This window comes from Allosediminivita pacifica, from assembly GCF_003054175.1.
Lineage (GTDB): Bacteria > Pseudomonadota > Alphaproteobacteria > Rhodobacterales > Rhodobacteraceae > Allosediminivita > Allosediminivita pacifica.
This window is the reverse complement of record NZ_QBKN01000001.1, coordinates 1-111,891: the sequence shown is the minus strand read 5'-3', so window position 1 is coordinate 111,891 and position 111,891 is coordinate 1. Positions and strand designations below refer to the sequence as shown.

At 67.7% G+C, this 111,891-nt stretch carries 106 protein-coding genes, 3 tRNA genes and 1 pseudogene; 59 read left to right on the top strand and 51 right to left on the bottom strand.

Going from position 1 to position 111,891, the window contains the following annotated elements; translation table 11 throughout:
- Positions 1 to 75: 75 nt before the first annotated feature.
- The 5 genes from C8N44_RS00540 to C8N44_RS00520 form a co-directional block, all read right to left on the bottom strand.
- Positions 76 to 1,269, bottom strand: a complete 1,194-nt coding sequence (locus C8N44_RS00540; protein ID WP_107974207.1) for an ABC transporter permease — start codon at positions 1,267 to 1,269, stop codon at positions 76 to 78.
- Position 1,270: 1 nt separating this feature from the next.
- Positions 1,271 to 2,968, bottom strand: a complete 1,698-nt coding sequence (locus C8N44_RS00535) for an ABC transporter permease (RefSeq protein ID WP_107974206.1) — start codon at positions 2,966 to 2,968, stop codon at positions 1,271 to 1,273.
- Positions 2,969 to 2,971: 3 nt separating this feature from the next.
- Positions 2,972 to 3,259, bottom strand: coding sequence for a DUF1330 domain-containing protein (locus C8N44_RS00530; RefSeq protein WP_107974205.1), 288 nt, complete (start codon positions 3,257 to 3,259; stop codon positions 2,972 to 2,974).
- 76 nt (positions 3,260 to 3,335) lie between these two features.
- Positions 3,336 to 4,448 carry an extracellular solute-binding protein gene (locus tag C8N44_RS00525; protein ID WP_107974204.1) on the bottom strand — a complete coding sequence of 371 codons (1,113 nt, stop codon included), beginning with the start codon at positions 4,446 to 4,448 and terminating at the stop codon, positions 3,336 to 3,338.
- A 124-nt stretch (positions 4,449 to 4,572) separates the two neighbouring features.
- Positions 4,573 to 5,679: an ABC transporter ATP-binding protein gene (locus C8N44_RS00520; protein WP_107974203.1), complete on the bottom strand. Its 1,107-nt coding sequence runs from the start codon at positions 5,677 to 5,679 to the stop codon at positions 4,573 to 4,575.
- Between the two features lie 440 nt (positions 5,680 to 6,119).
- Here C8N44_RS00520 and C8N44_RS00515 point away from each other — a divergent pair, with 440 nt between their 5' ends.
- From C8N44_RS00515 to C8N44_RS00505, 3 genes are read left to right on the top strand one after another with little or no spacing between them, the layout of a single operon-like run.
- Positions 6,120 to 7,316, top strand: coding sequence for a M24 family metallopeptidase (locus C8N44_RS00515; protein ID WP_107974202.1), 1,197 nt, complete (start codon positions 6,120 to 6,122; stop codon positions 7,314 to 7,316).
- Positions 7,313 to 8,473, top strand: a complete 1,161-nt coding sequence (gene argE / locus C8N44_RS00510; RefSeq protein ID WP_107974201.1) for an acetylornithine deacetylase — start codon at positions 7,313 to 7,315, stop codon at positions 8,471 to 8,473. Before C8N44_RS00515 ends, argE begins: the two co-directional genes overlap by 4 nt.
- Positions 8,470 to 9,156 carry a GntR family transcriptional regulator gene (locus C8N44_RS00505; RefSeq protein WP_107974200.1) on the top strand — a complete coding sequence of 229 codons (687 nt, stop codon included), beginning with the start codon at positions 8,470 to 8,472 and terminating at the stop codon, positions 9,154 to 9,156. Before argE ends, C8N44_RS00505 begins: the two co-directional genes overlap by 4 nt.
- Here the strand turns inward: C8N44_RS00505 and C8N44_RS00500 are convergent.
- Genes C8N44_RS00500 through ribA form a run of 3 tightly spaced genes read right to left on the bottom strand, consistent with a single transcriptional unit; the run spans position 9,092 to position 11,769 of the window.
- Positions 9,092 to 9,619 (bottom strand): L,D-transpeptidase family protein, encoded by a 528-nt coding sequence (locus C8N44_RS00500; protein WP_107974199.1) that lies wholly within the window; start codon positions 9,617 to 9,619, stop codon positions 9,092 to 9,094. The genes C8N44_RS00505 and C8N44_RS00500 overlap by 65 nt on opposite strands.
- Entirely contained in the window at positions 9,616 to 10,617 is a 1,002-nt protein-coding gene (locus tag C8N44_RS00495) for an LLM class flavin-dependent oxidoreductase (protein ID WP_107974198.1), read from the bottom strand. Before C8N44_RS00495 ends, C8N44_RS00500 begins: the two co-directional genes overlap by 4 nt.
- A 48-nt stretch (positions 10,618 to 10,665) precedes the next feature.
- Positions 10,666 to 11,769 (bottom strand): GTP cyclohydrolase II, encoded by a 1,104-nt coding sequence (gene ribA / locus C8N44_RS00490; protein ID WP_107974197.1) that lies wholly within the window; start codon positions 11,767 to 11,769, stop codon positions 10,666 to 10,668.
- A 155-nt stretch (positions 11,770 to 11,924) separates the two neighbouring features.
- Between ribA and C8N44_RS00485 the strand changes: the two genes are divergently transcribed.
- A complete protein-coding gene (locus C8N44_RS00485; protein ID WP_107974196.1) occupies positions 11,925 to 12,611 on the top strand; it encodes a response regulator transcription factor in 687 nt (228 codons plus the stop codon).
- Positions 12,612 to 13,368: 757 nt separating this feature from the next.
- Entirely contained in the window at positions 13,369 to 13,707 is a 339-nt protein-coding gene (locus tag C8N44_RS00480; protein WP_107974195.1) for a hypothetical protein, read from the top strand.
- Positions 13,708 to 13,765: 58 nt separating this feature from the next.
- Here C8N44_RS00480 and pnp read toward each other — a convergent pair whose 3' ends face one another.
- Together pnp and C8N44_RS00470 are read right to left on the bottom strand one after the other, a co-directional pair.
- On the bottom strand, positions 13,766 to 15,904 hold the full coding sequence (gene pnp / locus C8N44_RS00475) for a polyribonucleotide nucleotidyltransferase (protein WP_107974194.1): 2,139 nt from the start codon (positions 15,902 to 15,904) through the stop codon (positions 13,766 to 13,768).
- 376 nt (positions 15,905 to 16,280) lie between these two features.
- Positions 16,281 to 17,252: a threonine ammonia-lyase gene (locus tag C8N44_RS00470; protein WP_107974193.1), complete on the bottom strand. Its 972-nt coding sequence runs from the start codon at positions 17,250 to 17,252 to the stop codon at positions 16,281 to 16,283.
- A 93-nt stretch (positions 17,253 to 17,345) separates the two neighbouring features.
- Here C8N44_RS00470 and C8N44_RS00465 point away from each other — a divergent pair, with 93 nt between their 5' ends.
- From C8N44_RS00465 to C8N44_RS00450, 4 genes are all read left to right on the top strand, one after another.
- Positions 17,346 to 17,879, top strand: a complete 534-nt coding sequence (locus C8N44_RS00465) for a DUF1643 domain-containing protein (RefSeq protein ID WP_107974192.1) — start codon at positions 17,346 to 17,348, stop codon at positions 17,877 to 17,879.
- Positions 17,880 to 17,954: 75 nt separating this feature from the next.
- Positions 17,955 to 18,506, top strand: coding sequence for a hypothetical protein (locus C8N44_RS00460; protein WP_107974191.1), 552 nt, complete (start codon positions 17,955 to 17,957; stop codon positions 18,504 to 18,506).
- Between the two features lie 163 nt (positions 18,507 to 18,669).
- A complete protein-coding gene (gene rpsO, locus C8N44_RS00455) occupies positions 18,670 to 18,939 on the top strand; it encodes a 30S ribosomal protein S15 (protein WP_107974190.1) in 270 nt (89 codons plus the stop codon).
- 161 nt (positions 18,940 to 19,100) lie between these two features.
- Complete coding sequence (locus C8N44_RS00450; protein WP_107974189.1) at positions 19,101 to 20,063, top strand: hypothetical protein; 963 nt, start codon at positions 19,101 to 19,103, stop codon at positions 20,061 to 20,063.
- Here the strand turns inward: C8N44_RS00450 and rlmB are convergent.
- Positions 20,045 to 20,818 carry a 23S rRNA (guanosine(2251)-2'-O)-methyltransferase RlmB gene (gene rlmB / locus C8N44_RS00445; RefSeq protein ID WP_107974188.1) on the bottom strand — a complete coding sequence of 258 codons (774 nt, stop codon included), beginning with the start codon at positions 20,816 to 20,818 and terminating at the stop codon, positions 20,045 to 20,047. The genes C8N44_RS00450 and rlmB overlap by 19 nt on opposite strands.
- A gap of 129 nt (positions 20,819 to 20,947) precedes the next feature.
- Here rlmB and C8N44_RS23280 point away from each other — a divergent pair.
- Positions 20,948 to 21,031: transfer RNA gene (locus C8N44_RS23280), tRNA-Tyr, on the top strand.
- A gap of 243 nt (positions 21,032 to 21,274) precedes the next feature.
- Here the strand turns inward: C8N44_RS23280 and C8N44_RS00440 are convergent.
- The 3 genes from C8N44_RS00440 to C8N44_RS00430 form a co-directional block, all read right to left on the bottom strand.
- Complete coding sequence (locus C8N44_RS00440) at positions 21,275 to 22,813, bottom strand: tripartite tricarboxylate transporter permease (protein ID WP_107974187.1); 1,539 nt, start codon at positions 22,811 to 22,813, stop codon at positions 21,275 to 21,277.
- A gap of 10 nt (positions 22,814 to 22,823) precedes the next feature.
- The gene (locus C8N44_RS00435; protein ID WP_107974186.1) at positions 22,824 to 23,255 is read right to left on the bottom strand and encodes a tripartite tricarboxylate transporter TctB family protein; all 432 of its coding nucleotides are present in this window, start codon (positions 23,253 to 23,255) and stop codon (positions 22,824 to 22,826) included.
- 83 nt (positions 23,256 to 23,338) lie between these two features.
- Entirely contained in the window at positions 23,339 to 24,316 is a 978-nt protein-coding gene (locus C8N44_RS00430; RefSeq protein ID WP_107974185.1) for a Bug family tripartite tricarboxylate transporter substrate binding protein, read from the bottom strand.
- 170 nt (positions 24,317 to 24,486) lie between these two features.
- Here C8N44_RS00430 and C8N44_RS00425 point away from each other — a divergent pair, with 170 nt between their 5' ends.
- The 3 genes from C8N44_RS00425 to C8N44_RS00415 are packed head-to-tail and all read left to right on the top strand — an operon-like array spanning position 24,487 to position 27,579.
- Positions 24,487 to 25,158, top strand: coding sequence for a response regulator transcription factor (locus C8N44_RS00425; protein WP_107974184.1), 672 nt, complete (start codon positions 24,487 to 24,489; stop codon positions 25,156 to 25,158).
- On the top strand, positions 25,151 to 26,542 hold the full coding sequence (locus C8N44_RS00420; RefSeq protein ID WP_107974183.1) for a sensor histidine kinase: 1,392 nt from the start codon (positions 25,151 to 25,153) through the stop codon (positions 26,540 to 26,542). The genes C8N44_RS00425 and C8N44_RS00420 overlap by 8 nt, the downstream gene beginning before the upstream one ends.
- Positions 26,539 to 27,579 carry an ABC transporter substrate-binding protein gene (locus C8N44_RS00415; protein ID WP_107974182.1) on the top strand — a complete coding sequence of 347 codons (1,041 nt, stop codon included), beginning with the start codon at positions 26,539 to 26,541 and terminating at the stop codon, positions 27,577 to 27,579. The genes C8N44_RS00420 and C8N44_RS00415 overlap by 4 nt, the downstream gene beginning before the upstream one ends.
- Before the next feature lie 9 nt (positions 27,580 to 27,588).
- Here the strand turns inward: C8N44_RS00415 and C8N44_RS00410 are convergent, their stop codons facing one another.
- The 11 genes from C8N44_RS00410 to C8N44_RS00360 all read right to left on the bottom strand — a co-directional run bounded on the left by C8N44_RS00410 (position 27,589) and on the right by C8N44_RS00360 (position 34,871).
- Positions 27,589 to 28,842, bottom strand: coding sequence for an NAD(P)/FAD-dependent oxidoreductase (locus C8N44_RS00410; RefSeq protein ID WP_107974181.1), 1,254 nt, complete (start codon positions 28,840 to 28,842; stop codon positions 27,589 to 27,591).
- 253 nt (positions 28,843 to 29,095) lie between these two features.
- Positions 29,096 to 29,287 (bottom strand): DNA gyrase inhibitor YacG, encoded by a 192-nt coding sequence (locus tag C8N44_RS00405; protein WP_107974180.1) that lies wholly within the window; start codon positions 29,285 to 29,287, stop codon positions 29,096 to 29,098.
- A gap of 24 nt (positions 29,288 to 29,311) precedes the next feature.
- On the bottom strand, positions 29,312 to 30,340 hold the full coding sequence (locus tag C8N44_RS00400) for a ribonuclease E/G (RefSeq protein ID WP_107974179.1): 1,029 nt from the start codon (positions 30,338 to 30,340) through the stop codon (positions 29,312 to 29,314).
- Positions 30,337 to 30,927, bottom strand: coding sequence for a Maf family protein (locus C8N44_RS00395; RefSeq protein WP_107974178.1), 591 nt, complete (start codon positions 30,925 to 30,927; stop codon positions 30,337 to 30,339). Before C8N44_RS00395 ends, C8N44_RS00400 begins: the two co-directional genes overlap by 4 nt.
- 30 nt (positions 30,928 to 30,957) lie before the next feature.
- The gene (gene infA, locus C8N44_RS00390; protein WP_023849011.1) at positions 30,958 to 31,176 is read right to left on the bottom strand and encodes a translation initiation factor IF-1; all 219 of its coding nucleotides are present in this window, start codon (positions 31,174 to 31,176) and stop codon (positions 30,958 to 30,960) included.
- 82 nt (positions 31,177 to 31,258) lie between these two features.
- On the bottom strand, positions 31,259 to 32,143 hold the full coding sequence (locus C8N44_RS00385) for a carbon-nitrogen hydrolase family protein (protein ID WP_107974177.1): 885 nt from the start codon (positions 32,141 to 32,143) through the stop codon (positions 31,259 to 31,261).
- A gap of 43 nt (positions 32,144 to 32,186) precedes the next feature.
- Complete coding sequence (locus C8N44_RS00380) at positions 32,187 to 32,768, bottom strand: GNAT family N-acetyltransferase (protein WP_107974176.1); 582 nt, start codon at positions 32,766 to 32,768, stop codon at positions 32,187 to 32,189.
- Positions 32,768 to 33,169 (bottom strand): ketosteroid isomerase-related protein, encoded by a 402-nt coding sequence (locus C8N44_RS00375; RefSeq protein ID WP_107974175.1) that lies wholly within the window; start codon positions 33,167 to 33,169, stop codon positions 32,768 to 32,770. The genes C8N44_RS00380 and C8N44_RS00375 overlap by 1 nt, the downstream gene beginning before the upstream one ends.
- Before the next feature lie 12 nt (positions 33,170 to 33,181).
- A complete protein-coding gene (locus tag C8N44_RS00370; protein ID WP_107974174.1) occupies positions 33,182 to 33,646 on the bottom strand; it encodes an arsenate-mycothiol transferase ArsC in 465 nt (154 codons plus the stop codon).
- Between the two features lie 3 nt (positions 33,647 to 33,649).
- Positions 33,650 to 34,129 carry a UPF0262 family protein gene (locus C8N44_RS00365; RefSeq protein WP_107974173.1) on the bottom strand — a complete coding sequence of 160 codons (480 nt, stop codon included), beginning with the start codon at positions 34,127 to 34,129 and terminating at the stop codon, positions 33,650 to 33,652.
- 82 nt (positions 34,130 to 34,211) lie between these two features.
- Entirely contained in the window at positions 34,212 to 34,871 is a 660-nt protein-coding gene (locus tag C8N44_RS00360; RefSeq protein ID WP_107974172.1) for an NAD(P)-dependent oxidoreductase, read from the bottom strand.
- Positions 34,872 to 34,945: 74 nt separating this feature from the next.
- On the opposite strand from C8N44_RS00360, the gene C8N44_RS00355 reads away from it, so the two are divergent.
- Positions 34,946 to 35,524 carry a TetR/AcrR family transcriptional regulator gene (locus C8N44_RS00355; protein ID WP_107974171.1) on the top strand — a complete coding sequence of 193 codons (579 nt, stop codon included), beginning with the start codon at positions 34,946 to 34,948 and terminating at the stop codon, positions 35,522 to 35,524.
- Positions 35,525 to 35,606: 82 nt separating this feature from the next.
- Here the strand turns inward: C8N44_RS00355 and C8N44_RS00350 are convergent, their stop codons facing one another.
- From C8N44_RS00350 to C8N44_RS23525, 6 genes are all read right to left on the bottom strand, one after another.
- The gene (locus C8N44_RS00350; RefSeq protein WP_107974170.1) at positions 35,607 to 35,900 is read right to left on the bottom strand and encodes a putative quinol monooxygenase; all 294 of its coding nucleotides are present in this window, start codon (positions 35,898 to 35,900) and stop codon (positions 35,607 to 35,609) included.
- A gap of 115 nt (positions 35,901 to 36,015) precedes the next feature.
- Positions 36,016 to 37,317 carry a histidinol dehydrogenase gene (hisD, locus tag C8N44_RS00345; RefSeq protein WP_107974169.1) on the bottom strand — a complete coding sequence of 434 codons (1,302 nt, stop codon included), beginning with the start codon at positions 37,315 to 37,317 and terminating at the stop codon, positions 36,016 to 36,018.
- Positions 37,318 to 37,377: 60 nt separating this feature from the next.
- Positions 37,378 to 37,893, bottom strand: a complete 516-nt coding sequence (locus C8N44_RS00340) for a hypothetical protein (RefSeq protein ID WP_107974168.1) — start codon at positions 37,891 to 37,893, stop codon at positions 37,378 to 37,380.
- Positions 37,894 to 37,955: 62 nt separating this feature from the next.
- A complete protein-coding gene (locus tag C8N44_RS00335; protein WP_107974167.1) occupies positions 37,956 to 38,429 on the bottom strand; it encodes a DUF2948 family protein in 474 nt (157 codons plus the stop codon).
- The gene (gene murA / locus C8N44_RS00330; RefSeq protein ID WP_107974166.1) at positions 38,426 to 39,697 is read right to left on the bottom strand and encodes a UDP-N-acetylglucosamine 1-carboxyvinyltransferase; all 1,272 of its coding nucleotides are present in this window, start codon (positions 39,695 to 39,697) and stop codon (positions 38,426 to 38,428) included. Before murA ends, C8N44_RS00335 begins: the two co-directional genes overlap by 4 nt.
- Positions 39,698 to 39,702: 5 nt before the next feature.
- Positions 39,703 to 39,879: a hypothetical protein gene (locus tag C8N44_RS23525; protein ID WP_170121056.1), complete on the bottom strand. Its 177-nt coding sequence runs from the start codon at positions 39,877 to 39,879 to the stop codon at positions 39,703 to 39,705.
- Positions 39,880 to 39,972: 93 nt separating this feature from the next.
- Here C8N44_RS23525 and C8N44_RS00325 point away from each other — a divergent pair.
- The 8 genes from C8N44_RS00325 to ptsP all read left to right on the top strand — a co-directional run bounded on the left by C8N44_RS00325 (position 39,973) and on the right by ptsP (position 48,608).
- Positions 39,973 to 40,047 (top strand) — tRNA-Thr (locus tag C8N44_RS00325).
- Positions 40,048 to 40,278: 231 nt separating this feature from the next.
- Positions 40,279 to 41,514, top strand: coding sequence for a 3-deoxy-D-manno-octulosonic acid transferase (locus C8N44_RS00320; protein ID WP_107974165.1), 1,236 nt, complete (start codon positions 40,279 to 40,281; stop codon positions 41,512 to 41,514).
- Positions 41,515 to 41,564: 50 nt separating this feature from the next.
- Entirely contained in the window at positions 41,565 to 41,990 is a 426-nt protein-coding gene (locus tag C8N44_RS00315) for a DUF1178 family protein (protein WP_107974164.1), read from the top strand.
- Between the two features lie 7 nt (positions 41,991 to 41,997).
- The gene (locus C8N44_RS00310) at positions 41,998 to 42,645 is read left to right on the top strand and encodes an SDR family oxidoreductase (RefSeq protein ID WP_107974163.1); all 648 of its coding nucleotides are present in this window, start codon (positions 41,998 to 42,000) and stop codon (positions 42,643 to 42,645) included.
- Entirely contained in the window at positions 42,623 to 43,090 is a 468-nt protein-coding gene (locus tag C8N44_RS00305; RefSeq protein WP_107974162.1) for an SgcJ/EcaC family oxidoreductase, read from the top strand. The genes C8N44_RS00310 and C8N44_RS00305 overlap by 23 nt, the downstream gene beginning before the upstream one ends.
- Before the next feature lie 111 nt (positions 43,091 to 43,201).
- Entirely contained in the window at positions 43,202 to 44,440 is a 1,239-nt protein-coding gene (locus tag C8N44_RS00300; RefSeq protein ID WP_188758613.1) for an aspartate kinase, read from the top strand.
- A 208-nt stretch (positions 44,441 to 44,648) separates the two neighbouring features.
- The gene (locus C8N44_RS00295; protein WP_158273974.1) at positions 44,649 to 46,172 is read left to right on the top strand and encodes a globin-coupled sensor protein; all 1,524 of its coding nucleotides are present in this window, start codon (positions 44,649 to 44,651) and stop codon (positions 46,170 to 46,172) included.
- 195 nt (positions 46,173 to 46,367) lie between these two features.
- Positions 46,368 to 48,608 (top strand): phosphoenolpyruvate--protein phosphotransferase, encoded by a 2,241-nt coding sequence (gene ptsP, locus C8N44_RS00290; RefSeq protein WP_107974160.1) that lies wholly within the window; start codon positions 46,368 to 46,370, stop codon positions 48,606 to 48,608.
- Positions 48,609 to 48,903: 295 nt separating this feature from the next.
- Here ptsP and C8N44_RS00285 read toward each other — a convergent pair whose 3' ends face one another.
- Together C8N44_RS00285 and C8N44_RS00280 are read right to left on the bottom strand one after the other, a co-directional pair.
- The gene (locus C8N44_RS00285) at positions 48,904 to 49,662 is read right to left on the bottom strand and encodes an EcsC family protein (RefSeq protein ID WP_107974159.1); all 759 of its coding nucleotides are present in this window, start codon (positions 49,660 to 49,662) and stop codon (positions 48,904 to 48,906) included.
- Between the two features lie 53 nt (positions 49,663 to 49,715).
- Entirely contained in the window at positions 49,716 to 50,201 is a 486-nt protein-coding gene (locus C8N44_RS00280) for a GNAT family N-acetyltransferase (protein ID WP_107974158.1), read from the bottom strand.
- 90 nt (positions 50,202 to 50,291) lie between these two features.
- Here C8N44_RS00280 and C8N44_RS00275 point away from each other — a divergent pair, with 90 nt between their 5' ends.
- From C8N44_RS00275 to C8N44_RS00265, 3 genes are all read left to right on the top strand, one after another.
- A complete protein-coding gene (locus tag C8N44_RS00275; RefSeq protein ID WP_107974157.1) occupies positions 50,292 to 50,897 on the top strand; it encodes a flavin reductase family protein in 606 nt (201 codons plus the stop codon).
- A 256-nt stretch (positions 50,898 to 51,153) separates the two neighbouring features.
- Entirely contained in the window at positions 51,154 to 52,032 is an 879-nt protein-coding gene (locus C8N44_RS00270; RefSeq protein WP_107974156.1) for an S-methyl-5'-thioadenosine phosphorylase, read from the top strand.
- Between the two features lie 11 nt (positions 52,033 to 52,043).
- Entirely contained in the window at positions 52,044 to 52,574 is a 531-nt protein-coding gene (locus tag C8N44_RS00265; RefSeq protein ID WP_107974155.1) for an adenine phosphoribosyltransferase, read from the top strand.
- A 124-nt stretch (positions 52,575 to 52,698) separates the two neighbouring features.
- Here C8N44_RS00265 and phaZ read toward each other — a convergent pair whose 3' ends face one another.
- The gene (phaZ, locus tag C8N44_RS00260) at positions 52,699 to 53,961 is read right to left on the bottom strand and encodes a polyhydroxyalkanoate depolymerase (RefSeq protein ID WP_107974154.1); all 1,263 of its coding nucleotides are present in this window, start codon (positions 53,959 to 53,961) and stop codon (positions 52,699 to 52,701) included.
- A 129-nt stretch (positions 53,962 to 54,090) separates the two neighbouring features.
- Here phaZ and C8N44_RS00255 point away from each other — a divergent pair, with 129 nt between their 5' ends.
- The 3 genes from C8N44_RS00255 (at position 54,091) to C8N44_RS00245 (ending at position 58,245) form a co-directional block, all read left to right on the top strand.
- Complete coding sequence (locus tag C8N44_RS00255; protein ID WP_107974153.1) at positions 54,091 to 55,893, top strand: PHA/PHB synthase family protein; 1,803 nt, start codon at positions 54,091 to 54,093, stop codon at positions 55,891 to 55,893.
- 168 nt (positions 55,894 to 56,061) lie between these two features.
- Positions 56,062 to 56,508, top strand: coding sequence for a phasin family protein (locus C8N44_RS00250; RefSeq protein ID WP_107974152.1), 447 nt, complete (start codon positions 56,062 to 56,064; stop codon positions 56,506 to 56,508).
- Between the two features lie 228 nt (positions 56,509 to 56,736).
- Positions 56,737 to 58,245 (top strand): SLC13 family permease, encoded by a 1,509-nt coding sequence (locus C8N44_RS00245; RefSeq protein ID WP_107974151.1) that lies wholly within the window; start codon positions 56,737 to 56,739, stop codon positions 58,243 to 58,245.
- A gap of 80 nt (positions 58,246 to 58,325) precedes the next feature.
- Here the strand turns inward: C8N44_RS00245 and C8N44_RS00240 are convergent, their stop codons facing one another.
- The 6 genes from C8N44_RS00240 to tldD form a co-directional block, all read right to left on the bottom strand.
- The gene (locus C8N44_RS00240; protein WP_107974150.1) at positions 58,326 to 58,952 is read right to left on the bottom strand and encodes a 3-oxoacid CoA-transferase subunit B; all 627 of its coding nucleotides are present in this window, start codon (positions 58,950 to 58,952) and stop codon (positions 58,326 to 58,328) included.
- Positions 58,952 to 59,656 carry a CoA transferase subunit A gene (locus C8N44_RS00235; protein WP_107974149.1) on the bottom strand — a complete coding sequence of 235 codons (705 nt, stop codon included), beginning with the start codon at positions 59,654 to 59,656 and terminating at the stop codon, positions 58,952 to 58,954. The genes C8N44_RS00240 and C8N44_RS00235 overlap by 1 nt, the downstream gene beginning before the upstream one ends.
- Positions 59,657 to 59,736: 80 nt before the next feature.
- Complete coding sequence (locus C8N44_RS00230) at positions 59,737 to 60,300, bottom strand: L,D-transpeptidase (protein WP_107974148.1); 564 nt, start codon at positions 60,298 to 60,300, stop codon at positions 59,737 to 59,739.
- Between the two features lie 110 nt (positions 60,301 to 60,410).
- Positions 60,411 to 63,182 carry a type I DNA topoisomerase gene (gene topA, locus C8N44_RS00225; RefSeq protein ID WP_107974147.1) on the bottom strand — a complete coding sequence of 924 codons (2,772 nt, stop codon included), beginning with the start codon at positions 63,180 to 63,182 and terminating at the stop codon, positions 60,411 to 60,413.
- A gap of 221 nt (positions 63,183 to 63,403) precedes the next feature.
- Positions 63,404 to 64,549, bottom strand: a complete 1,146-nt coding sequence (dprA, locus tag C8N44_RS00220) for a DNA-processing protein DprA (RefSeq protein ID WP_107974146.1) — start codon at positions 64,547 to 64,549, stop codon at positions 63,404 to 63,406.
- Between the two features lie 159 nt (positions 64,550 to 64,708).
- A complete protein-coding gene (gene tldD, locus C8N44_RS00215; RefSeq protein ID WP_107974419.1) occupies positions 64,709 to 66,130 on the bottom strand; it encodes a metalloprotease TldD in 1,422 nt (473 codons plus the stop codon).
- 181 nt (positions 66,131 to 66,311) lie between these two features.
- On the opposite strand from tldD, the gene coxB reads away from it, so the two are divergent.
- The 9 genes from coxB to C8N44_RS00170 all read left to right on the top strand — a co-directional run bounded on the left by coxB (position 66,312) and on the right by C8N44_RS00170 (position 74,313).
- Positions 66,312 to 67,187, top strand: coding sequence for a cytochrome c oxidase subunit II (gene coxB, locus C8N44_RS00210; protein WP_107974145.1), 876 nt, complete (start codon positions 66,312 to 66,314; stop codon positions 67,185 to 67,187).
- Between the two features lie 103 nt (positions 67,188 to 67,290).
- Positions 67,291 to 68,232 (top strand): heme o synthase, encoded by a 942-nt coding sequence (cyoE, locus tag C8N44_RS00205; RefSeq protein ID WP_107974144.1) that lies wholly within the window; start codon positions 67,291 to 67,293, stop codon positions 68,230 to 68,232.
- A complete protein-coding gene (locus C8N44_RS00200; RefSeq protein WP_107974143.1) occupies positions 68,223 to 68,408 on the top strand; it encodes a hypothetical protein in 186 nt (61 codons plus the stop codon). The genes cyoE and C8N44_RS00200 overlap by 10 nt, the downstream gene beginning before the upstream one ends.
- A complete protein-coding gene (locus C8N44_RS00195) occupies positions 68,398 to 68,982 on the top strand; it encodes a cytochrome c oxidase assembly protein (RefSeq protein WP_107974142.1) in 585 nt (194 codons plus the stop codon). Before C8N44_RS00200 ends, C8N44_RS00195 begins: the two co-directional genes overlap by 11 nt.
- Before the next feature lie 20 nt (positions 68,983 to 69,002).
- Positions 69,003 to 69,836: a cytochrome c oxidase subunit 3 gene (locus C8N44_RS00190; RefSeq protein ID WP_107974141.1), complete on the top strand. Its 834-nt coding sequence runs from the start codon at positions 69,003 to 69,005 to the stop codon at positions 69,834 to 69,836.
- A 565-nt stretch (positions 69,837 to 70,401) separates the two neighbouring features.
- Positions 70,402 to 71,079, top strand: a complete 678-nt coding sequence (locus C8N44_RS00185) for an SURF1 family protein (protein ID WP_107974140.1) — start codon at positions 70,402 to 70,404, stop codon at positions 71,077 to 71,079.
- Complete coding sequence (gene thrC, locus C8N44_RS00180) at positions 71,079 to 72,470, top strand: threonine synthase (RefSeq protein ID WP_107974139.1); 1,392 nt, start codon at positions 71,079 to 71,081, stop codon at positions 72,468 to 72,470. The genes C8N44_RS00185 and thrC overlap by 1 nt, the downstream gene beginning before the upstream one ends.
- On the top strand, positions 72,467 to 73,729 hold the full coding sequence (locus tag C8N44_RS00175; protein ID WP_107974138.1) for a M16 family metallopeptidase: 1,263 nt from the start codon (positions 72,467 to 72,469) through the stop codon (positions 73,727 to 73,729). The genes thrC and C8N44_RS00175 overlap by 4 nt, the downstream gene beginning before the upstream one ends.
- Positions 73,729 to 74,313 (top strand): GNAT family N-acetyltransferase, encoded by a 585-nt coding sequence (locus tag C8N44_RS00170; protein ID WP_107974137.1) that lies wholly within the window; start codon positions 73,729 to 73,731, stop codon positions 74,311 to 74,313. The genes C8N44_RS00175 and C8N44_RS00170 overlap by 1 nt, the downstream gene beginning before the upstream one ends.
- Before the next feature lie 520 nt (positions 74,314 to 74,833).
- Here the strand turns inward: C8N44_RS00170 and C8N44_RS00165 are convergent.
- Positions 74,834 to 75,220, bottom strand: a complete 387-nt coding sequence (locus C8N44_RS00165; RefSeq protein WP_107974136.1) for a winged helix-turn-helix transcriptional regulator — start codon at positions 75,218 to 75,220, stop codon at positions 74,834 to 74,836.
- A gap of 99 nt (positions 75,221 to 75,319) precedes the next feature.
- On the opposite strand from C8N44_RS00165, the gene C8N44_RS00160 reads away from it, so the two are divergent.
- The 5 genes from C8N44_RS00160 (at position 75,320) to C8N44_RS00140 (ending at position 81,657) form a co-directional block, all read left to right on the top strand.
- Positions 75,320 to 76,810, top strand: a complete 1,491-nt coding sequence (locus tag C8N44_RS00160) for an amidohydrolase family protein (protein WP_107974135.1) — start codon at positions 75,320 to 75,322, stop codon at positions 76,808 to 76,810.
- Positions 76,811 to 76,938: 128 nt separating this feature from the next.
- The gene (locus C8N44_RS00155) at positions 76,939 to 77,802 is read left to right on the top strand and encodes an MBL fold metallo-hydrolase (protein ID WP_107974134.1); all 864 of its coding nucleotides are present in this window, start codon (positions 76,939 to 76,941) and stop codon (positions 77,800 to 77,802) included.
- Positions 77,803 to 78,121: 319 nt separating this feature from the next.
- A complete protein-coding gene (locus tag C8N44_RS00150) occupies positions 78,122 to 78,871 on the top strand; it encodes a prephenate dehydrogenase (protein WP_107974133.1) in 750 nt (249 codons plus the stop codon).
- Between the two features lie 327 nt (positions 78,872 to 79,198).
- Positions 79,199 to 80,080 carry a DMT family transporter gene (locus C8N44_RS00145; protein WP_107974132.1) on the top strand — a complete coding sequence of 294 codons (882 nt, stop codon included), beginning with the start codon at positions 79,199 to 79,201 and terminating at the stop codon, positions 80,078 to 80,080.
- Positions 80,081 to 80,238: 158 nt separating this feature from the next.
- Positions 80,239 to 81,657, top strand: coding sequence for an FAD-binding oxidoreductase (locus C8N44_RS00140; protein WP_107974131.1), 1,419 nt, complete (start codon positions 80,239 to 80,241; stop codon positions 81,655 to 81,657).
- 6 nt (positions 81,658 to 81,663) lie between these two features.
- On the opposite strand, the gene C8N44_RS00135 is transcribed toward C8N44_RS00140, so the two are convergent.
- A complete protein-coding gene (locus tag C8N44_RS00135) occupies positions 81,664 to 81,891 on the bottom strand; it encodes a hypothetical protein (RefSeq protein ID WP_146178785.1) in 228 nt (75 codons plus the stop codon).
- Between the two features lie 615 nt (positions 81,892 to 82,506).
- On the opposite strand from C8N44_RS00135, the gene C8N44_RS00130 reads away from it, so the two are divergent.
- Positions 82,507 to 82,689, top strand: a complete 183-nt coding sequence (locus C8N44_RS00130; protein ID WP_107974129.1) for a hypothetical protein — start codon at positions 82,507 to 82,509, stop codon at positions 82,687 to 82,689.
- Between the two features lie 45 nt (positions 82,690 to 82,734).
- The gene (locus C8N44_RS00125) at positions 82,735 to 83,160 is read left to right on the top strand and encodes a hypothetical protein (protein ID WP_107974128.1); all 426 of its coding nucleotides are present in this window, start codon (positions 82,735 to 82,737) and stop codon (positions 83,158 to 83,160) included.
- Positions 83,161 to 83,263: 103 nt separating this feature from the next.
- On the opposite strand, the gene C8N44_RS00120 is transcribed toward C8N44_RS00125, so the two are convergent.
- On the bottom strand, positions 83,264 to 84,745 hold the full coding sequence (locus C8N44_RS00120; RefSeq protein ID WP_107974127.1) for an inorganic phosphate transporter: 1,482 nt from the start codon (positions 84,743 to 84,745) through the stop codon (positions 83,264 to 83,266).
- 28 nt (positions 84,746 to 84,773) lie between these two features.
- Positions 84,774 to 85,250 (bottom strand): NUDIX hydrolase, encoded by a 477-nt coding sequence (locus C8N44_RS00115; RefSeq protein WP_245412983.1) that lies wholly within the window; start codon positions 85,248 to 85,250, stop codon positions 84,774 to 84,776.
- A 406-nt stretch (positions 85,251 to 85,656) separates the two neighbouring features.
- Between C8N44_RS00115 and C8N44_RS00110 the strand changes: the two genes are divergently transcribed.
- Positions 85,657 to 85,733: transfer RNA gene (locus tag C8N44_RS00110), tRNA-Met, on the top strand.
- A 112-nt stretch (positions 85,734 to 85,845) separates the two neighbouring features.
- Here C8N44_RS00110 and C8N44_RS00105 read toward each other — a convergent pair.
- Both C8N44_RS00105 and C8N44_RS00100 read right to left on the bottom strand, forming a co-directional pair.
- Complete coding sequence (locus tag C8N44_RS00105) at positions 85,846 to 86,703, bottom strand: M15 family metallopeptidase (protein ID WP_146178784.1); 858 nt, start codon at positions 86,701 to 86,703, stop codon at positions 85,846 to 85,848.
- A gap of 143 nt (positions 86,704 to 86,846) precedes the next feature.
- Positions 86,847 to 87,835, bottom strand: a pseudogene (locus tag C8N44_RS00100) (LysR family transcriptional regulator).
- 84 nt (positions 87,836 to 87,919) lie between these two features.
- On the opposite strand from C8N44_RS00100, the gene C8N44_RS00095 reads away from it, so the two are divergent.
- From C8N44_RS00095 to C8N44_RS00060, 8 genes are all read left to right on the top strand, one after another.
- On the top strand, positions 87,920 to 88,786 hold the full coding sequence (locus tag C8N44_RS00095) for an ABC transporter permease (protein WP_107974125.1): 867 nt from the start codon (positions 87,920 to 87,922) through the stop codon (positions 88,784 to 88,786).
- On the top strand, positions 88,786 to 89,568 hold the full coding sequence (locus tag C8N44_RS00090; protein ID WP_107974124.1) for an ABC transporter permease: 783 nt from the start codon (positions 88,786 to 88,788) through the stop codon (positions 89,566 to 89,568). Before C8N44_RS00095 ends, C8N44_RS00090 begins: the two co-directional genes overlap by 1 nt.
- A gap of 43 nt (positions 89,569 to 89,611) precedes the next feature.
- A complete protein-coding gene (locus tag C8N44_RS00085; RefSeq protein WP_107974417.1) occupies positions 89,612 to 90,748 on the top strand; it encodes an extracellular solute-binding protein in 1,137 nt (378 codons plus the stop codon).
- A 71-nt stretch (positions 90,749 to 90,819) separates the two neighbouring features.
- The gene (locus C8N44_RS00080) at positions 90,820 to 91,905 is read left to right on the top strand and encodes an ABC transporter ATP-binding protein (protein ID WP_107974123.1); all 1,086 of its coding nucleotides are present in this window, start codon (positions 90,820 to 90,822) and stop codon (positions 91,903 to 91,905) included.
- Positions 91,902 to 93,239: an aminotransferase family protein gene (locus tag C8N44_RS00075; protein WP_107974122.1), complete on the top strand. Its 1,338-nt coding sequence runs from the start codon at positions 91,902 to 91,904 to the stop codon at positions 93,237 to 93,239. The genes C8N44_RS00080 and C8N44_RS00075 overlap by 4 nt, the downstream gene beginning before the upstream one ends.
- Positions 93,240 to 94,166 carry a 3,5-dioxohexanoate:acetyl-CoA acetone transferase gene (gene kce / locus C8N44_RS00070; protein WP_107974121.1) on the top strand — a complete coding sequence of 309 codons (927 nt, stop codon included), beginning with the start codon at positions 93,240 to 93,242 and terminating at the stop codon, positions 94,164 to 94,166.
- Positions 94,163 to 94,642 carry a GNAT family N-acetyltransferase gene (locus C8N44_RS00065; protein WP_107974120.1) on the top strand — a complete coding sequence of 160 codons (480 nt, stop codon included), beginning with the start codon at positions 94,163 to 94,165 and terminating at the stop codon, positions 94,640 to 94,642. The genes kce and C8N44_RS00065 overlap by 4 nt, the downstream gene beginning before the upstream one ends.
- A complete protein-coding gene (locus C8N44_RS00060) occupies positions 94,639 to 95,661 on the top strand; it encodes a histone deacetylase family protein (protein ID WP_107974119.1) in 1,023 nt (340 codons plus the stop codon). Before C8N44_RS00065 ends, C8N44_RS00060 begins: the two co-directional genes overlap by 4 nt.
- A gap of 9 nt (positions 95,662 to 95,670) precedes the next feature.
- Here the strand turns inward: C8N44_RS00060 and C8N44_RS00055 are convergent, their stop codons facing one another.
- The 5 genes from C8N44_RS00055 to C8N44_RS00035 all read right to left on the bottom strand — a co-directional run bounded on the left by C8N44_RS00055 (position 95,671) and on the right by C8N44_RS00035 (position 102,418).
- Positions 95,671 to 96,957 carry an NAD(P)/FAD-dependent oxidoreductase gene (locus C8N44_RS00055; protein ID WP_107974118.1) on the bottom strand — a complete coding sequence of 429 codons (1,287 nt, stop codon included), beginning with the start codon at positions 96,955 to 96,957 and terminating at the stop codon, positions 95,671 to 95,673.
- A 177-nt stretch (positions 96,958 to 97,134) separates the two neighbouring features.
- Complete coding sequence (locus C8N44_RS00050; RefSeq protein ID WP_107974117.1) at positions 97,135 to 98,259, bottom strand: glycosyltransferase; 1,125 nt, start codon at positions 98,257 to 98,259, stop codon at positions 97,135 to 97,137.
- 4 nt (positions 98,260 to 98,263) lie between these two features.
- Entirely contained in the window at positions 98,264 to 99,238 is a 975-nt protein-coding gene (locus C8N44_RS00045) for a glycosyltransferase family 2 protein (protein ID WP_107974116.1), read from the bottom strand.
- Complete coding sequence (locus C8N44_RS00040) at positions 99,231 to 100,391, bottom strand: glycosyltransferase (protein ID WP_107974115.1); 1,161 nt, start codon at positions 100,389 to 100,391, stop codon at positions 99,231 to 99,233. Before C8N44_RS00040 ends, C8N44_RS00045 begins: the two co-directional genes overlap by 8 nt.
- A complete protein-coding gene (locus C8N44_RS00035) occupies positions 100,391 to 102,418 on the bottom strand; it encodes an HAD-IIB family hydrolase (protein ID WP_188758615.1) in 2,028 nt (675 codons plus the stop codon). The genes C8N44_RS00040 and C8N44_RS00035 overlap by 1 nt, the downstream gene beginning before the upstream one ends.
- 134 nt (positions 102,419 to 102,552) lie before the next feature.
- Between C8N44_RS00035 and C8N44_RS00030 the strand changes: the two genes are divergently transcribed.
- The 6 genes from C8N44_RS00030 to C8N44_RS00005 form a co-directional block, all read left to right on the top strand.
- Positions 102,553 to 103,332, top strand: coding sequence for a sulfotransferase (locus C8N44_RS00030; protein ID WP_107974114.1), 780 nt, complete (start codon positions 102,553 to 102,555; stop codon positions 103,330 to 103,332).
- 119 nt (positions 103,333 to 103,451) lie between these two features.
- Complete coding sequence (locus C8N44_RS00025; protein ID WP_107974113.1) at positions 103,452 to 105,701, top strand: acyl-CoA dehydrogenase; 2,250 nt, start codon at positions 103,452 to 103,454, stop codon at positions 105,699 to 105,701.
- Positions 105,698 to 106,984 carry an acetyl-CoA C-acetyltransferase gene (locus tag C8N44_RS00020; protein ID WP_107974112.1) on the top strand — a complete coding sequence of 429 codons (1,287 nt, stop codon included), beginning with the start codon at positions 105,698 to 105,700 and terminating at the stop codon, positions 106,982 to 106,984. Before C8N44_RS00025 ends, C8N44_RS00020 begins: the two co-directional genes overlap by 4 nt.
- On the top strand, positions 106,981 to 109,059 hold the full coding sequence (locus C8N44_RS00015; RefSeq protein WP_107974111.1) for a 3-hydroxyacyl-CoA dehydrogenase NAD-binding domain-containing protein: 2,079 nt from the start codon (positions 106,981 to 106,983) through the stop codon (positions 109,057 to 109,059). The genes C8N44_RS00020 and C8N44_RS00015 overlap by 4 nt, the downstream gene beginning before the upstream one ends.
- On the top strand, positions 109,052 to 110,899 hold the full coding sequence (locus C8N44_RS00010; protein WP_244640943.1) for an acetyl-CoA hydrolase/transferase C-terminal domain-containing protein: 1,848 nt from the start codon (positions 109,052 to 109,054) through the stop codon (positions 110,897 to 110,899). Before C8N44_RS00015 ends, C8N44_RS00010 begins: the two co-directional genes overlap by 8 nt.
- Before the next feature lie 195 nt (positions 110,900 to 111,094).
- Positions 111,095 to 111,891, top strand: a 797-nt coding sequence (locus tag C8N44_RS00005; protein WP_146178783.1) for a tyrosine-type recombinase/integrase, incomplete at its 3' end; no start/stop codon positions are given.

Below are 111,891 nucleotides of genomic sequence, written 5' to 3'. Positions count from 1 at the left end.
ACGTTTCCAAAGCGTGAAAACCGCCGCGCCTTTTGGGGCGCGGCGGTCATGTTTTGCGACAATTTTCGCGTGGGGTCAGCTCGGTGACATGCCCCGCATCTTCTCGGAGCGGCGGCGCAGGATCTCGACCGTGCTGAGCAGCGCGATGGAGATCGCCACGAGGATCGTCGCCACGGCGAGAATCGTCGGCGAGATCTGCTCGCGCAGGCCGGTGAACATCTGCCAGGGAAGCGTCTGCTGGTTGGCCGAGCCCACGAATATCACCACGACCACCTCGTCGAACGAGGTGATGAAGGCGAAGAGCCCGCCCGAGATCACGCCCGGCAGGATCAGCGGCATCTGCACCCGGAAGAAGGTGGTGATCGGGTCCGCCCCGAGGTTCGCCGCTGCGCGCGTCAGCGAGCGGTCGAAGCCCACCAGCGTCGCCGTGACGGTGATGATGACGAAGGGAATCCCCAGCGCCGCGTGCGCCAGCACGACGCCCAGGTAGGTGCCCTGCAGCCCGATGCGGCTGTAGAAGAAGTACATGCCGGCAGCCGAGATGATCAGCGGCACGATCATCGGCGAGATCAGGATTGCCATGATCGCGCGGCGGAAGGGCACGTGTTCGGAACTGAGGCCGATGGCCGCCAGCGTGCCGAAGCTGACCGCGAGCAATGTCGCCATCGGCGCGATCTTGACCGAGTTCCAGAGCGCCTGCTGCCAGTCATTGGAGGTGAAGAAGTCGCGGTAGTGCCGCAGGCTGTAGCCCTCGGGGTCGAAGGACAGCATCTCGGGCGTGAAGGTGAAGAAGTTCTCGGCGTTGAAGCTGAGCGGCATCACCACGAGGATCGGTGTGATGAGGAAGACGAAGATCGCCCCGCAGAGCACCCGGAAGCTGTAGTGCCACAGCACCTGCCCGCCGGTCAGATAGGGCGGAAGGAAAGCCCGGTAGCGCGACCGCCCGATCCAGTAGGTGAACCAGCCGATGAACCACCCGAAGAGCGCGCCCACGACCAGCCCCGGCAGGCCGCCCAGCAGGAAGCCCGCGACGGCAGCGACCGCCACGATGGCCCAGCGGAAGGTCTTTTCCTGATCGGTGCCGAAGACCTGAAGCGCGAGCCAGGCGATGGCGGCGCAGATGACCGCCCCCCCGATTATGCCCATCAGGGTCGAGCCCTGCGCCGCGCCGACGAAGATGCCGAAGAAGGCCCCCGCCGCGCCGATCACCGGAAGGGTGAAGCTGTAGGGAAGCGTCCTGGTTTCGGTGATGACCACTGCGTCCGACATCTCAGCCCCCCAGTTTCACGTTGTCGATGCCCACGATCCGGTCGTAGGCCCAGTAGAGAACCAGCACCACGACCAGCAGGATGGTGCCCAGCGCGGCCGCGAGGCCCCAGTTGAGCGAGCTGGAGATGTGGTAGGCGATCCGGTTCGAGATGAAGGTGCCGGTGGTGCCGCCGACGATCTCGGGCGTGATGTAGTAGCCGATCGACAGGATGAAGACGAGGATGCTCCCCGCGCCGATGCCCGGCACCGACTGCGGGAAGTAGACCCGCCAGAAGGCCGTCCAGTTGGTCGCCCCGAGCGAACGTGCCGCGCGGACGAAGCTGGGCGGGATCGTCGACATGACCGAATACATCGGCAGGATCATGAAGGGCAGCAGGATGTGGGTCATGGCCACGATCGTGCCGAACTGGTTGTTGATCATTACCAATCGCGAGTCGTCGGCCACCAGCCCCAGCCAGACCAGAACGTCGTTGATGACGCCCTGCTGCTGCAGCATGACCTTCCAGGCCGAAGTCCGCACCAGAAGCGAGGTCCAGAACGGCAGAAGCACGAGGATCATCAGCAGGTTGGCGCTGCGCGCGGGCAGGTTCGACAGCAGGTAGGCCACCGGATAGCCCAGCGCGATGCAGCTGAAGGTGATGACCATGGACATGAACATCGTGCGCTTGAAGAGCAGCCCGTAGATGCGTTCGTCCTCGTCCCGAAGCTGCGGGCCGTCGACGGTCTTTTCCATGTCCACGGCGTTCAGGAAGTAGCCCGTGGTATAGGGCGGGGCGTACATCTTGATGGTGTTCCAGATCTCGGGGTCGGCCCAGTCCTCGTCCACCTCCTCGAAGCCGTCGGTAAAGGAGACGGTCTCGAAATCGGGGCTGTCGACCAGCTCATCCGCCGCCTGCAGCATCTCCGCGTGCGGACCGTCGTAGCCCGACACGTCGCCCGCGGCGAGATCCTGGTAGAGCGCGGTGTGCACCATGCTCCACGGCTCTTCCTCGAGCGGGCTGTCCTCGTCCTCGACCTGCGTGAAGCGGGCGAAAATCTCGTAGAACTCGGCGGTCTTCGGCAGCACCTCGGCCACGCCCTCGCGCAGCTCGAACTCCGGCATGGCGCCGTCTTCCTCGGTCCAGCCGCGCTGCGCGTTGAGCCATTCGGGCGAGCCCATCATCTCGGCCCAGGGTTCGGCCTCGTCCCAGTTCTCGTCCAGGTCCTCGAACTGGTCCTGGTAGACCTCGCCGATGTCGTCGAGGCCGCGGCCGGAGCGGCGGAAGAGCGACGAGGCCCCGGTCTGTTCGTAGTTCAGCCGCGAGCCGAGCCGCGTGTGTTCCTTGCGCTCGGAGGCGAGGAAAATGTCGTAGTAGGCGGCCTCGTAGACCGGCTCGCCCGGGATCTCGCCCGTGCCGGCATCGAAGTCTGCCAGCGCGCGGGTGGTGCGCGGCAGCGTTTCCGAGACGATCTGGTTCTCGACCGAGCGGAACAGCATGTCGACGATCGGCGCGATGAAGGTCAGCAGCACGAAGATCAGCAGCGGCGCGATCAGCAACAGCGCCCGCAGCTTCTGGGCGCGCAGCGCCCGGTTCAGCGACTTCTTGAGCGGGGTACCGTCCGCGGCCAGCATGGGGCCATCGGCGGCGTCGGCGGCCCGGAGCGCGTTGTCGGGCGTGGGCGCCTCGATCTTGTCCGGATCAGAGGTGGCATCGGTCATGGATCAGCTGCCCTCGACGAGAATGATTGTGGATGTGGCGGTGCGCCGGCGGATGTCGGCAACGGCCTGATATTCGGGATCGTTGTAGGCGCGCCGTGCGGTCTCGTAGTCGTCGAACTCGATCACCACGTGCCGGTCACCGCTTTCGCCCTCCACCGTCTCCGAGGCGCCGCCGCGTACGATGAAGCGTCCGCCGAGACCGAGAAGGATGGGCGTGTCGCGCTCGACATAGTCGCGGTAGCCCTCGGGATCGTGCACCGAGATATGGCCGATGATGTAGCCCTTTGGCATCGCCGTCTCCGTCTGGCCTGCCGGGCGTACCCGGCAGGCCGAAGGGCCGGCCCCGAAGGCCCGGCCGGTCAGTGGCTTATTGCGCCAGCCAGGACTGGAACTTCGCGTCGATGTCGTCGCGGTAGTCCGCCCAGAACTCGTAGTTGTACACGAAGGTGTTCTGCGAGTTGTCGGGGTCGGTCGGCATGTGCGGCGCCATGTCGATGCCCAGTTCGGCGTGCTGACCCACGAGCGGGGCCGAGCTGTCGCGCGCGGGGCCGTACGAGATGTAGGCCGCCTGATCGGCCAGACGCTGGGTGTCGGTGGCGAACTTCACGAAGTCCTTCACGCGGGCCAGCTCTGCATCGCCGAGACCCTCGGGGATGATCCAGCCATCGAGATCGAAGACCTGTGCGTCCCACATCATGCCCACGGGCTGATCCTGCTCCTCGATGAGCGAGAACAGACGACCGTTGTAGGTCGAGCCCATGAAGACTTCGCCGTCAGCCAGAAGCTGCGGCGTGTCGGCGCCGGCCGACCACCAGATGACGTCGTCCTTGATCTCGTCGAGCTTGGCGAGCGCCTGGTCCTGGCCTTCCTCGGTCTCGAGTACGTCATAGACGTCTTCCTTGGCGACGCCGTCGCACAGAAGGGCCCATTCCATGTTGTTGATCGGACGCTTCTCGAGCGACCGCTTGCCCGGGTAGGTCTCAAGATCCCAGACGTCGCAGATGTCGCTCGGCGGCTCGACGCCCTCGGGCACCATGTCGGTGCGGTAGCCGAACGTCGTGGAGTAGACGATCTGCGGAATGAAGCAGTCGGAGACGATCAGGTCGCCGAAGTCGTCTTCCGCCGAGGTGCCGTCGTCGCCTTCGGCGAGAAGGTCTTCGGGATCGTATTCCATCGCCAGGCCTTCGTCGCAGAGGCGGATGGCGTCGGCGGCCACCACGTCCACGAGATCCCAGGTGATGTTGCCGGCCTCGTTCATGGCGCGCAGCTTGGCCACGGCCTCGTTCGAGCTTTCATCCCAGGTCACGGAAACCTCGGGGTGCATCTCGAGATAGGGCACCACGTAGGCCTGTTGCTGGCTGTTCTGGTAGGCACCGCCCCAGCTGACGAGCGTCATGCTGTCGGCCATTTCCTGTGCGGCGACTGCACCGGCGGACACGGTCAGCGCCGTGGTGGCCAGAAGCGTCTTGGTGAGTTTCATGTGTTGCTCCCTAAGTTGCCCGTTTGACTTGGGGTACCGGATCACGGGCGTCTTTTGTCCGGCACCGCATTGAATCGCGCGGCCCGTCCATCCCCTGGCGGGTTGCGCGACACTTCGGATCGGATCAGGACGCGTCGAGCGCGCGACAGTCCTCGGGCATCCAGCCGATTTCGATCTGGCTGCCGGGTGTGAGGCGCACCTGGTCGGGCGCGTTACGCGTCTTGATGACGAAATCGTCGTTGCCGGCCACCCGCAGGCGGGTCCGGAAAATGTCGCCCATGTAGATGAACTCGAGCACCTCGGCCTTGAGCGTCAGGGCGCCTTCCTGCATCCGGTCCTTGTTGAACTCGACACGTTCGGGGCGGATCGACACGCGGGTGCGGTCGCCGGCCTTCTCGACGTTCACGGGCTTGGCCTCGATCTTCTGGCCATCGTCCAGCTGGACGACGCAGCGATCGCTGCCGGTCATCTCGAGCACCTTGCCCTCGAGCGTGTTGTTCTCGCCGATGAACTGGGCGACGAAGCTGTTCTGCGGCTCCTCGTAAAGCCGGTCCGGCGCGTCGAGCTGCTGGATGCGGCCATCGTCAAAGACGGCGACGCGGTCCGACATGGTCAGCGCCTCGGTCTGATCGTGGGTCACGTAGACCGTGGTGATGCCAAGCTGGTGCGCCAGGTTGGTGATCTCGAACTGCATGTGCTCGCGCAGCTGCTTGTCGAGCGCGCCCAGCGGTTCGTCCATGAGAACCAGTTCCGGTTCGAACACCAGCGCGCGGGCCAGCGCGATCCGCTGCTGCTGGCCGCCCGAAAGCTGCGCCGGGCGGCGGCCGCCGAAGGCGCCCATCTGGACCATGTCGAGCGCGCGCTTGACCTTCTGTTCGCGGTCGGACTTGCCGATCTTGCGCACCTCGAGCGGGAACGACAGGTTCTCGGCCACGGTCATGTGCGGGAAGAGCGCGTAGTTCTGGAACACCATCCCGATGCCGCGCTTGTGTGGCGAGATGTTGTTGATGGGCTGGCCGTCGAGCTTGATCTCGCCGTGGGTGGCGGTCTCGAACCCGGCGAGCATCATGAGGCAGGTTGTCTTGCCGGAGCCGGAGGGCCCGAGCATCGTGAGAAACTCGCCCTTGGGCATCGAGAGGTTGAGGTCCTTCACGACCAGCGTTTCGCCATCGTAGCTTTTCTGCACGCGTTCAAACGCGACGAAAGCGTCGTCAGTGCCCTGATCCAGCAAGAGCAACTCCCTGTTTTGTTGGCTGCGGATTTTTGCTCCGCTTTGTTGATCCGACTAAAGCGCGCATCCTCCGGCGTTGCAACTGCATCGACGGAAATCCCTTGTCGCAAAGGCGATTTACGGGAGTGTGCGCAGTTTTCATGCACCGCACTCCACCGTCTGCAGAGGCCGTTGGCGGGCGTGCCATGTCGGGGCCTTGCCTGAATGGAAGCAGCTTCTGGCAAACCGCGCAAGGCTCAATGACGACCAGTCCCGCTAGGTAAGCGACCTTAGGAGCGCGAAATGTACCGTTTCTATTGTGCACAACAACACGGCACAATCAGGCGTGGTCGCGCCGGATTTGCGGTTTACGTCCATTTTCAGCGTGCGGGTGTCGTTTTCCGGCATCCCCTGTTGTACACAAGTGCCTAGCTGGCCCCGCAGCCCCAAAGGAGAAGCCCATGCGTCAGCACCGTTTCCAGAAGGATCTTCCCTTCTCCGAGGCCGAGTACCAACGCCGCTTGCGACAAACCCGTGCGGCGATGGACCGACGGGGGATCGAGGTCCTGCTGGTCACCGATCCGTCCAACATGGCTTGGCTGACGGGCTATGACGGCTGGTCCTTCTACGTGCATCAGGGCGTGCTGGTCTTCCACGACCGCGACCCGGTCTGGTGGGGCCGCAACCAGGACACGAACGGCGCCGTCCGCACCGTCTGGATGAGCGACGATGACGTCTTCGGTTACGCCGACCCCTACGTGCAGAACACCGAGTTGCACCCGATGGAGGACCTGGCCTACCGTCTGACCGTCATGGGTTACGAGGCACCGCGCCTGGGGGTCGAGCTCGAGAACTACTACTTTTCGGCCAAGGCCTATCTCGCGCTGCTCGAGAACATGCCCAAGGCCACGATCGTCGACGCCACGGCGCTGGTGAACTGGGAACGTGGCGTGAAGTCGCGCGAGGAGATCGACTTCATGCGCAAGGCGGCGCGGATCTCGGAAAAGATCGTCGATGGCCTGCTGGAACGCGTCGAGCCCGGCGTGCCCAAGAACGAGGTGGTGGCCGAGATCCAGCGCGACGCGCTGATCGGCACGGAAGAAGGCTGGGGCGACTACGCGGCCATCGTGCCGCTCTTGCCCTCGGGCTCGGACGCCGCCGCGCCGCACCTGACATGGGATGGCGAGCCCTTCCGCAAGGGCGAGGCGACCTTCTTCGAGATCTCGGGCTGCTTCCGTCGCTACCACGCCCCCTTCTGCCGGACGATCTTCCTTGGCGATCCGCCGGACATCTTCCGCTCGGCCGAGGCGGCGCTGGTCGAGGGGCTGGAGGCCGGCCTCGACGCCGCCCGCGCCGGCAACCGCGCCTGCGACATCGCCCAGGCGCTGGCTGCCCCGCTGGAACGCGCGGGCATCGAACGCGGTGCGCGCTGCGGCTATCCCATCGGTATCTCCTACCCGCCCGACTGGGGCGAGCGGACCATCTCGCTCCGGGCCGAGGACGAGACCGTGCTGAAACCCGGCATGACCTTCCACTTCATGCCGGGCCTGTGGATGTCCGACTGGGGTCTGGAAATCACCGAAAGCATCCTGATCAAGGACAGCGGCCCGGCGGAATGCTTCTGCAACCGCCCCCGCCAGATGTACGTGAAGCAATGACCCTGCAGGAGCGGACAGAGGCCATCCTGGCCGAGCTGATCGCCTTTCCGACCATCTCGGCCGACAGCAACCTCGACATGATGGCTTACATGCGCGGCTGGCTGGAACGCCACGGCGCGCGGGTGGAGCTGTTCCAGAACGAGGACGGCTCCAAGGCCAACCTCTTTGCCACCATCGGTCCCGACATCGAGGGCGGCGTGGTGCTGTCGGGCCATTCCGACGTGGTGCCCGTGGCCGACCAGGACTGGACCACCGATCCCTTCGCCGTGCGCGAAGAGGGCGGGCTGCTCTACGGGCGCGGGTCCTGCGACATGAAGGGCTTCATCGCCTGCGCGCTCGCCATGGCCGAGCCGCTGTCGAAGATGGATCTGAAGCGCCCGGTGCACTTCTGCTTCACCCACGACGAAGAGGTCGGCTGTCTTGGCGCGCAGGCGCTGGTGCCGGAGCTGCAAAAGCGCGGCTACCGCCCCGCCACCGCCATCGTGGGCGAACCGACGATGATGCGCATCATCGAGGGCCACAAGGGCTGCTGCGAATACACCGCGCGCTTCACCGGCCTCGAAGGCCACGGATCGGCCCCCGACCGCGGCGTGAACGCGGTCTCCTACGCCGTGCGCTACGTGACCCGCCTGCTCGAACTGGCCGAAGAGCTCAAGACCCGCGCCCCCGCCTCCTCGCGCTTCGATCCGCCGTGGACCACGCTCAACATCGGGCGGCTGTCGGGCGGCGTGGCGCACAACGTCATCCCCGGCCGCGCCGAGGTCGAATGGGAAATGCGCCCCATGCAGGCGGGCGACGCCGAGTTCGTGAAGGACGCCATCGGCGCCTACGTCGAGGGCACGCTCCTGCCTGCCATGCGCGCCGTGCACCCCAAGGCCGACATCGCGACCGAGGTCATCGGCGAGGTCACCTCGCTCGAACCCATGGAAGAGAACGCCGCCCGCGATCTCGTCGCTCGCCTGACCGGCCAGAACACCTGCGAGCTTGTCCCCTTCAACACCGAGGCGGGGCTCTTCCAGGGCATGGGGATGAGCGTCGTGGTCTGCGGCCCGGGCAGCATCGAGCAGGCCCACAAGCCCGACGAGTTCATCGCGCGGGACCAGCTGTCGCAATGCCTCGACATGCTTCAGGGGTTGGCAGCATCGCTCGAGGCATGACCGGCGCGGCGGATCGGCACCTGAGGCTCTATACCGAGCTTCGGGCCCGGATCTGCCTGCTCGACTACCCGCCCGGCACGCGGCTTTCCGAGGAACAGCTGGCCGCCGAGTTCGGCATTTCCCGCACGCCGCTGCGCCGGGTGCTGGCCAGGCTCGAGGACGAGGGGCTGGTGCAGTCGCGCCACGGCGTCGGCACGCTGGTGACCGAGATCGACCTGCGCGAGATGGCACAGGTCTACGATCTACGGATGGAACTGGCGCAGCTTGCCGGCACGCTTTCGCCCGCGCCGATGACCGCCGAACGGCTGGCCCGCATGACCGAATTCGTGGCCCGGGGTGAAGCGCTCGCCGAGGCCCCCCACGCGCGGGCCTTCGCCGCGCTCAACATCGACCACCACGCCTTCACGCTGACGCTGATCGACAACCCCGCCCTGCGCGAGGTCACCGACCGGCTGTTCTACCAGACCGCGCGGATCTGGCTCCAGTCGATCCCGGGCATGGACCTCGCCCACGAATGCGCGATCTTCGCGGACGAGCTGCGCCAGCTTCAGGGCGCGCTCGAGGCGGGCGACATGCGGGCGGCGGCGCTGCTGCGCCGCGCCCATATCTCCATGAGCTTCAGGCGCCTCTCGGCAGCCGCCCCGCAAGACTCTCGGGAACGATCAGCCGCGTCTCCGGCGTGATCCGCGCCGCGATCTCGCGCAGGTCCACCGGATCGAGGGCCACGCAGCCCGCCGTCGGGTAGCCAGGCCTGCGCCAGCGATGCAGGAAGATCGCCGACCCGGCCCCGGGCTGCGCGTCGGGCCAGTTCCAGTCGGTCACGATCACCAAGTCGTAAAGCGGATCGGCCCGCCGCAGCGCCTCGTGGCTGGCGTGGTAGGGCGCGCGCACCATGAGGTTGTAATCCTCGTGCTCGGGATCGTCGGACCACAGGTCCCCGGGCCGGATCGGCACCGCCCAACCGGCGGGCTTGGCGATCCGGTCGGGCCGGTAGAGCATGCCGACGATGTCATGCGCGCCCACCGGCGTGGCGCCGTCGCCCTCGCGCTTGTCGGCGGTCACGCCCCCGCGCCCCACCGTGCAGGGCCAGAGCCGCCCGTCGAACCGGACGCCCTGCCCCGTCAGGACAAGATCCCGCGCGTTCATGCCGCCTCGGCCACGCCGACGTCGCGCATGACCTCGGCGGCCAGCTCGAAGGACCGCAACCGTTGCTCGTGGTGGAAGATCTGGCCGGTCAGGATCACCTCGTCCGGCTGGTAGCGCTCCACGATGGCGCGCATCTGGTCGGCCACCTGCTCGCGCGTGCCCGTGGCGTTGACCTGCAGCGCGGCGTCGATCTGGCGCTGCGCGCCCGCCGGGATCACGGTCGAGATGTCGTCCACCGGCGCGGGCATCTTGCCCGGCTGGCCCGTGCGCAGCCGGTAGAAGCTCTGCTGCATCGTCGTGCGCATCTTCACCGCCTCGGCCTCGGTCTCCGCGGCAAATACGTTCACGGCGATCATCGCGTGGGGCTTCTCCAGCGTCTCCGACGGCTTGAAGTAGCGGCGATAGACCTCGAGCGCCTGCTCCATCGCGGCGGGCGCAAAGTGCGAGGCGAAGGCATAGGGCAGGCCCAGCATCGCGGCCACCTGCGCCCCGTGCAGCGAGCTGCCGAGGATCCACAGCGGCACATGCGTGCCCTCGCCCGGCAGCGCGCGGACCTGCCGGCCCGGCTGTTCGTCGCCCAGCAGCGCCCGCAGTTCGGCAACTTCCTCGTGGAAACGCTCGGCGCGCGCGTGATTGACGCCAAGCGCCTGCATCACCGCGGCGTCGCCGCCCGGCGCGCGGCCAAGGCCGAGGTCGATGCGATCGGGATAGAGCGTCGCCAGCGTGCCAAATGCCTCGGCCACGGCGAGCGGAGCGTGGTTGGGCAGCATGATGCCCCCTGCCCCCACACGCATGGCGCGGGTGTGGGCCGCGACCTGCCCCACCAGAACGGCGGTGGCGGCGCTGGCGATGCCGGGCATGTTGTGATGCTCGGCCAGCCAGTAGCGGTGATAGCCCCAGGCCTCGGCATGGCGGGCGAGGTCCACGGTGTTGCGCAGCGACTCTGCCGGGGTCGAGCCCTCGGGCACAGGGGAAAGATCGAGAAGGGAATAACGCATGAGAGCTCCTTTCGTCCGATACCTATGCGCGCGGCGCCGCGGCGCAAGTCACAGCAGGTGCCCGGATTTCGCTGCCTTGACGGCAAGGTAGCGGGCGTTGTGGTGGGTGTGGCCCACCTTCAGCGGCACGCGCTCGGGCACGCGGATGCCGCAGCGCTCCATCATCTCGATCTTGGCGGGGTTGTTGGTCAGCAGCCGCACGGCGGAAAAGCCCATGCGCGTCAGGATCTCGGCACCCAGCCGGAAATCCCGCTCGTCGTCCTCGAACCCCAGCCGGTGGTTGGCCTCGACCGTGTCGAAGCCCTGGTCCTGCAGCGCGTAGGCCCGCATCTTGTTGGCAAGCCCGATGCCGCGTCCCTCCTGGTTGAGGTAGAGCAGCACGCCCGCCCCCTCCTGCCCCATCTGGTTCAGCGCGGCGTTGAGCTGCGGGCCGCAGTCGCACTTGAGCGACCCCAGCAGGTCCCCGGTAAAGCAGGCCGAATGCAGGCGGCTCAGCACCGGCTGGTCCCGGTCGGGGCGCCCGATCTCGATGGCGTAATGCTCCTCCGACCCGTCACCGGGGCGGAAGATGTGCAACCGGGCGTTCTCGGCCGCGCGCAACGGCACGCGCGCCGACACCACATGCGCCAGCGTCGGCAGCGCCTCGAGGTAGGGCGCGACCTCTCCCGCGTGCAGAAGCGTCAGCCCGTGGGTCGCGGCCCAGTGCGCCGCGTCCTCGACCGGGACGACAAGCGCCGCGGGCAGCAGCCGCGCGGACTTCACCAGTTCCGACGCCAGCCGGTGCAGGCTCGCGTCGCCGCCCCGCCGGGTCGACAGCGGCCCCTTCATCGGGTTGGCCAGATCGCCCGATGGATCGGCCAGCGCCTGCACCCAGGCCATGTCGGCATCCTCGGGCAGCGCCACGCGCGCCACGTCGCCGTCGTAGGGCCGCGCCTTCAGCGTCGCCGCGCGCCGCCCGGTCAGCACCACGTCCACCGGCCCCGCCGCCCGCAGCGCGTCGAGCCGCCCCGCCACGCCGGTCTCGGCCGCCATGATGAGCGCCCCGCCGCCATGCGCCGCCAGGACCACCGGCACCCCCATGCGCAGGTCCGCGCGCCCGCGCGCCAGCGTCTCGGTCAGGTCAGGCGAAAGGGGGGCGGGGCCGTCGGTCATGGGGGCTGTCCTTGGTACTCGAAGCCGGCAACATAGGCCGGATACTGTAACATTCCCATGCCCCGTACACGACGGCGTGACCGAAGTGCAGCAAAACTTGCCGAGCCCCGCCCCGCCGGCCACATCCCCCCTAACGTCAAGGAGATACGAGCAACATGGCCCAGCTAAAGAACATCCTTCTGGTGGACGATGACGACGACCTGCGCGAGGCGCTGGCAGAACAGCTCGTGATGACCGAGGACTTCGAGGTCTTCGAGGCCGAGAACGGCTCGAGCGCGATGGCGCGCACCAAGGAGCAGTCCTACGATCTCGTCATCCTCGATGTCGGCCTGCCCGACACCGACGGTCGCGAGCTTTGCCGCCTGATGCGCAAGCAGGGCGTCAAGGCACCGATCCTCATGCTCACCGGGCATGACACCGACGCGGACACGATCCTCGGCCTAGACGCCGGGGCGAACGACTACATCACCAAGCCCTTCAAGTTCCCTGTGCTGCTGGCCCGCATCCGCGCCCAGCTGCGCCAGCACGAGCAGTCCGAGGACGCGGTCTTCACCGTGGGGCCCTACAGCTTCAAGCCGGCGATGAAGATGCTTGTCACCGACGACGACAAGAAGATCCGCCTGACGGAGAAGGAAACCAACATCCTCAAGTTCCTTTACCGGGCGACAGAGGGCGTCGTGCCGCGCGAAACGCTCCTGCACGAGGTCTGGGGCTACAACGCCGGGGCGACCACGCACACGCTCGAAACCCACATCTATCGCCTGCGCCAGAAGATCGAACCCGACCCCTCGAACGCCCGACTCCTGGTAACGGAATCCGGCGGATACCGGCTGATGTCATAAAATCCGATTGAGGCGGGAACCGAACCCGGCTCTGATGGTGTTAAAGGAATGATAGGTTTTGATGGAGTAAGGCACGTCAAGGCCAGCTTCCCGGCGCCGCGCTCCCCTCATGGTGTTGCGTCGGGGGGCTAACCAGATCCCGTTGCATGTGCGGGTTATCACATGCACCTCCCTGTTGGACCTGGCCGGGCTTTTCAGCCCGGCCTTTTTTGTCGTGCGACCGAAGGTTTTCCGTGCGCGCGATGCACGCGCCGGCAAAGCGCCCCCTCCCCTCCCCGACGAGATTTCTGGCGCGCCCCGGCAACCCAGTTGCGAGCACCGGCTTCGACGAGCAACTTGGCATGCCGCGAAGGCTGCAAGATGCGGTGAACGGTGAAGAGGTTTCCCTGCGGCACTCCACCGGGCGCGCGGGATAGCGCCCGAGACAGTCTTCCCTCGCCTTTCGGCCAATCATGAAGGGGTTCGCCGCAGCGGGGCGGGCAGACACCGACCGTAGCCAGAGGTGTCTGCCCCACGGCCAGCGCCGGGGTCGCGCCCCGGACGAAGGCAGTAGGACGGCCGGAATCCGTCGCGCCTGTCCCCATCACCTCACGCCGGTACCTCGCCTGCCGAGCACCTCTGGGGGCACCATCGCCGCAAGGGTCTAACAGCCCGTAAAAAGCCGCAGAGGAAACTGCAGGCCTTTGAAGGAAAGGGTGTAAGGACGCGGTAAGGCTTCGCTGTCACCATGGCGGCTCCAAAAGCGAAGGGCACGCGCATGTTCCGTATCATCCCGACCTGTCTCGCCGCGCTGCTGGCAGTGCCGCTCCATGCCGGCGGCACACCCGCCGACGATGGTGGCCCGGTGGCCCCACCCCCGGTGTTCAATGGCGCGCATCACAGCGCCGCTTCACGCAACGCGGCCGACCCGCTTGGCGGACAGGGCTATACCACGCTCTCGCCGCAGATGCTGGATGCCATGGTGGCCGCCGGGCTCATTGGCGCAGCGGCCAGCTACGTGCCACAGACCCGTCCCCGCAAGCGGCCGGATCATTTCCGTCACCCGCCGCGCCACCACGCGCCGGACCTGCCCCTCCCGCACGTCGAACACCCCTGAGCCCACGAAAAAGGGCGCCCCGCTGGGCGCCCTTCGAAAGCCGGTCAGAGGTTGCGGATCACTCCGCGTTCTCTTCCTTCTTCTCGACGACTTCCTCGCCGGTCTCTTGGTCGACAACCTTCATCGACAGGCGCACCTTGCCGCGATCGTCGAAGCCGAGCAGCTTGACCCAGACCTCCTGGCCTTCCTTCAGCTCGTCCGAAGGATGGTTCAGGCGGCGCGGCACGATCTGGCTCACGTGCACAAGACCGTCCCGCTTGCCGAAGAAGTTCACGAAGGCACCGAAGTCGACGATCTTCACGACCTTGCCCTTGTAGATGTGGCCCTCTTCCGGCTCCGCCACGATCGAGTGGATCATGTCGTAGGCGCGCTTGATGGCCTCGCCGTCCGAGGACGCGATCTTCACCACGCCGTCGTCGTTGATGTCGACCTTGGCACCCGAGGTTTCCACGATCTCGCGGATCACCTTGCCGCCCGACCCGATCACTTCGCGGATCTTGTCGGTGGGGATGTGCATGGTCTCGATGCGCGGCGCGTGGACCGAGAATTCGCCCACTTCGCTCAGTGCCTTGCCCATCTCGGACAGGATGTGCATCCGGCCGTCCTTGGCCTGGGCCAGCGCCTTGCGCATGATTTCGGGCGTGATGCCGGCCACCTTGATGTCCATCTGGAGCGAGGTGATGCCGTTCTCGGTGCCCGCGACCTTGAAGTCCATGTCGCCGAGGTGATCCTCGTCGCCAAGGATGTCGGTCAGGACCGCGTACTCGCCGTCGTCCTCGAGGATCAGGCCCATGGCCACACCCGCAACCGGCGCCTTGAGCGGCACGCCCGCGTCCATCATCGACAGCGACCCGCCGCAGACGGAGGCCATCGAGGACGAGCCGTTGGACTCGGTGATCTCCGACACGATGCGGATCGTGTAGGGGAAATCCGTCGCCGCCGGCAGAACCGCCTGCAGCGCGCGCCAGGCAAGCTTGCCGTGGCCGATCTCGCGGCGGCCAGGGCTGCCCACGCGGCCCACTTCACCGACCGAGTACGGCGGGAAGTTGTAGTGCAGCAGGAAGTTCGATTTGAAGTTGCCGTGCAGCGCGTCGATGAACTGCTCGTCGTCGCCAGTGCCCAGCGTGGTCACGACCAGCGCCTGCGTCTCGCCACGGGTGAACAGCGCCGAGCCGTGGGTCCGCGGCAGCAGGCCGGTCTCGGACACGATCGGGCGGACCTCGTCGAGCGCCCGGCCGTCGATGCGGCGGCCGTTCTTGACCACGTCACCGCGCAGAACGCTGGATTCCAGCTTCTTGATGGCGGAGCCGAGGTTCGCATCCTCGAGCTGCTCTTCGCTCAGCTCGGCCTTGATGGCCTCCTTGGCGGCGGCGACGGCGGCGGTGCGCTCCTGCTTGTCGAGGATCGCGTAGGCCTCGCGCATCTTGGTCTCGCCCAGCTTCTTCACCGCCGCGAAAAGCTCGGAGTAATCCGGCGGGGTGAAGTCGAAGGGCTCCTTGGCGGCGTCCTCGGCCAGGTCGATGATCAGGTCCACGACCGGCTGGATCTGCTCGTGCGCGAACAGGACCGCGCCCAGCATTTCCTCTTCCGACAGCTCGTAGGCCTCGGATTCGACCATCATCACGGCGTCCTTGGTGCCCGCCACCACGAGGTCGAGCCGCTGCTCGGGCTGGTCGCGCAGGATGTTCATGTCATCCACGGTGGGGTTCAGGACGTATTCGCCACCCTCGTAGCCCACGCGGCAGCCCGCGATCGGGCCCATGAAAGGCACGCCGGAAATCGTCAGCGCGGCCGAGGCGGCGATCATCGCGACGACGTCGGGATCGTTGACGAGATCGTGGCTCAGCACGGTGCACATCACCAGCACTTCATGCTTGAAGCCGGGCACGAAAAGCGGGCGGATCGGGCGGTCGATCAGGCGCGCGGTCAGCGTTTCCTTCTCGGTCGGACGCGCCTCGCGCTTGAAGAAGCCACCGGGCACCTTGCCGGCAGCATAGTATTTTTCCTGGTAGTGGACGGTCAGCGGGAAGAAATCCTGACCTTCCTTGGCCTGCTTGGCGAAGGTCACGTTGGCCATGACCGAGGTCTCGCCCAGCGTCGCGATGACGGTGCCGTCGGCCTGGCGGGCCACCTTGCCCGTTTCCAGAGTGAGGGTTTCCTCCCCCCACTGCATCGTCTTCTTCGTCTCTTTGAACATGCGTCTATCCTATTGGGGCGCTCCTCGGGCGTATCCCGGGTCCCCGTGTCAATGGCGGCCCCATTGCCGCCGACCCCTCTTCACCAATGATTCCACGGCGCGGGGGTCGTCGCGCCACGTCTCAGATGTGGGGCCGCCGATACAGGTTTTTGCGTCTCTTGCAAAGCGCCGATCTGCCGTGCGGGTCAGGATCGGCAGGCCAGCGCGCGACCCGCAGGCCCTTCTGGACCATCCGCGGCAGCAACAAGCCCGACAACAGGCACAGCCGCCCCCGCCCCGGCCCGCAGGTCGGCGCCGCCCCGCCCGCTTCTTTTCGCCCCAAATACCTCGGGGGAGGCCCGCAGGGCCGGGGGCAGAGCCCCCTCCCGCGCCGCGCTCAGACCTCCAGCGCCATGGCGCGTGCGAGCACTTTCGGGTCGGCATTGCCGCCCGAGACGGTGCAGATCACCGCATCGCCCTCGATCTCGTCCCCCCGGAACAGCGCGGCGGCCAGCGCCACCACACCGCCCGGCTCGGCCACGATCTTCAGGTGACGCGCCGCCAGCGCCATGCTCCGCAGCACCTCCGCCTCGTTCACCACCAGCCCAGGTCCGCAAAGCCGCGCGAGCACCGGAAAGGTGATCTCACCCGGCGTGGGCGTCAGGATCGCATCGCAGAGCCCGCCGGCCTCGACCTCGTTGCGCAGCCGCCGCCCCGCGGCGAGCGAGCGGGCGGTGTCGTCGTAGCCCTCGGGTTCGACCGGGCGCACGCACAGCCCCGGCGCCTTCGCCTCGACCGCGAGCGCGATGCCCGCGGTGAGCCCCCCGCCCCCGCAGCAGGTCAGCAGATCCGCCTCGCGCACCCCCTCCTCGGCCACCTGCTCGGCGATCTCGAGCCCGCAGGTGGCCTGCCCGGCAATCACCTCGGGCTCGTCGTAGGGCTTGACCAGCGTCAGCCCCCGTTCCGCAGCCAGCCGCGCGCCCAGTTCCTCGCGGCTGCCGCCGGCCCGCTCGTAAAGCACCACCTCCGCGCCCAGCGCCCTGGTACCCTCGATCTTCAGCGCCGGAGCGTCCGAGGGCATGATGATGACGGCCGGCACGCCAAAGGCCTGCGCCGCGCGCGCCACACCCTGCGCGTGGTTCCCCGAGGAAAAGGCGATGACGCCATTGGCCCGCACCTCCTCGGGCAGGGCCGAAAGCGCCGCCCAGGCGCCGCGTGCCTTGAAGCTGCCGGTGTGCTGCAGGCACTCCGCCTTAACCAGCACCCGGCGGCCGGCGATCGCGTCGAGCGCGTGCGACGAAAGCAGAGGCGTTCGGCGCACGTGGCCCTCCAGGCGGGCGGCGGCGGCTTCGATACGGGCGATGTCCATTGGGCAGTCCTTTCCTGTCGCCGCGATCAGGGGCAGGTCGAGCGGGCTTGTCAATGCTTGCCGCCCCCCGCGACCCGGGGCAGGATGCGCGCCATGATCGAGAGACGGGCAGAGGCAGACGGCATCCGCAGCGCCGCCTGGTATTCCCCCTGCGAGGCCTACCGCTACGGGCTGGAGCGTCGCTGGGGCACCGGCGGCGCGCTGCTCTTCGTGATGCTGAACCCCTCGACGGCGACCGAAGAAGCAAACGACCCGACCATCGCGCGCTGCCAGCGGCGCGCACAACAACTCGGGTTCGGCGCCATGCGCATCGCCAACCTGTTCGGTTACCGCGCCACCCGCCCCCGCGATCTCGCCCGGGCCGAGGCCCCGGTGGGGCCCGAGAACGATCTGTTGCTTCGCGACTGGGCGCAGGACGCGGCGCAGGTCCTGGCGGCCTGGGGCGTGCATGGCGCCCTGCTCGGGCGCGGCCCCGAGGTGGCCGCCTGGCTGCCCGGCGACGTGCGCCATCTCGGCCTGACACGTGACGGCCACCCCCGCCATCCGCTCTACCGCTCCTACGCCGTGTTGCCCGCCGCTTGGCCGATTGATGCTCGTTACCCGGAATTGGGCTTGATGAACGATTAACCATGTTCGAGGTAGCACTTCCGGGAAGGGCGCTGCAGTGCGGCGCGCTGCGGAGCAACTGGCGGGAGGATCGGAATGCTGTTGATGAGCGGGCTGCTGGGCCTGGTTCTCCTGTGCGCGGTCCCCTGGACGGTTCCCTGGCACACACCCTCTCACAGGCCCGGTCGCGATATCCCCCTCAGCGAGACATATAGTGATTCGGTCACGTCGCTGCCGGCCCCCAGGCGCCAAGCACACAGGACGGCCCCGGACGCCCTGCGCCGCCACGGGACGCTGACCGCCGCCGATCGCGTCGATCCGCGGGCCGCGGGGGCGCGTCCGAGCTCCGCCCCGCTCCTGCGCGTCGACAACGGCGAAACCGCACTCCCCCTGCCCGCGCCGCCCGCCCATGCCCCCTCGGTCACCGATCTTGGGTCCTTCGACCCGGCCCACGACCAGATCGTGATCCTGTCCGACCTCCCTGCCCCGCAGGGTATCGCGTTCCGCCCGGCTGCGGCCGATCCCGGGGTGCGAGAGATCGTGGCCGGGGGGCAGGTGCTTGCGACGCTGCGGGCCGCCGAGCTGCCCGAGATCATCGAGGTGGTCTGGGTCATGCCCGACCTGGCCCCGTCCGGGCGCCCTATCTGATCCCAATGCCAACGCAGGGGTTTTCAAGCGCGCGCGCCTGGCCTATACGCGAGCATCCCCCCCGGCGCGTCCCGCGCGTCCGGGGTGGTGTTTCTCCACGGGCCCTGCTGGACGACATCCCGGCTTGCGCCATGACCCACATGTTTTCTGAAAGGAGACCCCGATGTCGATTACCGCGGAAGAAAAGACCCGCCTGATGAAGGAATACGCCACCAAGGAAGGCGACACCGGTTCGCCGGAAGTCCAGGTGGCCATCCTGACCTCGCGCATCAGCACGCTGACCGAGCACTTCAAGACCCACAAGAAGGACAACCACTCGCGCCGTGGCCTTCTCAAGCTGGTCGCACAGCGCCGGAAGCTGCTGGACTACCTCAAGGCCAAGAACGAGGACCGCTACCGCGACCTCATCAAGAGCCTAGGCATCCGCCGCTAAGGCACGGAGCCTCATCACGAGTTTCCCGGAAACGCCCGTACCGCAAGGTGCGGGCGTTTTCTCTTGCCGCCCACCCGCGCACGGCCCTGGCACATTTGAATTGTCCGATCTCCGGAATACGCGCAGAATTCGCGCGTTGATTGTATCTGCAGGAGATTTGCATGACCGAGAAGGCGCAGGACGCGGCGATCCTGACCGCACAGGAACGCGAGGCGCTGCCATTCCGCATCAGCCTCGAATCCGCCAACCGGGCCGTGGGCCTCATCGCGCTCGGCCTGCCGCTGGCGCTGCTCGCGGTCGGAGCCTTCGACGCCATCTGCCCTGGCATCAACTCGATCAGCCACTACTACTACAGCCCCCTCGGCGGCGACATCCTGGTCGGCGCGCTCTCGGTCATCGGGGTGCTGATGCTGTTCTTCTACAAGCTGCCCAAGGCACCGCGCGGCGGGCAGATCCCGGTCGAGGGCTACAAGGGCCACCACCCCCGCGACATCTGGCTGGCGCGGCTGGCCGGGCTCTGCGCCTTCGGCGTGGCCTTCTCGCCCACGGGCGGGACAGGCTGTGAGGATTTCGCCGGCAGCGCGATCCGGACCTTCCTGATCGGGACGCAGGGCGGCGACATTGTCGGCCTGCCCGAGGCGCTGCGAATCCCCGACCTCCCCCTCGACCAGCAGCCCGCGGCGGCGGGCGTCGCCCGCTTCGATCTCTGGCACGCCCTGAAATTCGAGAATTTCGTGTTCGGCGCCATCCACTACGCCTCGGCGGCGGTGATGTTCGCGATCCTCGCCTATTATTCGCTGGTGGTCTTCACCCGGAACCAGAAAGCCGGCCCCGAGGACGCCGAACCGGTCCGCTTCACCCGCAAGTGGTGGCGCAACGTGATCTACCGCGCCTGCGGGGCCGTCATCATCGGCTGCCTCGTGGCGCTGGCGGTGCAGTTCGCGATTCTGCCCAACGGCCTCAAGATCGTCTGGAACGCCGCCAACGGCACCTTCTGGGTCGAGGCGCTGGCGCTTTTCGCCTTCGGCATCTCCTGGAGCGTCAAGGGCCGCATCTTCGCCGTGCTGCGCGACCGGGGCGAACCCAATCCCCGCCGCGCCGCGGTTCAGGCCGCGGCGGCGTAAAGCGCGACGGCGGCGGCGTTCGACACGTTGAGCGAGCCGAAGGCGCCCGCCGCGCGGATGCGCACCAGCTGATCGCAGACCTCGCGGGTGCGCGGACGCAGCCCCGGCCCCTCGGCGCCCAGCACCAGCGCAACGGGCCGGTCGCGGCGCCCCTCGACGGCTTCCTCGATGGTCTGCTCGGCCTCGCCGTCGAGGCCGAGCACGATCCAGCCCATGTCACGCAGCTTCAGGATGGTGTCGGCAAGGTTGGTCTCGCGCAGATAGGGCTGCCGTTCCAGCGCGCCCGAGGCCACCTTGGCGAGCGAGCCCGTCTCTGGCGCCGAATGGTGGCGCGTGCCGATCACGGCGCGCGCGCCCAGCACCTCGGCCGAACGCAGGATGGCGCCCACGTTGTGCGGATCGCTCACCCGGTCGAGCAGCACCAGCCGCATGGGCCCGTCGCCCAGCGCCACCTCCTCGAGACTGCCCCAGTCGAGCGGCTTCACCTCGAGCGCGGCACCCTGGTGGACCGACCCGGGATCGAGCGGGGCGGAAAACCTGCGCGGATCGCTGACCTCTGGCGTCATGCCAGAGGCGGCGATGGCATCGGCAAGCTTGGCCTCGGCATTGGGCGTCACGATCAGCCTCAGCCTTTCGCGGCGCGGATTTTCCAGCGCGTCGCGCACCGCGTGCAGGCCGAACAGCCACAGCGTTTCCTGCGCCGCGACCTTGCGCGTGCGCTCCTTCTCGACCACCCATTTGGGCTTCTTGACCATGGTGCGGACCTTCCCTTCGCGAGGCCCGTGTCATGCCCCGGGGGCACCCCCGCGTGCAAGGGAATTTCCTGTTGACGCCGCTTTGGGGGTTCGGTATCCGCCTCCCCACTGCCGGGCGATGCCCGGTATGGGCGACGCGCTGCAAGGTGCGGCAGCGGACTGTAAATCCGCCGGGGAGACCCACGCCTGGTTCGATTCCAGGGTCGCCCACCATCCCCCCACCCCATCGTTGACCGGCCGCAAGGCCCCGCGGCATCCCCGCCCGGTGACGGCTCCGCGCAAGACGCGTCGGAACGGCGCGCGCTGTCCCGTTGGTCGGGCGGCGCGGTAGCGCGTCTGTCATTTTCAAGGGATCCGGGCGACCCGCCCGATGGGAAAGGCGCGATCCGCCCGCGCGTGGGGATACGGGCGGATCGCTGTGTCCCGGCTTGCCGGTACCGGGACAGTCCGGCGCGATCAGTCGCTGATCGAGCCTTCCTCGTCGCGGCGTTCGTGCATCTTGGCCTTCACCCGCGCGCCCACGATAAGCGGCAGCACGAAGCCGATGATGGCGATCGCCCAGAGCATCAGCGACAGCGGACTGTCCACCAGCGTGAGCCAGTTGCCGTTGTCGATGGTCACCGCGCGGCGCAGGTTGTTCTCCATCGAGTTGCCCAGCAGCGTCCCGAGGATGATCGGCACCAGCGGCACGTCGAGCTTGCGCAGCACCCAGCCCATGACGCCGAAGCCGATCATGACCATGAGGTCGAAGCTGCTGCCCGAAATGCCGTAGATGCCGACGAAGCTGACCATGGCCACGATGGGCATCAGGATCCGCGAAGGCACCATGAGCACCCGCGTGAAAAGCCCCACCATCGGGATGTTCAGCGCCAGCAGCATGAAGTTGGCGATGAAGAGCGCCGCGATCAGGCCCCAGACCACATCGGGGTTCTGCGAGAAGAGCAGCGGCCCCGGCGTGATGTTGAGCGACAGCAGCACCGCGAGAAGCACCGCCGTGGTGCCCGACCCGGGCACGCCCAGCGCCAGCATAGGCACCAGCGCACCACCGGCCGCGGCGTTGTTGCCCGCCTCGGGCGCGGCCACGCCGCGCGGATCGCCGGTGCCGAAGGTCTTGTCCTTGTCCACCAGCCGCTTTTCCATCGAGTACGAGATGAACGAGCCCAGCGAGGCGCCCGCCCCCGGCAGAACGCCCGCCACGAAGCCCAGCACCGAGGTGCGCAGCATGGTCGGCGTGCACCGCTTGAGCATCGACATCGGCGGGTAGAGCCGCCCGATGTTCAACTTGCGCCCTTCCGCGTCCGAGCCGCCGTGACGGTGCTCGAGGAAGATGAAGACCTCGGACAGAGCGAAGAGCCCGACGATGGCCACGAGAAAATCGAGCCCGTCGTAGAGGTGCACCTCGCCGAAGGTGAAGCGCGGCACGCCGGTCTGCGTATCGACGCCGATGGTGGCAAGGCCAAGGCCCAGCGCCGCGGCGAAGGCCGATTTCGCCTGGTTGGTCGAGGACACGCCGCCCAGCGTCATGAAGGCCAGCGCGAAGAGCGCGAAGTACTCGGCCGGGCCGAAGAGCAGCGCGATCTTCACGAGCTGCGGAGCCAGAAGGATCAGGCCCCAGGTGGCAAAGAACGCGCCCACGAAGGAGGCGATGCCCGAAAGCGATAGCGCCTCGCCCGCCATGCCCTTCTTGGCCATGGGGTGGCCGTCCAGAACGGTCATCATCGCCGGCTCGTCGCCGGGAATGCCCAGCAGGATCGACGAGATCCGGCCGCCGTACATGGCGCCGTAGTAGACCGAAGTCAGCAGGATGAGCGAGGGCGTCGCGCCAAGGCCGAGGGTAAAGGCAAGCGGGATCAGGATCGCCACGCCGTTGGAGGGCCCGAGCCCGGGCAGCGCACCCATGATCGTGCCGAGGAAGCAGCCCAGCAGTGCCAGCAGAAGGTTCTGCCAGGTCAGCGCGATGCCGAAGCCGTCTCCGAGTGATGCGAGAATTTCCATGCGCGCCCCCTCAGAAGCCGAGTGGCCCTTCGGCCAGCGACAGGCCGAGGATCAGGTGAAAGATGACGTAGATGCCGACCGAGCTGCCGATGCCCACGGCCACGGCTTCTAGTGCCGACGATCCCAACCGCCAGGCCAGGTAGGCCGCGGCAAAGGCCGTCGCGATGACGAAGCCCACGACCGTCAGCAGCTGCGCGTAGAGGATCATGACCACGACCGCCGCGGCGATCTCGGCCAGCCGTCCGAGCGCGGGCCACTCCGGCTCAAGGTCGGGGCGCAGCACAATCGCCAGGCTCGAGAGGCCCAGCACGGCGGCGATGATCAGGGGGAAGGCCTTTGGGCCGACGGCATCCGAGAGAAAGCTCTCCTCGATCGCGAGCGCTGAGATCGCGAAACCGATGGCGAGGAGAATACCGACGACCCCGAAGATACGATCGCTCATGGCGAACTCCTTGTCGGGTGTCTGATTATGGATGGGGCGCCGCGCGGAAGCGCGGCGCCCGGAAATCGTGACCTGTCACGCGGTCAGCGGATGATGCCAATCTCGCGCGAGATGTCCTGGATCTGGCTGACCGAATCGGAGACGAACTGCTCGAACTCGGCGCCCTGTAGGTCGAGCGGCGCCAGGCCGTTGGCGGCCATGATCTGCTTCCACTCGTCCGAGGCATAAAGCTCGGAAATATGCGACACCCAGCTCTCGTAGGCCTCGTCGCTCATGTTGCCGGGCGCGTAGAAGCCGCGCCAGTTGGCGCCGATGGCCTCGACACCCTGCTCGCGGGCGGTCGGGAACTCGGCGAACTCGCCATCCAGACGCTCGGGCGCGAGCACGGCAATGACCTTGATGTCGCCGCTGTCGACAAAGCCCTTGGCCTCCGAAAGGTCGCCGGTGAAGGCCTGCACGGAACCTGCCAGAAGCTGGGTCACGGCCTCGCCGCCGCCGTCGAAGGCGATGTATTTCACCTGGCGCACGTCCTCGATGCCATAGGCATTGGCGGCGATCAGCACCTTCAGGTGGTCCCAGCCGCCCACGGCCGAACCGCCCGCGACCGAGGTCGACCGGGGGTCTTCCTTGATGGCATCCAGCAGTTGCGGCAGCGTGTCGATCTCGCTGTCGGCGGCGACGGCGATCACGCCGTAGTCGGCGCCGATCGAGGACACCCAGCGGACCTGGTCCATGGTGTTGCCCGGGTAGGCGCCCTGGGCAAGACGGGTCGCGGTGGCCGTGCTGGCCGCGACGATCAGGTTGTCGTCGTCGCCGCGCTTGTTCACGACCTCGGCAAAGGCCACGCCGCCGCCGCCGCCGGCCAGGTTCACGACCTGCATGGTGCTGTCGATCAGGCCAAGGTCCTGCAGCGTCTTGCCGACTTGGCGGCAGGTGAAGTCCCAGCCACCGCCCGGGTTGGCCGGGGCGATGCACTCGGGGCTTTCCTGTGCGGATACCGCCACGGCGGACAGCGACAGGATGGCAGCGGCAATCGCGCTGCGGGTTGCGGAAAATCTCATGTATCCCTCCTCAGGTAGGCCCGCCTCGCTCCTTCGAGCCGGTAACCGTGCCCCCCGCAGCCACCACCGTGTCGCGGCCCTTTCCTGCGGGGTCGGGAATATGTAACGAAGATACCTGTCAACAACCTGTCACCGGGGACAGGACATGCCGCGGGGGGGCGACGGCACGCATGAGATTCCTGATGATCGAGGATGCCGAGGACCTGGCCGAGGGCGTGATCGCGCAGCTGTCGCGCGCGGGCATGGTCTGCGACCTCGCATCCACGATCGAGGCTGCGCGCGATTTCCGTGCCGTGCAAGACTACGACGCGCTGGTGCTCGACATTAACCTGCCCGACGGCTCGGGACTGGGCCTCCTGCGCGAAATCCGGGCAGGTGGCGACCGGACCCCGGTGCTGATGCTGACCGCGCTGGCCTCGGTCGACGACCGGGTGACGGCGCTCGACGCGGGCGCCGACGACTACCTCGGCAAGCCCTTCGACCAGCGCGAGCTGGAGGCCCGACTGCGCGCGCTCCTGCGCCGCGAGGCGGAGCGCAAGAGCCACGACATCGAGCTCGGCCCGCTCAGTTACACGCCCAGCGACCGCAGCGCCGTGCTTGGCGGCAAGCGGCTCGATCTCACCCGGCGCGAGGCGGCGCTTCTCGACGCGCTCGTCCGCCACCAGGGCCAATTCCTGTCGAAGACCCGGCTCTACAACTCCCTCTACGGCTTCGACGATGCGGACGTCGGCGTGAACGCCATCGAGCTCTACATCGCGCGGCTGCGCAAGAAGTTCGCCGGCAGCGGTGTCAGCATCTCCACCCGCCGCGGCGTGGGCTACCGGATCGGCCTCGATGGCTGAGACACGGGCCCCGCGCAGCCTTGCCACGCGGGTGCTGGCCGCGGTCTTCCTGCTGCTGCTGCTCGGTGCCCTGCTGGTGACCGGCTCGACCTATCTCAACGGACGCCAGGCGGCGCGGGCCGCCTACGACCGGCTGCTTCTCGGGGCGGCGCAGGACATCGCGGAGTCGATCCGCGTCCAAGGCGGCGCGCCCTTCGTGGACCTGCCGGTCTCGGCCTTCGAACTGCTCGCCCAGGCGCCCGAGGACCGCATCTACTACGACGTGCGCGGCCACGGCGGGCGCTTCATCACCGGGCTCGACCCCACGCTGAGCATCGATGCCCCCGCGACGGACGATACAGGCCCCGCCTACTTCGACGCGGCACTTCACGGCGAACCCGCCCGCTTCGTCCGCGTCACCCGACGCTTCGCGGAACGCGCCTTTTCGGGCGAGGTCGAGGTGCTGGTGGGCCAGACCCGCCGCGCACGACAGGCGCTGACGGTACAGCTCGTGGTCGACGCGCTCTGGCCGCTGGCGGTGGCGGGCGCCGTGCTCATGGCGATCTCCTGGGTGGTCACCCGCTCGGCCCTGCGCCCGCTCGAGGCCCTGTCGGAGGACCTTGCCCGGCGCGATCCGCAGGATCTGACCCCCATGCAGACCGACCGCCTGCCCGCCGAACTTCAGGTCATGCTTCAGGCGATGAACCGCTTCATGTCCCGCCTCGACCGGCAGGTCGAGGCCATGCGCAACCTGATCTCCGACACCGCCCACCAGCTGCGCACGCCGGTCGCGGCGATCCGCGTCCAGGCCGAAAGCGCGCAGGCGGCAACCACCGAACAGGATCGCAGCCGCGCGCAGGAGCGTCTGCTGGCGCGCACCCGCTCGCTCGGCACGCTGCTCGATCAGCTCCTGTCGCGCGCCATGGTCATCCACCGCACCGACAGCGCCCCGCGCCTGCCCGTGGACCTGCGCGAGGTGGCCCTCGAGATCCTCGAGACGCAGGACCACGAGCTGCTCGCCCCCGGGGTCGAGATACGGCTCGAGATCGGCGAGGACCCGGTCATGGTGCGCGCCGACGCCTTCTCGCTGCGCGAGGCGGCCCGCAACCTGCTCTCCAACGCGCTCCGGCACGGCACGCCGCCCGTCACCATCGGCGCCGAACGGCACGGGCCGCAGGCCGTGCTCTGGGTCCGCGACTGCGGCGAAGGCCCCAGCCACGCCACCGCCGCGCGGCTGGGCGAGCGCTTCAACCGTTCCTCCGGCAGCCGCGAAGAGGGCGCGGGCATCGGGCTTTCCATCGTGACGTCCGTGGCCGAGGCCTTCGACGGGACCGTCGAGATGACACGGGAAGCCCCAGGCTTCCGCACCGCGCTTGTGCTTCCCGCCGAACCGGAGACCCCATGATCCGCCTGCTGTTCCTCCTGCTGCTCGCCCTCGCGCCGCGCCCCTCACCGGCGCAGGAGGCCGCCGCCCGCTTCGGGACGGGCGACACCCGGTTGCTCGTGCGCTCGACCACCGACATCGCCATCCTCCGCCCGGTCATGGAACGCTTTGCCGCATCCAATCCCGACCTCGCCCTGCACTACGAGCAATGGGGCTCCAACGCGCTCTTCGCGCAGAGCCGCGCCGCCTGCCGCGGCGAGGCCGCGCCCGCCGACGCAGTGCTGTCCTCGGCAGTGCAGCAGATGGTCTGGCTGGTGAATGCCGCCTGCGCCGCGCCCTATCGCTCGCCCGCGACCGCCGCCCTTCCCGAGGCACGCCGCTGGCGCGATGAACTCTGGGGCATCACGACCGAACCGGCCGTGATCGTCTACAACAAGGCCGCCATCGCCGGGGACGAGGTGCCGCGCGACCGTTTCGCCCTGCTCGACATGATGCGCAGCCGGCCGGACCTGCTGCGCGGGCGCATCGCCACCTACGACATCGCCGATTCCGGGCTGGGCTTTCTATTCGCCCATGCCGACAGCCTCGAAGCCACCACCTTCGGCTCGCTGCTCGAAGGCTTCGCCCGCATCGACGCCGTGGCCACCTGCTGCTCGGCCGAGATCATCCGCGGCGTGGCCGAAGGCCGCTACCTGATGGCCTACAACGTGCTCGGCTCCTACGTGCTGGCCGCCGCGGACACCGCCGAGGTCGGCATGGTGCTGCCCGAGGATTACACGCTGGTGCTTTCGCGTGGCTACATGATCCCGAAGGAGGCCGCTGCACCCGCGGCCGCGACACGCCTGCTCGAATTCCTTCTCTCGCCCGAGGCACAGGAGATGATGGCACGCGCCGGGCTGGTCACGACGCTCGACGCCGCCGAAAGCGGCCTGACCCCCAGCGCCCGCCGCTTCATCGCACTCTCGCCTGCCCTGCTCGTGGCCCGCGACGCCAGCCGCCGCGCGGCGCTGTTCCAACTCTGGGACGACTCCTTCCGGCCCGAAACCGCCGCACCCTGACAGGACCCGTCAACTGAAACGCGCGGGGCTGTAGGGCGTAAGATCGAGGTTCTCACGCTTGCCCATGATCTCGGCCGCGACCAGGCGCCCGGTGCGCGGCCCCGCGGTCAGCCCCACGTGGTGATGCCCCAGTGCCGCGTGCACGCCGCTCTGTCCAACCTCGCCGATCACCGGCAGGCTGTCAGGCAACGCCGGGCGGTGGCCCATCCATTCCTCGACCTCCGGCGCGGCAAGCCCCGGGAAGGCCCGTGCCGACAGCCGGCGCAGCATCGCGAGGGGTGCCCGCGACGGCCCCCTGTCGAGCCCGCCGAACTCCAGCACGCCCGCGCAGCGCACGCCGGTCTCCATCGGCGTGGCGACGAAGGCGCCCGCGGCGACCATGACCGGCCGCGAGGGCCCGCCACTGCCACCCTTGAAATGCAGGTGATAGCCGCGCTCGGTCTCGAGCGGCAGGGTCAGTCCCAGTCCCTGAAGCAGCGGCGCCGAATGCGCGCCACAGGCGATCACGGCCCGGTCACAGGGCACCGGCCCGGCGTCGGTCTCGAGGTGCGTGAACTTCGCATGCTCCACCGTGATCGCCTTTACGCCCGCACGCATCACCCGACCGCCCATGGCTTCGAAGTCTCGGGCGAGTGCCGCGACATAGGCCCCGGGGTCGGTGATATGCCCGTGGTGCTTCTGGATAGCGAGACAGCCCACGCTGTCGCCGAGGCTCGGCTCGGCCTCCTGCACCGCGCCGCCGGTCAGAACCTCCTCGGCGCCGAAGCCGTACTCGGCCTTCAGGCCCCAAGCATAGCCGTCGGCGTCAAACGCCGCGCGGTCGGCATAGGCGTGCAGGTACTCGCCCGGGACGACGTGGCGCCGCGCCGTCAGCCCTTCGGTCAGCGCGAGATGCTGCTCCGCGCTGTCCGAGGTCAGCGGCGCCAGCGCGGCGGCCGCCTCGCGCACATCCGCGTCGGTTGCATGTGACATGTAACGCGTGAGGAAGGGCGCGAGCTTCGGGAGATGGCCCCAGCGCAGGAACAGCGGCGAGTCCCGCCGCAGCAGCATGGGAAGCGCCTTCTTCCAGAGCCCCGGCGTCGTAACCGGCACGACCGCGCCCGCGGCGAGCACCCCGGCGTTGCCGAACGACGCCCCCTGCCCTGGCGGATCGCGGTCGATGAGCGTGACGTCGGCGCCGAAACGGCGCAGCCATATTGCGGTGGCGGTGCCGACGATGCCGGCGCCGACCACCACCACGTGCCGGGGGGAGGAGGGGGTCATAGGCGCATGTGGGGTCATGCGAACCGCTGCGTCAAGCGAAGTTCCCCTGCCGCCACAGGTTGTGTCAGGCGGCCTGCTTACCCTCGGCCGAACCGCCCCTTCGTCGCGGTGGGACATGCCGGCAGAGTGATGCCCCCGTCCGACACGAGAGATCCACGTTTGCGGACATTCGTGCCCGCCCCGCCGATGCGGAAGGGCCCGGGCATGTCATCGGCGGATGGCGCAACCTCGACGCCGCCCCCGGAACCGCAGTTCAGTGCAGGGTGTCGTTGCCCTCTTCGAGAGCGCGCAGGATCTGCTCGGCCTCTTCGGCGTCGGGCGGATCCTCGGCAGGGATCGCGTAGCGCCCGCCCATCCAGCGGGCGAGGTCCACGTCCGCGCAGCGCGCCGAGCAGAAGGGCTTGTAGCGCTCCACGCTGTCCTTGTTGCAGATTGGGCAGCTCATGGCTTCCTCCCTGTCAGGGCCTGGTCAGAGGCTTTCCGAAAGCGGCAGACGGTCGCGCTGGCGCTGGATCTCGATCAGCCCCATCTGCGTCCAGCCCACCAGCGTGGTCTCCGCCGTCTCGCGCTTGAAGGCGGCGCGCAGCATGCCGTCGATCTGCTTGCGCTCCTTCTTGGGGCACGGCGCGGGATCGACCACCACCTGGCCGCCAAGGCCCCGCAGGCGCAGCTGGCGCGGCAGATCGCGCAGCGCGGCGAGATTGGCCTTGAGCCCGGCGGCGGGCGAGGTGTCGCCGCGCGTGTTGATGTCGACGGCCACCAGCGCGCTGGTGGGTTCGATGCGCATCTCGGCGCTGCCCACGGGCACCGAGGCACGGCTCAGGGCCTCGATCTCGTCGGTCACGCCATGGCGATCAAAGCTGCCTTCCTCCGCGTCGACCGAGGCCGGATCGGTCCAGTCGCGCCAGGCCAGCAGGTGCGGCCCGTCGCCCTCGAGCAGCAGCTCGGGGCCGGAGCCCGCATCTTCGAGCACCTTGGCGGCAAGCGCGGCCATGGCGGCGATGTCCTCGGCCACCTCATCGGCATCCGCGCCGGCGGCGGCAGAGCGCAGGATCAGGCCCGCGCCCTCGGGCAGCGGCGTTTCCGCCACGGCCTCGTGGGCGATTTCCAGAAGGGCGTCGCGCTCGTCGTCCTCGCGGATCTGGCGCGAGATGTTCAGCCCCGGCGCACCGGGCGTGACGATGGCGTAGCGCGACTTGAACAGCAGGCGCGGCGTCACCGGGATCGCCTTGCCCGGCTCGGCGTAGCCCGTCACCTGCACCAGCATCTCGTCCCCCGGGGCCACGCCCTTGATCTGGCGCAGGAAGGCATTGCCGTCGGGTGTCCTGAGGAAGATGCCGCCCTGCCCCTTCACCGGGCGATCGGCCACGGCGCGGTAGATATGGCCGGGGCGCGGCCGGTCGCTGTCGATGAGCAGGTCCTCGAGCTTGCCGTCGCGGATCAGCGCGGCGGCCTCGCGGCCTTTCACGTGGTCGAGCGCGATGGTCACACCCTTCATGTCGTCACCTCGTAGAGCGGGTAGCCCGCGGCCACCAGCAGGTTGGCGGTTTCCGACAGCGGCAGGCCCACCACGGCGGTGAAGCTGCCCGAGATCCACGGAACAAAGGCCCCGGCGGGCCCCTGGATGCCGTAGCCGCCGGCCTTGCCCTGCCAGTCGCCGCTGGCGATGTAGGCCTCGACCTCGGCGACCGAGAGATGCTTGAGCTTGACCTGCGTGACCACGTCACGCTCCCAGACCTTGTCGCCGCGGCGCACGGCCATGGCCGTCACGACGCGGTGGCGGCGGCCCGACAGCGCCTTCAGGAAGCCGCGCGCCTCGTCGGCGTCGGCGGGTTTGCCCATGATGCGGCGGCCCATGGCGACAGTGGTGTCGGCGCTGAGCACGATCTCGTCGTCCGAGGCCTGAACGGCCAGCGCCTTCTCGCGTGCGAGCCGCAGGCAGTAGGGCCGTGGCAGTTCCCCCTTGCGGGGATCCTCGTCGATGTCGGGGGGGCGGATGTCGTCGGCCACGACCCCGAGCTGCGCGAGCAATTCGCGCCGGCGCGGGCTTCCGGAGCCGAGGATGAGTCGGGGGCGCTGGTTCATCTGAAAGCGGCAGGCACGGCGCCCGCCGTCTTACTTGAAGCGATAATTGATACGGCCCTTGGTGAGGTCGTAGGGGGTCATTTCAACCTGAACCCGGTCGCCGGCGAGAACCCGGATACGGTTCTTGCGCATCTTGCCTGCCGTGTGTGCGATGATCTCATGGCCGTTATCCAGCTCGACCCGAAACGTCGCATTCGGCAGGAGTTCCTTGACGACACCGGGGAATTCGAGCGTGTCTTCCTTGGCCATGGTCACTCCGTCCTTTGCCGCTTCGCTCATATGCGAAACATGCGGTCATATGGGCCCAATCCCGCTGCTTTTCAAGCGGGAATCAGCGCAGCGGCGTCACCGGCACCGCACCGTCGCGGCCATGCTGCTCGTTCCAGTGCGTACGGTTCAGAACCACCCCGTCGGCGCGCACCCGCGCGATGGCATCCGTGTCGATCTCGGCATAGGTCCAGCCCTCGCGGTTGAGCTGCCCCTCGGCCAGCACGCCGGTGGCCGGAAAGCCCGTGTCCGGCGGGCCGAAGATGCCGCCGCAGCCGCAGTTGGTGTCCACCGCCGGTGACCACGCGCAGTCGCCGATGGTCGAGGACATGACCGTCACGCACTGATTTTCCAGTGCCCGGGCCATGGACCCGATGCGCACGCGCCAGTAGCCCGACAGCGCCTCGGTGCAGGAGGGGACCAGCAGTATGTCGGCCTCGGCCAGCGCCCGGCCCAAGAGGGGAAATTCGCTGTCATAGCAGATCAGCACGCCGATCCGGCCCAGCTCCGTATCGAACAGCCGCAGCGGACCGCCGCCCTCGACGCCCCAGTCGTCGCGCTCGAATCGCGTCATGAGCTGCTTGTCCTGCACGCCCATGGCGCCCGATGGCGCGAAAAGCCGTGCGCGGTTCACAGGGCGGTCGCCCAGCTCGGGATCGAAGGCCGGGGCAGAGGCCGCGAGGATGTGCACCCCGTGGCGCGCGGCCAACTCGGCGTGCAGCGCGTCGGCCTCGGGCAGACGCTCGGACACCGCGTGAAGCGACGCTTCCAGGTCCCCCGCCACCTTCTCGCCCGCCAGCGTGGCAAGCTCCATGGCCCCGTACTCGGGGAAAACCAGCAGATCGGCCCCCTGCCCGGCAGCGTCGGCAACCCAGTGGCCGATCTTGTCGGCATAGGCATCCCAGCTGTCGAGAAACTCCATCGGGTATGCGGCGGCGGCGAGTTTCATAGCGATTCCTTTCGCGGCTCTGCGCTGGCGCCGCTCTACCTTGTCAGAGCGCCTTGATCCAGAACTGCAGTGGCTTTGCCGTTTCCTCGGCCGCATCCACGTCCTTCCAGCGGAAATGGGCGACGACGCCGTCCAGCGGCGCGTAGCCGCGCTTGCGCCAGAAGGGGTCGAGCGGGGCGTGATCGTCGGGCCGCAGCGGGTGGTCGGCGGACCGCACCACGCCGCAGAAGGCGCTGTAGTGCCGCCCCATCGCCCGCGCGTGATCCTCGCGCAGGTCGAAGAACCGGGGCCCTACGCCGCGCCCGCGGTACTCGGGCAGCAGCACGGATTCGGCGCAGTAAAAGATGTCGCCCAGCGCGTATCCCGTGCCGTCGAAGGCCCCCGCGAAATCTTCGGCGTGGTCCTCCATGGGGGTGCCCGTGGCCGCCCCCACCAGCCGCGCACCGTCGAAGGCGCCCACGAGCACCGCGCCCGCGCTGTCGCGGTAAGTCTGCAGATACTCCCGCTCGTAGGCGAGATCCCCGTCGTAGAGGTAGGGAAAGGCCCGGAACACCTCGATCCGCAACCGCGCCACGTCGTCGAGCGCCGCGTCCAGCGCCGCCCCCGTCAGCACCTCGACCCGCATCAAGACACCTGCCGGATCCAGTCGGCGAGATTGTAGTAGGTGACCACGCGGCTGATGAGCCCGTCGCGCACCGAGAAGAACGACCCCGCCGGCAGCCGGTAGGTCTGGCCCGTCGCCTCGGGCAGCCCGCTGTCGGTCGCCTTGTAGGTACCGTTCACCGTGTATTCCGCCGCCGCCCGCGTGCCGTCCTCGCTCGCGAAGACGACCATGTCGGTCAGTTGCTCGGCGTAGCAGTAGCTCATGTGGGTGCAGAACTCGCCAAAGGCCTGACGGCCCACGCGCACCTGCCCCTCGTTCACGTGGTGGGCCACGTCCTCGGCGAGGCAGTCCAGCATCGCCGCCGTGTCATCCGCGTTGAAGGCCCTGAAATAGGCCTCGATCACCGCACGCGTCTCGTTCAAGTTCGTACTCCTTCACACCAGGGGACGCGTCCGCGCGTGCCCCCATTTGTCGACCACGCGCCCGCGGATCTGGTCCCGCGTCTGGCGATAGGCGTTGAGCTTGCATTCCCGCGTCTCGCCCAGCCCCGTGGGGTCGAGGATCGGCCAGTATTCCACGCTGAGGTGGTAATAGCGCGTCATCTCAAGCGCCACCCGCCGCGAGGCATCGGACATCGCCACGACCAGGTCGAAACCCGACAGCGCCTCGCCCATGCTTTCGAGTTCCTCGAAGCTGCGCGCCCGGTGTCGCGCCAGTTCCACTCCGATCTCGGAACAGACCGCGATGGCGAAACCGTCGATTTCCAGGTCGTTCACCACGCCCACGGACTGCACGTAGATCTCGGTCCCGAAGACCTTCTTCATGATGCCTTCGGCCATCGGGGACCGGACGGTGTTGTGGTCGCAGCAGAAGAGGATCGACTGGGGAAGCCCGCCCACGCCTCAGACCCCGAAGTGCAGAACGCAGACAAGGGTGAAAAGCCGCCGCGCGGTATCGTCGTCGACCTCGACCTTGCCCTCCAGGCGCTCCTGCAGGATGCGCGCGCCCTCGTTGTGGATGCCGCGCCGGGCCATGTCGATGGTCTCGATCTGGCTGGGCGGCAGGGTCTTCACGGCGTCGAAGTAGCTCTTGCAGATCTGGAAGTAGTCCTTGACCACCTGCCGGAAGGGCGACAGCGACAGGTGGAACTCGGCCGCCTGTTCCTGCGCCTCGGTCGCCACGTCGAAGACCAGCCGCTTGTCCCGGATCGACAGGCCCACGTTGTAGGGCCCGGGCGGCACCTCGCGGTCCGCCCGCGCCGGAAGGACAAAGCTGTTCTGCTCCATCAGGTCGAACATCGCCACCCGCCGCTCCTGCTCGATCTCGGGCGTCGGCGGCGGCAGGTTGGCGTCGTCCAGGTCGATATGCGCGATGCGGCTCATGGGCGGACTTTCGCAGGTGCGGCATCAGGGATAGCAGCCGCCCGCACGACTTGACAATATGTCCTGCGGGACATGCCCGCCCTCAGGTCGAGATCCCGACCGCGCGGCCCGACCAGGCCCGCTCGCACAACTGCCGCGCCAGGAACTCCGCCACGTCCGCCCGCGCGATCCTGAGCTTCAGGTTCCGCTCGACGGGCGCGAAACCCACGCGGAAGGCGCCCGTCGCGGGACCGTCGACAAAGGCCGAAGGGCGCACGATGGTCCAATCGAGCCCGCTCGCCCGGACAAGCTGTTCCTGCAACTCGTGGTCGCGGTGCACCGGCCGCAGCAGCGCGCCGAACATCACCCGCTTCCACCAGAAATCGAGATTGCCCCAGCTTTCATGCGCGCCGAGCGTGCTCTGCACCACCAGCCGGGGCACGCCATGCACCTGCATCGCGCGGATCACGTTCAGCGTGCCTTCCGAACGGATGCGCGAGCGCAGCGCGGACCCGGCTCCGAGCGTCACGATCGCCGCATCGTGCCCCGGCATGGCCGCGCTGACGCTTTCGAAATCCAGCGCATCGCTCGCGATGCGGCGCAGCCTTGCATGCTGCACCCCGAGCCTTTCGGGACGCCGGGCAAAGGCGGTCACGGCGTGGCCCTCGTCGAGCAAGCTCTGCACTGCAAGGGATCCGACGGAACCGGTGGCGCCGAAGACGATGACGGAACGCGGCTGGGCGGGATGGGAGGGGACGGTCATGGCAATTTCCTTTTCGGGATGAACTTGACATAGTGTCAAGTTGACAGGGGAGCTTCTGCGTCGTACTTGACGCCATGTCAAGTGAGTCTTCCCACACCCGCACGAAAATCCTCGCCGCCGCTCGCCAGCTTCTCGAAGGGGGCGGACAGGTTCGCATGTCCGATATCGCCAAGGCCGCAGGCATCAGCCGTCAGGCCGTCTACCTGCATTTTTCCACCCGCGCCGACCTGCTGGTGGCGCTGACCCGCTGGATGGACGAGGTGAACGAGATCGACCGGCTCCTCGCCCCCAGTCGCACAGCCCCCGACGGACCCGCCCGGCTCGATGCCTGGGTCGCGGCCTGGGGCAGCTACATCCCCAAGGTGCACGCCGTCGCACGAGCCCTCATGGCCATGTACGACACCGACGCCGAGGCCCGCGCCGCCTGGGACGACCGCATGGCCGCCATGCGCGATGGCTGCGCGGCGGCGGTGCGGGCGCTGTCGGCGGACGGCTGCCTGCGGGTCGATCTGTCCGAGCAGCAGGCCATCGACCTGCTCTGGACACTGCTGTCGGTGCGCAACTGGGACCACCTCTGCCGCGACTGCGGCTGGAGCGAAGAGGTCTATGTGGTGCGGATGCAGGATCTCACCCGGCGTGCGCTCTGCGACTGACGGCGCGGGTGGCTGAGTGCGGAAGCGAGGGGCCAGCCCCTCGCGCTCCCCGGAGTATTTCTGCCAAGAAGAAGGGGCGGCGTCAGGTCCCGGTCACCTCGTAGGCGCGTCGGATGCCCGCGGTGGCCCGGCCCCAATCCGAGGCTTTCACGCGTCTCTGGTGCGCCTCGAAGGCGGCGCGGTCGATGAAGCATTCGGCGACGCGCCAGACCATCGGGTCCTCGGTCTGCGTGACATCGAAGGACAGGCAGCCGGGCTCCGCGCGGGTCAGGCGGATGTGGTCGGGCAGGTAAGTCTCGACCGTCGCCAGCTCGTCAGGGCTGCTGCAGATCAGATGGCCGTTGAGGTGGACCTGGGCGGCCTCATTGTCGCTCATGTGTTGCCCTCCCGGGCTGCCCCTTTCGCGGGACATTCCTAAGAAACGGTAAATTCGTCTCTGTAAGCCATTGATTCATATAGAACGGAAAGATGTCCCGGCCCGGGACGCCCTTTCAGCGGTTCAGCTTGTCGAGCCGCGCCAGCACGCTCAGCCCATGCGCCTCGAGGCTCTCCGAGGTGGCCAGCGTCGCCGCCGCCGGCCCGATGGCGCGCAGGCTTTCGGGGGTCATCTTCGCCAGCGTGGTCCGCTTGAGGAAGTCCATCACCGAAAGCCCCGAGCTGAACCGCGCCGAGCGCGCCGTGGGCAGCACGTGGTTCGGTCCGCCCACGTAATCCCCGATCGCCTCGGGCGTCCACTGGCCGAGGAAGATGGCGCCCGCGTGGGTGATCTTCTCCGACAGCGCCTCGGGGTCGGCGACGCAGAGTTCGAGGTGCTCGGGGGCGACGCGGTTCGACAGGGCCGCCGCCTCGTCGAGGTCGCGGGTCACGATGACGGCGCCGAAATCGCGCCAGCTCGCACCCGCGATCTGGCCGCGTTCGAGATCGGGCAGGCGTTTTTCAACCGCCTCGGCCACCGCCCGGCCGAAGGCCGCGTCGGGGGTGATCAGGATCGACTGGGCGCTCTCGTCGTGTTCGGCCTGGCTCAGCAGGTCGAGCGCCACCCAGTCGGGATCGTTGTCGCCCTCGGCGATCACCAGGATTTCCGAGGGGCCCGCGATCATGTCGATGCCCACCTTGCCGAAGACGCGCCGCTTGGCCGCCGCCACGAAAGCATTGCCCGGCCCGGTGATCTTGTCCACCGGCGCGATTGTCTCGGTCCCGTAGGCCAGCGCTGCGATGGCCTGCGCGCCGCCCACGCGGTAGATCTCGTCCACCCCTGCGATGCGCGCGGCGAGCAGCACAAGCGGGTTCATCACCCCGTCAGGCGTGGGCACGGTGATGGCGAGCCGCCCGACCCCCGCCACTTTGGCGGGAATGGCGTTCATCAGCACCGAGGAAGGATAGGAGGCCAGCCCCCCGGGCACGTAAAGCCCCGCGGCCGAGACCGGCGTCCAGCGCCAGCCCAGCATGGCGCCCTCGGGATCGGTCCATTTGGCATCCTCGGGCATCTGGCGGACGTGGTAGGCCCGGATGCGCTGCGCGGCCAGTTCAAGCGCCGCGCGGTCCTCGGCCGAGACCTTGGCGATCTCGGCATCGACCTCGGCGCGCGAGACGGCGAGCGTCTGTTGCGACAGAGCGAGCCTGTCGAATTTGGCCGTCAGCTCGATCAGGGCCGCGTCGCCGCGGGCGCGCACGTCCGCGATGATCCCGGCCACGGTCTCATCGACGTCGGGGCTGTCCTCGCGCTTGGCGGTGAGCAGCGCCTCGAACGCGGCGTCGAAGCCGGTCTCGGTGGTGTCGAGAAAGACGGGCATGGCAGACCTCCGGGAAATTTCGCGCCACATAGCGCGCCGGGCCTGTCGCCTCAAGCGCCGCTAGCGGCCCGTGGCTCCCATGGCGGCCTCGGCGCGGGCCCTGCACTTCGGACAGACCGTGTAGTGATCGACCTCGGGCAGCTGCCGTTCCCCCAGCGGCACCATCTGCCAACGCTCACCAAGCTTGTAGTCGCAGCACACGGCACAACGCTCCAGCGGCTTGGTGTGCCAGACCGGGTGGCCCGGGGTCACCGGGCCACAGGGGGTCACGCCACGCGGCACATGGGTGATGCGCAATCCACCTCGGCTGAGCGGAACGATCCTCATCTCGTAGCGGCGGATCATCCCCGGCGCGTCGCAGCGCTGCGCCACCGAAAGCGGAACGCCCTGCTGCCGGGTCGCGCGGAAAAGCCGCTCCATCAGGTCGGCGATCTCGCCCCCGCTGAAATAGCGCCAGACGCTGCGGCCCAGCACCGAGCGTTCCGACAAGCCGATCCCGTCGTTGCCCTGCGCGAAACCGGCCCAGTCGCCGACCAGCGCGCGCAGCCGGTCCTTCTGGTCGATCTCGTAGCCCACGGGCAGAATGCGGGTCGCGGCTTCCTGTTCACTTACACGTCTTATGGAGCGTTACCCCAAGCTCAGTCTTCCGGGTGGACCGGCACCTTCCCCGATGGCGCAAGGTAAGGCCGCGTCACGTCGCGCAGCACCACGTCGAGCGCCTCGACCTCGGCCTTGATGGCCCCGTCCCCGGCAAGGGTGAAAACCACGGCGCCTGTCCCGTCCTCGCCCGGCTCGAAGCCGACGGAGAGGATGGACAGCACGAGATCCGGATCGGAGCGGTCGATGCCCTGGCTGGCCACCCGAAGAACGTTGTCGACAACCATCAAGGCGCGAACGCGTTCGGGGGCCTGCGGTTCCGCGACCGAGGCCTCGCGCCGCAGACGGTTGACGAGCAGCGCCAGCCGGCGCTGCCCCGCCTGCCAGCGGATCTCGGACACCTGCAGGACCGCGTCCTGCACCAACGCCGAGATCACCTGCAGATCGTCGGGGTCGAGCGCCCCCAGATAGAGCGGCTTCTCGCCGCCGTCCTCGAAACGGGCGTCCTCGGTCATTGGGCCGCGACCCGCTGAATCTTGGCGCCGACACCCGACAGCTTGCGCACCACGTGCTCGTAGCCGCGGTCGAGGTGGTAGACGCGGCTCACCACGGTCTCGCCCTCGGCGGCGAGCCCGGCCAGGATCAGAGAGACCGAGGCCCGCAGGTCGGTCGCCATGACCGGCGCGCCGCGCAGCTTGTCGACGCCGCTCACGCGGGCGGTGCCGCCGTGCACGTCGATGCTCGCCCCCATCCGCATGAGTTCGGGCGCGTGCATGAAGCGGTTTTCGAAGATCTTCTCTTCGAGCACGCTGGTGCCCTCGGCGGTGCAGAGCAGCGCCATCATCTGCGCCTGCAGGTCGGTGGGGAAGCCCGGGAAGGGCTCGGTCGTGACGTCGACGGCCTTGACCCGGCCATTGCCGCGCCGCACGCGCAGGCCCTTTTCGGTCTCCTCGACCGAAATACCGGCCGCGTCGAGTTTCTCGCAGAAGGCCTGCAACAGGTCGATGCGCCCGCCGAGGCAGGTGACGTCGCCGCCGCAGATCGCGGGGGCCAGCATGTAGGTGCCAAGCTCGATCCGATCGGTCACCACGCGATGGGTGGCCCCGCCAAGGCGCTCGACGCCCTCGATGGTGATGGTGTGGGTGCCCTCGCCCTCGATCTGGGCGCCCATCTTGCGGAGGCACTCGGCCAGGTCGACGATCTCGGGTTCGCGGGCGGCGTTCTTGAGGACCGTGGTGCCCTTGGCCAGTGTCGCGGCCAGCAGCGCGTTTTCGGTCGCCCCGACCGAGACCAGCGGGAATTCGAAGGTGGCCCCCTTCAGCCCGCCGTCGGGCGCGGTGGCGTGCACATAGCCGTCGCGCAGGTCCATTTCGGCGCCCATCGCCTCGAGCGCCTGAAGGTGCAGGTCCACGGGCCGCGCACCGATGGCGCAACCGCCGGGCAGCGACACCTCGGCATAGCCCTCGCGTGCGAGCATGGGACCGAGCACGAGGATCGAGGCTCGCATCTTGCGCACGATGTCGTAGTCGGCCCGGCGGCTCGTGACATTGTGCGACGACAGCGCCAGCACGTGCCCGTCGGCCAGCGACGACACCTCGGAGCCGAGCGAGCTCAGAAGCTCGGTCATGGTCCGGATGTCGGAAAGCCGCGGCGCGTTGGTCAGCGTCAGCGGTTCATCCGACAGCAGCGTGGCCGGCATCAGGGTGAGGCAGGCATTCTTCGCGCCCGCGATGGGGATGTCGCCGCTGAGCGCGCCGTTCCCCGTGACGATGATCTGGTCCATGCCTGTCAGTCCTTGTTTCTGCTCGGTGTGCCGTCGGTTTCTTCCGACGTTTCGGGGGCGGGGGGCTCCGCGCGGGCACGCGCCTGCTGCTTGCGGCGCGCGAGATTCGACTTAAGCGCGGCCTTGAGCCGGTCTTCGCGGCTTGCCTCGGAGCGGTCGTTGCGGGGTGGTTTGCGATCCATGGGCCCCTGTCTACCGCAGGCGAAAAAAAGCGTCCAGATTGCGCTTGCGTGCCGCGAAATTTGCGTCTAAGCACCGCCCACATTCGGAAACGGGCTGCTGTAGCTCAGAGGTAGAGCACTCCCTTGGTAAGGGAGAGGTCGAGAGTTCAATTCTCTCCAGCAGCACCATTCCCCTTCCCGAGATCCCCTGCGACACTTGCATAACCTGCCACCGCGACGTCTGGTCGGACCGCCTCAAGGCATTGCCATCGAAGCGAAATCCGGCGTGCGCTCAGGTTGCCTCCGCATCCCACCCTCCGTTTCCGGCCCAGGCCGGTGCAGATCCGTCGCCCCTCCCCGCGCTTGCCAAGGCCTTCCCCGCCTTCTAAGCGGGCCTCTGTTCCGGACCGGATGGCCCATTTGCTGCTCTATCGCCTGCTCATCACGCTCTTCGCACTTCACGCGCTCAGCCGCGCGCTGCGTCGCGATGGCCGCGACGTGCTGCGCGCGCGGCTCGGTGGCGGATCAGCGCCGCCGGACGACCGTCCGCACATCTGGCTGCACGGTGCCTCGAACGGCGAACTCGCCTCGGCCCGCCCGGTAATCGAGGCACTGCGGGCCCGCCGTCCGGACCTGTCGCTTCTGGTGACCTGCAACAGCACAACCGGGGTCGAGATGGTGGGCCGCTGGAACCTCGAGGGCGTCACCGCCCGCCCCGCGCCGGTCGACCTCGGCTGGGTCACCCGCCGCGTCATCCGGCGCTGGAACGTCGTCGCCCATGTCGCGCTCGAATCGGAGCTCTGGCCGCACAGACTGCTGAACTGCCCCGGCCCCGTGATCCTGCTCGGCGCTCGCATGCGGCCGGGCACGGCGCGGCTCTGGCATCGCTTCGGTCGGCTGGGGCGTCGCCTGCTCGACCATGTGACGCTCGCCTCGGCGCAGGATCCCGACAGCCGTGACCGGCTGCGCGCGCTGGGGCTGCCCGAACGGGCCGAGGCGCCCGTGATGGACCTGAAGTCGCTCTACACGCCGCCCGACATGGCGCCCGATTCCGCCTTGGCCGAGGCCTTCTCGCGCGATCAGACATGGCTCGCGGCCTCCACCCACCCCGGCGAGGAAGAGATCGTGATCGCGGCGCATCGCAAGCTGCGCGGCTCCGAACCGCAGGCACGCCTCATCCTCGCCCCCCGCCACCCGCGACGCGGCGCCGAGGTGGCCGAACTCGTAAATGCGACCGGTCTCACCCTTGCCCGTCGCAGTCTGGGCGAGGCGCCAGGTGACGCGCAGGTCTACCTTGCCGACACCATGGGCGAGATGCCTCTCTGGTACGCGCTTGCGGGCCGCGTCTTCATCGGTGGCACGCTCAACGACCGCGGCGGGCACACGCCCTACGAGCCCGCGGCCTTCGGCGCCGCCATCCTGCACGGTCCCGACGTGGCCAATTTCCGGGCGCCCTTCACAAGGCTGTCGAAGGCAGGTGCGGCAAGTGAAATCCACGATGCCGACAGCCTCACCACCGCCCTGCACGCGCTCGAAAGTGGCGAGGGCCAGCGTCGCGCCGGCAAGGCCGCCGCCGAGGCTCTGCGCCAGGAAAGCGATCTCGACGATCTGATGGCACGCTTCATCCCCCTGCTGCCACCCGTTCATGAAACTTGAAGCCGGACGTGCGATCCCTATCTTGCGGCGGACGTAGAAAGTTCGGGCAGATGATCCACTACACCCTCAAATGCACCAAGGGGCACGAGTTCGACAGCTGGTTCCAGTCGGCGGGCGCCTTTGACAAGCTTCAGCAGGCGGGGATGGTCGCCTGCACCACCTGTGGCGCCACCGATGTCGAAAAATCGCTCATGGCACCGAATGTCGCGACCAAGGACAAGGCCGACCGCGGCACCCGCCTGTCCGAGCCACGCTCCGAGGCCGAACAGGCGCTGGCAAAGCTGCGCGCCCATGTCGAGGCGAACTCGGAATACGTGGGCACCTCCTTCGCGCGCGAAGCGCGGGCCATGCACGCGGGCGAGGTCGACCAGCGCCCCATCTGGGGCGAGACGCGCGGCGAAGAGGCCCGCAAGCTCGTCGAGGATGGCGTGCCCATCGCCCCCCTGCCCTTCCGTCCCACGCGAAACAGCAACTGAGGTCATCATGCGGGTCCTGATCACCGGCGCCAGCCGCGGCATCGGCGCGGCACTTCTGCAGGGCTTTACCGCCCGGGGCGACGACGCGCAGGGCACCGCCCGCAGCGCAGGCGACGGCCTCCTGCCGCTCGACGTGACCGACCCGGGATCGCAGCGCGCGCTGGCCGACCGGCTGGAGGGCCAGCCGCTCGACGCGCTGATCTGCAACGCCGGCATCTATCCCGACAAGGGACAGTCGCTCGAACGTGGTTATCCGCCCGAGATGTGGGCCGAGACCTTTGCCACCAACGTCACCGGCGTCTTCCTCGCCGTTCAGGCGCTGCTGCCGAACCTGCGGCAGGGCACCGATCCCCGCATCGCGATCATCAGCTCGCAGATGGCCTCGGACGAACGGGCCCCGGGCGGCAGCTACATCTACCGCGCCTCCAAGGCGGCCGCGCTGAACCTCGGGCGCAACCTCGCCGTCGATTTGAAGTCAGAGGGCATTGCCGTCGGGATCTACCACCCCGGCTGGGTGCGCACCGACATGGGCGGCGAGAGCGCCGCGATCTCGGTCGAAGAATCGGCCCAAGGCCTCATGGCGCGCCTCGACGCCCTCGGCCTTGCCAACACCGGCTGTTTCGAGACCTGGGATGGCCAGCCCCATCCCTTCTGAGCCGCTCGCGTCCCCGGGCGACATCGTCGCGGCCTTCATCAGGGCCTGGCACGCCCGCAGCGGCACCGGTATCGCGGCCCTCTTCACCGAGGATGCGGATTTCGTGAACGTCACCGGGCTCTGGTGGCGCGGGCGCGACGCGATTGCGGCACCCCATGACTATGCGCTGAAGAGCTTCTTCGCCGAAACGACCCTCCGCGCCGGCCGGACCGAGACCCGCCTATTGTGCGATGACAGCGCCGTCGTGCGCTGCCGGCTGCACATGACCGGCCAGCTTGCCCCCGACGGCAGCACCGCGGGCCCGCGCCAGACCATCCTCACCTTCGTCATGCGGCGCTTTTCCGATGGCTGGCTTGCCGTCAGCGCGCAAAACACCGATGTGGCGCCCGGCAAGGAAACCCACGTGAACACCGGCGATCTGGAAGCGACCCGTTACAGCCATTAGGCACAAGGCGGCAAATATGGTCCGCCCGTTGCCACATCGCCCTGCACTCTCTTGCCCTTTCGCAGGGGCAAGCCTAAGACGCCCGGCAATCGAAGACCCCGGGGAGCACACATGCCCGTTCTCGTCATGAAATTCGGCGGCACCTCCGTCGCCACCCTCGACCGCATCCGGCGCGCCGCCAAGCGCGTCGGAGTGGAAGTATCCAAGGGCTATGACGTCATCGTCATCGTCAGCGCCATGTCGGGCGAGACCAACAAGCTCGTCGGCATGGTAGAGGAAACCTCGCCCTTCTTCGACGCACGGGAATACGACGCCGTCGTCAGCTCGGGCGAGAACGTGACCGCCGGGCTCATGGCCCTCACCCTTCAGGAAATGGACGTGCCCGCACGCAGCTGGCAGGGCTGGCAGGTGCCGCTCAAGACCAATTCGGCGCATTCCTCGGCCCGGATCGAGGAAATCCCCACCGACAACATCAGCCGCAAGTTCGGCGAAGGAATGAAGGTGGCCGTGGTCGCGGGCTTCCAGGGCATCAGCCCCGAGGGCCGCATCACCACGCTGGGCCGGGGCGGGAGCGACACCACGGCTGTGGCCTTCGCTGCGGCCTTCGGCGCGGAGCGCTGCGACATCTACACCGACGTGGACGGGGTCTACACCACCGACCCGCGGATCTGCGAGAAGGCCCGCAAGCTGGACAAGATCGCCTTCGAGGAGATGCTGGAACTGGCCAGCCTCGGGGCGAAGGTCCTGCAGACCCGCTCGGTCGAGCTGGCGATGCGCTACAAGGTGCGCCTGCGGGTGCTGTCGAGTTTCGAGGAACAGTCGGACGCGGCCGGGACGCTGGTCTGCGACGAGGAGGACATCATGGAAAGCAAGGTTGTGGCGGGCGTTGCCCATTCGCGGGACGAGGCCAAGATGACCCTGGTGAGCGTCGCCGACCGGCCCGGTATCGCCGCGGCCATCTTCGGTCCGCTGGCCGAGGCCGGGGTGAACGTGGACATGATCGTCCAGAACATCTCGGAGGAGGGTCGCACCGACATGACCTTCTCGCTGCCGATCAACCAGATCACGCGGGCAGAGAAGGCGCTGAACGCCGCCAAGGACAGCGGTTCGGTCAACTTCCACGGTCTCGTCACCGACGACCGCGTCTCCAAGGTATCGGTCGTGGGCATCGGCATGCGGTCGGCGGCGGGTGTGGCCTCGAAGATGTTCAAGGTGCTCTCGGACGAGGGGATCAACATCAAGGTCATCACCACCTCGGAGATCAAGATCTCGGTCCTGATCGACCGGAAATACATGGAGCTTGCCGTGCAGGCGCTGCACGACGCTTTCGAGCTCGAAAAGGAAGGCTGACAGCGGTGTCCCGCGAAGGGACACCCTGACGGACGGATCCAGCCCGCCCCGGGCCACCGGGCCGGGCAGCCCCCTGCATTATCGAAAATACCCCAGATTTTTCTTCCGCGACGGATGGCGGTAGTCCGCCCTCTGCCCGGCCGCCGTTAAACCTTTGTTCTTCACCCCTGCGCTATGCACCTCCCACCCGAGACGAGGAGGCGACGCCTTGCGCAGCGATGACCTGAACAAGAAACTGCAGCAGTTCGACCTGAACGAGGCCACGCGCGCCCATGTCGCCGAGGCCGGCCGCATCCTGATGCCCAAGGTCGACAAGGTACTGGAACGCTTCTACGCCCGCGCACTGGCCGACCCGGAGGCCGCGGGCTTCTTCGACGGCGACGACATGGTTCGCGGCGCCCGCAACGCCCAGAAGAAACACTGGGAACGGCTCTTCTCCGGCACGTTCGATGCCGACTACGAAGCCTCGATCGAACGGATCGGCCGCACGCATGCCCGCATCGACCTGCCGCTGCACATCTACATGTCGGCCTACGCCGATGCTTCCGCCTGCATGATGGACATGCTCGTTGACGAGTGCTGCAAGGGCTTCCGCCCGGGCAAGCGCCAGCGCACCAAGAAGCTCATCGGTGCGCTCAGCCGCGCCTTCGCGCTCGACACCGAACGGGTCACCACCGTCACCTTCCAGGTCTGGAACGAGGAACAGACCCTCGCAGTTCACCACCTCGACCTCGCGATCGAGGCCATCGCCACAGGTAACCTGACCTATCGCATCCCCTCCTCCGAGGTGAGCGATTTCCCGGTCAGGTACGAGTTCCTTCGCGAGAAGCTTAATGGCGCCATCGACCGGTTGAGCTACGTGCTGCGCAACGTGAAGGAGGCCATGACCACGCTCATGGCGCTTGTCGAAGAGGTTCGCGGCTCGGCCGAGGACCTGTCGCAGCGCACCAACAGCCAGGCCGCCTCGCTCGAGGAAACCGCCGCCGCCATGGAAGAGATCACCAACAGCGTGGCCGAAACATCCAAGTACACGGTCAACGCCGATGGCGTTGCGCGCGAAGCCGCGCACGAAGCGGGAAACAGCGCCTCCATCGTCGAGGAAACCGCCCAGGCCATGGACGGGATCAAGACATCGTCCGAGCAGATCTCCCAGATCACGACCCTCATCGACGACATCGCCTTCCAGACCAACCTGCTCGCGCTCAACGCCGGGGTCGAAGCCGCCCGTGCCGGAGAGGCAGGCCGCGGCTTTGCCGTCGTCGCGGGCGAAGTCCGCTCGCTCGCCGCCCACTCCTCCGAGGCCGCGCGCGAGATCAAGGTGCTGATCAGCGAAAGCCGCGACCAGGTGGAACACGGCGTGACGCTGGTAGGCCGCGCGAAGACCAGCCTTACCGGCCTGATCCAAAGCTTCGAACAGGTTTCCAAGCTCTCGAGCGAGATCAACGAAGCCAGCCGCCAGCAGTCCCGCGGCCTCGACGAGGTGAACGTCAGCGTCACCCAGCTCGACACCATCACGCAGCAGAACGCGGCGATGGTCGACCAGACCAACGACCGCATGAACGCGCTTCATGCCGACGCGGACCGGGTGCAGAAGCTCATGGGCACGCTGCAGACCGACGAGCCCGAGAACGACACGCGCGCGAGCATCGTCGAGAAGTGGCGCAAGGACAACGGCGAGCAATACGGCCGCCGCCGCGCGGACCTGCCGATCGGCGAGGAAGCAGCCTCCTGAGCCCTCCCGTAAGCGCGGCCTTGGCCCGCGGTCCGGACCACGACCCCCGCGTGCTGCCGAAGCGGGCAAGGCCCCCGAATGCCGCAACGCAGCATGGACGCCATTGCGCTGCGGCAAGCAATCCGCTTTCCCTTCCCCGCTCAACTCGCCTATAGCTGGTGCCCGGAACGCACCCGGGAGGAGCCGACGGCCCAGATGGCGGATGGTCTTGAAAGCGAAAGCCGCAAACTGCTGCGGCGCCTGCGCGACACGATGGCCGAAGAGGCCGCCGGACAGGCCCGGCTCGACAAGATCACCTTCCTCACGGCCGATTCCATCGGCACCGAGGTCTGCTCGATCTACCTCTTCCGCGACGACGAAACGCTCGAACTCTGCGCGACCGAGGGCCTGAAGCCCGAGGCCGTTCACCAGACACGCATGCGACTGGGCGAAGGCCTTGTCGGTCGCGTCGCCCGGACTGGCAAGATCGTGAACACCGCCGATGCCCCCGCAGAGCGCGGCTTCCGCTACATGCCCGAGACGGGCGAGGAGATCTATTCCAGCTTTCTCGGCGTGCCGATCCAGCGTCTGGGCGAAAAGCTCGGCGTACTCGTCGTGCAGTCCAAGCACCAGCGCCGCTTCACCGACGACGAAGTCTACGCGCTCGAGGTCGTCGCCATGGTGCTGGCCGAGATGGCCGAACTCGGCGCCTTTGTCGGCGAGGGCGCGGCCCTCAGCGCGCGGCACACGCAGGCGGTCCTGTTCCGCGGCACCACCGGACAGGAGGGCGCGGCCATGGGCCATGTCTGGCTGCACGAACCCCGCGTCGTGGTCACCAACATGGTCGCCGACGACCCCGAAAGCGAACGCAAGCGGCTGGTCGAGGCCGTCGACCGGCTTCGGATCGGCGTCGACGAGATGCTGGCCGGTGCCGGGGCCGAGGGTGATCAGGCCCAGGTGCTCGAGGCCTACCGGATGTTCGCCAATTCGAAGGGCTGGCTGCGTCGCATGGAAGAGGACATCGCACGCGGCCTCTCGGCCGAGGCCGCCGTCGAGAAGGAACAGAGCCAGGCCCGCGCCCGACTCGCGCAGGCGACCGACGCCTACCTGCGCGACCGGTTGCACGATCTCGATGACCTGTCGAACCGCCTGCTGCGCATCCTGACCGGCCAGGGCCGCGAGACCGGCTCCGAGATGCCCGACGACCCGATCCTCATCGCCCGCAACATCGGCCCCGGGGAACTGCTCGAATACGGTCGCCAGCTCAGGGGCGTGGTGCTCGAAGAAGGCTCGGTCGGCAGTCACGCCGCCATCGTGGCGCGCGCACTGGCGATCCCGCTGGTCATCCACGCTGAACGGATCACCAACGAGGCGCTGAACGGGGATCGAATCCTGGTCGATGGCGACCAGGGCGTGGTGCACCTGCGCCCCGACGATTCCGTCAACAACGCCTTCCGCGACAAGATGGCCATGCAGGCCAAGGCCCAGGAACGCTATGCCTCGATCCGCGATACCGACTGCATCAGCGCCTGCGGTACCCGGATCGGGCTGCACATGAACGCCGGGCTCATGGCGGACCTCCCCTCGCTCCACGGATCGGGGGCCGAGGGCGTCGGTCTGTTCCGCACCGAGCTGCAGTTCCTGATCCGCAACAAGATGCCCCGCCGGACCGAGCTGGTGCAGCTCTATTCGCGCGTTCTCGACGCGGCCGAAGACCGCCGCGTGGTGTTCCGCACGCTCGACATCGGCTCCGACAAGGTGCTGCCCTACATGAAGCCCATAGACGAGCCGAACCCCGCGCTCGGCTGGCGCGCGATCCGCGTCGGGCTCGACAAGCCGGGCGTGCTGCGAATGCAGCTTCAGGCGCTCCTGCGCGCCGCCAACGGGCGGCCGCTCGCCGTCATGTTCCCCTTCATCGCGCAGTACGAGGAATTCTTGGCCGCCCGCGAAGAAGTCAGCAAGGCCGTCGCCCGCGAGGAACGGCTGGGCCACACCCTGCCCGAGAAACTCGAGATCGGCGCCATGCTCGAGACCCCGAGCCTCGGCTTCGCGAGCCAGAAGCTTTTCGACGAGGTCGATTTCCTCTCGGTGGGCGGCAACGATCTCAAGCAGTTCTTCTTTGCCGCAGATCGAGAAAACGAGCTGGTCCGGCGTCGCTACGACACGCTCAACGCCTCGTTCCTGTCCTTCCTCGAACGCATCGTGGAGCGCTGCGAAACGAGCGGCACGCCGCTGTCCTTCTGCGGCGAGGACGCCGGCCGGCCGATCGAGGCGTTGGTGCTGGCCGCGATGGGCTTCCGGATGCTCTCCATGCGCCCGGCCTCCATCGGCCCGGTCAAGAGCCTCATGATGCGCACCCGGCTCGACGACCTGCGGGGGGTCATCGATAGGGCCATCGCGGACGGAGAACAAACCGTACGGCCGGCGGTGATGGACTACCTGCGCGAACTGACCTGAGGACGCGGCACGAAGACAAAAAAGCCCGGCCGCAGGATTTCGCCGCGACCGGGACCGAGGTTCCGGATTTCCCGCGCGGTCACACCTTTTGGTGCCCGCGCCTGTGCCGCACGTTCTGCGCGACCGGCCTTTGACCGTTTCTTCCCGCCCCGAAGAAGCGGGCGATCCATTTTGAATCGCCCGCCGGGGCCGTGCCGGAATCGAGGGCCTCTCGCGGCGGGCTGTTCCGCCCGAACTCCGCTCGATTCCCTTGATAGAGGGGTAAGGTTAAGGTGAGGTTAGAAACCCTCCCCGGTCAGCGCTGTTTCTGCACCTGCAAACGGCTGCGCAGATCCGCGGTCAGATGCTCCTGCGGGATGCCGCTGCGCTCTGACAGGGCCCGAAGGCCAAAGCTCACATGCGCCATCTGCTGGTAGTAGCTGGTATAGGCATAGTTCGTCGCAGCCCCCGCAGCGGCCCCCAGGATCGGGATCGTCTGCGCCGCAAGCTTCTGCCCCAGAACGGTGGCAAGCCGCGGCGCCACGCGGGCGATCACGCCGTGCATCGTGGCCCCCGTCAGCGTCAGCCGCGCCGAGAGAAAGGCCATGTCGGCGCCATCATCCTCGGCCAGCGGCCCGGCCGAGGCAAACACGGCCAGGCAGGCGCGCAGGATCTCGGGATCGGCCGGATCGAAGCCGTGCTCGGCGGCGATCCCCTGGATCGCGCGCAGCAGCACCGTCGTGGTCACGGGTAGCTCGGCCAGCGCAGTGGGCAGGCCGCCGGCTCCGCCCACGGCCCCCATGGCCGTGGTCATCGCGGTGTTGAGCCAGCCCTTCTGATCCGGCACCACGGCGCGCGACCCGGCCGCCGCGCGGGCTGCTGTTTCGAGCGCCCGACCCGTGGTTTCCTCCAGCCGGTCCTTCACACGGTCCGGCAGGCGTTCAAGCAGGTTCTCGGCCTGCGTGCCCACGATGTTGAGCACCTGCATCCCCACCGAGTTGGCGGCACGGTGCCGCTTCTCGAGCGCGGCCAATTCCCCCTGCACGTCGATGGCGATGATCTCGGTTCCCGTCATGGCACTGCCTCCGTTGCCCTGCCCTACCCAGATTGGCGGTTGCGCGCCCCGGTTCAAGCCGCGCGTGTCACATCCCCCGACACGCCCTGCCAGGCGCCGGGCGTGAGGGAAACGCCGAGCACCCGGTCCGGGTTCGTCGGCGGCGGCATGGTGACGTCCTCGAGCCGGGTGAAACCGAAGCGCCCGTAGTAGGGCGCATCGCCCACAAGCAGCACGCGGTCATGGCCCATCTCGCCCGCGCGGGCGAGCGTGTCGCGGATCAGCATCCCGCCAAGGCCTTCGCCCTGGGCGATCGGGTGCACGGCCACGGGGCCGAGCAGCAGCGCATCATGGGAGCCGACGCGCACCGGCCAGTAGCGAATCGCCCCACCCACGGCGCCGGTCTCGTCTCGTGCCAGCCGGCAAAGCGGCACCACCGGCTCCACTCCGTCTCTCAAGCGATAGGAGCTGAGCGCACTGCGCCCCGGGGCAAAACATGTATCGTAGAGGGCCTCGACATCCCACCAGTCGTCGGGCGCTTCCTGGGTCAGCGTGAACAGGTTTCCGGCCCCCCGTGCATTTCGGCGGCATTGCCCCTATCACGGGTCCGAGCGCCCGGCAAACGGGCTGCCAGATCAAAGGATGTCCCGATGTTCTACCGCCCGTCCGATGGCCACGGCCTGCCGCACAATCCCTTTAACGCGATCGTCTCGCCGCGCCCTATCGGCTGGATCTCGACCCGCGGCGCGGACGGCCACGACAACCTCGCGCCCTATTCCTTCTTCAACGCCGTAGCCTATGTGCCGCCGCAGGTCATGTTCGCCTCGACATCGGCCAAGGAGGACCGCGGCGACACCAAGGACAGCGTCGCCCAGATCCGCGAAACAGGCGTCTTCTGCGTCAATATCGTCGCATACGAGATGCGCGACGTCATGAACGACAGCTCCGGCCCCTGGGAGCGCGAGGTCGACGAATTCGAGCACGCGGGCATCGAGAAGGCGCAATGTTCCGAGATCGATTGCGCCCGCGTGGCAAAGGCCCCGGCGAACCTTGAATGCCGCCTCACACAGATCGTCGAACTTCCCGGCCAGTCCAACTTCGTCGTCTTCGGCGAGGTGGTGGGCGTGCACATGCGCGACGACTGCCTGGTGGACGGCATCTTCGACGTGCTGACCTTCAATCCGCTCTCGCGGATGGGCTACCGAGACTACACCGTGGTGCGGGACAAGTTTTCCCTCAAGCGCCCGGGCGACTGACCGGCCGCCCGCGGCAGATAGAGCGCAGACGAGGGGCGCTGCCCCTCGCGCTCCCCGGAGTATTTCCGCCAAGAAGAAGCCTCCGGCGCAGGTACTTGCGTCGATTGGCGAAGACATTGCGTTCTCGACGGTGCGGAAACTGCGCGCTTTCCCGCATCGCACGCCGTGGTGGCAGGCCTGCGAGGGGCATCACCCTTTTCTTTGGGCGGCACAGGGTGCAGTGTCCGCGCGGACATCGCGGCAGAAGGACGACACGATGGCAGGGCAGACGATGATCGGCGTGATCGGCGGATCGGGCATCTACGATATCGACGGACTTGAGGACGCCGCCTGGCGGGCGGTGCAAAGCCCTTGGGGCTCCCCCTCCGACGAGATCCTGACCGGCACCCTCGGCGGCGTGCCCATGGCATTCCTGCCCCGCCACGGGCGCGGCCACGTGCACAGCCCCTCCTCGGTACCCTACCGCGCCAACATCGACGCGCTGAAACGGCTCGGCGTGACCGACGTGATCTCGGTCTCGGCCTGCGGCTCCTTCCGCGAGGAGATGGCCCCGGGCCACTTCGTCGTCGTCGACCAGTTCATCGACCGCACCTTCGCCCGCGAAAAGAGCTTCTTCGGCGAGGGCTGCGTGGCCCATGTGAGCGTCGCACATCCCACCTGCCCGCGCCTCGGGGAGGCCTGCTTCACCGCCGCGCAGGACGCCGGGATCACTGTGCACAACGGTGGCACCTACCTCGCCATGGAGGGGCCGCAGTTCTCGACGCTGGCGGAATCCAAGATGTACCGCGACAGCTGGGGCGCCGACGTGATCGGCATGACCAACATGCCCGAGGCCAAGCTCGCGCGGGAGGCCGAGCTCTGCTACGCCTCGATCGCCATGGTCACCGACTACGACAGCTGGCACCCGGACCATGGCGAGGTCGACGTGACCGAGATCGTCAAGATCCTGACCGGCAATGCCGACAAGGGCCGCGAGATGGTCCGCCGGCTGCCTACCCTGCTCGGCACCGACCGCGAAGCCTGTCCGCACGGCTGCGACCGGGCGCTGGAATTCGCCCTTCTGACCGCGCCCGACAAGCGCGACGCGGCTCTCTTGGGCAGGCTTGACGCCGTCGCCGGCCGCGTGCTGGGCTGAAGGAGAGAGCGATGACCGAGGTCAAGGACTACATCCGCACCATCCCCGACTTTCCGCACGAAGGCATCCTCTTCCGCGATGTCACCACGCTCTTCGCGAGCCCGCGCGGCTTCCGCATGGCCATCGACCAGCTACTGCATCCCTATTCGGGGATGCGCTTCGACAAGGTCGTGGGGCTTGAGGCGCGCGGCTTTATCTTGGGGGGCGCGGTGGCGCACCAGCTCAGCGCCGGCTTCGTGCCGATCCGCAAGAAGGGCAAGCTGCCCGCGGCCACCATCGGGCAGGCCTACCAGCTCGAATACGGCGAGGCCGAGGTCGAGATCCACGACGACGCCATCGAGCCGGGCGAGAAGATCCTGCTGGTGGACGACCTGCTCGCCACCGGCGGCACCGCCGAGGCAGGCGTCAAGCTGATCGAGAAACTCGGCGGCGAGGTGATCGGCTGTGCCTTCATCGTCGACTTGCCCGACCTCGGCGGCCGCGCGAAGCTCGAATCCCTGGACATGGATGTGCACGCGCTCTGCGTCTACGAGGGTCTCTGAGGCGGACAGCAGGCTCTGCCATTCACCCGCCGGCGCATCGGACGCAAGATGCGCCCGCCGGAGAAGGCGGCCGCAGGTCGCCGACGACAGCACGGCGCGCGCCCCACGGGCGCGCCCCGCTGGATCAGGCGACGTTGACGTTGGCGGGTTCGGTCTTGTGCGCGTTGGAGTCGATGAAGTCGAGCACCAGCGGCCGGATGTTGTTGCGCCAGCTCTTGCCCGCGAAGATCCCGTAATGACCGGCACCCGGCTCGAGATGGCTCGCCTTCTTCTCGTCCGGAAGCCCCGTCAGCAGGTCCAGCGCGGCCACGCACTGCCCCGGGGCAGAGATATCGTCATTGGCGCCCTCGACCGTCTTGACCGCGACGTTGGTGATGGCCCCGATATCGACCTTCTCGCCGTTCACCGTGAACTCGTTCTTGGCGATCTCGGCATTCTTGAAGATCCGTTCCACCGTCGAGAGGTAGAATTCGGCCGGCATGTCCATGACGGCAAGGTATTCGTCGTAGAAGCGGTTGTGGGCGTCGTGCTCTGTCGCCTCACCCCGCGCGACGCGCATGATCTGGTCGGTAAAGGCCTTGGCGTGACGGTCGGCGTTCATGCTGATGAAACTGCTCAGCTGCAACAGGCCCGGATAGACCATCCGGCCCACGCCCTTGTACTTGAAGCCGACGCGCTGGATCATCGTTTCCTCCAGCTGACCCATGGTGACGGAATGACCGAAGTCGGTCACGTCGGTCGGAGTCGCATTGGGATCGATCGGCCCCCCGATGAGGGTCAGCGTGCGGGGCTGCGCATCGGGGTCGGACTGCGCCAGGTAGGCGGTGGCCGCCAGCGTCAGCGGCGCCGGCTGGCAGACCGCCACGACGTTGGTGTCGGGCCCGAGCTCGCGCATGAAGTCCACAAGGTAGAGGGTGTAATCCTCCACGTCGAACTTGCCGCAGCTCACGGGGATATCGCGGGCGTTGTGCCAGTCGGTGACATAGACCTCGCAATTGGGCAGCAGGCTGATGACGGTCGAGCGCACCAGCGTGGCGTAGTGCCCGGACATGGGCGCCACCAGCAGGATCTTGCGGGGCTGTTCTTCGCGCCCGTGCACGTTGAAGTGGATGAGGTCGCCGAAGGGCCGTTCCACCACCCGCTCGACATGCACGAGGTGATCGCGCCCGTCCTCGCAGGTGAGCGTGCGGATGCCCCAGTCGGGCCGTGCGACCATGCGTTCGAAAGCACGTTCCGTCACCTCGCCCCAGGCCGCCGCCCACTGCAGGGCGGGGTTCGGGACAAGCGCCATCGCCGGGTAGGATGCCATGGTCCGCGCGGTGGCGCCGAGCCACTGTTGGGTGTTGCGGATCGTTTCCATCAGATCGTAAGTCGCCATGTAGCGCATGACAGCCAGCTCCTGTTCTAGACGGCCGAGCCACGCGCCAAAGGGGGCCGGACCCGAGCCAATTCGTCGCTTTCCCCCCGACCCCAGCGACGTTAGTCTTGACCCAGAGGATAGGGGGGAAAGGTTTCGATGACAACAAATGACGTCGGTACGACCGAAAACCGTGAACGGATGCAAGAAAACCTCGCGCGTCTTGAAGAGCTGTCCGAACGCCTCGTCAACGTGCTGAGCCACCGACATCCGACACCGCCGTCGCTGAACGGGCCGGACCAGGGACTCTACCTCAAGGCGGCGCAGGCCTACTGGCAGGAATGGCTGCACAACCCCGCGAAAATCATCGAGCATCAGGTCGATTACTGGGGCAAGACGGTCACCCATTTCGTCGAGGCGCAGCAGATGCTGGCCAAGGGAAAGCTCCAGGCGCCCGAGGATCCGGGCCCCAGCGACAAGCGGTTCGCGAACCCGCTTTGGGATTCACATCCGTACTTCAACTACGTGAAGCAACAATATCTCATTAACGCCGAGGCGATTTCCAACGCCGTCGAGGACATCGAGGACATGGATCCGGTGGAAAAGCGCCGCCTGCGCTACTTCGCCCACCAGATCGTCAACCTTTTTTCGCCGACCAACTTCCTCGCCACCAATCCCGACGCCCTTCAGAAGGCCGTCGAGACCGAGGGCGAAAGCCTGGTGCTGGGGCTCGAGAACCTCGTGCGCGACCTCGAGGCCAACAATGGCGAACTGATCGTGCGGCTCGCCGACGAGAGCGCCTTCGAGATCGGCACCAACATCGCCACCGCCGAGGGCAAGGTCGTCTACCGCAACCGGATGATGGAGGTGATCCAGTACAGCCCCACCACCGAGCAGGTGCACGAGACACCGATCGTTCTCTTCCCGCCCTGGATCAACAAGTACTACATCCTCGACCTCAAGCCCGAAAACAGCCTGATCCGCTGGGTCGTGGATCAGGGCTACACGCTCTTCGTGGTCAGCTGGGTCAATCCCGACGGCGCCTACCGCGACGTCGGGCTCGAGGACTACATCGAAGAGGGCTTCCTCACCGCCATGCGCGTCGTGCGCGAGATCTGCGGTGTCGAGAAGCTCAACGTCGTGGGCTACTGCATCGCGGGCACGACGCTGGCCCTCACGCTCTCGCTGCTCAAGAAACGCGGCGACAAGCAGGTGAAATCGGCGACCTTCTTCACCGCCCTCACCGACTTCTCGGACCAGGGGGAATTCACGCCCTTCCTGCAGAACGACTTTGCCGACGGGATCGAGCAGGAGATCAACCAGGAAGGCATCCTGCCGTCGTTCATCATGGCGCGGACCTTTTCCTACCTGCGCTCGAACGACCTGATCTACGGGCCCGCGATCCGCTCCTACATGATGGGCGAAACACCCCCCGCCTTCGACCTGCTCTACTGGAACGGCGACGGATCGAACCTGCCGGGGCGCATGTTCACGCAATATCTGCGCGGGCTCTGCCAGGACAACAAGTTCGCCGAGGGCACCTTCGAACTTCTGGGCGAAACGCTCGACGTCCGCGACGTGGACGTCCCCGTGATCTCGGTCGCGGCCGAAACCGACCACATCGCCGCCTGGAAGGATGTCTACCGCGGCGTGCAGATGATGGGATCGCGCTCCAAGACCTTCATTCTCGGTCAGTCGGGGCACATCGCCGGCATCGTGAACCCGCCCACGAAAAAGAAGTACGGCCATTTCACCAACGACGACCTCAAGCTCTCGCCCGAGGAATGGCGCGAGAAGGCCGAACAGCACGCGGGCTCGTGGTGGCCCACGTGGGAGGCCTGGCTGAAGAAGCGTGGCGGCAAGAAGGTGCCCGCGCGAATCCCCGGAGATGGCGACTATCCCGCCCTCGCGGACGCCCCCGGTACCTACGTCAGGCTGAAAGGCGCCGATCAGGCCCGCTGAGACGGTAACTGACTACCGCTGCGTCACTCTGTGCATGCCGCGGCGCAGAATTTCCCTTGAAATGCTGCGGTGCAGCATGCATATTCGTGAAAGTTGAATGAACCGCGGGGCCGACCCGCGATGACGAGTGCATGCGGGTTGAATGGCAAAGCAAGGGGATCAATAGCTATGGCCAAGACACAAGATTTCACCACCATGATGAAAGACGTCATGGGCAGCTTCCCGGTCGACACCAAGGCCATGGAAGACGCGTTCAAGACCCAGGCGACCCTGAGCGAGAAGCTTTCGGCAGTCGCACTGGAAGCGGCCGAGAAATCCACCGAGATTTCCGCCAAGTGGACCAAGGACACCATCACCAAGATGGGCGAAATGTCCAAAGCCAAGGACGAGCCGGCCGACTACGCCAAGGCCATGACCGACTTCGCCTCCTCGCAGGCAGAAGTGATGGCCGAGCACATGGCCGCCTTCGCCGAGATCGCGAAGAAGGTCCAGATGGACACCGTCGAGCTGATGATGGCCGCGGGCAAGGACATGACCGAGGATGCGACGGCCGCCATGAAGAAAGCGACCGACGACATGACCACGGCAGCCAAGAAAGCCGCACCGGCCAAGTGATCGGGCAATTCAGCCCGAACTGACGACGTGACGGCTGAGACGGATATTGCGCCCTCTCCTCCCATTCTGGCGCAATTTCCTGGGCGGGATCTTCGGATCCCGCCCTTTTTGCGTGTGCGGGGAACCCTTGGTTGCTCCGTGAATTTTACTTGAATGACCCTACGTCGGGCTGGCGCCTCGCGGGCGTCCCCGACAGGTCCGACAAGGAACAAGATAGAGAGGGACGAGATGCGCAAACCGGCCACGGAACGGGAAGCCCAGGCACAGTCAGACCCGAATCACCCGCCGCACGACACGCCGGACGAAGCCATCTCCAACGGCAAGCTGATCGCGCTGGTCGCGGGACCGGTCGCCGCCGCGATCCTCTTCTTCCTCCCTGCCCCACCCGACATGCCGATCGAGGCATGGCACCTCGTGGCCGTGGCCGCCTGGATGGTGATCTGGTGGCTGACAGAGGCGATCCCTCTCGCCGCAACAGCGCTCCTTCCCATCGTGCTCCTGCCGATCTTCGGCATCCAGCCGGTGGACGACGTCACGCCACGCTACGGCAACGACCTCATCTTTCTCTTCCTCGGCGGGTTCATCCTGGCCGGTGCGATGCAGAAATGGGGCCTGCACCGGCGCATCGCGCTGATGATCGTGCGTGCCATCGGCAGCACGCCTTCGCGCATCGTCATGGGCTTCATGCTCTCGACGGCCTTCCTTTCCATGTGGATCTCCAACACGGCAACGGCGGTGATGATGTACGCGGTGGGCGTTTCGGTGATCGACTTCATCGACGAGCGCGTGGACGACAAGAAGCTGGTGCACAACTTCGGTGTCGCGTTGATGCTGGCCATCGCCTACGCCGCCTCAATCGGCGGCGTCGGCACGCTCATCGGCACGCCGCCCAACGCCCTGCTCGCCGGCACGCTGTCCGACAGTTACGACGTCGAGATCGGCTTCCTGCAATGGATGCTGCTGGGCGTCCCGGTTGTCATCGTGATGCTGCCCGTGGCCTTTCTCGTTCTGACCCGGCTGGTCTTCCCCATGGGCGGCCTCGAACTGGGCGGCGTGCGATCGGTCATCGACCGCGAGTACGAGGAACTGGGCAGCATGGAACGCGGCGAGATCATCGTCGCCGTGATCTTCGGCCTCGCGGCCTTCTTCTGGATCACGCGCAGCTTCCTCGGCCTGCCGATCAACGACGCGGGCATTGCCATGACTGCCGCGGTGCTTCTCTTCGCAATTCCGGCGGGCAAGTCGCAGGGCTTCGTACTCGACTGGGGCGTGGCGCGCACCCTGCCCTGGGGGGTGCTGATGCTCTTCGGCGGCGGTCTCGCCCTTGCAGGGGCCTTCGACGCCACAGGTCTTGCCGGCTGGATCGGCGACCGTGTCGCGGCGCTCGAAGGGGCGAACCTCTGGCTGCTGATCGTCGCGGTTGCGGTCTGCATCATCCTGCTGACCGAGATCACGTCCAACACCGCCTCGACGGCCACTTTCCTGCCGATCCTCGGCGCCGTGGCCGTGGGCATCGGGCTTGATGTGCCGTGGCTGACGGTGCCTGTCGCGCTCGGCGCCTCCATGGCCTTCATGATGCCCGTGGCGACTCCGCCCAACGCCATCGTCTTCTCCTACGAGAGGATGACGCTCGCCGACATGGCACGCGCCGGCGTGGTCCTGAACCTCTGCAGCGTAGTGGCGGTCTTCCTCGCCATGCGTTTCCTCGCCGGGCCGGTCTTCGGCATCGCGCCGTAACGCCCAAGCGAGACACCCCAAAAAGAAGCGCCCCCGCAGGTACCTGCGGGGGCGTTCGCGTCTCTAAAGCGGCGCAGACCTCAGTTGACGATCGTCGCCTCGGTCTTGTCGCGGATCTCCTGCTCGGTGACCTCGGGCGCGCATTCCACGATTTTCAGACCGCCCTCGACCACGTCGAGCACGCCGAGATTGGTGATGATCCGGTTCACTACGCCCGTGCCGGTCAGCGGCAGGGTGCATTCCTTGAGCAGCTTCGGCTCGCCCGCCTTGTTGGTGTGGTCCATCACCACCACGACCTTTTTCACCCCGGCGACAAGGTCCATGGCCCCGCCCATGCCCTTCACGAGCTTGCCGGGGATCATCCAGTTGGCGAGATCCCCGTTCTCGGCCACTTCCATGGCGCCCAGGATCGCGGCGGCGATCTTGCCGCCCCGGATCATGGCAAAGCTGGTGGCGCTGTCGAAATAGGCCGTCTTGGGCAGCTCGGTGATCGTCTGCTTGCCGGCGTTGATCAGGTCGGGGTCTTCCTCGCCCTCATAGGGAAAGGGCCCCATGCCCAGCATGCCGTTCTCGGACTGCAGCGTGATGTCCTTGTCACCGATGTAGTTGGCCACCAGCGTCGGGATGCCGATCCCGAGGTTCACGTAGGTGCCGTCCTCGAGTTCCTGCGCGGCGCGTTCGGCCATCTGGTCGCGATCCCAGGGCATTACACGGCCTCCTTCTTGCGGGTGGTGACCTTCTCGATGCGCTTCTCGTGCTCGCCCTGGATCAGGCGGTGCACGTAGATGCCCGGCAGGTGGATGGCGTCGGGGTCAAGCTCGCCCGGCTCGACGATCTCCTCGACCTCCATGACGCAGACCTTGCCGCACATGGCCGCCGGCGGGTTGAAGTTGCGCGCCGTCTTGCGGAACACGCAGTTGCCGCTGGTGTCGGCCTTCCAGGCCTTCACGATGGCGAGGTCCGCGAAGATGCCTTCCTCGAGGATATAGTGATCCTCGCCGAACTTCTTCACTTCCTTGCCTTCGCCGATCTGCGTGCCGTAGCCGGTGCGCGTGTAGAAGCCCGCGATGCCGGCACCACCGGCGCGCATGCGCTCGGCCAGCGTGCCCTGAGGGTTGAACTCCAGCTCCAGCTCGCCCGACAGGTACTGCCGCATGAACTCGGCGTTCTCGCCCACGTAGGACGACATCATCTTCTTGACCTGCCGCGTCGCCAGCAGCTTGCCGAGACCGAAATCGTCGACGCCCGCGTTGTTGGACGCCACGGTCAGCCCCTTCACGCCGCTGTCGACGATGGCGTCGATCAGCAGTTCGGGAATGCCGCACAGCCCGAAGCCGCCGGCCGCGATCAGCATGTCGTCGCGCAGCAGCCCGTCGAGCGCCTCCGCGGCCGACCCGTATACCTTTTTCATGAAGACCCCTCCCTTCAACAGGATATCGCCATTGGTGTGCCGTGCAGGCGCAGCAAAGTCAACGCGGGGGGGCCGCCACGTCAGATCAGCCGGACCTGCGTGCCCACCGGCGCGATGCCGAACAGCTCCTCGATCTTCTCGTTGTAAAGCCCGATGCAGCCGTCCGACGACCGCCGCCCGATCTTGCGGGTGTCCTGCGTGCCGTGGATGATGTAGGCGGGCCAGCTAAGGTACATCGCGTGCGTTCCCAAGGGGTTGTCCGGCCCCGGCGGCATGTATTCCCAGTCGGGAAACCGCTCCAGCTGGCTTGGCGTCGGGGTCCAGTCGGGGCCGACCTTCTTGCGCACGATCTCGGTATAGCCGCGCTTGGTCAGCTCCTCGGTGCGCGGCACCGAGGTGGGATAGACGCGGTAATCGCTGCCGTCGCCCGACCAGTAATGCAGCGCCCGGGCCCGCGTGTCGCAGACGATGGTCGCCACGCCCAGGTCGTCGAAGTGATCGCGCCAGTCGAGGCCGACAAAGCTCGACATGTTGCGCCGCACGATGGTCTCGGGGTCTTCCTGCGCGCGCGCCACGGCCGGCATGACCAGCGCCGCACCCGCGGTGCCAAGCAGCCTGCGCCGGGAAAATCTGTTGCCTGTCATCGGGGAGGGCCTCCTGCCTGATTGCCTGTCACCGCAGTGGTGACAGGCAATCAGGCAGAAGTGAAATCACACATTCCTCACGCACTATGTGAGTGCGGATATGCCACAGCTCACTCGTCCGAGGCCGAGCTGTCAGCCTTCTTCTTCGCCGTGGACTTGGATGTGGTCTTCTTGGCCGTCGTCTTCTTTGCGGTCGACTTGGAGGCCGTCGACTTCGACGCCGTCTTCTTCGTCGTGGTCTTCTTGGCCGCCGTCTTCTTGGCGGGTGCCTTCTTGCCCGACTTCGCCGCCTTTTCGGAGATCAGTTGCACCGCCATCTCCATGGTCACGTCCTTGGGCTCGGTGTCTTTAGGCAGCGTGGCGTTCACCTTGCCCCACTTCACGTAGGGGCCATAGCGCCCGTCCATGATGTTGACCGCCCCGCCCTCGTCGGGATGCTCGCCCAACTCGACCAGCGCCTTGGCCGCCGCACTGCGCCCGCGACCGGGGTTCGCGCGCTTGTGGGCCAGAAGCTCCACCGCGCGGTTCATACCGATCTCGAAGACGTCGGATTGATCCTTGAGGTTGGCGTAGACGCCCTTTTCCTCGTCCGGGGCCTTGTGGAAGATGTAAGGCCCGAACCGGCCGAAGTTCGACTTCACCTCGCCGCCGTCGGGGTGTTCCCCCACGATGCGCGGCAGGCTCAGCAGTGTCAGCGCCTTTTCCAGCGTCATCTCGTCGGCCTGCCAGCCCTTGGGCAGGCTCGCGCGCTGGGGCTTCTTGTTCTCTTCGGTGACCTCGCCACGCTGCACGTAGGGGCCGAAGCGCCCGGTGCGCAGGCTGATTTCCTCGCCGTTCTCGTCCTCGCCCAGGACGCGGTCCTCGTTGCCTTCGCCCTCGCCGCCGATGGGGCGGGTGTAGCGGCACTCGGGGTAGCGCGAGCAACCGACAAAGCCGCCCGAGCGCGAGGTCTTGAGATGCAGTTGCCCCTCGCCGCACAGCGGGCAGGTCCTCGGGTCCGAACCATCCTCGCGCGGCGGATAAAGCTGCGGCGCTAGCGCGTCGTCCAGCACGTCGAGCACCTCCGCGATGCGCAACTCGGAGGTCTCGGCGATGGCCGCACTGAAATCGCGCCAGAACTGCGCCAGCAGCTCCTTGTAGTCGCTCTCGCCCGCGCTGACGTGGTCCAGTTCTTCCTCGAGCGCGGCGGTGAAATCGTATTCCACGTAACGCTTGAAGAAGTTGAGCAGGAAGATCGTCACGATCCGGCCCTTGTCCTCGGGGATCAGGCGGTTCTGCTCCTTGCGGACGTATTCGCGGTCCTGGATCGTCGTGACGATGCTGGCATAGGTCGAGGGCCGTCCGATGCCGAGCTCTTCCATCCGCTTGACCAGCGTCGCCTCGGTGTAGCGTGGCGGCGGCTGCGTGTGGCTTTGCGTGGCCAGCACAGCGCCGTTCTCGGCCAGAACGGCCGCCTCGGACTGCTGCATGCCGCCGGTCTTGGCCTCGACCACCTCATCCTCGGACCCGCTCGCCTTGGCATAGGCCCCGGCCAGCGGCGCGTCCTTGGCGAATTTCGCGGGCTCGCCCTCGTGGATCTGCGGCAGGCGCTTGTCGTCGTCCTCGACGGGCTCGTCGCGGCCTTCCTCGTAGACACGCAGGAAGCCGTCGAACAGCACCACCTGCCCCGTGGCGCGCAGGCCCACCTGGCCGTCGTCGCTGCGGATCTCGACCGTGGTGCGCTCCAGCCGCGCGGCCTCCATCTGGCAAGCAATCGTGCGCTTCCAGATCAGGTCGTAAAGCTTGCGCTGGTCCGCGTCGGTCAGCTTCAGCGCCGGGGCATCCTTGCGCATGTCCGTGGGACGGATGCACTCGTGCGCCTCCTGCGCGTTCTTGGCCTTGTTCTTGTACATGCGCGGCGACTTCGGCACGTAGTTGTCGCCGTAGCGCTCCTTGATCGCGTCGCGCGCCGACATGACCGCCTCGGGCGCCATGTCGATGCCGTCGGTCCGCATGTATGTGATGTGCCCGGCCTCGTAGAGCCGCTGCGCCGCACCCATGGTCTGGCGCGCACCCATGCCGAACTTGCGGCTGGCTTCCTGCTGCAGGGTCGAAGTCATGAAGGGCGCCGACGGGTTGCGCGAGCCGGGCTTGGCCTCGACGCTGTCGACCTTGAGCGCGCGCGACGTGATCGCCTGCACCGCCATCTCGGCCTGTGTCGCGTTCTCGATGTCGTAACGGTCGAGCTTCTTGCCCGCCAGCATGGTCAGGCGCGCCTCGTAATCCTGCCCCCGCGGCGTAGCGAGCTGCGCGCGCACCTGCCAGTATTCGCGCGGCCGGAAGGCCTCGATCTCCATCTCGCGCTCGACGATGAGCCGCAGGCAGACCGACTGCACGCGCCCCGCCGATTTCGCGCCCGGCAGCTTGCGCCAGAGCACCGGCGACAGGTTGAAGCCCACGAGGTAGTCGAGCGCACGGCGCGCCAGATAGGCCTCGACCAGCGGCGCGTCGATGTCGCGCGGGTTCTTCATCGCCTCGGTCACGGCTTTCTGCGTGATCGCGTTGAAGGTCACGCGGCTCACCTCGGTCGATTTCTTGATCGACCGGCGCTTGGTCAGCGCCTCCTTGAGGTGCCAGCTGATCGCCTCGCCCTCGCGATCGGGGTCGGTGGCGAGGATGAGGTTGTCGTCGCTCTTCAGCGCCTCGGCGATCGCCGCGACATGCTTGCGCGAGTCGTTGGCGATTTCCCACTTCATCTGGAAATCATGGTCGGGATCGACCGAGCCGTCCTTGGGCGGCAGGTCCCGCACGTGCCCGTAGGACGCCAGAACCGTGTAGTCGGAGCCAAGGTACTTGTTGATGGTCTTGGCCTTGGCCGGGGATTCCACGACGACGACGGGCATGTGGGGGAACCTCTTATTGGTGCGCTCTGGCGCTGCTCGGGGCGCGTATGGCGACCAGCCATGTGGGGTGCAAGACCCTTTTGTCAATCCGGCAGGTCATGACCTTGTCGGGAGCAGCGCCACGGCGAGGAGCCGCCTGCCGCCCCACGATGTGCTAAATTATATCTTTATTACAGTTAGTTAAATCAGCCTTCCGAACAAGACTCCGACCCGGCACCCCGCTAGCGAAGCGACAGCAGTCCGCCGGGTTGCCTGCGGATACGCCCTTCGAGTTCCAGGTCCGTCAGCACCGGCGACACCGCCCCCGAAGGCGCGGCAAGGTCCCGGATGAGCTGATCCTCGGCCAGCGGCGCCTGCCCCAGCCGCGCCAGGATCTGCCCGTGCAGATCCGCCGTTTCCCGTAGACTGCGCCTTTCGGGCGGCGCCTCGGGAATCTCGAGCGGCAGGTCGCGCTGCGGCGCCGGCGCATCGGCCAGCGGCAGCGCCTCCACCACGTCATCGGCCCCGCGCACCAGCCGCGCGCCGTCGCGGATCAGCATGTTGCAGCCCCCCGCACGCGCATCGAAGGGATGGCCGGGCACGGCCATGACCTCGCGCCCCTGTTCCGCCGCGGCCCGCGCGGTGATCAGCGACCCGGACTTGGCCGCCGCCTCGACCACGACAAGCCCGCGCGCCACACCTGACACGATGCGGTTGCGTGCCGGGAAATGCCGCGCCTGCGGCTGAAGGCCCATGGGCGCCTCCGACACCAGCGCCCCGCCTGCCCCGAGGATGTCCTCCGCCAGCGTCGTGTTTTCGGCCGGGTAGATCACGTCCACGCCGCCCGCCAGCACCCCCACGGTGCCGTTTTCCAGCGCCGCACGATGCGCCGCCGTGTCGATCCCGCGCGCCAGCCCCGAGGCCACGACGAACCCCGCCTCGCCCAGCCCGGCGGACAGCGCGCGCGCCATGCGCAGCCCCAGTGACGAGGCATTGCGCGCTCCGACAAGCGCCACACAATCGCGCGCCAGGGCCGAAACGTCGCCACGCACCCAGAGGAAAGGCGGCGGATCGGAAATCTCGGACAGAAGCGGCGGGTAATCGGGGCTGCCGAAGCAGACCATCCGCGCCCCCGCCCGAGACGCGGCCTGAAGCTCGGCTGCCGCCACATCGGGCGGACAGGCCCGGTAGTCGCGCACGCCGGCACCTGCCGCGACATCGGGCAATGCCTCGAGCGCCGCCTGCGCGCTGCCGTGTTCACCGAGAAGCCGGAAAAAGGTGCTCACGCCGACACGGCGGGAGCGCAAGAGACGAAGCCAGGAAAGACGGTCATCTTCCGTGGTGGGTGGGAGTGGGGGGTGAGTGGAAGAGTAGCTGTCGTCCATCATCCTTGCCCCGTCTCTTGCAAGAACAGGTCTAGGACAGCATTGGTTAATCCTAGGTAAACCAACGAAGGCACGCACCCGGCTTTTACCCAAGCACCTGAAATGAAGGACGACTTTTTTCCGCGCCACCGCCCTCGCGGCGCGGACTCAGCCGCAAGGCGCTCAGCCGCCCGAGCCGCCGACCGTGAGCCCGCCGATCATCACCGTGGGCTGGCCCACGCCCACCGGCACCCACTGGCCGTTCTTGCCGCAGTTGCCCATGCCCGGGTCCAGCGCCATGTCGTTGCCGATCGCGCGGATCTGCTGCAGCGCGGTAGCGCCGTCGCCGATCAGCGTGGCGCCCTTCACCGGCGCGCCGACCTTGCCGTCCTTCACGCGGTAGGCCTCGGTGCAACTGAACACGAACTTGCCGTTGGTAATGTCCACCTGCCCGCCGCCAAAGCCCACGGCCCAGATCCCGTCCTTCAGATCGCCCACGATATCCTGCGGGTCGCTGTCGCCGCCCAGCATGTAGGTGTTGGTCATGCGCGGCATGGGGATATGGGCAAAGCTCTCGCGCCGACCGTTGCCGGTGGGCTCCACGCCCATGAGCCGCGCGTTCTGCCGGTCCTGCATGTAGCCCACCAGCACGCCGTCCTCGATCAGGACGTTCTTGCCCGAGGGCGTGCCTTCGTCGTCCACGGTGATCGACCCGCGCCGGTCGGGAATCGTCCCGTCGTCCAGCACCGTCACGCCCTTCGCCGCCACCTGCTGACCCATCAGCCCGGCAAAGGCCGAGGATTTCTTGCGGTTGAAGTCGCCTTCAAGCCCATGGCCCACCGCCTCGTGCAGCAGGATACCCGGCCAGCCGGGGCCAAGCACGATGTCCATCACGCCCGCGGGCGCGGGTTCGGCGCGCAGGTTCACCAGCGCGATGCGCAGCGCCTCGCGCGCCTTGCCCTGCCAGTCCTGCGGCTGCAGCAGTCCGTCGAGCGTCACGCGCCCACCGCCGCCGGCAGTGCCCGCCTCGCGCAGGCCGCCGTCCTCCACGATGACGCTCACGTTGACGCGGGTCATGGGGCGGACGTCAGTGACCAGACCGCCCTCGGGCCGCAAGATCGCCACCTCCTGCAACGAGGCCGAGATCGTCGCCGTCACCTGCACCACCCGGGGGTCGAGATCGCGGCAGAAGGCATCGATCTCGCGCAGGGTTTCGACCTTCACGGGAAAGGCCGCGCCCGCGATCGGGTCTGCGTCGGTATAAAGCGTGCGGTTGGTGCCCTGTGGCGGCTGGGCGATGGTGCCGCCGCCGTCGCCCACCGCAAGCCGCGCGGTCTCAGACGCCCGCTTCAAAGAGGCCTCGCTGATTTCGGTGGAATGGGCATAGCCCGCCACCTCGCCGCGCACGGCCCGCAGGCCGAAGCCCTGCGCCGCGTCGTAGCTGGCCGTGCGGATTCGGCCGTCGTCGAGAACCAGCGATTCCGAGCGCCGCCGCTCCAGGAAGAGCTCGCCGTCATCGGCCCCTGCCGTCGCGTCACGCAGCACCGAAAGGGCCGCGTCCCGGTCCAGCAGGGTCTCGAATGGGCGGAAGGGCGCATCGGTCATAAGGGCCTCGAATTTGACATGGATCAAGAAAAGCGGCGGTTTGCCGCAAGGGATATTCTTTATCGGGTCATCAGAATATGGTTTGACACCCGCCAAACGCAACGGGTGAGGTGCGCGCGTGGCGCGGGCCCCGCATTCCGGCGCGAGCGAGCCAATTTTCAGACGAACAACCGGGTGACATATGAAACGTAACACGATGCTGACCGGCCTGATGGCCAGCCTGATCGCCGCACCGGCCCTCGCGCAGGATCTGGAAATCGTCGGCAAGCCCACCAACGGCGCCGTTGGCTTTCAGCCCGCGGCGACTGAGCTGGCCCGCGACATCCACTGGCTGGACGGCATGATCCTCGTCATCATCACCGCCATCACGCTCTTCGTGGCCGCGCTGATCGTCTACTGCATCGTGCGTTTCCGCCGCAGCCGCAACGCGACCCCGGCCCGCTTCACCCACAACACCCCCGTCGAGATTGCCTGGACGCTCGGCCCCGTGCTGATCCTCGTCTTCATCGGTGCCTTCTCGCTGCCGGTGCTCTTCAAGCAGCAGGAGATTCCCGACGGCGACATCACCATCAAGGTGACCGGCTACCAGTGGTACTGGGGCTACGAATACGTGGGCGAGGATCTGGCCTACGACAGCTACATGATCGGCGCACCGTTCGGCGGCGGCGACAACCGCCTCACCCCCGAGGTCGAGCAGCAGCTTCAGGACGCCGGCTACAGCCGTGACGAATTCCTGCTGGCCTCCGACACCGCCGTGGTCGTGCCAGTGGGCTCCACCATCGTGATGCAGGTGACGGGCGCCGACGTGATCCACTCCTGGACCATCCCCGCTTTCGGCGTGAAGCAGGACGCCGTCCCCGGCCGCCTGGCCGAGCTCTGGTTCACCCCCGAGCGCGAAGGCACCTACTTCGGCCAGTGCTCGGAACTCTGCGGCATCTACCACGCCTACATGCCCATCACCGTCAAGGTGGTCAGCCAGGAGGCCTACGACGCCTGGCTCGCCAACTCCAAGGAAGAGGGCTGGTACACCGACGTGCGTGAGGTCCTGACCAACTGATCCGCGCGGCGCCCCTGACCGGGGGCGCACACAGGCTATATCAGTCGGGCGCGCGATCCACGCGCGCCCGATCCGGAACGACCCGCAGGAGCGAGCCCGCCCCATGACCGACGCCAGCGTGACCAGCCCGGCCCAGACCGGCGATGCCGAGTTCAAGGACTACTTCGCCCTGCTCAAGCCCCGCGTCATGACGCTGGTGGTCTTCACCGCCTTCGTCGGCATGCTGGCCGCGCCGACGCCGATCAATCCCTTCCTGGGTTTCTGCGCGATCCTCTTCATCGCGGTGGGCGGCGGCGCCTCCGGCGCGCTGAACATGTGGTACGATGCCGACATCGACGCCCTGATGAAGCGCACCGCCGGCCGGCCCGTCCCCACCGGCCGCGTCGACGCCTCCGAGGCGCTGGCCATCGGCCTTGTCCTGTCGGGCTTCTCGGTGGTGTTCCTCGGGCTCGCCACGAACTGGCTCGCCGGCGGACTGCTGGCCTTCACCATCTTCTTCTACGTCGTGATCTACACGATGTGGCTCAAGCGCTCGACGCCCCAGAACATCGTCATCGGCGGCGCCGCCGGCGCCTTTCCCCCGATGATCGGCTGGGCCGCGGCCACCGGCGACATCTCGGTCGCCTCGGTGCTGATGTTCTGCCTGACCTTCATGTGGACGCCGCCGCACTTCTGGGCGCTCGCCCTCTTCGTGAAGGGCGACTACGACAAGGCCACCGTGCCGATGCTGACCGTGACCCACGGCCGGCGCGCGACCCGCGTGCACATCATCGTCTACACCGCCCTGCTCGCCGCGCTCGCCGTCGGCACCGGCTTCACCCAGGTTGGCGGCCCGGTCTACCTTGCCACCGCGGTGGTCCTGAACGCCCTGTTCCTGAAGGGCGCCGTGGACATCTGGCGCCGGACCGAGGACCAGGCCGAGGCGGACGGCTACGTCACCGAAAAGAAATTCTTCAAGCTATCGCTCCTCTATCTCTTCGCGCATTTCGGCGCGATCCTCATCGAGGCCGGTATCGACCGGCTTGGAGGCTACCCATGGGCCTGACCCACGAACACGAACTGCACAAGCGCCGCCGTGGCCGCAACGCCGGCGTCGGACTGGTGCTCGCAGCCTTCATCGCCATCCTCTTCGGGATGACCATCGCCAAGATCGGCGGCGGCGCCTACAGCCCCGAGACGCGCGCCGCCCAACAACAGACGGAGGGTGGCAATGGCTCTTGATCGCAAGACGAAGACACTCGCCTCCACCATCGGCGTGGTGGCCTTCATGGGCGCCATGGCCTGGGCCTCGGTCCCGCTCTACAACCTCTTCTGCGCCGTCACCGGCTACGGCGGCGAAACCGGTCGCGCCGAAAGCGCTGACGCCGAGATCCTCGATCGCACCATCAAGGTGAAGTTCGACGCCTCCAAGGAACGCGGCATGCCGTGGGAGTTCAAACCCCAGCAGACCGAAATGACGCTGCGCATCGGCGAAGAGGGCCTCGCCTTCTACGAGGCCTACAACCCCACCGACCGCGTCGTCGCGGGCTCGGCCAGCTACAACGTCTACCCCTTCGACGCTGGCAGCTACTTCATCAAGATCGACTGCTTCTGCTTCACCGAGCAGGTGCTCCAGCCCGGCGAACGGGCGATCATGCCGGTCAGCTACTTCGTGGATCCGGGCATCGTCGAGGACCGCGACGCCAAGCACACGAACCACATCACCCTGTCCTACACCTTCCACGAGATCGACCTGCCGGAGGACTACCAGCAGGCCGCACTGAGCGATAAAACCGACGGCGAAACCGTCAACTGACGCCAAACGAGGGATCTGCCATGGCCCATGCTAAGAACCACGACTACCACATCCTGAGCCCCTCCGTATGGCCCTTCCTGGCCTCGGTGGCGGCGTTCCTCATGCTCTTCGGCGCCGTCGGCTGGATGTCGGGCGGCTTCACGATCCTCTTCGGCACCATCCCGGTCTCGGGCCCCTGGCTCTTCCTGATCGGCTTCGTCGGCGTGCTCTATGTCATGTTCGGCTGGTGGTCGGACGTGATCGCCGAAAGCCGCGCGGGCGACCACGCCCCCGTCGTGCGGATCGGCCTGAAGTACGGCTTCATCCTCTTCATCATGTCCGAGGTGATGTTCTTCTTCGCCTGGTTCTGGAGCTTCTTCAAACACGCGCTCTACCCGCTCGACCCCAGCGTCCCCGGCGCCGAAGGCGTCTGGCCTCCCGCCGGCATCGAGACCTTCGATCCCTGGCACCTGCCGCTGATCAACACGCTGATCCTGCTGTGCTCGGGCGCCGCGGCCACCTGGGCGCACCACGCGCTGGTGCACGAGAACAACCGCCAGGACATGAAGTGGGGCCTGATCATCGCCATCGGTCTCGGCCTTCTCTTCACCTTCTTCCAGGGTTACGAGTACAGCCACGCCGCCTTCGGCTTCTCCGGCAACATCTACGGCGCCAACTTCTTCATGGCGACCGGCTTCCACGGCGCGCACGTGATCATCGGGACGATCTTCCTCTTCGTCTGCCTGATGCGCCTCATGGCGGGTGACTTCACCCCCGAGAAGCACGTCGGCTTCGAGGCCGCCGCCTGGTACTGGCACTTCGTCGACGTGGTCTGGCTCTTCCTCTTCGCCTCGATCTACATCTGGGGCGGCTGAACCGGCCACCGGTTCGGACAGGCAAAGGCGCGCCCCCGTGGCGCGCCTTTTTCTTTGCCAAGGTCTGTCTCCGGGCGGCCCAGCGAGCAATGAACTCTCCCCGCGCCGGGGCGCGAAGCCACGCATCGCAGCCGCGCGCGGTGGCGATCCGAACTGCTGTTCCCCTCGATTTATCCCAGCCAGTCCGCAAAACCTCGACGCGAAGCTCCCAGCGTCACCAAATCGCCGCCGCATGGGAGCGCGGCTGCGATGCGCGGCGGGGCTGACGCCCCTTGATTCCGCGCGGGGCGCTCCGCGCTCGGAACGGGTTATGCGCGACGCGGCAGTCGATGCTTCAGCTCGGAAGGCTTTGCCTCGGCTTCGCCACCCGCCTACGACGTCATTGAGCTCGGCCGCTGGCGCCAGCCGCGCCCCGCAGGGCAGCCAATCCCTCGGTCCACGACGGCCTGCACAGCCACCCTCGCGCATCCAGCACGACACAGCCCCGCCTCGCCCGCACAGCCGGGGCTTTTATCCCGTCCTGCCAGCGGCTAAGGATGGCCCGCTCTCCAAGAGGACCCCATCCGTGACCCGCTTCCTCGCCCCTGCACTCATCGGCCTGCTCGGCGCCGCGATCCTCGTCACGCTCGGGGTCTGGCAAATGCAGCGGCTCGAGTGGAAGCAGGGCGTGCTCTCGGGGATCGAGGCGCGCATCGCCGCCGCCCCCGAACCGCTGCCCGACACGCTCGATCCCGACGCCCAGCGCTACCAGCCCGTGGAACTGCGCGGCGAGATCCTGCGGGGCGAAATACAAGTGCTCGTCTCGATGAAACCCGTGGGCGCGGGCTACCGGATCATCGCGCCCTTCGTCACCGACGGCGGCCGCCGCATGCTGCTCGACCGTGGCTTCGTCCCCGACGAGGCGCGCGGCAACCCGCGCGACACCGGCACCGTCCGCGTCACTGGCAACATGCACTGGCCCGACGACCGAAACAGCTCCACGCCCGAGAACGACACCGCGACCAACACCTGGTTCGCCCGCGACATCGGCCCGATGGCCGAGGCGCTCGACACCGAACCGCTGCTGGTGGTCGCGCGCGAGGTGACGCCCGCCGATCCCGGCGTCACGCCTCTGCCCGTTTCCACGGCAGGGATCCCCAACGATCACCTGCAATACGCCCTCACATGGTTCTCGCTGGCCGTCATCTGGCTGGCCATGACAACCTACTGGATCTTCCGCCGCGCCAAGGACAGGACGAGCTGATGAAATACATCTCCACCCGTGGGCAGGCCCCTGCCCTGAGCTTTGCCGAGGCCATGCTGACCGGTCTCGCCCGCGACGGCGGCCTCTACGTCCCCGAGACCATCCCGCAGATGAGCGCCGCCGACATCCGCGCCCTGCACGGCCTCAGCTACGAGGAAACCGCCTTCCGCGTCATGCGGCCCTTCGTCGGCGACAGCTTCTCCGACGACGTCTTCCACGACCTCATCGCCTCGGCCTATGCCAATTTCGACCACGGCGCCCGCGCGCCGCTGGTGCAGCTTGCCCCCGGCCATTTCCTGCTCGAGCTCTTCCACGGCCCCACGCTGGCGTTCAAGGACTTCGCCATGCAGCTCATCGGCCAGCTCTTCGAGCACGAGCTGACCCGCCGGGGCGAGCGTGTCTGCATCGTCGGGGCCACCTCGGGCGACACCGGCAGCGCCGCGATCGAGGCCTTCCGCGGCCTTGATGCCGTGGATGTCTTCATCCTCTACCCGCACGGCCGCGTGAGCGAGGTCCAGCGCCGCCAGATGACCACGCCCGACAACGCCAACGTGCACGCGCTGGCCATCGACGGTCACTTCGACGAAGCCCAGGCGCGGCTCAAGGACATGTTCAACGACTTCGACTTCCGCGACCGCGTGAGGCTCGCCGGCGTGAACTCGATCAACTGGGCGCGCGTGCTGGCACAGGTCGTCTACTACTTCTCGGCGGCCGCCAGCCTCGGCGCCCCCGACCGCAAGGTCAGCTTCACCGTACCCACCGGCAACTTCGGCGACATCTTCGCGGGCTACATCGCGCGCCGCATGGGCCTGCCCATCGCCAAGCTGAACATCGCCACCAACCAGAACGACATCCTGCACCGCTGCCTCGAGACAGGCGAGTACGCCAAGGGCTCGGTCAGCCCCTCCATCAGCCCCTCGATGGACATCCAGGTCAGTTCCAACTTCGAACGCGCGCTGTTCGACGCCTACGACCGCGACGGCGCTGCCATCTCGCAGCTCATGGACGAGCTGCAGGAAACCGGCAGCTTCAAGGTCAGCCAGGGCGCACTGGAAACCCTGCGCGACACCTTCGGCTCGGGCCGCGCGAGCGAGGAAGAGACCTCGGCCACGATCCGCCGGGCGCAGGCCCGCATGGGCGAACTGCTCTGCCCCCACACCGCCGTCGGCGTGAAGGTGGCCGAGGACCTGCGCGACCCCGCCACCCCCATGGTGACGCTCGCCACCGCGCATCCAGCGAAGTTCCCCGACGCGGTCGAGGCGGCCTCCGGCATCCGCCCGCCCCTTCCCATTCGCATGGCCGATCTTTATGACCGGCCCGAGCGCAGCACGCAGGTCCCCAACGATCTCGCCGCGCTCGAAACCCTGATCGAGGAGCGTATCGCCAAGTGACCGTCGAGCTCACAACCCTTTCCAACGGATTCCGCATCGTCACCGAAAACATGCCGAGCATGCAGTCCGCTGCCCTCGGCATCTGGGTGTCCGCCGGGGGGCGACACGAGCGGCCCGAACAGAACGGCATCGCCCACTTCCTCGAACACATGGCCTTCAAGGGCACCAAGACCCGCAGCGCCCTGCAGATCGCCGAGGAAATCGAGGACGTCGGCGGCTACATCAACGCCTATACCTCGCGCGAGGTGACCGCCTACTACGCTCGCGTGCTGGCCGCCGATACCGGCCTCGGGCTCGACGTGATCGCCGACATCCTGCGCAATCCCGTCTTCGACGAGCGCGAGATCGAGGTCGAACGCGGCGTGATCCTGCAGGAAATCGGCCAGTCCAACGACACGCCCGACGACATCATCTTCGACTGGCTCCAGGAAAAGGCCTATCCCGAGCAGCCGCTCGGCCGCGCGATCCTGGGCGAGGCCGAGCGCATCGGCCGCATGAACCGCGAGGATCTGTCGACCTTCGTCGAGGAACGCTACGGCCCCGGCCAGCTGATCCTCTCGGCCGCCGGCGCCGTCGACCACGCCACCATCGTGAAGCAGGCCGAGGCGCTCTTTGGCGACATGACGCCCAGGGGCAACGGCAACATGCTGGCCGCCCGCTTCGAGGGTGGCGAGATCCGCCGCGACCGTGACCTCGAGCAGGCTCACATGGCGCTGGCCTTCGAATCCCCCGGCTACCGCGATCCCGGCTTCTATCCGGCGCAAATCTATTCCATCGCGCTCGGCGGCGGCATGTCCTCGCGGCTCTTCCAGGAAATCCGCGAAAAGCGCGGCCTCTGCTACACGATCTTCGCCCAGTCCGGCGCCTATTCCGACACCGGCATGACGACGATCTACGCCGGCACCGGCGGCAGCGAGATCGCCGATCTCGCCGGCCTCACCATCGACGAGATGAAGCGCGCTGCCGAGGACATGACCGAGGCCGAGATCGACCGCGCCCGCGCCCAGATGAAGGCCGGCCTGCTCATGGGTCTCGAATCCCCCTCGGCCCGCGCCGAACGCATGGCCCGCATGATCCAGATCTGGGGCTACGTGCCCGCCATCGAGGAAACCGTGGAGCGGATCGAGGCGGTGACCCCCGCCGACGTACGCACCTTCGCCGAGGAGATGGCGGGTCGCGCACCCATGGCGCTTGCCTACTACGGCCCCGTGACCGGAGCACCGGACCACGCCGCCCTGCAAGACCGCCGGGCGGCCTGATGCTGGGGCTGAAGCGGCGTCTGAGGCTCGAGACCGAGCGCCTGACCCTGCGTCCGCCCCAGCACGCCGACTACACGCCGTGGGCCAGCCTGCGGCGTGACAGCGCCGACTACCTCAAGCCGTGGGAGCCGACCTGGGCCGAGGATCACCTCTCGCGCCGCGCCTTCACCAACCGCGTCTACTGGGCCTCGCGCTCGGTCACCGCGGGGACCGCCGTGCCGCTCTTCCTGGTCCGGCGCGAGGACGACATGCTGGTGGGCGCCATCACGCTCGACAACATCCGCCGCGGCCCCGCGCAGGCCGGCACGCTGGGCTACTGGACCGGGCAACCCTATGCCCGTCAGGGCTACATGTCCGAGGCCATCGCGGCGCTCGTGCACCACGCCTTCCACCGGATGGAACTCAGCCGGATCGAGGCCGCCTGCCTGCCCGAGAACACCGCCTCGCGCGGTCTGCTCGAGGTGTCGGGCTTCAAGTACGAAGGCGTCGCGCAAAGCTACCTCCAGATCGCAGGCCGCTGGCGCACCCACGTGCTCTATGCCGCCCTGCGCGCCGACCGCAGGGGCAAGGCCCCGGCGGTTTGAGCAGCGGCTCTGGCTCTACGTCGCACGAATAGTCACTACCCCTCGCCCGCCCCTCTCTCATCGCACGATCCGAGCGCTAAGCCCCCTGCGCGGGATCAAGGGCCGCAGGCCCGCCGCGCATCGTCATGCCGAAGGCATGCCTCCGGCATGACCGCGCCTCCACGCGGCGGCGATCTGGTGAAGCTTGGCACGTCGTGGCGAGGTCTTCCGAGTTTACCGAGATAAATCGAGAAGATCAGCGGTCGGCATCGCCACCGCGCGCGGCTGCCCTGCGCGGCTTCACACTCTCAACCGAAAGTAAGCACCGCGCTCCACCCGCCCGGAACAAGGGGCTCAAGCCCCGCCGGGCGAGCGCCGGACCGTCCCCGCGGTCTGGCGCTTTGGAAACCGGGTGCGGCGTTCGCAGGTCTTCCGGGTTTTCAGAAATAAAGCGAAGACCTCGGGAGGTCGCAGCGCCAAACCACGGTCCGGTGCGCGCCCGGCTCATCCTGGTTGGCTGGCGCTAGGCAGGGACAGGCCCCTACCCGACCTCTTCCCCTTCGGCCCGCGCATCATGCGCGGCGCGCCGGCGTTCGATCTCGTCCACGTTCAGCGCCGACCACTGGCAGAGCGCGAACAGCGGCTCGATCAGCGACTCTCCCAGCTCCGTCAGGCTGTATTCCACCTGCGGCGGGTTCTTCTCGGCCAGCACCCGGCGGCTCACCAGCCCGTCCCGCTCCAGCGCGCGCAGCGTCACCGTCAGCATCCGTTGCGAGATGCTCTCGATCTCGCGCCGCAGCACGCCGTAGCGCTTCGGCCCCTCGGACAGCACCAGGATCACCAGCGTCGCCCACTTGTCCCCGACCCGCGACAGGATCGGCGAGATCCGCGCGCAATCGCCAGGAACAGACATGTTCCCAAGCTTCATGAATGTGCCTCCTTGCCGGGATTCTCTGCATCCCTATGGTCCGCAACGCACCATTAGTATGCAGGGCACCAAGAGTGCGTACAACGGAGATAAGACCCAATGTGTGAGATTTGCAGATCCGCCGGCCTGTCGCGCCGCAATTTCCTGCGCACGGCGCTTGGCGGCACCGCCGCGGCCGCCTTCCTTCCCGGCTTCCTCGCAAAACCCGCCGCAGCCGCCGAACTGCCCGCGGGCGTCGGCGAGCCCGGCCGCCGCACGCTGATCCGGGGCGGCCACGTCATGTCCATGGACCCCGCCGTGGGCGATTTCGCGAGCGGCGACGTCCTGCTCGAAGGTGACCGCATCGTCGAGGTCGGCCAGTCCATCGACGCCCCAGACGCCGAGGTGATCGACGCCGAGGGCCGCATCGTCATGCCGGGCTTCGTCGACACCCACCACCACCAGTTCGAAACCTCGCTGCGCTCCTACCTGCCCAACGGCATCATGTTCGCCGACCCCACGCGCCCGGGCGAACCGAACTACCTCGACGATATCCTCGGCAAGTTCTCCAGGGTCTACCGCCCCGAGGACGTCTACATCGCCCAGCTCTTCGGCGGCCTCTCGCAGCTCGACGCGGGCGTGACCACCGTGCTGGACGTGAGCCAGATCCACCACTCGCCCGAACACTCCGATGCCGTGATCGAGGGCATGAAGGCCGTCGGCCGCCGCGGCGTCTTCGGCTACTTCGAAGGTTACGGCCCCGACCTGCAATACCCGCAGGACGCCCGCCGCATCCGCGACGAACACTTCGCCAGCGATGATCAGCTGCTGACCATGCTCATGGGCGGCGAGGTCTACCTGCCCGGCGTCGACCCGATGGAGCTGTGGAACCTCGGCAAGGAGCTCGACCTCATGATCGGCCTGCACGTGGTGGGCAGCCTCGGCATGCAGGAAACCATGGACAGCCTGATCCCGCACTACACGGACAAGCACCTCTTCATCCACATGACCGGCATGAGCGACGCCGCATGGAACCGCGCGCAGGAGGTCGGCGCCCACGTCTCCCTCTCGGTCCCGATCGAGATGCAGATGCGCCACGGCATGCCGCCGATCCAGAAGGCGCTCGACATGGGCATGCAGCCCTCGCTCTCGGTCGACGTGGAATGCACCATGACCGCCGACTTCTTTACCCAGATGCGCGGCGCCATCACCCTGCAACGCGCGCTCGCCAACCAGCAGGCGCTGGAGCGGGGCCCCGAGAGTGCCCCCACGCTCCTGTCCTCGCGCGACGTGCTGGAAATGGCCACCGTGAACGGCGCCAAGGGCCTCAAGCTCGACCACAAGACCGGCAGCCTCACTCCCGGCAAGCAGGCCGACGTGATCCTGCTCTCGGCCGACGCGCTGAACGTGGCCCCGCTCAACAACGTGCCCGGCGCCGTGGTCACGCTCATGGACCGCTCCAACGTGGAAACGGTCATGGTCGCGGGCCAGATCCGCAAGTGGCAGGGCGCCATGGTCGGCCACGACATCGCCGCCCTCACCGACCGCATCACCGCCTCGCGCGACTACCTGTTCGAGGCCGCGGACACCGAAGTCCCCCTCTTCGACTGACCCGACCCCGGCGCCTGCCCCAGGGCGGGCGCCATTCACCAAATGCCCGCATCGCCACCCACGCAAATGTCAGCCCGACGCAGCGTCACCTCCGCTATCCTGTCCCGAACAGCCGGAGGAGACCGCCCATGCTTCGCCTGATCTTCGCCCTCGGGGCCATGCTCGCCACAGCCCTGCCCGCCACCGCGCAGGAGGGCCGCCGCCCCAGCCACTGCATCGCCGTGGCTGAAAACACCCCCGGTCTGCGCTTCGCCGGCACCACGACACCGGAGCGGCTCTGGCAGGCGAACTGGACCGAACCGCTCGCCGACTACACGGTGCGCATCCACTACATCGCCCATGCCTCCTTCCTGATCCAGACGCCCGACGGCATGACGGCGGTGACCGACTACACGGGCTCCCTCGGCAACACCGACCTCGTCCCGGACGTGGTCACCATGAACCACGCCCACGGCAGCCACTGGACCATGTCCCCTGACCCGCGCATCCCCCACGTCCTGCGCGGCTGGAACGAGGACCAGTTCGGCACCTCCGCCGACCACTACATCGACCTCGGCGGCATGCTCGTGCGCAACGTCTCCACCGACATCCGCTCCTCCTTCGGCGGCACCGAGGAGAACGGCAATTCCATCTTCGTCTTCGAGACGGCGGGCCTCTGCATCGGCCACCTCGGCCACCTGCACCACGAACCCAACGAGGAACAGTATGCCGCCCTCGGCCGGCTCGACGTGGTCATGGTGCCGGTGGACGGCGGCTACACGATGAACCGCACCAACATGATCAACGTGATCGAACGCCTCCGCAGCTCGGTCATCATCCCGATGCACTGGTTCTCCGGCTACGCCCTCACCCAGTTCCTGGAGGAGATCGGCACCACCTTCCCGGTCGAACAGACCGGCCAACCATCGCTCGAGGTGAGCCTGCGCGACATGCCCCCGCAGCCCACGATCATGGTGCTGCAACCGCGTTACCTTTCCGACGCGACCGACTGAGCCCACCGCGGGACAGGGGGCCTCTCTCCCGGCCCCGCCCTTCTTCTCGCCCGAAATACCTCGGGGGAGGCCCGCAGGGCCGGGGGCAGAGCCCCCATGCCACCGCCAGCAAGGCCCCCTGCACAGGCCAGTTGACCCGGCCCCGCAAATCTGCGCAAAACAGGCGCATGACACGCAGGACGCCCCTCTTCACGAGTTCCTATTACCCGCTGCCCTAGGTAGCGGAGCCTCACCACGTGTCTGCCGCTGCATCTCCTGCCAGCGGCCCGCAGACCCCGATCATGCCCCCTGGCGCCCCTTCCTTCCCGGACCCAGGACCATGACCGACACCCGCCCCTCCCTCACCATCATCGGCTTCGGCGCCTTCGGCCGCCTGCTGGCGCACCATCTTGCGCCCCACGCCTCCCTCACGATCCTCGACGCGGACCCCACGGCCCGCGACGCCGCCCGCGCCCGCGGCCTCGATGTGCTGACCGATCCCTCTGCCCTCACCGCCGACATCGTCGTGCTCGCCGTCCCGCTGCCCGCGCTCGGGACCTGCCTCGCGCAGATCGCCCCGCACCTGCGCCCGGGGCAGATCGTCGCCGACACCTGCTCCATCAAGGAGGCGCCCGCGCGTCTCATGCGCGAGTTGCTCCCCAAGCATGTCGAGGTGCTCGCCACCCACCCGATGTTCGGCCCCAACAGCGCGGGCAAGGACCTGCGGGGCCAGCAGCTGGTGCTCTGCCCGGTCCGCGGCAAGCGCTGGCGCCGGCTCGGCGCCCTTCTGCGCCGGGGCCTCGGGCTGCAGGTCATCGTCACCACGCCGACCGAGCACGACCGACAGGCCGCCGTGACGCAGGGCCTGACGCATCTGCTGGCGCGCGCCTTCTCCATGCTGGGCGACCAGCCGCGGATCCGGACCCGCAGCTTCGCGCTGATGAGCGACGCGCTGGCCATGGTCGCGGGCGACGCGCCCGAGGTCTTCGAAGCCGTCACCCGGCAGAATCCCCACGTCCTGCCGCTCGCCCGCGACTTCACACAAAAGCTCAAAGCCCTCGGCGAAACCGCCCTGACAAGCGGCGACTGACACGCAACCCCCGGAAGCGACAGCGCCGGGACAAATGCATCCCGCCCGTCCCCGCTACCGCAAACTGCGGGGGCAGAACGCGACGCCCGGCCACCGGAACAAAGCCGCAGCCTTCTTCTTGGCCAAAGTACTCCGGGGGAGTCCCGAAGGGACGGGGGCAGCGCCCCCTGCCCGAACCGCCGCAGACGCAACCTCCAGGCGCGGTGCCCGACCGGGGCTTCTTGTTGGTCCACGTATCGCGAGGGAGGCCCGCAGGGCCGGGGGCAGAGCCCCCAACTCACCGCTCTCAATCGTTGCCACCTCCAGACCCACGCCTACCTGATCTGCATGACGACGCAGCGCAGCATCTCCATCGCCACGATGATCGTCGCCGCGACCGGCGTGCTCTGGGGGCTCTACTGGCTGCCGGTGCGGGCGCTCGACACGCTGGGGCTGCCCGGCGCCTGGGGCACGGTCGCCATCACCTTCGCGGCGACGCTCCTGCTCGCGCCCTTCGCCGTGGCTCGACGCCGCGATCTTGCGGTGACGCCCCTGCCCGCGCTGCTCGCCATCGCCACCGGCGGTGCCGCCTTCGCGCTCTATTCCATGAGCCTCGTCTACGGGCGGGTGGCAATCGTCATTCTGCTCTACTTCCTGACCCCGGTCTGGAGCACCCTGATCGGGCGCTACGTCATGGGCTGGTCCGCAACGCCTCTGCGCATCGCTGCGATTCTTCTGGGGCTCGCGGGCCTCGGCATCATGCTCGGCGCCGACGGCACCCTTCCGCGGCCTCAGGGCATCGGGGAATGGATGGCTCTGGTGGCGGGCCTCCTCTGGTCCATCGGCACCACAGGGATGCGCACCACCTCCACCCTCGCCCCCGGCCCCTCGGCCTTTGTCTTCGCCGCCGGAGCCGCGCTGACGGCGCTGGTCCTCGCCCCGGTGCTCGCACCGCTGCCTTCGGGGTTCGGCGACCTGCGGGCCGGGGCGGTGGCGCTAGCGACCGGCGCGCTCTGGTGGGGGCTCTCCATCGCCGCGCTCATGTGGGCGACGCTCCGGCTGGAGCCCGCCCGCGTCGGCATCCTGCTGATGACCGAAGTTCTCGTGGGCGCCCTCTCGGCCGCCCTGCTGGCAGGCGAACACCTCTCGGGGCTCGAGATCGCGGGCGGGGCCCTGGTCCTGGCGGCCGGCATTCTCGAGGTCTGGCCGACCCGCAAACGGGAGGCCTGAACCGACCTGTCCCACGGGACAGTCCTAAGAGCTGGTTAATCGATGTATCTAACCCATTGATTTATAATGTCCGAAAAGATGTCCCGGCCCGGGACACCTGAGCCTTCCCGCCTAAAGCCACCCCTTGGCAGCGCCCGGCAGGGGCTTATAACCGGGGCATGAGCCTCAATCCCGCCGACGACCGCTTCGCCGAGACCCTCCGCCCCGAGCTGCCCGAGGGCACGTTGCGGCGCCCCGAGCCGCGTCACCTCGAGGAACCCCGCGGCCGTTGGAAAGGCGCCTCGCAATGGCTCGCCCTGCCACGGACGACCGACCAGGTCGCGACCATCGTCCGCGCCTGCCACGCGGCCTCGGTCCCCATCGTCCCCTATGGCGGCGGCACCGGCCTCGTCGGCGGCCAGCTCGCCCCGGACGGCCCCGCCCCGCTGCTTCTCTCCCTCGAACGCCTCGCCGGCGTGCACGAGATCTATCCCGAGGAAAACGCCCTGATCGCCGGTGCGGGCACCATCCTCGCCGACATTCAGGCCGCCGCCGAGGAGGCCGACCGCCTCTTCCCCCTCTCCCTCGCCTCCGAGGGCTCCGCCCGTATCGGCGGCCTGCTCGCCACCAACGCCGGCGGCGTGAACACGCTCCGATACGGCAACGCCCGCGATCTCACCCTCGGGCTGGAGGCGGTCATGGCCGACGGCAGCATCTGGAACGGCCTCTCGCGACTGAGGAAGGACAACACCGGCTACGACCTGCGCCACCTCCTCATCGGCTCGGAGGGCACGCTTGGGATCATCACCGCCGCGAGCCTCAAGCTCTCGCCCCGCCCTGCCGCAACCGGCACTGCCCTGCTGACGGTCCCCTCACCCGAAGCCGCGCTGAAGCTCCTCTCCCTCGCCCGCAGCCAGCTTGCCGAGGGCATCTCCGCCTTCGAACTGATGCACCGCACTGGCTTCGACTTCCTGTCAGAGAAGCTGCCAGACATCCGCCAGCCCTGGGACACGCCGCCCGAGTGGTCCGTCCTGATCGAGCTCGGCCTCGCCCGCGGCCTCGATCCGACCGAAGCGCTGGAAACGCTCTTTGCCGAGGGGTTCGAGGCCGGTCACGTCAGCGACGGTCTCATCGCCCAGAGCGCCCAGCAGGCGCTGGACTTCTGGACGCTGCGCGAACACATCCCCGAGGCCAACCGGCGGATCGGCGCCATCTCGAGCCACGACATCTCGGTCCCCCTCGGCACGATCCCGGAATTCATCGCGACAGCCGGCCCCGCCCTGGAAAAGATCGGCGCCTTCCGCGTCAACTGCTTCGGCCACGTCGGCGACGGCAATCTCCACTACAATGTCTTCCCCGCCGCCGGTCAGAGCCGCGACGATCACGCCGGAAACCGCGAGGCGATCAAATCCTGCGTGCACGATATCGTCCACAGTCTCGGCGGATCGGTCAGCGCAGAGCATGGTGTGGGGCGTCTCAAGGTAGGCGATCTCGAGACGTATGCCGATCCAACCAAAATCGCTGCCATGCGCGCGGTCAAGTCGGCGCTGGACCCGATGGGTATCCTCAACCCGGGCGCCGTCCTCCGGGCACGCTGACGTACGTCATCCGCGACTGCGGCGATGCAGCGGGAAAGGCACGGCGTTGTCGGGAAGCCTGGACGTGGCGAGGGCGCTCTGCCGCCGGAGATCGTGTCTCTCGGTCTGCAGTCTGTCGGCGTACCGATCCAGAATATCCTGGATATCGCTGGCGATCTCGCCCTGGTCCGCCTGCTCAAGAAATCTGCGAAGATCTTCCAGCACTGGCCCGACCCATTCGAGCTGCGTCTGCATTGCCATCTCCGCCCCTCTTCGTCTGTATCAACGGGCCAAACGTCCCTATCGGGTACGGATCTACCATATTTTGTTTCCCGATTGTGGGAGAAATCAAACCCTTTGCCCATTGCTCGCAAACGACATGCGTCGAAACACGCCCTTCGCGGAGTTTTCGCCAAGGAGATGCAGGCAACAGTCTTGGAAGATGCGGCGACTAAAGTCTACCGGTATTAGTTGGGCTTGTCTCAAATCTTAGCCATCTAACCGCGAACCCCGATTGCTTCTTCCCGGCAGTGTACCGACCATCAGTGACGCCGAGACGGAGCATCAATTCATTAACCTTCGTGATTTATGTACGTAGGAAGCAAGACACCTTTATTGCCTCGCATTAGGGAACAAAAGGTCGCAACTTGGCACAATTCATACGTCAACCCGGCTAGGTGAAAGCGAAAAAACGGTCGATTTTGGCCTGACAAGATTGTATTCACCGCGCATGCGTTCTACCGCGCGCCGCGCTGTCGTGCGTAAGCATTCTGCAATTGGCCGTTGAAGGGGTGGGGGGATCATTCCGCATGATGTGCGGGTGATCAAAAGGTTCGAGAAAGACATCCGAGGCAGAAGACAGAGACCGACATGAAATTTCTCAACTTCTTTCGTGGCTCCAGTGAGAGCGCCATGTCCGTGGACTGGGTGGTCCTGACCGCCGCCATTGTCGGGCTTCTCGTCGCGGGGCATTCGACGTTTCAAAACGACGCCGCGCCACTGTTTGACCTGACCTCTCTGGCAGCCGAGGCCGGGAGCGTTCCAGAAAACTGAGGCCCCGACAGCGCATCTGTTTGTCGGCATCGAGGATTTCGGACAATGGCTGACAACGGGAGTGAGGGAGACGGCGAGGTGGCACTGAGGGCCTGCACGATCAGCCGTGATGTCCAGAATTTCGACCTGCTCATCGAGGACATGGAAAGCCTGCTCGGCGACGCCTGGGGCGACCTGGGGTTCGAGGAGGGCGTTTGCTTTCTGGCCGAGGACGCATCCAAAGCGCTCGATTTCATCGTCCTGGTGATCGATGCCTTCGACGAGGACGAGGTGGACCAGCTTGAAGAGGTGTTGGCGGCCGCGCGGGCGGCAGGTGTTCCTGTGGTCACCGTGGCCGAAGACGTGACGCCGGCCACCCTGGGGCGGCTCGGGCGGGCCGGGGCCGGGGAATGCCTGGCCTACCCGCTGGCCGAGGGAGCGCTGGAGGCCGCGGCAGAGCGGCTCGGGCGGGTGTCCCGCGAAACCGCCTGACGGGGATGTCCCGGGCCGGGACATCCGGACGCCTTATATAAATCAATGACTTAAATAGGTGGGATTAACCAACCGTTAGGAATGTCCCGCGGTCAGGCCCCTCTCAGCCCGGCAGAAGCGACAGTGCGTAGTAGCAGATCGCGGATAGCACCGCAGCCGCCGGGACGGTGATGATCCAGGCCGCCGCGATGGTCAGGAAGTGCGACCGGCGCACGAGCTTGCGGCGCTTGCGTTCCTCGGCGGGGATGCGCTTGGCGGGCGGGCGGTTCTGCTGGAGCCGGCGTGCGCGGCGCTCGGCATGCCATTCCCGGAAGAAGCCCACACCGAAGACCCCGCCCACGGCGATATGGGTGGAACTGACCGGCAGGCCCAGCCAAGACGCCGCGATCACCGTCACGGCCGCCGAGAGCGCCACGCAATAGGCCCGCATGGGGTTGAGCTTGGTGATCTGGCTGCCGACCATCTGGATCAGCTTGGGCCCGAAAAGCACGAGCCCGAACGAGATGCCGATGGCCCCGATGGCCATGACCCAGACCGGGATCGCGACCTCGGCCGCGCCGCCACCGGTCTGCTGGGCGTAGACGATGGCAGCGAGCGGACCGACCGCATTGGCCACGTCGTTGGCGCCGTGGGCGAAGGACAGCAGCGCCGCCGAGATCACCAGCGGCATGCGGAAGAGGATCTTGAGCGAGCGGTTGCGGTTCTCGAGCCCGGCGGACTGACGGCGAATGAGCGGCACAGAGACCGCGCCGACCAGGATACCCACGGCGATGCCGATCAGGACCGCGGCGCCGAGGTCGATGTAGAGGACGCGCTTGAGCCCCTTGAGCGCGAGATAGGCGGAGAAGGCCGACGCCATGACGCCGATCAGCACCGGCACCCAGCGTCGGGCAGCGGTGATCTTGTCCTCGACGTAGATGATCTTCCACTTGATGAAGGCCAGCATGGCCGCGGCGATGACCCCGCCCAGCGCCGGCGAGATCACCCAGCTTGCCGCGATGGCCCCCATGGTGGGCCAGCTGACCGCCCCGAGGCCGGCCGCGGCCACCCCTGCCCCCATGACGCCGCCGACGACGGAATGCGTCGTCGAGACCGGCGCGCCGATGAAGGTCGCGAGGTTCACCCAGAGCGCCGCCGACAGCAGCGCGGCGAGCATGGCGGTGACGAAGACATGCCCGTCGGCAAGGCTTTCGGGCGCGACGATCCCCTTGGAGATCGTGTCGACCACGTCGCCCCCGGCGAGAAGCGCACCGGCACTTTCGAAGACCGCCGCGATGGCGATGGCCCCGGCCAGCGACAGGGCGCGCGCCCCCACCGCCGGGCCCATGTTGTTGGCCACGTCGTTGGCACCGATGTTGAGCGCCATGTAGGCGCCGAAGGCCGCCGCCACGATGACGAAGAGCCCACCCGGTGCCTGCCCGACGATGAGCCCTGCCGCCAGTGCAGCCACCGCGACGAAAACCAGCGAAAGCCCGACTCCGATCAGGGGGCGCGCGGCGTACATGGTCGCGATCTCGAGCCGTGACAGCCGGTTGAGATCGCGGTCGAGGGTCGGCCAGTCGTAGGCCTCGTCCTGATTGCTCATTTGCTGCCCAGTCGTTCTTTCGCGCAGATCATTTTCGGGCCGGCGCGGTGACCAGCGCCTCGGCATCGGCAAGCAGAGCCTTGAGATCGGGCTCGTCCACCATCTGGGAGGCTTCCGCCGGTGTCACCCAGCGGCGCTCGCGCTGGCCTGCCTCTGGATAGGAATCGTAGAGCTTCGCGATCTCGATCGCGAAGACATCCACGTCGGTCGGGACCGGAAGCCCCCCCTTGAGCCGCTTGCGGTAGCTGTAGCGCCCGACCCGGCGCGGCGCCCCGCCGCGCGGCTTCACGCCCGCTTCTTCCCAGGCTTCCTCGAGCGCGGTGCCGCCCGCGTCGAAGCCGCTCTTGGGCCAGCCCTTGGGCAGGACCCAGCGCCGGGTTTCGCGCGAGGTTATCAGCAGGATCTCGAGACGGCCCTCGTGACGTCGGTAACACAGAGCGGCCAGCTGATAGTGGGAGGGGCGCCGCAAGATGGGCGCTATGTAGTCTGACCAGATCTTTCGCAACGTCGGGGTCCTCGGTTTTAATGGGTGCGGGTATCAGTCCGGCCCGCCGAAAACAACGGTTTCGCGCCCGGATTTGGCCTTAAAACGCTGACCTGTTGCGGATCTGAGTAACCGCCGGCCGCCGGGACCATGGCCCCGCCCACGGCGCCTGCCACGGAGCAATCCGCCGTTCACGCCTCGTGCGCCAGAGACACCACCACGGGTTGCAGAGGCAACTTAAGATTCTGTTACCCCCCGCGCCAGCGGGACCGGTGACAGTGTGAAACTGTGGCGTTTTTCGGCGTGCCGAGGAGACCGGCGATGGCCGATTCCACGGTTGCCGCACCGTCCCCCGAGACAGGTGAAAAAAGCGGGAAATTCTCGCTTGACGCCCCGCGGCCATCCCCTTAATCACCCCGCACGGTTTGGCGGAGTAGCTCAGGTGGTTAGAGCAGCGGAATCATAATCCGCGTGTCGGGGGTTCAAGTCCCTCCTCCGCTACCAAACCTTCCCCAGTGAAAATTAGATGATCCGAGGGCGATCTTTTGCTTTGTCGGATCAGGACGCTCCGTCGCGGTCGGGCGTCCGGCCGGGCCGGCCCTTCCCGGGCCTCTGCCTACTGTCCCACCCGTCGTGACATTCGGCTGTAGAGGATCAGTTCGGGGCGGTATTCGAAGTGCATCCCGTCGAAGTGGTGCCACTTGCCGCCCCAGATGAAGCCGCGCCGTTCCAGGCTTTCGACCAGTGCCCAGGGCAGGTTGTTGTCAAAGCCGCCGACCTCGCCCTCGTCGGCGCCGGTCCAGCGCCAGTAGCCGCCCAGCGCGGCATTCAGGTCGATCGCGATGCCATAGGAATGCGGGCTCAGTCGGTCGGTGCCCGCGATCCGCCGCCAGAGATAGCCGCCGCCGACCTCATCCAGCAGCGGCGCGATGGCGGGATCCGAGAGGTCGAGGTCGCCGAAGGCCGCGGCGAGCTGGCAGGCCACCCCGTGCCGCGCGGTCACCCGGAAGCGTGCGGGCCCGGCGGTGACGGTCACGAGCTGCGGCTCGACGGCGCCGGCCTCAGGCCCGTACAGCAGCTGGAAGAAGGCGTCGTTGCGGGCGCGTCCGGGATCAAAGAAGGGAATCAGCCGGTCATCGAGACTGCGCGAGAGCGGGTAGGTCACGGCGAACTGGTCGCCCACGGTGGCGGAGGCGATGATCTCGGGCGTGCTGCGCCCCGTGGGGCCGCGGGCGTTGATGGTGGCCGCGCCGTCGGAGATGGCGATCCCGGCACCGGGGGTCTCGGCCAGGCGCAGCTGCGGGTAGGCCATGGAGAGGGCGGTCGTCCAGGTTTGGCCGGGGGTGCCCGCCGGCAGCGGGGTGCCGAGGAAGTCGCGCGGGCCGCAGTCCTGGCCCGGGGCGGGCCCCGCGGCGAGGCCCATGGCGAGCAGCAGGATGGCGGATGGAAGACGCTTCGTAACTGGTTGAAACAATGGTCTGGTCGCTCGGGATGATCGGCACGCAATGGCCGGAACGTTGAAAATGAATTGTGCAAAGGATCGAAACGATTCCGCCTTTTTATCTCAGATGATGAATAAAAAGTCATCTTCTAGTTCCCTCCCCGTCCGGTGAGGGATCAGCCGGGGCGCAGGTCGGGGAGGTAGGTCCGCTCTTCGATGGGGTTGGCCTCGATCGCATCGCGGATCATGTCGAGCAGGATGGTTTCGGCGCGGTTCATGACGGAGCGCGGGTTCCAGACCAGGTGCACGTCGACGGGGGGCAGGTCCTCGTAGGGCGGCGTCTGCCAGAGCAGGCCGTCCTGGACGTCGCGCTGCGCGACGTGGACGGGCAACGGGCCGATGCCGAGGCCCGCGATGATCATGCGGCGCACTTCCTCGAGGTTGCTCGAGGTGCCGGTGATCCGCATGCCGAGCCGCGATTTCGCCCGCATGAGGGCCACGGGCTTGAGCACGTCCTCGAGCCGGTCGGTGTCGAAACTGACTGAGGGCAGCCCGTCGAGATCGGCGGGGGTGAGGTTTTCGCGGCCGAAGAGCGGATGCCAGGGGCCGCAGAAGAGGCCGAAGAACTCGCGGTAGAGGCGGCGGTATTCGAGACGGGGATTGCGGGCGCGGACGAGGCAGACGCCGAAGGAGGCGCGCTTGGCCGAGACCTCGGCGGGACCTGGCCGCTCGAGATCACGTCGATCGAGAGGGTCGCGCCGGGGGTCCGTGCGTGGAAATCCGCCAGGGCGCGATCAAAGAACGGGCAGACCACGTGCGAGGCCACCGCGATTTTCACGTGGCCCCGGACCTCGTCGGTCATCTCGCGCAGGAGCGTGGACAGCCGCAGGATGGAGCCGTTGATCTCGACCGCCTCGCGGTAGAGGAGCTGGCCCGCCTCGGTCAGCTCGTAGCGCCCGGGCTGGCGGTTGATGAGCTTCCGGCCGACCCGATCTTCCAGTCTTTTCAAGGCCGAAGAGACCGAGGGCTGCTTTAGCCGCAGCTTGGCCGAGGCCTCGGTGATCGACCTCGAATCCGCCAGCACGACGAAGGTGCGCAGGAGGTTCCAGTCGAGCTCCCGCGCCACGCGCTCGGGGTCGTAGGGATCTGAGGGTATAGCTGCCATCTATAACGACAATTCTCATTAACTATTTGATCAATGTCCAGCGGGTTCGAACGATCACCGCAACGCAAACACGAGGAATCGCCGATGTCGGTCGAAGCCCGCGAGGCCCGTCAGCCATGGATCCTGCTCTCTCCCGCCCTGACGGCGGTGACCCTGCTGTTGCTGGTGCCGCTGTGCTTCATCGTGATCTACAGCTTCTGGCTGCGCACGGCGACGGGCGCGGACCAGGCGGGTTTCTACCTCGACAACTGGGCGGAGGCGCTGAGCGACCGCTTCTACCGCGACATCCTGCTGAACACGCTGAAGATCGCCACGATCACCACGGCGATCTGCGCGCTGATGGGCTATCCTTCGGCCTATTTCATCGCGCGGTCGCGCGGGAACAAGGCGATGCTCCTGCTGCTGCTGATGCTGCCCTTCTGGATCAGCTACATCATCCGCACGATGAGCTGGATCAACATCCTGGGCGTGTCGGGCGCGCTGAACGGCGTGCTGACCTGGACCGGGATCGTCGATGAGCCGATCCAGATGCTCTACAACGAGGCGACGGTGATCCTGGGGCTGGTGCACTTCCTGCTGCCCTTCATGATCCTCAACATCTTCGTCAGCCTCGACGGCATCGACGTGACGCTCGAGGACGCCGCCAATTCGCTGGGCGCCACCAAATGGCAGGCCTTCCTGCAGGTGACCCTGCCGCTGTCGCTGCCGGGTCTCGCCGCTGGCGGGCTGCTCTGCTTCGTGCTGGGGGCGGGCACCTACATCACGCCGCTGGTGCTGGGCGGGCCGACCGACGCCATGTTCGCGAACCTCGTCTTCGAGGCCATCATCACGCAGCTCAACTGGCCGCTGGGATCAGCGCTGAGCCTGATGCTGCTGGCGGTGCTCGCCGTGCTGGTGGGCATCTACAATCGCTATCTCGGCATGGCGCAACTGATGAAGGGGCTGGGCTGATGGGCTGGTTTTTCATCCGCGGCTACGCGATCCTCGTCTACCTCTTCATGTTCCTGCCGGTGGCGGTCGTGGTTCTGCTGAGCTTCAACGCCTCGCAGTTCGGCTCCTTCCCGATGACGGGCTTTTCCTTCCGCTGGTTCGTGGAGCTTGCCCAGAACGACGCAATCCTGCGGGCCTTCCGGACCTCGGTGGTGCTGGGGCTTCTGACGGCGGTGATCTCGACCACGCTTGGGGTGCTCGCGAGCCTTGCGCTGGTACGCTACCGGGTGCCGGGCGCCAACGTGGTCTCGACCCTGTTGATCGCGCCGATCCTCGTGCCCGAGGTGGTGCTCGCGGTGGCGCTGCTGCTGTTCCTGAACGTGCTGGGTATCAACAAGAGCTTTGCGCTGCTGCTGTTCGGGCACGTGATCTTCACCCTGCCCTTCGTGATCCTCGTGGTGCAGGCGCGGCTGGTGTCGATTCGCCGTGACGTGGAGGAGGCCGCCATGAGCCTCGGCGCCTCGCCGATGCAGACCTTCTTCCAGATCACCCTGCCGCTGATGCTGCCGGCGGTGCTCGCGGGCGGGCTTTTCGCCTTCACCATCAGCTTCGACGACATCACCGGCACGCTGTTCTGGAAGCCCGGCGGGGTCGAAACGGTGCCGACGCAGATCTTTGCCATGCTGCGCAATTCCATCAGCCCCGAGATCAATGCGCTCGGGACGGTGATGATCGTGATGACCGTGGGCCTGCCCCTGCTGGGCGCGGCGCTGGCCCGACAACTTTCAAGAAAAGGCGGCTGAGATCGCCACACGCAACCCGACAAGGAGTGAGAAGATGAAGAAGATGGACAACACCACCCGCTATGAACGCCTGCGCGAGCGTTACATGAACGGCGACCTCGACCGGCGGACGTTCCTGGGACTGCTGGGCGCGGCGGGTGCCGCCTACGGGGTCGTGACGCCCTACCGGGCCTTCGCGCAGGACGTGAGCCAGGTACGCTTCGACGGCTGGGGCGGCGTCGTGTCCGAGGCCTTCCGGCAGTATGCCTTCGATCCCTATACCGCCGAGACCGGCATCGAGGTGGTCGACGGCACCTTCGGCGGCGGCGACGAGTACCTGTCGCGCGTGAAGGCGAGCCAGACGGGCGAGTACAACATCGCGCATCTTTCGGGGGTCTTCGACTACGCCCGCTACGACAACCTCGGGCTTTCGAGCGAGCTGAACGAGGACAACATCCCCAACCTGCAGTACGTGATCCCCAAGCTGGTGGACGTGTTCCGCAAGGTGTCGGGCGGCACCCTGTCCTGCGTGCCCTATGATTACGGGACCACGGGTCTGGCCTACAACCGCGCGCATATCTCGGACGAGGAGATGCAGGAGAAGGGCGCGAAGATCCTGATCGACGAGGCCTACAAGGGCAAGATCGCGGGCTGGTCCGACTGGCGCACGCGGATCTGGTTCGCCTCGCTGCAGACCGGGCAGGATCCCAACGCCGCCGAGGACATGGACGCGGTCTGGGATGCCATCCGCGCGCACCGCGACCTGTCGCTGAAGTACTGGACCTCGGGCGCCGAACTGATGTCGCTGCTGGCCGAGGAAGAGATCTACGTGACCGAGGGCTGGTCTGGCCGGATATATGCGCTGCAGGAGCAGGGTCACGATATCGGCTACTACGATCCGCCCAACGGCTACGGCTGGCAGGAGTGCCTGTTCGTGCTGAAGGGATCGCCCATGGAGGCGGCCGAGGAGCTGCTGAATTTCATGCTGGCGCCCGAGACCTCAATCGCGGTGGCGGAGGGCCAGAACTATCCGCCCGCGCTCGACCCCAACAAGGTGGAACTCGGCGAGAAGATCCCGACGCTGCCGGCCTTCGATCCCACGGGCACGCTCGACGGGCTGACCTTTGCCGACCCCGAGTACTGGAACAGCCACGAGGCGGACTGGTCCAAGACCTTCGGCCGCGTCCAGAAGGGCTACTGAACCAGGCTTCGGGCGGGGGCGCGTCCCCTGCCCGGCCGTGCATTCAACTCCTCCGTCTCCGGGACATGCTCATGAGCTCCGTCACCCTGCGCAACGTCGTGAAGCGCTTTCACAAGTTCACGGCGGTGCATGAAACCAACCTCGAGATCCCGGAAGGCGCCTTCGTGACGCTGCTGGGGCCCTCGGGCTGCGGCAAGACCACGAACCTGCGGATGATCGCCGGGCTGCTCGACCCCACCGAGGGCGAGATCCTGATCGGCGGCAGGCGCGTGAACGATGTGCCGATCCACAAGCGCAACCTCGGGATCGTGTTCCAGAACTACGCGCTGTTCCCGCACAAGACGGTGGCCGAGAACGTGGCCTTCGGGCTGCGCTACCGGGACGTGCCGAAGGCCGACGTCGCGGCGCGGGTGCAGGCGGCGCTGGATCTGGTGCAGCTGCCTGATGTGGGCGAACGCTATCCCAAGGCGCTGTCGGGCGGTCAGCAGCAGCGCATCGCGCTGGCGCGGGCCATCGTCATCGAGCCGGACGTGCTGCTGCTCGACGAGCCGCTTTCGGCGCTCGATGCCAACCTGCGCGAGGACATGCGCGTGGAGCTGAAGCGCATCCAGGACAAGATCGGGGTCACGACGGTCTTTGTCACCCACGACCAGTCGGAGGCGCTGGCCATGTCGGACCGGATCGTGGTGATGAGCGCCGGGCGGATCGAGCAGACCGGGTCGCCCGAGGAGGTCTACAACAACCCCGCTTCGGAGTTCGTGGCCCAGTTCCTCGGTGCCTCCAACATGCTGGAGGCCCGCTGCACCGGGACCGACGCCGGTGGTGCGACGCTCGAGGCCGAGCCTTTCGGGCAGGTGGCCGTGCCGGCGGAGAAGGCGCAGCGGCTCGGCGGGCCCGGTGCGGCGCAGCTGGTGCTGCGCGCCGAGAAGCTGCTGGTGATGCCCGCGGCCGAGATGCCCGAGGGCATGATCACCGCGCCCGCCCGGATCGAGACGGTGGACTACCAGGGCCAGACGGTGCGCTATTTCCTGCGGCTCGGAGAGCGGCAGTTGCAGGCGATCAACATGATTGACGAACGCCCCTTCGAGCAGGGCGCCGAGGTGCGCGTCGGGTTCCGTCCCAAGGACGCCTCGGCCCTTCCCATGGAGACCGCATGAGCCATCTTTTCTACCAGGGGCGGGGCCGCAAGCCGGTGCTCGACCAGGCGCGCGGGGTCTACATGTGGGACACCGACGGGCGGCGCTATCTCGACGGGTCCTCGGGGGCCATGGTCTGCAACATCGGGCATTCCAACCCCGCGGTGCTGGCCGCCATGCGCGAGCAGATGGAGCGCGCCACCTTCGGCTACCGGCTGCATTTCGAGACCGAGGCGAGCGAGCGGCTGGCCGCCAAGACGGTGGCGAAGATGCCCGAGGGGCTGAACCGGGTCTTCTTCGTCTCGGGCGGGTCGGAGGCCATCGAGAGCGCCATGAAGCTTGCCCGCCAGCACGCGGTCGCAACGGGACGGGCCGGCCGCTGGAAGGTGATCTCGCGCAGCCCCTCGTACCACGGCTGCACGCTGGGGGCGCTGGCGGTGACGGGGTTCCGATCGCTGACCGAACCCTTTGCGCCCATGATGCGCGAGATGCCCAAGGTGCCCGCGCCGCGCGCCTATCTCGACGGGCTCGACCCGGAGGATCCGGCCACGGGGCGGCACTACGCGGACATGCTCGAGGCGCAGATCCTGCGCGAAGGGCCAGAGAGCGTGCTGGCCTTCGTGCTGGAGCCGGTGGGCGGCGCCTCGACCGGGGCACTGGTGCCCCCGGAGGGCTACATGGCGCGGGTGCGGGAGATCTGCGACCGGCACGGCGTGCTGCTCATCATGGACGAGGTCATGACCGGCGCGGGCCGGACCGGGGCTTTCCTCGGATGCGAGCACTGGGACACGCAGCCCGACATCGTGGTCATGTCGAAGGGCTTCGCGGCAGGCTACGCGCCGCTCGGGGGCATCGTGGCGCCGGACTGGCTGGTAGAGCCGGTGCTGGACCAGGGCGGCTTTGCGCACGGATTCACATACGCCGGCAATCCGCTCGCCTGCGCCGCGGGCGCGGCGGTGCTGGACCAGATCGAGCAGCAGGGGATGGTCGCCAATGCGGCCCGGATGGGCGAGCTGCTGCTTGCCCGGTTGAGGGAGCTTGCCGCGCGGTACGAAATCATCGGCGACGTGCGCGGCAAGGGCCTGCTGACCGCCTTCGAGTTCATGTCGGATCCGGTAAAGAAGACCCCCCTGCCCCGCGAGTTCCGCGCCTTCGAGCGTTTCGTGCAGATCGCCTACGACAACGGACTGATCGTCTATTCCCGGCGCACGCGCGACGGCGTCGAGGGAGACCATATCCTTGTCTGTCCGCCACTGATCGCGACCGAGGCGCATCTCGACGAGATCACCGAGGGGCTGGATGTATCGCTCCGGGCATTCACGGCCGAACTGCCCGAGCAGGGGGCCCTTGTCTGAATGTCCAAGATCCTGATCACCTGCGCCCTCACGGGCTCCATCCACACGCCCTCCATGTCGCCGCACCTGCCGATCACGCCCGACGAAATCGTCGAACAGGGGCTTGCCGCCGCCGAGGCCGGCGCGGCCATCCTGCACCTGCACGCGCGCGATCCACAAACCGGACGGCCCTCGGCCGATCCGGCGCATTTCGATGCTTTCCTGCCCCGGCTGAAGCACGACACCGAAGCCGTGCTGAACCTGACGACCGGCGGCAGCGCCACGATGACGCTCGACCAACGGCTCGCCGCGCCGATGAAGGCCGAGCCGGAGATGTGTTCGCTCAACATGGGGTCGATGAACTTTGCGCTCTATCCCATGGCCGCACGCATTTCCGAATGGCAGCACGACTGGGAGGAACCCTTTCTCGAAGGGTCGGACGACCTGATCTTCAAGAACACGCCGCGCGACATTGCCCATGTCCTGACCGAGCTGGGCGCAAAGCGCGGCGCGCGGTTCGAGTTCGAGTGCTACGACGTCGGCCACCTCTACATGCTGCGGCACTTCGTGGACCGGGGACTCGTGCAGGGGCCTGTGTTCCTGCAGTTCGTCTTCGGTGTGCTGGGCGGCATCGGGCCGGACCCGGAGAACCTGCAGCACATGAAGCGCATCGCCGACAAGCTCTTCGGCGATGACTACAGTTTCTCGGTGCTGGCGGCGGGGCGGCACCAGATGCCGCTGGCGACCATGGCGGCAGCGATGGGCGGCCACGTGCGGGTGGGGCTGGAAGACAGCCTGACCATCGCGCGGGGGCGGCTGGCACAGTCCAACGCCGAGCAGGTGGCCAAGATCCGCCGTATCGTCGAGGAGCTGGGACGTGACCCTGCCACACCCGAGGAGGCGCGGAGGATGCTGGGGCTCAAGGGCGGGGACAGGACGGCGATATGAGCGTGACCTTCCGCAAGGCCGAGGCGGCGGATGTGCCCCGCCTGCACGCGGCGCTGGCGCAGCTTTCGGCGGATCTCGGCGACACGCACCGCACCGACGAGGACGCCCTGCACGCGGCGGGCTTCGGCGCCCGCCCCGTCTTCCGCGCGGTGCTTGCCGAGGAAGGATGGGAGGTCGTGGGCATTGCGCTTTTCTCTCCCTGCCTCTCGACCTCGCGCGGGCAGGTCATCGCCTATGTCTCGGACCTCTGGGTGGCGCACGGATTGCGCGGGCAGCGACTGGGGCCGCGCCTGCTGTCGGCGGTGGCGGAGGATGCGGCGGAGGCCTGGGGGGCCACGGCCCTGAAGCTCAACGTCTATCACCACAGTGCCGGGGCGCGGCGGTTCTACGCGCGGGTGGGGTTCACCCCGGCCGAGGACCACACCGAGATGCATCTTGGCCCCGATGCCATCGCCAGGCTTGGAGACACGGAATGAAAGCCTTTCTCGACGACCGCCAGCGGGCACACGATCCCAAGCACTTCATGGCGAACGGCGCGCAGCAGCCCAACCCCGAGGTGCCACGCCGGGTGGAGATCCTGGCCGAGGGCGCGCGGGCGGCCGGCTGCCATTTCGAGACGCCCGCCGATGCCGGGCTCGGGCCGATCGCCGCCGTGCACACGGCGGAATACATCACCTTCCTGCGCAACATCTACACCCGCTGGCGTCGGATCGAGGGCGCGGGCGAGGAGGTCATCCCCAACATCCATCCCGCGAACCGGACGGACGGCTACCCCAAGTCCGCCGTGGGCCAGGCCGGCTGGCACCAGGCGGACACCGCCTGCCCGATCGCGGAACATACCTACGAGGCCGCGTACTGGTCGGCGCAGAGCGCCGTGGCCGGGGCGGATCACCTGATCGGCGGCGGCCGGATGGCCTATGCGCTGTCGCGCCCGCCGGGGCATCACGCCTTCGAGGCACTGGCGGGCGGCTTCTGCTTCTTCAACAACTCGGGCATCGCGGCCGAGAGGCTGCGCGCGGCGGGGCTGCGCCCGGCCATCGTGGACGTGGACGTGCACCACGGCAACGGTACGCAGGGGATGTTCTACGGGCGGGGCGACGTGCTGACCGTATCGATCCACGCCGATCCCGCGCGGTTCTACCCCTTCTTCTGGGGTCATGCGCAGGAGCGGGGCGAGGGGGCGGGGCTCGGGGCGAACCTGAACCTGCCGCTGGCGCGCGGGACGGACGACGCGGGCTACATGGCGGCGCTGGGGACCGCGCTGGAGCGCTGCGACAGCTTCGGCGCGGATGTGATCGTGGTGGCGCTGGGGCTCGATGCCTCGATCGACGATCCCTTCCAGGGGCTCGCGGTGACGCAGGAGGGCTTCACACGGATCGGCGCCGCCCTTGCCGCGACCGGGCGAGGGCTGCTTTTCGTGCAGGAGGGCGGCTACGTGAGCGACACGCTGGGAGCGAACCTGACCTGCGCGTTGAAGGGCGCCATGGGCGGCTGAGGGCCTCTGTCAGGGGATGCGCAGGCGGTCGCGGAGGCCGGCGGTGGCGATCACGGTGCGGACGCCGAGACGGTGGAAACGGTGGAGCGGGATGGGGCGCAGCGGCTCGAGCGGCCAGTCTGCCTCGGCCTCCGCATCGCCAGCGAGGCGTCGGCCGAGGATACGGCCCATCATCGTGGCCATGGCGAGACCGCGCCCGTTGAAGCCGCCCGCGGTGAAGAGCCCCGGTGCCGGTTCGGCGAGGTGCGGCAGGTGGTCGGTCGTCACGGCCACGCGTCCACCCCAGCCGTACTGCCAAGCCAGGCCGCCGAGTTGCGGAAAGAGCTGGAGGGCCTCGGCCTCGAGGCGCCGGAAGGCGCGGGAAAGCCCCACCCCGCCGTAGGCGCCGGCCCCGCCGATGACGAAACGGCCCTCGGCATCGCGGCGGAAATAGAGGAGCTGGCGCCGGGTGTCCGAGACCACCTGCCGTTGGGGCAGGATGTCGGGCGTGAGGTCGCGGGGCAGCCGGTCCGTGGCGATCTGGATCGAGACGACCGGGACCACGTTGCGCTGCAGCTCGGGCAGCAGCGGTCCGGAGTAGCCATTGGTACAGAGCGCGACCCGTTGCGCCGAGACACGGCCCGAGGGCGTCTCGATGCGCCATTGGCCCTCGTGTCCGACGCGGCGCGCGGGCGTGTGCGAATACAGGCGGACGCCGGCGGACGCCGCGGCACCCGCAAGACCGCGGGCATAGGACAGCGGCTGGACGCCACCGCCGCGCCGATCCCAGAGCGCGCCCGCGTAGTATCCCCCGCCCAGCATCTCGCGCGTCTCGGGGCCGGAAAGGTCACGGACATCGGCGCCGAGGGCCCGCCATTGGGCGCCACGGTCGCGGGCTGCGGTCAGCCCGTCTGACATCGCGGCGCTGATCCAGCCCGCTCGCATGGCGCCGCAGGAAATGCCATGGCGCTCGATCAGGTCGAAGACGAGATCCGGCGCGGCCCCGGCGCACTCGATCATGCGGGTGCCCTGCGGGCCGAAGCGGGCCTCGACCTCGCGCGGGTTTTCCTTGAGACCGGGCAGGACCTGCCCGCCGTTGCGTCCCGAAGCACCCCAGCCAAGGGACTCGGCCTCGATCAGCACGACATCCAGCCCGGCCTCCGCCGCGTGCAGGGCGGTGGACAGGCCGGCGAAGCCGCCGCCGACGATGCAGAGATCGGCCTCGACCTCGCCCGACAGGGCGGGCGCTTCGGGGCCCGGGGCGGCTTTGGTTGTCCAGAGCGAAGCGGCGAGGGCCGGCTGCTCGTTCTCGATCATCGCGGATTCTCCGGTTCCGTGGCGTCCTTCCGGCCCGTTTCCGGACCAGTCCGCCGCGCTGGCGAAAACCTACGCAGGACTAGGGCAAAGAAAAGGCGCGCACCGAGGCCGCGGCCGATGCCGCCGCGTGAACCGCCTGGCAGCGGTCATTACATAGGCAGACCAAGGCGCGTCCCGTCAGATCCCGGCAGGTTCTTCGCGGGGCGGAAGCATCACGGGCGGATAGTCCGGCGGCGCGAGGGACCGGGAGGCACCGGCCATCACCATGGCATAGAGCGCCTCGTAGCGGCGGATCATGGTGTCGATCGAGTAGGCGTTCTTTGCCCGCCTGCGTGGGACGTGGCGCTGCATCACAGCGGCCTCCTTCAGCGCGAGAGCCAGGGCGTGCGGATCGGGCGGTACGGTGCAGCCGCCCTCGCCGATGACCTCGGCAGTGGCACCACGGTCGGTGGCGGCCACCGGCAGACCGCAGGCCATGGCCTCGACCGCGGCAAGCCCGAAGGGCTCGTCCCAGAGCGGCGTGAAGAGAAGCACCGCGGCCTTGCCGTATTCCCGGGCGAGATCGGCGGGCGAAAGATGGCCGCCGTAACGGATGTCATCCCCTAGCAGCGGCGCCACCTCGGCATCGAAGTAGGCGCCATCCTCGATCGTGCCGAAGATCGTGAGCGGCATTCCCGCGATGCGTGCTGCTTGCGCGGCAAGATGGGCGCCCTTGTTTGGCATGATCCGCCCTGCCCAGATGGCCCCGGCCCCGCCTTGGTACACGAAGGGCCAAAGCGAAAGGTCGATGCCGTTGGGCACCACGTGGGCACCTTCGCGCGACTTTCCGGGCCACCAACCGGCCATGTGGCTGTGCGAGCAGAAGGTGACGCGGCTCCAGGGCCCCAGGGAGTCGGTGGTCGCGCGGTGCAGAGCGGGAAATGGCGGCACATGCATCGAGCTGACCATGGGCACGCGATCGCGTCGCGCCATTCGGGGCGGGTAGCGATGCAGGCTGTTGTTGTGGATCACGTCGAAGCCGCCCTCACGCAGCGCGGGCAGGATATCCGCGAAGGCCTTGTCGAGATGCGCGTTGAGCGCATCGGTGCCGTGGTGGTCCTTCCAAGGAAAGGCGCGGTCGTAGTGTTCGGGCAGCACGGGATGCAGTGGCACGCCCGCGTCGCTGTCGCCCGAGGCGAAGAGCGTCACGTCGTGGCCGCGCGCCTGCAGGCCGCGCGCGAGATGGTAGGCATGCGCCTCCATCCCGCCCATGAACGGGGGGGCCACGGGATGACGCACGTGGGCAAGGACTGCGATGCGCATGGGGCTATTCCGCCGCCACCCGGGCCATGTCCCCTTGTTGTCGGTCGACCTCGGCCACCCGCTCGGGCCCGACCTTTTCGCTTTGCTGGAGCTTGTCGAGCACGCGGCGCGTGTTGGCGTAAGGCATGTCGGCGGTCTGGCGACAGAGGGCGAAATCCGCCTCGGTCGGATCGCGCAGGACATGCAGCTCGCCGCCCCGCTGCTCGATCAGCCCCATGACCCGCATTGCGTGCAGCCAGTGGCCCATGGTGCGTTCGCCCCAGCGCGAGGCAAAGTGGTCGGCGTTGCGAATGATCGAGGCGACGTGGTGGACGGGCGGCATGCAGTGGTCATGGAACTGGTGGTAGACACGGGCCCCCTTCATCCACCAGATGCCGATGTCGCGGGCCTCCAGCACCCGGCCGAAGTCGGTATCCTCGCCGCCGTAGCCGTAGTAGCCCTCGTCGAAACCGCCCGAGGCGGCCCAGTCTTCACGGTGGATGGCGAAGTTCAGCGACCAGAAGCAGCGGTAATCCTCGCAGCGGCGCAGACCTTCCTCGGGCGGGGCCTGGCGGTCGGAATGGCGGGCGCCCACGCGATCGAAGAGGGCGTAGTCGATGCCGTGGTCGGTCGTGCCCTGCGGCAGGTAGACGACCTCGCCCATCACGAGGCCGCCGCCCGGGGTCACTGCGCGCGCCACGTCGGCGATGAAGTCCGGATGCGGGATGCAGTCGACGTCGACGAAGGCGAGCACCTCGCCCCAGGCCATGCTGGCGACGGCGTTGCGGGCGGCGGCGAGTGGAAGCTCGCCGTCGGGCCGCGTGACGAGCACTTGGCGGACGGGGAAGCTGGTTTCAGGGAGGTCGTCATAGCAGGTTTCCTGCATGACGCCGATGACGAGTTCTGCCGGGCGGCTGGTCTGCGCCTCGAAGCCGAGGATGACGTTGTGCAGGTGTGCCTCGCGGCCGGCGGCAATGGTCAGGGCGGAAACCTCAGGCATCTTGGGGGTCCTTCCGGGTCTTGAGTGTCGCGGGGGCGGACCGCCAGAGCGTGTCCGCAAGAGTTTCGAGCCAACGCGCGGCGGTGGCGGCGGCGCGGGGGCCGCCGGCGAGGGCCTGCTGGCGTGTTGGATCGTGGAGTGTCCGCGCGCGGGACACGGCCTCGTGCCAGCGGTGGGCCGAGGCGGGCAGCGCGTTCAGGACGACCGCGGCCCCGGCGCGGTCGAGCGCGCGGGCCTTCTCGGCCTGTTCGTCGAAGTAGCGCCACTCTGGCACGACGATCCACGGTGTGCCGGCGGCAAGAACCTGCGCGCAGGTTGTGTTGCCAGCCGAGGAGACGATGAGGTCGGCGGCAGCGATGTAGTCGCCGGCGTTGTCGACCCAGCCGCGATGGTCCAGGTTCGCGGGCGGCGTGGCGTGCCAGTCGCGTTCGACGTCGCCGATGGTGATCCACTGCATGTCGGGAAAGCTGCGCGCCGCAACGCCGAGCGGAGCCTCATGCGTGCCGCTGCCGCCCCCGCCCGAGACGACGAGCGCGATGCGCGCCGCCGGATCGAGGCCGAGCCGCGCCCGTGCCACACCGCGACAGGGCAGCGCGGTGGCGACGCCGAGTCCCGGGGCATGGTGGATCCGCGGTGCGAAAGCCCCCCAGTCGGGCTGGGCGAGATCGCGGTGGAACGGCGCCAGCAGGCCGGCGGCGCCGTCATAGGCGGCGCGGTGGCCGGGATCGGTACGGTCGCCGTGCTGCAGCACCTTCACGTGGGGCACCGAGCAGATGCGCGAGAGCTGCGCGATCTCGGCGCTGACGTCGCAGATCATGAGCTCGGGGTCTTCCTCGGCGAAGAACCGCGTGATCGTGGCAGTCGCCTCGCGGATCGAGGGCCAGCCCAGCGGCGCACAGTGCAGCGTGTCGGGCGTGGGTACGCCGGCCATGCCCGTGGGTTCGTCGCCCGTCGGCTCGAAGAGCGAGGGGATGCGGGTGATCTGCACGCCTGGACGCAGGGGCGGGAAGATGTCGGTGCGCGCGCAAAAGATGCGCACGGGGCGCCCTTCGGGCAGAGCGTTGACCAGCGCCGCGCAGCGTTCGGCGTGGCCGCGGCCCTGATGATGGACGAAGTAGCCGAAGGGGCGGGGATCGGGGGCGAGGTCGCGCATCACTCGGCCGCCATGGCCATGGGGTGGGCGATGTCGAAGTGGCGCAACCCGTCGAGAACGCCAGCCGCATGGGCGCGCGGCGCACGGTAGACGTCGCGCAGGTGGCCGAGCTCGGCCCGGGCGTTGGCGGGCAGGATCGCGTTGGGGAAGGCCGTCAGCATGTCCTCATCGTTGGCGCTGTCGCCGGCCACTATAACCGCGCTGTCGGCAAGGCCGCGGCGGCGGGCCTCGAAGCGAACGGCGGCGGCCTTGCCCGCGGCGGCGGGCAGGATGTCGATGAAGCGGCCGTGCGAGGCGATGACCCGGACCTTAAGCCCGGCGGCGCGCAGCGCGTCGCGGAGGCGTCTGCCTTCGGCGGCGTTGCCGAAGAGGCTGAGCTTCCACCGGCGCTGGTCGCAAGCGGGCTGGAAGACGGCCGAGGCCTGCTCGAGGCAGGCGCGGACCCGGTCCCGCTGCCAGTCGACGTTCAGCTGGCGCGCATAATCGGCGCAGAGCGTGTAGCGGCCCGGCGCGCGGCGTCGCCAGATCTCGGACCCGACCGAGGTGATCAGCACCTCGGGCTCGGGGATGGCCCATTCGGCCAGCACGCGGCGCGCCTCGGAGACGGAACGGCCCGTCGCGGTGACGAAGCCGCACAGCAGCCCGGCGTGCAGGAGGTCCGCGAACTGACGCGCTGCCATGGCGTCACCGGTGAGCGTGTCGTCGATATCGCAGGCAAGCAGGTGGGGGCAGGACCTGCCCCCCGCCGCGGGCGAAAGGACATCCGCAAGCACGCCCTGAACCCGGCCGGCCCAGCGGTCCCAGTCGAAAAGACGCGCGGCACGTACCTGTGCCTCGGCGGTCCGGCCCGCGATCTCGGGGCTGTCGAGCAGCGCGCGGAGCGCCTCGGCGATGCCCTGCGGATCCTCGGGCTCGACCAGCGCGCCCGTGCCCAGCGCTGAGACGATGTCGCGCGGGCCGCCGTTGCGGGTGGCGACGATGGGAACGCCGGCACGTGCGGCCTCGATCAGGGTCAGGCCGAAGGGTTCATGAAATGCAGGATTGCAGAAGACACCGCCGTGCGCCGCAAGGGCGTAGAGATCGGGCACGTCCTTCGTATCATGGCGCCGCGGCAGGGCCACGCGGCCCCAGAGATCGTGCCGGTCGATGGCATCGAAGAGCTCGGCGATCACTGCGTCCTGTTCGGGCCCTCCGCCCGTCAGCCCGGCCCGCTGCCCCGCCGCGATCACCAGGTTGGCGCGCTCCTGCAGGGCGGGTGCACGGGCATAGGCATCGACCAGCGCCCGGAGGTTCTTTTTCCGGATGGGGCGCGCGATGGCGAGGATCACCGGCTTGCCCGGGTCGCGCAGGAAGGGGGCGATGAACTCGCGGCCGCGCGCGGCATCGCCCGGCCCCTGATCGGCCACGCCCGGGTTGATGCGGTGGGTCCGTCCGGCCGCACCGCTGTCGTATCCGGCGAGCTGGCGCTCGGCCTCGTCCCGCGAGGACGCGATGATCGCATGCGCGCCGCGTATGGCCTGGCGTTCGCGGGCGATGCGGCGGTCGAGTGCCTTTCTGGGTTCGGCACCGGGGCCGAGTTTCTCGGCGCCAAGCGAGTGCGCCGAGTAGATCCAGGGGATGCCGAAATGCCGCTCGGCCGCCATTGCAAGCTCGGCCGCATCGGCGAAGTGGGCGTGGATGACATCCGGGCGCGGGCCCGTCGCAAGCATCTCGAGAAAGGCTTCGACCAGAGCTGGCAGTTCGGCCTCCAGCGCGTCTTTCGCGAGGTAGCCGCCCTGCCCGGTCCGCAACCGCCGGATGCGGCATCCGGGGGACACCTGCTGCTCGGCCAGCGAGAAGGCCGCGCCGAGTTCGGGCGCATCGAAGCTGCGGGTGACGATGGTGACGTCTTCCACATCGCTGCGGCGCGCCTGCGCCGCCGCGGCACCGAGCACGTAGGCGATGTGTCCGCCCGTGTCTTCGGTCAGCCCGTATGGGACCGGCGGTGCCGTCAGGCAGCCGCCAAGCGCGATGTGAATGATCCTCATTCCACCCTCGAGATGTTGCTGATATGTCGGGCGACGTATCGCCAGTTCCCGCACAACCCTCCCCCCTCCCCCCGGGTTCCGTGCCTTGGCCGGACGGGTTGTCGGATTACAATTCCCTGCCGAAAGGGGGCCTCATGCTGCCACATCGCTACGTCTTCGTCGGCGGATTGCACCGCTCGGGAACGTCTCTTGTCGCGCGCCTGATCGCCGAGCTTGACGGGGTTGCGGGCATCACTGATGCGCCCGTCCCCGAGAACGAGGGCGTCTACCTGCAGGGCGCGATCCCGCATACCGCGCGGCATGGGCGGCCGATGCATTTCGCCACCGACCCGGCGCAGCATCACGTCGAGGGCGGCTCCCACGACCGGCTGGAGGTGCGGCAGCGGATCGAGGCGGACTGGGCGCCCTTTTTCGGGCAGGGGCACTGGCGGGTGGAGAAATCGCCGGTGAACCTGACGCGGATGCGGCTTTACCAACAGCTTTTTCCGCTGAGCCAGTTCGTCGTCGTCGTGCGGCACCCCGAGGCGGTGGCAGCGGCCGTGGCCAAGTGGGTCGACATGCCGCCCGCCGAGATGATCGACCATTGGCTCGACGCCCACGAAACGGTGACGCGCGACCTGCCTTACCTGCATTCGGTCATGGTGCTGCGCTACGAGGACCTCGTGTCCGCGCCCGGGCGGACGCTGGGACGGCTTGCGACCTTCCTCGATCTGGGCGGCGCGCGGGCCCTGCCCGGGGACGAGCCTCTTCGCGACGGCAACCTGCGCTATTCCGGGGCGCCCGGGATGACGCCGGAACAGGCGGCGCGCGCCGAACGCTGGGGCTATGGCCCGGGAATGGCGGCGGGGCCGACCGATCTGCCGCTGCAGCATGCGCTGACCCGGATCGTGCAGGAGGTGCGCGGAATCGTCTGAGGCGTCGCCGCGAAGCCCGGGCAATTCCCGATCCTGCGAGACGCGACGCCACGTGACGGGAACCCCGGCCCGCGCCGCGAGAGTTGTTCTGGTATCCGCAGCAAGGGAGGGCGCGCGGTATGACCAGCTTCCGGCAGAAATACCTCACGAAACCGATCCATCGCTGGGCGCGGGACGCCCTGCCACGGCTATCCAAGACCGAATCCGAGGCGCTTTCGGCTGGGGAGGTCTGGTGGGAGGCCGAGCTTTTCTCGGGCAACCCTGACTGGAGCAAGCTGTCCGAGGTGGCGGCGCCGAAGCTGACGCCTGACGAGCAGGCCTTTATCGACGGGCCCTGCGTCGCGCTTTGCGAGATGCTCGACGACTGGGCCATCAACCACGAGTCCGCCGACCTGCCGCCCGAGGTCTGGAAGTTCATGGGCGACAAGGGCTTTTTCGGGATGATCATCCCGAAGGAACACGGGGGCCTCGGGTTTTCCGCGTTCGGCCATTCCGAGGTGGTGCGCTACATCTCCACCCGCTCGGTCGCGGCGGCGGTGACCGTCATGGTGCCCAACTCGCTCGGGCCCGGGGAATTGCTGCTGCAGTTCGGCACGAAGGACCAGCAGGAACACTGGCTGCCCCGCCTCGCCGACGGGCGCGAGCTGCCGGCCTTCGGGCTGACCAGCGCCGAGGCTGGTTCGGATGCCTCGGCCATGGTGGACGAGGGCGTCATCTGCCACGGCACCTGGAACGGTGAAGAGGTACTTGGCATCCGGCTGAACTGGGCCAAGCGCTACATCACGCTTGCGCCCGTGTGCACGGTTCTGGGGCTGGCCTTCAAGCTGCGCGATCCCGACGGGCTTGTGGGCGATGAGGCCGACATCGGCATCACTTGCGCACTGGTGCCCACCGACCTGCCCGGTGTCGTGACCGGGCGGCGGCATATTCCGTCCTCGACGATGTTCCAGAACGGCCCGACAGAGGGGCACGATGTCTTCATCCCGCTCGACAACATCATCGGCGGCGCCGAGCGGGCCGGACAGGGCTGGATGATGCTGATGAGCGCGCTGGCAGCCGGGCGGGGCATCTCGCTGCCCTCGCTTTCGGCGGCGGCCATGTCGCTTTGCGCGCACAGCTCGGGTGCCTATGCCCGGGTGCGCGAACAGTTCGGCCTGCCCATCGGCAAGTTCGAGGGCATCCAGGCGCCGCTGGGGGCGCTAGCGGCAGGGGCCTACGAGCTTGACGCCGCGCGGCGACTGACCTGCGCGGGGCTCGACGAGGGCCGGTCGCTGGCGGTGATATCAGCGATCATGAAGCTGCACGGCACCAACCGGATGCGCGAGGGGCTGAACCACGCGATGGACATCCATTCCGGCAAGACGGTGATCGACGGTCCGAAGAACTACCTGATGCCGCTCTACAAGGCGATGCCGATCGGGATCACGGTGGAGGGCGCCAATATCGTCACCCGCAACCTGATCGTCTTCGGCCAGGGGTCGATCCGGGCTCATCCGCACCTTCTGGACGAGATGCAGGCGCTTGAGGAAGAGGACGAGGAAAAGTCCATCGAGGCCTTCGACCGCCATTTCTGGGCCCACGTGGGCCATTCGACGAAGACCTTTTTCCGGGCGCTTGGCCGGGGCTGGACCGGCGGGCTTTTCGCGCCCGCGCCCGACGCGGGCGGGGCCACCTGGATCTACCGGCAGGTGGCGCGGTGGTCAGCGGCCTACGCGCTGACGGCGGATTTCGCCTTTCTCACCATGGGCGGCGGGCTGAAGCGCAAGGAGATGATCTCGGCCAGGATGGGCGACATCCTGTCGGATCTCTACATCCTCACGGCTGCGCTGAAGCGCTGGCAGGACGACGGACGGCCCTCGGCCGACCTGCCGCTTCTGGAGTATTCCGCGCATTCGGCGCTGGCGCGCATCCACCGCTCGATGGACGAGGTGCTGGCCAACCTGCCCGCCCGCTGGGCGGCTTGGCTGCTACGCGCGGTGACGCGCACCGGGCGCGCGGCGCGCGGGCCCGATGACAAGATCACGCAGGCCTGCGCGGAACTCCTGCTCAATCCCTCGAAGACACGTGACAGGATCGTCGGTCGGCTTCATTCCAGCGGACGGCGCGACGATCTTGGCGCGCTCGAGGATGCCTTTGCCCGCGTGATCGAGGCCGAGCCCATCCGCAAGCGCCTCCGCGAGGGCAAGCAGACGCCGGAACAGGGGCTGGCCGACGGGCGCATCACGGAGGCCGAGAAGGCCCAGCTCGACGCCATGCAGAAGGCCGTCGCGAAGGTGATCGCGGTGGACGATTTCACACCCGAGGCGCTGGGGCGGCACTTCCCGGCCTATGCGCATGACCACAAATCCAGACCGGAGGCCGCGGAATGACAGGACGACCCGTCTACATCGTGGATGGCGCAAGAACGCCGTTCCTCAAGGCCCGCGGGGGGCCGGGACCCTTCACGCCGGTCGACCTGGCCGTGCAGTGCGGGCGCCCTCTGCTGGCCCGCCAGCCGATCCCGCGCGAGGCCATCGACCTTGTTGTGCTGGGCTGCGTGAACGTCATCGCCGACGAGATGAACCCGGCCCGCGTCGCCGCGCTGCGGCTCGGCCTGCCGGAACAGACGGTGGCCTTCACCATGCAGATCAACTGCGGATCGGGCATGCAGAGCATCGACACCGCCTACCGCTACATCCGCGATGGATCGCACGAGATGATCCTGGCCGGCGGCGCCGAGGCACTGAGCCATTCGCCGCTGGTGCTGCGCGAGAAGGCCGTCGAATGGTACGCGGGCATGGCACAGGCCAAGGGGCCGGTGGACACCGCGCGCCGAATGGGCGGACTGCGGCCCGACTTCTTCAAGCCCGTGATCGGTTTGGAGCGCGGGCTGACCGATCCGATCACCGAGCTCAACATGGGCCAGACCGCCGAGGTGCTGGCCCACCGGTTCGGCATCTCGCGAGAAGACGCCGACGCCTATGCCGTCGAAAGCCATCACCGGCTGGCCCGCGCGCAGGAGGCGGGACTGCTCGACGGCGAGGTGGAGCCTGCCTTCGATACCGACGGCGGGGTGCACGAACGGGACGATGGCGTGCGCCCGAACAGCGACATGGCCTCACTCGCCAAGCTGAAGCCGGTTTTCGAGAAGCCTCATGGCAAGGTGACGGCGGGCAATGCCTCGCAGATCACGGACGGGGCGTCTTGGACGCTGCTCGCCTCGGAAACGGCGGTCGAGGCGCACGGGCTTACCCCCATCGCGCGGATCGCCGACAGCGACTGGGCGGCGCTCGACCCGTCGATCATGGGGCTGGGGCCTGTGCTGTCGGCGACGCCCCTCGCGCAGCGTCACGGCTTCGGACCCGATGACATCGACGTGTGGGAAATCAACGAAGCCTTCGCCGCGCAGGTGCTGTCCTGCCTCGCCGCCTGGGAGGACGATGCCTTCTGCCGCGAGGTTCTGGGCTACGAAAGCGCCTTCGGGCGGATCGAGCGCGACAGGCTCAACGTCGATGGTGGCGCGATCTCGCTGGGCCACCCTGTGGGCACCAGCGGCAACCGCATCGTGCTGCATCTTGCCAACGCATTGAAACAGCGCGGCGCCCGCCGCGGCATCGCCACCGAGTGCATCGGCGGCGGCCTGGGCGGCGCCATGCTGCTGGAGGCCGCATGACGGGACCGGTTCTGACATTCCTGGGCGAAACGAAGCTCGAGCTCGGGCCCACCGAGGGGCTTGCCCCCAAGGACAACTGGCGCAGCGCGACAGATGCCGACGGCGTGGCCTGGCTGGTGCTGGACGTGGCCGACAGCAGCACCAACACGATCTCGGCCGAGGTGATCCGCGAGCTTGAAGCGCATGTGGCGCGGCTTGAGATGGCGACGCCGAAGGCTGTGGTGATCCGCTCGGCCAAGCTCAAGGGCTTTGCCGCCGGGGCCGACATCTCGGGCTTTGCGGACATGGCCGACGATGGCGCCGCTGATCTGCTGAAGCAGGGGCACGATGTGCTCGACCGGCTGGCCGCCCTGCCCTGCCCCACAATCGCGGTGGTGCACGGTGCGGCGCTTGGTGCCGGGTTCGAGCTGGCGCTTGCCTGCGACGCGCGGATCCTCGTCGATGGCGGCTCTTTCGGCTTTCCCGAAGTGCAGCTTGGCCTGCACCCGGGGCTTGGCGGCACCTTCCGCCTGCCCGCGCTGATCGACCCGCTCGAGGCGATGACGCTCATGCTTGCCGGCAAGACCGCGCACACCGGCAAGGCCAGGAAGCTCGGCATCGCCGACGAGGTGACCGAGGAGCGGCACGTGGCGGCTGCGGTGCGGGCCTTGGCGTCGAAGGGCGCCCCCAAGCGCGACACGGGGCTGAAAGCACGGGCGCTGTCGTTCCAGTCGGCGCGCGGGTTCGCGGCCAAGCGCATGCGCGCAGAGACCGCGAAACAGGCGCCGCAGGAGCACTACCCCGCCCCCTATGCGCTGATAGACATGTGGGAAGAGCACGGCGACGATCCCAAGGCCATGCAGGCCGCCGAGATCGAGAGCTTTGCGCGTCTTCTGGAGACCGACACCGCCCGCAATCTGATGCGCGTCTTCTTCCTGCGGCAGGGCCTCAAGGCGGACGGGCCCGGCACAAGCGGCATCGACCACGTGCATGTCATCGGCGCGGGCGCAATGGGCGCCGACATTGCCGCGTGGGCGGCGCTGAAGGGCAGGACCGTGACGCTGGGCGACGTGGAGACCGCCCCGCTGGGTGCCGCGATCAAGCGGGCGCGCAAGACCTGCAAGGGCGCGCATCTGTCCGACGCCGAAACCCGCGATGCGCTCGACCGGCTGATGCCCGATCCGAAGGGATACGGCGTGGCGAAGGCCGACCTCGTGATCGAGGCGGGGCCGGAGGATGCGGCGCTCAAGGCGAAGATCTACGCAGACATCGCAGAGCGCCTGAAACCCGGCGCGATCCTTGCCAGCAACACCTCGAGCCTCCGGCTTGCCAAGCTGGCCGACAAGGTGCCCGAGGCCGCGCGCTTTGCCGGGCTGCATTTCTTCAATCCGGTCGCGAAGATGCAGCTTGTCGAAGTGGTCTCGCACAGTGGCACGGACCCGAAGATCGCGGACCGGCTTGCCGCCTTCTGCACCGAAATCAGCCGCCTGCCTGCCCGCGTGACCGACCATCCCGGCTTTCTCGTGAACCGCGCCCTGACGCCCTACCTGATGGAGGCCATGACGCTGATCGACGAAGGCGTGGCGAAGGAAGAGATCGACCGCGCCGCGCTGCGCTTCGGTATGCCCATGGGTCCGGTGACGCTGGCCGACCAGGTTGGGCTCGACATCTGCCTGCACGTGGCCGAAAGCCTTCGGTCCGATCTCGACAAGCCCATGGCCGAGATCCCGGGCTGGCTGCGCGACAAGGTGGACCGCGGCGAGACCGGCAAGAAGGCGGGCCAGGGCTTCTACGACTGGTCGGACGGTGCGCCCGACCCCGGGACGGGCGAAGGGGAGGACAGTGCCCTGACTGACCGGCTGATCCTGCCCATGCTGGACGCCTGCGTCGAGTGCCTGCGGCTTGGCGTGGCGCGCGACGCGGATCAGGTGGATGGCGCGATGATCTTCGGCACCGGCTTTGCCCCCTTCCGCGGCGGCCCGATGCACTACGCCCGCAGCCGTGGCGTCGAAGAGGTCCGCGGCACGCTGGAAGGGCTGGCAGAGCGGCACGGACCGCGCTTTGCGCCCGATGCCGGGTGGTCGACACTTGCCTGAGGCCCCGACCCGTTTCACCGATGCCGAGGCCATGGCGCGCGAGATCGTCGCGCGCCTCGGCAAGGACCTGCGGATCGGCCTGCCCCTGGGGCTCGGCAAACCGGTCACGCTGCTGAACGCGCTGACCCGCCTTGCGGTCGAGAACCCGGAGCTGCGGCTCACCATCTTCACCGCCCTGACGCTGGAACGCCCTGCGCCCTCGGGCGACATGCAGAAGCGCTTTCTCGACCCAGCGCTCGACCGGCTGTTCGGGGCCTATCCGCAGATCGACTACGCCGCCATGCTGCGCGCGGGCACCCTGCCCGCCAATATCGAGGTGCGGGAGTTCTTCTTCCTTGCCGGGCGCTGGCTTGGGGTCGCCCCCGCGCAGCAGGATTACATCTCGGTCAACTACAGCCACGCCCGCGATGTCTTGCTGGCGCATGAGCCGAACCTGATCCTTCAACTTGTCGCAGAGGACGAAGACCGGCTCAGCATGTCCTGCAACCCCGACATCACCGCCGATCTCATGGCGATGCGCCGCGACGGACGGCTGACCGCGCTCTTCGCCGGCGAGCTGAACCCCGAGCTGCCCTTCATGGAGGGCGAGGCCGCCTTTCCGGGGCACGAGGCGGACATGCTGCTCGATCCGCCCGAGCCCTTCGAGCTGTTCTCGGCGGTCAAGCGGCCGGTGGACGACGCCGCCCACGCCATCGGGCTGCATGTCTCGCGACTGGTGCCCGACGGTGGCACGCTGCAGATCGGCATCGGCGCCATCGGCGATGCCGTGGCCCAGGCCCTGCTGCTGCGCGACCGGGGCGAGGTGGCGGAGATCCACGCGGCGAGCCCCTTCCCCGGCGGCGGCTTCGCCGAGGACGCGCCCTTCGAGACCGGGCTTTACGGGGTCACCGAGATGCTGGTCGATGGGCTGCTGCAGCTTTTCGAGTCCGGCGTGATCCGGCGCGACGCGGAAGGTGCGGCGATCCACGCGGGCTTCTTCGTCGAAAGCCGCGATTTCTACGCCCGGCTGCGCAAGATGCCCCCTGAGAAGCGCGCGAAGATCGCCATGGCCCCGGTGAGCTACACCAACACCCTGCTCGGGGGCGAGGCGGACCGAAGGGCGGCCCGGCAGGGCGCCCGCTTCATCAATTCGGCGATGAAGGTCACGCTGCTGGGCGCGGTGAACTCCGACACCCGCGCCGAAGGCCAGGTCGTCAGCGGCGTCGGCGGGCAGCACGACTTTGTCACGCAGGCCCATGCGCTCGAAGACGGGCGGTCGATCATCACGCTTCCCGCCACGCGGCGGGGCTCCGGTGGCCTCGAGAGCAACATCGTCTGGGACAACCTCCCCGAAACCGTGCCGCGCCACTTGCGCGACGTGGTCGTGACCGAATACGGCATCGCCGACCTGCGCGGCCGCAGCGATGCCGAGGTCGTGGCAGCGCTGCTGAACGTGGCCGACAGCCGGTTTCAGGGCAAGCTTCTGGAAAAGGCGAAGGCGGCCTGGAAGATCCCCTCTGGGCACGAGATCCCGGAGGCGCACCGCACAAACCTGCCCGGGACGCTCGGGCGCTGGCTCCGGCCCTTTCGCAGTACATGGCTGCCCGACTTCCCCTTCGGCACGGATTTCGACGCAACCGAGCGCCGTCTGCTGCCGGCGCTGGAGCTATTGGCGCGGTCGCAAGGCTCGCGCAGGCAGCTTCTCACCCTCGCCGCCCGGGGCCTACGGCAGCGCAGTGCCTACGGAGACGAACTCGACCGCATGGGATTGGCGCACCCGACCTCACTCCGCGACCACCTGACCGCCGCAGCTCTCGCAGGCGCGCTCGCCCAGACGACGCACTCGGGCGATGCCAATTGAACTGTGAAGGATGATGGCGGAGACGAAGTCCGCCATATTGGCGACGCGCGACGATGCGCTCAAGTCGATCTGCATCTTGGAAAAACAATCATTTAATACATAGCGAGTTTCTATGGCTCTCGGATTTTGATGCAACGTGTTGCACTGGGGAGTAGTCAGCTGCATTGTCTATGGCGGGTAAGTAGGAGGGTTTGAATGCCACGTGCCGCCAAAGAGCTATCTGCGCTGGAAGTGAAGCGCTTGAAGTATCCCGGCAAGGGTAGGAAGGCGACATTTGCGGTTGGCGGTGTGTCGGGCCTCCTGTTGCAGATCACGGCAAACGGCGGAAGGAGTTGGCTGCTCAGGATCCAGGTGGGGGAGAAGCGCCGGGAAATCGGACTAGGCGGCTATCCTGAAGTGACGCTTGCAGCTGCACGCGAGCGTGCCCGCGAGGTAAAAGACCAAGTTCGACGTGGCGTCGATCCGGTTGAAGACCGGAAAGCCGCAAGGGCGGGGCTCGTGGCCGCCCAGCGCCGCGGTGTGAGCTTCGCGGAGGCGGTAGACAGTTACCTTGGCGCGAAGTTGGACGCATTCAAGAATGAGAAACACCAACAGCAATGGCGCAGCACGCTCAACTCGTATGCGATACCTGAACTCGGAAAGATGTTGGTTCAGGATATCACTGTCCAAGATGTGCTTCGGGTGCTGGAGCCGATTTGGCAGACAAAGACAGAGACGGCTTCACGCCTGCGGGGACGCATCGAAGCCGTTTTGTCTTGGGCGACCGTCGCAGGACATCGAACGGGTGAAAACCCAGCGCGCTGGGCGGGCAACCTAAAGGAGCTTCTGCCAGCGCCGATCAAGGTAGCAAAGAGTGGCAACCATCCCGCATTGCAGATCAGCGACGTGCATCGCTGGCTAGGCCGTGTTGACAAAAGGGTTTCACGCCGACCGGAAGGCGTGATTCAAGCTGGTATCTGCGATGGAGACCAGCTTGGCACGAGACCTGATGT

Bases quoted from the DNA above. Each gene is read 5' to 3' on its own strand.
- murA (WP_107974166.1), bottom strand. From the start codon at position 39,697: ATGGACCAGATCATCGTCACGGGGAACGGCGCGCTCAGCGGCGACATC.
- C8N44_RS00030 (WP_107974114.1), top strand. From the start codon at position 102,553: ATGCTGCCACATCGCTACGTCTTCGTCGGCGGATTGCACCGCTCGGGA.
- C8N44_RS00480 (WP_107974195.1), top strand. From the start codon at position 13,369: ATGTTCCGTATCATCCCGACCTGTCTCGCCGCGCTGCTGGCAGTGCCG.
- C8N44_RS00275 (WP_107974157.1), top strand. From the start codon at position 50,292: ATGTTCTACCGCCCGTCCGATGGCCACGGCCTGCCGCACAATCCCTTT.
- C8N44_RS00170 (WP_107974137.1), top strand. From the start codon at position 73,729: ATGCTGGGGCTGAAGCGGCGTCTGAGGCTCGAGACCGAGCGCCTGACC.
- C8N44_RS23525 (WP_170121056.1), bottom strand. From the start codon at position 39,879: ATGGATCGCAAACCACCCCGCAACGACCGCTCCGAGGCAAGCCGCGAA.
- C8N44_RS00460 (WP_107974191.1), top strand. From the start codon at position 17,955: ATGCTGTTGATGAGCGGGCTGCTGGGCCTGGTTCTCCTGTGCGCGGTC.
- dprA (WP_107974146.1), bottom strand. From the start codon at position 64,549: ATGATGGACGACAGCTACTCTTCCACTCACCCCCCACTCCCACCCACC.
- C8N44_RS00160 (WP_107974135.1), top strand. From the start codon at position 75,320: ATGTGTGAGATTTGCAGATCCGCCGGCCTGTCGCGCCGCAATTTCCTG.
- C8N44_RS00125 (WP_107974128.1), top strand. From the start codon at position 82,735: ATGGCTGACAACGGGAGTGAGGGAGACGGCGAGGTGGCACTGAGGGCC.
- C8N44_RS00200 (WP_107974143.1), top strand. From the start codon at position 68,223: ATGGGCCTGACCCACGAACACGAACTGCACAAGCGCCGCCGTGGCCGC.
- C8N44_RS00120 (WP_107974127.1), bottom strand. From the start codon at position 84,745: ATGAGCAATCAGGACGAGGCCTACGACTGGCCGACCCTCGACCGCGAT.
- C8N44_RS00270 (WP_107974156.1), top strand. From the start codon at position 51,154: ATGGCAGGGCAGACGATGATCGGCGTGATCGGCGGATCGGGCATCTAC.
- C8N44_RS00310 (WP_107974163.1), top strand. From the start codon at position 41,998: ATGCGGGTCCTGATCACCGGCGCCAGCCGCGGCATCGGCGCGGCACTT.
- topA (WP_107974147.1), bottom strand. From the start codon at position 63,182: ATGCCCGTCGTCGTCGTGGAATCCCCGGCCAAGGCCAAGACCATCAAC.
- C8N44_RS00425 (WP_107974184.1), top strand. From the start codon at position 24,487: ATGAGATTCCTGATGATCGAGGATGCCGAGGACCTGGCCGAGGGCGTG.
- C8N44_RS00235 (WP_107974149.1), bottom strand. From the start codon at position 59,656: ATGAAAAAGGTATACGGGTCGGCCGCGGAGGCGCTCGACGGGCTGCTG.
- thrC (WP_107974139.1), top strand. From the start codon at position 71,079: ATGAAATACATCTCCACCCGTGGGCAGGCCCCTGCCCTGAGCTTTGCC.
- infA (WP_023849011.1), bottom strand. From the start codon at position 31,176: ATGGCCAAGGAAGACACGCTCGAATTCCCCGGTGTCGTCAAGGAACTC.
- C8N44_RS00515 (WP_107974202.1), top strand. From the start codon at position 6,120: ATGCGTCAGCACCGTTTCCAGAAGGATCTTCCCTTCTCCGAGGCCGAG.
- kce (WP_107974121.1), top strand. From the start codon at position 93,240: ATGTCCAAGATCCTGATCACCTGCGCCCTCACGGGCTCCATCCACACG.
- C8N44_RS00450 (WP_107974189.1), top strand. From the start codon at position 19,101: ATGACCGAGAAGGCGCAGGACGCGGCGATCCTGACCGCACAGGAACGC.
- C8N44_RS00380 (WP_107974176.1), bottom strand. From the start codon at position 32,768: ATGCGGGTCGAGGTGCTGACGGGGGCGGCGCTGGACGCGGCGCTCGAC.
- C8N44_RS00470 (WP_107974193.1), bottom strand. From the start codon at position 17,252: ATGGACATCGCCCGTATCGAAGCCGCCGCCGCCCGCCTGGAGGGCCAC.
- C8N44_RS00355 (WP_107974171.1), top strand. From the start codon at position 34,946: ATGTCAAGTGAGTCTTCCCACACCCGCACGAAAATCCTCGCCGCCGCT.
- C8N44_RS00195 (WP_107974142.1), top strand. From the start codon at position 68,398: ATGGCTCTTGATCGCAAGACGAAGACACTCGCCTCCACCATCGGCGTG.
- C8N44_RS00350 (WP_107974170.1), bottom strand. From the start codon at position 35,900: ATGAGCGACAATGAGGCCGCCCAGGTCCACCTCAACGGCCATCTGATC.
- C8N44_RS00055 (WP_107974118.1), bottom strand. From the start codon at position 96,957: ATGATCGAGAACGAGCAGCCGGCCCTCGCCGCTTCGCTCTGGACAACC.
- C8N44_RS00535 (WP_107974206.1), bottom strand. From the start codon at position 2,968: ATGACCGATGCCACCTCTGATCCGGACAAGATCGAGGCGCCCACGCCC.
- ptsP (WP_107974160.1), top strand. From the start codon at position 46,368: ATGGCGGATGGTCTTGAAAGCGAAAGCCGCAAACTGCTGCGGCGCCTG.
- C8N44_RS00135 (WP_146178785.1), bottom strand. From the start codon at position 81,891: ATGCAGACGCAGCTCGAATGGGTCGGGCCAGTGCTGGAAGATCTTCGC.
- hisD (WP_107974169.1), bottom strand. From the start codon at position 37,317: ATGCCCGTCTTTCTCGACACCACCGAGACCGGCTTCGACGCCGCGTTC.
- C8N44_RS00530 (WP_107974205.1), bottom strand. From the start codon at position 3,259: ATGCCAAAGGGCTACATCATCGGCCATATCTCGGTGCACGATCCCGAG.
- C8N44_RS00130 (WP_107974129.1), top strand. From the start codon at position 82,507: ATGAAATTTCTCAACTTCTTTCGTGGCTCCAGTGAGAGCGCCATGTCC.
- C8N44_RS00095 (WP_107974125.1), top strand. From the start codon at position 87,920: ATGTCGGTCGAAGCCCGCGAGGCCCGTCAGCCATGGATCCTGCTCTCT.
- tldD (WP_107974419.1), bottom strand. From the start codon at position 66,130: ATGACCGATGCGCCCTTCCGCCCATTCGAGACCCTGCTGGACCGGGAC.
- C8N44_RS00140 (WP_107974131.1), top strand. From the start codon at position 80,239: ATGAGCCTCAATCCCGCCGACGACCGCTTCGCCGAGACCCTCCGCCCC.
- C8N44_RS00165 (WP_107974136.1), bottom strand. From the start codon at position 75,220: ATGAAGCTTGGGAACATGTCTGTTCCTGGCGATTGCGCGCGGATCTCG.
- C8N44_RS00150 (WP_107974133.1), top strand. From the start codon at position 78,122: ATGACCGACACCCGCCCCTCCCTCACCATCATCGGCTTCGGCGCCTTC.
- C8N44_RS00190 (WP_107974141.1), top strand. From the start codon at position 69,003: ATGGCCCATGCTAAGAACCACGACTACCACATCCTGAGCCCCTCCGTA.
- C8N44_RS00400 (WP_107974179.1), bottom strand. From the start codon at position 30,340: ATGAAGGGTGTGACCATCGCGCTCGACCACGTGAAAGGCCGCGAGGCC.
- C8N44_RS00025 (WP_107974113.1), top strand. From the start codon at position 103,452: ATGACCAGCTTCCGGCAGAAATACCTCACGAAACCGATCCATCGCTGG.
- C8N44_RS00265 (WP_107974155.1), top strand. From the start codon at position 52,044: ATGACCGAGGTCAAGGACTACATCCGCACCATCCCCGACTTTCCGCAC.
- C8N44_RS00415 (WP_107974182.1), top strand. From the start codon at position 26,539: ATGATCCGCCTGCTGTTCCTCCTGCTGCTCGCCCTCGCGCCGCGCCCC.
- C8N44_RS00430 (WP_107974185.1), bottom strand. From the start codon at position 24,316: ATGAGATTTTCCGCAACCCGCAGCGCGATTGCCGCTGCCATCCTGTCG.
- C8N44_RS00420 (WP_107974183.1), top strand. From the start codon at position 25,151: ATGGCTGAGACACGGGCCCCGCGCAGCCTTGCCACGCGGGTGCTGGCC.
- coxB (WP_107974145.1), top strand. From the start codon at position 66,312: ATGAAACGTAACACGATGCTGACCGGCCTGATGGCCAGCCTGATCGCC.
- C8N44_RS00045 (WP_107974116.1), bottom strand. From the start codon at position 99,238: ATGCCTGAGGTTTCCGCCCTGACCATTGCCGCCGGCCGCGAGGCACAC.
- C8N44_RS00305 (WP_107974162.1), top strand. From the start codon at position 42,623: ATGGCCAGCCCCATCCCTTCTGAGCCGCTCGCGTCCCCGGGCGACATC.
- C8N44_RS00145 (WP_107974132.1), top strand. From the start codon at position 79,199: ATGACGACGCAGCGCAGCATCTCCATCGCCACGATGATCGTCGCCGCG.
- C8N44_RS00255 (WP_107974153.1), top strand. From the start codon at position 54,091: ATGACAACAAATGACGTCGGTACGACCGAAAACCGTGAACGGATGCAA.
- C8N44_RS00155 (WP_107974134.1), top strand. From the start codon at position 76,939: ATGCTTCGCCTGATCTTCGCCCTCGGGGCCATGCTCGCCACAGCCCTG.
- C8N44_RS00495 (WP_107974198.1), bottom strand. From the start codon at position 10,617: ATGCGTTATTCCCTTCTCGATCTTTCCCCTGTGCCCGAGGGCTCGACC.
- C8N44_RS00315 (WP_107974164.1), top strand. From the start codon at position 41,565: ATGATCCACTACACCCTCAAATGCACCAAGGGGCACGAGTTCGACAGC.
- C8N44_RS00440 (WP_107974187.1), bottom strand. From the start codon at position 22,813: ATGGAAATTCTCGCATCACTCGGAGACGGCTTCGGCATCGCGCTGACC.
- C8N44_RS00040 (WP_107974115.1), bottom strand. From the start codon at position 100,391: ATGCGCGACCTCGCCCCCGATCCCCGCCCCTTCGGCTACTTCGTCCAT.
- C8N44_RS00060 (WP_107974119.1), top strand. From the start codon at position 94,639: ATGAAAGCCTTTCTCGACGACCGCCAGCGGGCACACGATCCCAAGCAC.
- C8N44_RS00240 (WP_107974150.1), bottom strand. From the start codon at position 58,952: ATGCCCTGGGATCGCGACCAGATGGCCGAACGCGCCGCGCAGGAACTC.
- C8N44_RS00035 (WP_188758615.1), bottom strand. From the start codon at position 102,418: ATGAGGATCATTCACATCGCGCTTGGCGGCTGCCTGACGGCACCGCCG.
- C8N44_RS00080 (WP_107974123.1), top strand. From the start codon at position 90,820: ATGAGCTCCGTCACCCTGCGCAACGTCGTGAAGCGCTTTCACAAGTTC.
- C8N44_RS00540 (WP_107974207.1), bottom strand. From the start codon at position 1,269: ATGTCGGACGCAGTGGTCATCACCGAAACCAGGACGCTTCCCTACAGC.
- C8N44_RS00015 (WP_107974111.1), top strand. From the start codon at position 106,981: ATGACGGGACCGGTTCTGACATTCCTGGGCGAAACGAAGCTCGAGCTC.
- C8N44_RS00465 (WP_107974192.1), top strand. From the start codon at position 17,346: ATGATCGAGAGACGGGCAGAGGCAGACGGCATCCGCAGCGCCGCCTGG.
- pnp (WP_107974194.1), bottom strand. From the start codon at position 15,904: ATGTTCAAAGAGACGAAGAAGACGATGCAGTGGGGGGAGGAAACCCTC.
- C8N44_RS00335 (WP_107974167.1), bottom strand. From the start codon at position 38,429: ATGACCGAGGACGCCCGTTTCGAGGACGGCGGCGAGAAGCCGCTCTAT.
- C8N44_RS00525 (WP_107974204.1), bottom strand. From the start codon at position 4,448: ATGAAACTCACCAAGACGCTTCTGGCCACCACGGCGCTGACCGTGTCC.
- cyoE (WP_107974144.1), top strand. From the start codon at position 67,291: ATGACCGACGCCAGCGTGACCAGCCCGGCCCAGACCGGCGATGCCGAG.
- C8N44_RS00075 (WP_107974122.1), top strand. From the start codon at position 91,902: ATGAGCCATCTTTTCTACCAGGGGCGGGGCCGCAAGCCGGTGCTCGAC.
- C8N44_RS00405 (WP_107974180.1), bottom strand. From the start codon at position 29,287: ATGAGCTGCCCAATCTGCAACAAGGACAGCGTGGAGCGCTACAAGCCC.
- ribA (WP_107974197.1), bottom strand. From the start codon at position 11,769: ATGACCGACGGCCCCGCCCCCCTTTCGCCTGACCTGACCGAGACGCTG.
- C8N44_RS00360 (WP_107974172.1), bottom strand. From the start codon at position 34,871: ATGACCGTCCCCTCCCATCCCGCCCAGCCGCGTTCCGTCATCGTCTTC.
- C8N44_RS00385 (WP_107974177.1), bottom strand. From the start codon at position 32,143: ATGAAACTCGCCGCCGCCGCATACCCGATGGAGTTTCTCGACAGCTGG.
- C8N44_RS00300 (WP_188758613.1), top strand. From the start codon at position 43,202: ATGCCCGTTCTCGTCATGAAATTCGGCGGCACCTCCGTCGCCACCCTC.
- C8N44_RS00020 (WP_107974112.1), top strand. From the start codon at position 105,698: ATGACAGGACGACCCGTCTACATCGTGGATGGCGCAAGAACGCCGTTC.
- C8N44_RS00395 (WP_107974178.1), bottom strand. From the start codon at position 30,927: ATGAACCAGCGCCCCCGACTCATCCTCGGCTCCGGAAGCCCGCGCCGG.
- C8N44_RS00230 (WP_107974148.1), bottom strand. From the start codon at position 60,300: ATGACAGGCAACAGATTTTCCCGGCGCAGGCTGCTTGGCACCGCGGGT.
- C8N44_RS00410 (WP_107974181.1), bottom strand. From the start codon at position 28,842: ATGACCCCCTCCTCCCCCCGGCACGTGGTGGTGGTCGGCGCCGGCATC.
- C8N44_RS00250 (WP_107974152.1), top strand. From the start codon at position 56,062: ATGGCCAAGACACAAGATTTCACCACCATGATGAAAGACGTCATGGGC.
- phaZ (WP_107974154.1), bottom strand. From the start codon at position 53,961: ATGCGCTACATGGCGACTTACGATCTGATGGAAACGATCCGCAACACC.
- C8N44_RS00285 (WP_107974159.1), bottom strand. From the start codon at position 49,662: ATGACGGGAACCGAGATCATCGCCATCGACGTGCAGGGGGAATTGGCC.
- argE (WP_107974201.1), top strand. From the start codon at position 7,313: ATGACCCTGCAGGAGCGGACAGAGGCCATCCTGGCCGAGCTGATCGCC.
- rlmB (WP_107974188.1), bottom strand. From the start codon at position 20,818: ATGGTCAAGAAGCCCAAATGGGTGGTCGAGAAGGAGCGCACGCGCAAG.
- C8N44_RS00365 (WP_107974173.1), bottom strand. From the start codon at position 34,129: ATGAGCCGCATCGCGCATATCGACCTGGACGACGCCAACCTGCCGCCG.
- C8N44_RS00090 (WP_107974124.1), top strand. From the start codon at position 88,786: ATGGGCTGGTTTTTCATCCGCGGCTACGCGATCCTCGTCTACCTCTTC.
- C8N44_RS00505 (WP_107974200.1), top strand. From the start codon at position 8,470: ATGACCGGCGCGGCGGATCGGCACCTGAGGCTCTATACCGAGCTTCGG.
- C8N44_RS00050 (WP_107974117.1), bottom strand. From the start codon at position 98,259: ATGCGCATCGCAGTCCTTGCCCACGTGCGTCATCCCGTGGCCCCCCCG.
- C8N44_RS00085 (WP_107974417.1), top strand. From the start codon at position 89,612: ATGGACAACACCACCCGCTATGAACGCCTGCGCGAGCGTTACATGAAC.
- C8N44_RS00245 (WP_107974151.1), top strand. From the start codon at position 56,737: ATGCGCAAACCGGCCACGGAACGGGAAGCCCAGGCACAGTCAGACCCG.
- C8N44_RS00500 (WP_107974199.1), bottom strand. From the start codon at position 9,619: ATGAACGCGCGGGATCTTGTCCTGACGGGGCAGGGCGTCCGGTTCGAC.
- C8N44_RS00065 (WP_107974120.1), top strand. From the start codon at position 94,163: ATGAGCGTGACCTTCCGCAAGGCCGAGGCGGCGGATGTGCCCCGCCTG.
- C8N44_RS00485 (WP_107974196.1), top strand. From the start codon at position 11,925: ATGGCCCAGCTAAAGAACATCCTTCTGGTGGACGATGACGACGACCTG.
- rpsO (WP_107974190.1), top strand. From the start codon at position 18,670: ATGTCGATTACCGCGGAAGAAAAGACCCGCCTGATGAAGGAATACGCC.
- C8N44_RS00435 (WP_107974186.1), bottom strand. From the start codon at position 23,255: ATGAGCGATCGTATCTTCGGGGTCGTCGGTATTCTCCTCGCCATCGGT.